The 115,343-nt window shown below is 69.3% G+C and carries 72 protein-coding genes (2 of these 72 only partly in view); 31 read left to right on the top strand and 41 right to left on the bottom strand.

Annotation, left to right across the window (positions count from 1 at the left end; genetic code table 11):
• The 6 genes from ACL03I_RS05890 to ACL03I_RS05915 form a co-directional block, all read right to left on the bottom strand.
• Positions 1 to 1,199, bottom strand: the 5' portion of a protein-coding gene (locus ACL03I_RS05890; RefSeq protein WP_412805296.1) for an acetoacetate--CoA ligase. It extends 751 nt beyond the left edge of the window; only the first 1,199 of its 1,950 coding nucleotides appear in the window; it begins with the start codon at positions 1,197 to 1,199; its stop codon lies beyond the left edge, outside the window.
• Between the two features lie 31 nt (positions 1,200 to 1,230).
• Entirely contained in the window at positions 1,231 to 2,043 is an 813-nt protein-coding gene (locus ACL03I_RS05895; RefSeq protein ID WP_412805297.1) for an HpcH/HpaI aldolase/citrate lyase family protein, read from the bottom strand.
• Between the two features lie 199 nt (positions 2,044 to 2,242).
• The gene (locus ACL03I_RS05900) at positions 2,243 to 2,728 is read right to left on the bottom strand and encodes a MaoC family dehydratase (RefSeq protein WP_355074813.1); all 486 of its coding nucleotides are present in this window, start codon (positions 2,726 to 2,728) and stop codon (positions 2,243 to 2,245) included.
• A complete protein-coding gene (locus ACL03I_RS05905) occupies positions 2,725 to 3,885 on the bottom strand; it encodes an acyl-CoA dehydrogenase family protein (RefSeq protein WP_355074811.1) in 1,161 nt (386 codons plus the stop codon). The genes ACL03I_RS05900 and ACL03I_RS05905 overlap by 4 nt, the downstream gene beginning before the upstream one ends.
• On the bottom strand, positions 3,882 to 5,930 hold the full coding sequence (locus tag ACL03I_RS05910; protein WP_412805298.1) for an acetyl/propionyl/methylcrotonyl-CoA carboxylase subunit alpha: 2,049 nt from the start codon (positions 5,928 to 5,930) through the stop codon (positions 3,882 to 3,884). Before ACL03I_RS05910 ends, ACL03I_RS05905 begins: the two co-directional genes overlap by 4 nt.
• A gap of 5 nt (positions 5,931 to 5,935) precedes the next feature.
• On the bottom strand, positions 5,936 to 7,534 hold the full coding sequence (locus ACL03I_RS05915; RefSeq protein WP_412805299.1) for a carboxyl transferase domain-containing protein: 1,599 nt from the start codon (positions 7,532 to 7,534) through the stop codon (positions 5,936 to 5,938).
• 153 nt (positions 7,535 to 7,687) lie between these two features.
• On the opposite strand from ACL03I_RS05915, the gene ACL03I_RS05920 reads away from it, so the two are divergent.
• Entirely contained in the window at positions 7,688 to 8,221 is a 534-nt protein-coding gene (locus tag ACL03I_RS05920; protein ID WP_355075038.1) for an SACE_7040 family transcriptional regulator, read from the top strand.
• An 8-nt stretch (positions 8,222 to 8,229) separates the two neighbouring features.
• Here ACL03I_RS05920 and ACL03I_RS05925 read toward each other — a convergent pair whose 3' ends face one another.
• Positions 8,230 to 8,976, bottom strand: a complete 747-nt coding sequence (locus tag ACL03I_RS05925) for a 3-hydroxybutyrate dehydrogenase (RefSeq protein ID WP_355074805.1) — start codon at positions 8,974 to 8,976, stop codon at positions 8,230 to 8,232.
• Positions 8,973 to 10,349, bottom strand: a complete 1,377-nt coding sequence (locus ACL03I_RS05930; protein WP_412805300.1) for an MFS transporter — start codon at positions 10,347 to 10,349, stop codon at positions 8,973 to 8,975. The genes ACL03I_RS05925 and ACL03I_RS05930 overlap by 4 nt, the downstream gene beginning before the upstream one ends.
• Before the next feature lie 141 nt (positions 10,350 to 10,490).
• Here ACL03I_RS05930 and ACL03I_RS05935 point away from each other — a divergent pair, with 141 nt between their 5' ends.
• From ACL03I_RS05935 to ACL03I_RS05955, 5 genes are all read left to right on the top strand, one after another.
• A complete protein-coding gene (locus ACL03I_RS05935; RefSeq protein WP_364424902.1) occupies positions 10,491 to 11,408 on the top strand; it encodes a LysR family transcriptional regulator in 918 nt (305 codons plus the stop codon).
• 499 nt (positions 11,409 to 11,907) lie between these two features.
• A complete protein-coding gene (locus ACL03I_RS05940) occupies positions 11,908 to 13,128 on the top strand; it encodes an ATP-grasp domain-containing protein (protein WP_412805301.1) in 1,221 nt (406 codons plus the stop codon).
• 18 nt (positions 13,129 to 13,146) lie between these two features.
• On the top strand, positions 13,147 to 14,379 hold the full coding sequence (locus ACL03I_RS05945; RefSeq protein ID WP_412805302.1) for an MFS transporter: 1,233 nt from the start codon (positions 13,147 to 13,149) through the stop codon (positions 14,377 to 14,379).
• 40 nt (positions 14,380 to 14,419) lie between these two features.
• Positions 14,420 to 15,394, top strand: coding sequence for an L-histidine N(alpha)-methyltransferase (gene egtD, locus ACL03I_RS05950; RefSeq protein WP_412805370.1), 975 nt, complete (start codon positions 14,420 to 14,422; stop codon positions 15,392 to 15,394).
• Positions 15,391 to 17,031, top strand: a complete 1,641-nt coding sequence (locus tag ACL03I_RS05955) for an MFS transporter (RefSeq protein WP_412805303.1) — start codon at positions 15,391 to 15,393, stop codon at positions 17,029 to 17,031. Before egtD ends, ACL03I_RS05955 begins: the two co-directional genes overlap by 4 nt.
• An 88-nt stretch (positions 17,032 to 17,119) precedes the next feature.
• Here the strand turns inward: ACL03I_RS05955 and ACL03I_RS05960 are convergent, their stop codons facing one another.
• Entirely contained in the window at positions 17,120 to 18,520 is a 1,401-nt protein-coding gene (locus ACL03I_RS05960; protein WP_379250613.1) for an aminotransferase-like domain-containing protein, read from the bottom strand.
• A 72-nt stretch (positions 18,521 to 18,592) separates the two neighbouring features.
• Here ACL03I_RS05960 and ACL03I_RS05965 point away from each other — a divergent pair, with 72 nt between their 5' ends.
• Positions 18,593 to 18,913, top strand: a complete 321-nt coding sequence (locus tag ACL03I_RS05965) for a cupin domain-containing protein (protein WP_355074789.1) — start codon at positions 18,593 to 18,595, stop codon at positions 18,911 to 18,913.
• Positions 18,914 to 19,297: 384 nt separating this feature from the next.
• Here ACL03I_RS05965 and ACL03I_RS05970 read toward each other — a convergent pair whose 3' ends face one another.
• Together ACL03I_RS05970 and ACL03I_RS05975 are read right to left on the bottom strand one after the other, a co-directional pair.
• Entirely contained in the window at positions 19,298 to 19,957 is a 660-nt protein-coding gene (locus ACL03I_RS05970) for a QsdR family transcriptional regulator (RefSeq protein ID WP_355074787.1), read from the bottom strand.
• Between the two features lie 260 nt (positions 19,958 to 20,217).
• Positions 20,218 to 21,534 (bottom strand): helix-turn-helix domain-containing protein, encoded by a 1,317-nt coding sequence (locus ACL03I_RS05975; protein ID WP_412805304.1) that lies wholly within the window; start codon positions 21,532 to 21,534, stop codon positions 20,218 to 20,220.
• A gap of 260 nt (positions 21,535 to 21,794) precedes the next feature.
• Between ACL03I_RS05975 and ACL03I_RS05980 the strand changes: the two genes are divergently transcribed.
• From ACL03I_RS05980 to ACL03I_RS05990, 3 genes are all read left to right on the top strand, one after another.
• Positions 21,795 to 22,187 (top strand): hypothetical protein, encoded by a 393-nt coding sequence (locus ACL03I_RS05980; RefSeq protein ID WP_412805305.1) that lies wholly within the window; start codon positions 21,795 to 21,797, stop codon positions 22,185 to 22,187.
• Between the two features lie 164 nt (positions 22,188 to 22,351).
• Positions 22,352 to 22,714, top strand: coding sequence for a hypothetical protein (locus ACL03I_RS05985; RefSeq protein ID WP_412805306.1), 363 nt, complete (start codon positions 22,352 to 22,354; stop codon positions 22,712 to 22,714).
• 41 nt (positions 22,715 to 22,755) lie between these two features.
• Positions 22,756 to 23,694, top strand: a complete 939-nt coding sequence (locus ACL03I_RS05990) for a protein kinase family protein (RefSeq protein ID WP_412805307.1) — start codon at positions 22,756 to 22,758, stop codon at positions 23,692 to 23,694.
• A gap of 9 nt (positions 23,695 to 23,703) precedes the next feature.
• Here ACL03I_RS05990 and ACL03I_RS05995 read toward each other — a convergent pair whose 3' ends face one another.
• Positions 23,704 to 24,180, bottom strand: a complete 477-nt coding sequence (locus ACL03I_RS05995; protein WP_412805308.1) for a hypothetical protein — start codon at positions 24,178 to 24,180, stop codon at positions 23,704 to 23,706.
• 196 nt (positions 24,181 to 24,376) lie between these two features.
• Here ACL03I_RS05995 and ACL03I_RS06000 point away from each other — a divergent pair, with 196 nt between their 5' ends.
• The gene (locus ACL03I_RS06000) at positions 24,377 to 25,282 is read left to right on the top strand and encodes an ADP-ribosylglycohydrolase family protein (RefSeq protein ID WP_412805309.1); all 906 of its coding nucleotides are present in this window, start codon (positions 24,377 to 24,379) and stop codon (positions 25,280 to 25,282) included.
• A 510-nt stretch (positions 25,283 to 25,792) separates the two neighbouring features.
• On the opposite strand, the gene ACL03I_RS06005 is transcribed toward ACL03I_RS06000, so the two are convergent.
• The 3 genes from ACL03I_RS06005 to ACL03I_RS06015 all read right to left on the bottom strand — a co-directional run bounded on the left by ACL03I_RS06005 (position 25,793) and on the right by ACL03I_RS06015 (position 28,405).
• Complete coding sequence (locus ACL03I_RS06005; RefSeq protein WP_412805310.1) at positions 25,793 to 26,314, bottom strand: hypothetical protein; 522 nt, start codon at positions 26,312 to 26,314, stop codon at positions 25,793 to 25,795.
• A gap of 203 nt (positions 26,315 to 26,517) precedes the next feature.
• Complete coding sequence (locus ACL03I_RS06010) at positions 26,518 to 27,261, bottom strand: ABC transporter ATP-binding protein (RefSeq protein ID WP_412805311.1); 744 nt, start codon at positions 27,259 to 27,261, stop codon at positions 26,518 to 26,520.
• A gap of 97 nt (positions 27,262 to 27,358) precedes the next feature.
• Positions 27,359 to 28,405, bottom strand: a complete 1,047-nt coding sequence (locus tag ACL03I_RS06015; protein WP_412805312.1) for an ABC transporter permease — start codon at positions 28,403 to 28,405, stop codon at positions 27,359 to 27,361.
• Between the two features lie 130 nt (positions 28,406 to 28,535).
• Here ACL03I_RS06015 and ACL03I_RS06020 point away from each other — a divergent pair, with 130 nt between their 5' ends.
• From ACL03I_RS06020 to ACL03I_RS06055, 8 genes are all read left to right on the top strand, one after another.
• The gene (locus ACL03I_RS06020; protein WP_412805313.1) at positions 28,536 to 29,912 is read left to right on the top strand and encodes a histidine kinase; all 1,377 of its coding nucleotides are present in this window, start codon (positions 28,536 to 28,538) and stop codon (positions 29,910 to 29,912) included.
• On the top strand, positions 29,909 to 30,526 hold the full coding sequence (locus tag ACL03I_RS06025; RefSeq protein WP_355074768.1) for a response regulator transcription factor: 618 nt from the start codon (positions 29,909 to 29,911) through the stop codon (positions 30,524 to 30,526). The genes ACL03I_RS06020 and ACL03I_RS06025 overlap by 4 nt, the downstream gene beginning before the upstream one ends.
• Positions 30,527 to 30,625: 99 nt before the next feature.
• Positions 30,626 to 30,967, top strand: a complete 342-nt coding sequence (locus ACL03I_RS06030) for a zinc ribbon domain-containing protein (protein ID WP_412805314.1) — start codon at positions 30,626 to 30,628, stop codon at positions 30,965 to 30,967.
• 175 nt (positions 30,968 to 31,142) lie between these two features.
• On the top strand, positions 31,143 to 31,568 hold the full coding sequence (locus tag ACL03I_RS06035; protein ID WP_355074764.1) for a PPOX class F420-dependent oxidoreductase: 426 nt from the start codon (positions 31,143 to 31,145) through the stop codon (positions 31,566 to 31,568).
• Between the two features lie 24 nt (positions 31,569 to 31,592).
• Complete coding sequence (cobM, locus tag ACL03I_RS06040; protein WP_412805315.1) at positions 31,593 to 32,342, top strand: precorrin-4 C(11)-methyltransferase; 750 nt, start codon at positions 31,593 to 31,595, stop codon at positions 32,340 to 32,342.
• 409 nt (positions 32,343 to 32,751) lie between these two features.
• Positions 32,752 to 76,584, top strand: a complete 43,833-nt coding sequence (locus ACL03I_RS06045) for a non-ribosomal peptide synthase/polyketide synthase (protein WP_412805316.1) — start codon at positions 32,752 to 32,754, stop codon at positions 76,582 to 76,584.
• Positions 76,585 to 76,742: 158 nt separating this feature from the next.
• Positions 76,743 to 77,318: a Uma2 family endonuclease gene (locus ACL03I_RS06050; protein WP_412805317.1), complete on the top strand. Its 576-nt coding sequence runs from the start codon at positions 76,743 to 76,745 to the stop codon at positions 77,316 to 77,318.
• Between the two features lie 608 nt (positions 77,319 to 77,926).
• Entirely contained in the window at positions 77,927 to 79,519 is a 1,593-nt protein-coding gene (locus ACL03I_RS06055) for an MFS transporter (protein ID WP_364428615.1), read from the top strand.
• A gap of 74 nt (positions 79,520 to 79,593) precedes the next feature.
• Here ACL03I_RS06055 and ACL03I_RS06060 read toward each other — a convergent pair whose 3' ends face one another.
• Complete coding sequence (locus tag ACL03I_RS06060) at positions 79,594 to 80,043, bottom strand: DUF1772 domain-containing protein (protein ID WP_355074755.1); 450 nt, start codon at positions 80,041 to 80,043, stop codon at positions 79,594 to 79,596.
• Between the two features lie 20 nt (positions 80,044 to 80,063).
• On the bottom strand, positions 80,064 to 80,621 hold the full coding sequence (locus tag ACL03I_RS06065; protein WP_412805318.1) for a peroxiredoxin-like family protein: 558 nt from the start codon (positions 80,619 to 80,621) through the stop codon (positions 80,064 to 80,066).
• 72 nt (positions 80,622 to 80,693) lie between these two features.
• On the opposite strand from ACL03I_RS06065, the gene ACL03I_RS06070 reads away from it, so the two are divergent.
• The gene (locus ACL03I_RS06070; RefSeq protein ID WP_355074752.1) at positions 80,694 to 81,305 is read left to right on the top strand and encodes a TetR/AcrR family transcriptional regulator C-terminal domain-containing protein; all 612 of its coding nucleotides are present in this window, start codon (positions 80,694 to 80,696) and stop codon (positions 81,303 to 81,305) included.
• A gap of 1 nt (position 81,306) precedes the next feature.
• On the opposite strand, the gene ACL03I_RS06075 is transcribed toward ACL03I_RS06070, so the two are convergent.
• On the bottom strand, positions 81,307 to 82,515 hold the full coding sequence (locus ACL03I_RS06075) for a GDSL-type esterase/lipase family protein (protein WP_412805319.1): 1,209 nt from the start codon (positions 82,513 to 82,515) through the stop codon (positions 81,307 to 81,309).
• A gap of 37 nt (positions 82,516 to 82,552) precedes the next feature.
• Between ACL03I_RS06075 and ACL03I_RS06080 the strand changes: the two genes are divergently transcribed.
• Positions 82,553 to 83,026 carry a MarR family winged helix-turn-helix transcriptional regulator gene (locus ACL03I_RS06080; protein ID WP_355074748.1) on the top strand — a complete coding sequence of 158 codons (474 nt, stop codon included), beginning with the start codon at positions 82,553 to 82,555 and terminating at the stop codon, positions 83,024 to 83,026.
• A gap of 116 nt (positions 83,027 to 83,142) precedes the next feature.
• On the opposite strand, the gene ACL03I_RS06085 is transcribed toward ACL03I_RS06080, so the two are convergent.
• The 3 genes from ACL03I_RS06085 to ACL03I_RS06095 all read right to left on the bottom strand — a co-directional run bounded on the left by ACL03I_RS06085 (position 83,143) and on the right by ACL03I_RS06095 (position 85,426).
• Complete coding sequence (locus ACL03I_RS06085; RefSeq protein WP_412805320.1) at positions 83,143 to 83,571, bottom strand: TetR/AcrR family transcriptional regulator C-terminal domain-containing protein; 429 nt, start codon at positions 83,569 to 83,571, stop codon at positions 83,143 to 83,145.
• Entirely contained in the window at positions 83,568 to 84,344 is a 777-nt protein-coding gene (locus tag ACL03I_RS06090) for an SDR family oxidoreductase (protein WP_412805321.1), read from the bottom strand. Before ACL03I_RS06090 ends, ACL03I_RS06085 begins: the two co-directional genes overlap by 4 nt.
• Before the next feature lie 131 nt (positions 84,345 to 84,475).
• On the bottom strand, positions 84,476 to 85,426 hold the full coding sequence (locus ACL03I_RS06095) for a helix-turn-helix transcriptional regulator (RefSeq protein WP_412805322.1): 951 nt from the start codon (positions 85,424 to 85,426) through the stop codon (positions 84,476 to 84,478).
• Between the two features lie 62 nt (positions 85,427 to 85,488).
• Between ACL03I_RS06095 and ACL03I_RS06100 the strand changes: the two genes are divergently transcribed.
• Entirely contained in the window at positions 85,489 to 86,640 is a 1,152-nt protein-coding gene (locus tag ACL03I_RS06100; RefSeq protein ID WP_412805323.1) for an epoxide hydrolase family protein, read from the top strand.
• A gap of 237 nt (positions 86,641 to 86,877) precedes the next feature.
• Here ACL03I_RS06100 and ACL03I_RS06105 read toward each other — a convergent pair whose 3' ends face one another.
• The 4 genes from ACL03I_RS06105 to ACL03I_RS06120 form a co-directional block, all read right to left on the bottom strand.
• Positions 86,878 to 88,932 (bottom strand): 5-oxoprolinase/urea amidolyase family protein, encoded by a 2,055-nt coding sequence (locus ACL03I_RS06105; RefSeq protein WP_412805324.1) that lies wholly within the window; start codon positions 88,930 to 88,932, stop codon positions 86,878 to 86,880.
• Positions 88,929 to 89,543: an urea amidolyase associated protein UAAP2 gene (locus ACL03I_RS06110; protein WP_412805325.1), complete on the bottom strand. Its 615-nt coding sequence runs from the start codon at positions 89,541 to 89,543 to the stop codon at positions 88,929 to 88,931. Before ACL03I_RS06110 ends, ACL03I_RS06105 begins: the two co-directional genes overlap by 4 nt.
• Positions 89,540 to 90,292, bottom strand: a complete 753-nt coding sequence (locus ACL03I_RS06115) for a DUF1989 domain-containing protein (RefSeq protein ID WP_412805326.1) — start codon at positions 90,290 to 90,292, stop codon at positions 89,540 to 89,542. Before ACL03I_RS06115 ends, ACL03I_RS06110 begins: the two co-directional genes overlap by 4 nt.
• A gap of 73 nt (positions 90,293 to 90,365) precedes the next feature.
• Positions 90,366 to 91,901 (bottom strand): amino acid permease, encoded by a 1,536-nt coding sequence (locus tag ACL03I_RS06120; protein WP_412805327.1) that lies wholly within the window; start codon positions 91,899 to 91,901, stop codon positions 90,366 to 90,368.
• 220 nt (positions 91,902 to 92,121) lie between these two features.
• On the opposite strand from ACL03I_RS06120, the gene ACL03I_RS06125 reads away from it, so the two are divergent.
• The gene (locus ACL03I_RS06125) at positions 92,122 to 92,796 is read left to right on the top strand and encodes a TetR/AcrR family transcriptional regulator (RefSeq protein ID WP_412805328.1); all 675 of its coding nucleotides are present in this window, start codon (positions 92,122 to 92,124) and stop codon (positions 92,794 to 92,796) included.
• A 10-nt stretch (positions 92,797 to 92,806) separates the two neighbouring features.
• Here ACL03I_RS06125 and ACL03I_RS06130 read toward each other — a convergent pair whose 3' ends face one another.
• Together ACL03I_RS06130 and ACL03I_RS06135 are read right to left on the bottom strand one after the other, a co-directional pair.
• Positions 92,807 to 93,871: a hypothetical protein gene (locus ACL03I_RS06130; RefSeq protein WP_412805329.1), complete on the bottom strand. Its 1,065-nt coding sequence runs from the start codon at positions 93,869 to 93,871 to the stop codon at positions 92,807 to 92,809.
• A 48-nt stretch (positions 93,872 to 93,919) separates the two neighbouring features.
• Positions 93,920 to 94,498: a hypothetical protein gene (locus ACL03I_RS06135; RefSeq protein ID WP_412805330.1), complete on the bottom strand. Its 579-nt coding sequence runs from the start codon at positions 94,496 to 94,498 to the stop codon at positions 93,920 to 93,922.
• 1,018 nt (positions 94,499 to 95,516) lie between these two features.
• On the opposite strand from ACL03I_RS06135, the gene ACL03I_RS06140 reads away from it, so the two are divergent.
• Both ACL03I_RS06140 and ACL03I_RS06145 read left to right on the top strand, forming a co-directional pair.
• Positions 95,517 to 96,425 carry a helix-turn-helix domain-containing protein gene (locus tag ACL03I_RS06140; protein ID WP_412805331.1) on the top strand — a complete coding sequence of 303 codons (909 nt, stop codon included), beginning with the start codon at positions 95,517 to 95,519 and terminating at the stop codon, positions 96,423 to 96,425.
• Positions 96,415 to 96,630 carry a DUF397 domain-containing protein gene (locus ACL03I_RS06145; RefSeq protein ID WP_412805332.1) on the top strand — a complete coding sequence of 72 codons (216 nt, stop codon included), beginning with the start codon at positions 96,415 to 96,417 and terminating at the stop codon, positions 96,628 to 96,630. The genes ACL03I_RS06140 and ACL03I_RS06145 overlap by 11 nt, the downstream gene beginning before the upstream one ends.
• A gap of 253 nt (positions 96,631 to 96,883) precedes the next feature.
• Here the strand turns inward: ACL03I_RS06145 and ACL03I_RS06150 are convergent, their stop codons facing one another.
• From ACL03I_RS06150 to ACL03I_RS06175, 6 genes are all read right to left on the bottom strand, one after another.
• Positions 96,884 to 97,414, bottom strand: a complete 531-nt coding sequence (locus ACL03I_RS06150) for a hypothetical protein (protein ID WP_412805333.1) — start codon at positions 97,412 to 97,414, stop codon at positions 96,884 to 96,886.
• An 89-nt stretch (positions 97,415 to 97,503) separates the two neighbouring features.
• Complete coding sequence (locus ACL03I_RS06155) at positions 97,504 to 98,304, bottom strand: family 1 encapsulin nanocompartment shell protein (protein ID WP_397278592.1); 801 nt, start codon at positions 98,302 to 98,304, stop codon at positions 97,504 to 97,506.
• Positions 98,301 to 99,359, bottom strand: a complete 1,059-nt coding sequence (locus ACL03I_RS06160) for a Dyp-type peroxidase (protein ID WP_412805334.1) — start codon at positions 99,357 to 99,359, stop codon at positions 98,301 to 98,303. Before ACL03I_RS06160 ends, ACL03I_RS06155 begins: the two co-directional genes overlap by 4 nt.
• 57 nt (positions 99,360 to 99,416) lie before the next feature.
• Positions 99,417 to 99,743 carry a cupin domain-containing protein gene (locus tag ACL03I_RS06165; RefSeq protein WP_355074712.1) on the bottom strand — a complete coding sequence of 109 codons (327 nt, stop codon included), beginning with the start codon at positions 99,741 to 99,743 and terminating at the stop codon, positions 99,417 to 99,419.
• A gap of 185 nt (positions 99,744 to 99,928) precedes the next feature.
• On the bottom strand, positions 99,929 to 100,429 hold the full coding sequence (locus ACL03I_RS06170; RefSeq protein ID WP_355074710.1) for a dihydrofolate reductase: 501 nt from the start codon (positions 100,427 to 100,429) through the stop codon (positions 99,929 to 99,931).
• The gene (locus tag ACL03I_RS06175) at positions 100,426 to 101,253 is read right to left on the bottom strand and encodes a thymidylate synthase (protein ID WP_355074709.1); all 828 of its coding nucleotides are present in this window, start codon (positions 101,251 to 101,253) and stop codon (positions 100,426 to 100,428) included. The genes ACL03I_RS06170 and ACL03I_RS06175 overlap by 4 nt, the downstream gene beginning before the upstream one ends.
• Positions 101,254 to 101,361: 108 nt before the next feature.
• Here ACL03I_RS06175 and cobF point away from each other — a divergent pair, with 108 nt between their 5' ends.
• Both cobF and ACL03I_RS06185 read left to right on the top strand, forming a co-directional pair.
• Complete coding sequence (gene cobF, locus ACL03I_RS06180; RefSeq protein ID WP_412805335.1) at positions 101,362 to 102,105, top strand: precorrin-6A synthase (deacetylating); 744 nt, start codon at positions 101,362 to 101,364, stop codon at positions 102,103 to 102,105.
• 60 nt (positions 102,106 to 102,165) lie between these two features.
• A complete protein-coding gene (locus ACL03I_RS06185; protein WP_412805336.1) occupies positions 102,166 to 103,035 on the top strand; it encodes an Fpg/Nei family DNA glycosylase in 870 nt (289 codons plus the stop codon).
• Between the two features lie 9 nt (positions 103,036 to 103,044).
• Here ACL03I_RS06185 and ACL03I_RS06190 read toward each other — a convergent pair whose 3' ends face one another.
• The 4 genes from ACL03I_RS06190 to pdxR form a co-directional block, all read right to left on the bottom strand.
• Positions 103,045 to 104,553 carry a carboxylesterase/lipase family protein gene (locus ACL03I_RS06190; protein WP_412805337.1) on the bottom strand — a complete coding sequence of 503 codons (1,509 nt, stop codon included), beginning with the start codon at positions 104,551 to 104,553 and terminating at the stop codon, positions 103,045 to 103,047.
• Positions 104,554 to 104,566: 13 nt separating this feature from the next.
• Entirely contained in the window at positions 104,567 to 106,003 is a 1,437-nt protein-coding gene (locus ACL03I_RS06195) for a dihydrolipoyl dehydrogenase family protein (RefSeq protein WP_412805338.1), read from the bottom strand.
• A gap of 9 nt (positions 106,004 to 106,012) precedes the next feature.
• On the bottom strand, positions 106,013 to 106,258 hold the full coding sequence (locus ACL03I_RS06200; protein ID WP_355074698.1) for a DUF2630 family protein: 246 nt from the start codon (positions 106,256 to 106,258) through the stop codon (positions 106,013 to 106,015).
• 84 nt (positions 106,259 to 106,342) lie between these two features.
• Positions 106,343 to 107,713 carry a MocR-like pyridoxine biosynthesis transcription factor PdxR gene (gene pdxR, locus ACL03I_RS06205; protein WP_412805339.1) on the bottom strand — a complete coding sequence of 457 codons (1,371 nt, stop codon included), beginning with the start codon at positions 107,711 to 107,713 and terminating at the stop codon, positions 106,343 to 106,345.
• Between the two features lie 80 nt (positions 107,714 to 107,793).
• On the opposite strand from pdxR, the gene ACL03I_RS06210 reads away from it, so the two are divergent.
• The gene (locus ACL03I_RS06210) at positions 107,794 to 108,474 is read left to right on the top strand and encodes a pyridoxamine 5'-phosphate oxidase family protein (RefSeq protein WP_412805340.1); all 681 of its coding nucleotides are present in this window, start codon (positions 107,794 to 107,796) and stop codon (positions 108,472 to 108,474) included.
• A 92-nt stretch (positions 108,475 to 108,566) separates the two neighbouring features.
• On the opposite strand, the gene ACL03I_RS06215 is transcribed toward ACL03I_RS06210, so the two are convergent.
• The gene (locus tag ACL03I_RS06215) at positions 108,567 to 109,283 is read right to left on the bottom strand and encodes a DUF4386 family protein (protein ID WP_412805341.1); all 717 of its coding nucleotides are present in this window, start codon (positions 109,281 to 109,283) and stop codon (positions 108,567 to 108,569) included.
• A 58-nt stretch (positions 109,284 to 109,341) separates the two neighbouring features.
• Here ACL03I_RS06215 and ACL03I_RS06220 point away from each other — a divergent pair, with 58 nt between their 5' ends.
• Positions 109,342 to 110,061 carry a TetR/AcrR family transcriptional regulator gene (locus ACL03I_RS06220; RefSeq protein WP_412805342.1) on the top strand — a complete coding sequence of 240 codons (720 nt, stop codon included), beginning with the start codon at positions 109,342 to 109,344 and terminating at the stop codon, positions 110,059 to 110,061.
• Here ACL03I_RS06220 and ACL03I_RS06225 read toward each other — a convergent pair.
• From ACL03I_RS06225 to ACL03I_RS06235, 3 genes are all read right to left on the bottom strand, one after another.
• The gene (locus ACL03I_RS06225; RefSeq protein WP_356963807.1) at positions 110,037 to 110,804 is read right to left on the bottom strand and encodes an MspA family porin; all 768 of its coding nucleotides are present in this window, start codon (positions 110,802 to 110,804) and stop codon (positions 110,037 to 110,039) included. The genes ACL03I_RS06220 and ACL03I_RS06225 overlap by 25 nt on opposite strands.
• 375 nt (positions 110,805 to 111,179) lie before the next feature.
• Positions 111,180 to 112,421 (bottom strand): hypothetical protein, encoded by a 1,242-nt coding sequence (locus ACL03I_RS06230; RefSeq protein ID WP_412805343.1) that lies wholly within the window; start codon positions 112,419 to 112,421, stop codon positions 111,180 to 111,182.
• A 5-nt stretch (positions 112,422 to 112,426) separates the two neighbouring features.
• The gene (locus tag ACL03I_RS06235; RefSeq protein ID WP_379250708.1) at positions 112,427 to 113,188 is read right to left on the bottom strand and encodes a crotonase/enoyl-CoA hydratase family protein; all 762 of its coding nucleotides are present in this window, start codon (positions 113,186 to 113,188) and stop codon (positions 112,427 to 112,429) included.
• A 65-nt stretch (positions 113,189 to 113,253) separates the two neighbouring features.
• Here ACL03I_RS06235 and ACL03I_RS06240 point away from each other — a divergent pair, with 65 nt between their 5' ends.
• Complete coding sequence (locus ACL03I_RS06240; RefSeq protein ID WP_356963809.1) at positions 113,254 to 113,904, top strand: TetR/AcrR family transcriptional regulator; 651 nt, start codon at positions 113,254 to 113,256, stop codon at positions 113,902 to 113,904.
• Positions 113,891 to 115,343, top strand: partial view of an acyl-CoA dehydrogenase family protein gene (locus ACL03I_RS06245; protein WP_364428727.1) — the 5' portion only. Its footprint extends 167 nt past the window's final position; 1,453 of the gene's 1,620 nt are visible here — the first part of the coding sequence; the start codon lies at positions 113,891 to 113,893; the stop codon falls past the right edge of the window. Before ACL03I_RS06240 ends, ACL03I_RS06245 begins: the two co-directional genes overlap by 14 nt.

The following is a 115,343-nucleotide window of genomic DNA, read 5'->3' on the forward strand; positions in this document are numbered from 1 at the left end:
TTCTCGCCCAGCCACAGCGCCGAGGAGGTGGGCAGCGAGGAGCCGGTGATGCCGACGGTGCGCAGGGCCGACAGGTCGTGCTCGGTGCGCGGCACCGAGCCAGCTTTGATGCAGGCCAGCACATAGCCGGGGCTGGCGCCGAGCACGGTGGCGCCGACCTCGGCGGCGATCCGCCACAGCGCGTCGGGGGTCGGCGCGGTAGGGCTGCCGTCGTAGGTGACGATGGTCGCCCCGGCCAGCAGGCCCGCGATCTGGAAGTTCCACATCATCCAGCTCGGGCTGGTGTACCAGAAGAAGGTGTCCTCGGGTCCGATGTCGGATTGCAGGGCAACGGCTTTGAGGTGTTCGAGCAGCACGCCGCCGTGGCCGTGCACGATGCCCTTGGGCAGGCCGGTGGTGCCGGAGGAGAACACGATCCACAGCGGATGGTCGAAATCCACCGACTCCGTGGTGATCACCGGAGGCAGCCCGTCGGTGGTGGTCACCGCCTCGTCCCACGAGGTCGCGTCCGGCACGTCCAGCCCGAGCCGGGAGACCGCGATCGTGCCCTTCAGCGAGTCCAGGCCGGCACGCAACGCGGCGATGTCGTCGCGCTTGTCGTGCGCCTTGCCGCCGAAGCGGTAGCCGTCGGCGGTGACCAGGACGGTCGGCTCCAGTTGCCCGAGACGGTCCAGCGCGGCTTTCGGCGAGTAGTCCTGTCCGCAGGCGCTCCAGATCGCGCCGATGCTCGCGGTGGCCAGGAACGCGATCACCGCTTCCGGGATGTTCGGCAGATACCCGGCCACCCGGTCGCCGGGCCGCACACCCAGCGACCGCAGCGTCTGTGCGAAAGCGGCGGTGTGGTCGATCAGTTCGGCCCAGGACACCTCGCGGATCGGAGCGTCCTCACTGACCGCCTTGATCGCGGGCCGGTCGGTGCGCAGCTGCCGGATCACCTGGTCCACATAGTTCAACCGGGTGCCGGGGAACCACTGCGCGCCCGGCATCTCCGCGCTCGCCAACACTTCGCCCGCGATGTCACCGAGTTCGAAGTAGTCCCACAGCGCGTGCCAGAACCCGGCGAGATCGTCGACCGACCACTGCCACAGCGCGTGATAGTCGGTCGCGTGCACACCGGTGCGTTCCGCGACGAATCGGGCGAAGTCGGTGATCCTCGCCTCGGCGATGTCTTCTTCGGTCGGCACCCATTGTGGTTGCATCGCGGTCCTCTCGACTGGGGAAACTCTGCGTTCAGGCGCGGTCGGCGCGCCGCACGATCTGCTCGGCGTGCCGGAACACGGGGCCATCGACCATCCTGCCCTCGAAGGCGAAGACGCCGCGGTGGTTCGGCGCTTCCGCCAGCACTCGGCGGGCCCAGGTGAGCTCTGCTTCCGAGGGCGCATAGGCGGCGCGCAGCACCGGCACCTGGCTCGGGTGGATCGCCACCTTGGCGTCGAAACCCACCGAGACCGCGTCCTCGGTCTCGGCCCGCAGCCCGTCCAGATCGCCAATGTCCAGGTACACCGAGTCGAGCGCGAACTTGCCGTACGCCTTGGCGGCCAGCAGCGCGGTGGAGCGGACGTGGCGGGCCACGTCGCGATAGCCGCCGCCGGCATGCCTGCTCGCCGTGCCGCCGAGCCCGGCGACCAGATCCTCCGCCCCCCACATGACGCCGATCGCGTTGCGCGCCGTCATCGCCGCGCCGACGGTGAGCGCGCCGAGCGGCGACTCGATCAGCGCGATCACCGCGTAGTCCGCCAGCGCGGTGACCTGTTCGGCGGACTCGCATTTCGGCAGCATGAGCCTGCGGTAGGCGGTGTCGGCGAGCGCCGCCAGATCGAGCGCGTGGTCCTCGGTACCCGCCGCGTTGACGCGCACCACCGTGGTCGCCGGATCGAGCGGTGTATCCAGCAGCGCCTTGCGCGCCGCCGCTTTGTCGTGCGCGGCGACGCCGTCCTCGAGGTCGAGAATCACGACGTCGGCCGCAGCCGCCGCCTTCGCGAAGCGCTCGGGACGATCGGCCGGGCAGAACAACCAGGCCGGACCTGCCATCTGCCAATTCATGCGGCATCGCCTCCGGCATGAGCGCGACCCTGCCGACTCCGGGCCGAACCGCTCATGCTGTGTCGGTTGTGGATACCCACGGAGCCCGGTGTAGTGCCGCTGTGCTGCCTCAGGGCCGGGCCGCTCATGCTGGGTCGGTTGTGGGCATCCGCATCGCTGTTCGTGGTGACCTTGGGTTGTCTCACCCGGACCGGACGCCTCATGCCACGCCCTCCGGAGCCTTGCGCACCAGCGTCTTGCGCACCGCCGTGGCCACGACCTCGCCGTGCTGATTGCGCGCCGTGTGCGCGAAGGTAACGATGCCCTCGCCGGGACGGCTCTTCGATTCGCGCTTGTCGGTGACCACGGTTTCGGCGTACATGGTGTCGCCGTGGAACAGCGGCTTGGGGAAAGCGACCTCCGAGAAGCCGAGATTGGCCACGATGGTGCCCTGGGTCAGCTGCGCCACCGACAGTCCGATCAACGTGGACAGGGTGAACATCGAGTTCACCAACCGCTGATTGAACGGAGGCAATCGATCGCTGAACGCCGCGTCCAGGTGCAGCGCCTGGGTGTTCATGGTGAGCGTGGTGAACAGGACGTTGTCCGCCTCGGTGATGGTGCGGCCGGGGCGGTGCTCGTAGACCACCTCGGTGTCGAACTCCTCGAACCACAGGCCGCGCTGCACGACCGTCCGCCGGGTCACAGGCCCAGCTCCCGTCCGATCAGCATCAGCTGCACCTCCGTCGTCCCCTCGCCGATTTCCAGGATCTTGCTGTCGCGATAGTGCCGGGCGACGGCGTACTCGTTCATGAAGCCGTAGCCGCCGAAGATCTGCGTCGCGTCGCGAGCGTTGTCCATGGCGGCCTCGCTGGCCACCAGCTTGGCGATGGACGCCTGCTTCTTGAACGGCTTGCCTGCCAGCATCAGCGCCGCCGCGTCGTAGTAGGCCGTGCGCGCGGCGTGCGCCCGCGTCTCCATCCTGGCGATCTTGAACGCGATGGCCTGATTGCGCCCGATCGCCTGGCCGAACGCCTCGCGCTCCTTGGCGTAGCGCACGCTCTCGTCCACACAGCCCTGCGCGGCGCCGACCGCGAGCGCGGCGATGGCGATGCGGCCCTCGTCGAGGATGCGCAGGAAGTTCGCGTAACCGCGCCCGCGCTCGCCGAGCAGATTCTCCTCGGGGACGCGGACGTCGGTGAAGCTGAGCGGATGGGTGTCGGAGGCGTTCCAGCCGACCTTGTTGTACGCGGGCTCGGCGACGAAACCGGGCGTGTCGGTCGGCACCAGGATCGTCGAGATCTCCTTCTTGCCGCCGGTGTTCCCGGTCACCGCGGTCACCGTGACGAGCTTGGTGATGTCGGTGCCGGAATTGGTGATGAACTGCTTGCTGCCGTTGATGATCCATTCGCCGCCGTCGATGACCGCGGTGGTCCTGGTGCCGCCCGCGTCGCTGCCCGCGCCCGGTTCGGTGAGCCCGAACGCGGCGAGGTTGCGGCCGCTGGTCAGCCGCGGCAGCCATTCCTGCTTCTGCTTGTCGTTGCCGAAGCGGTAGATCGGCATCGCGCCGAGCGAGACGCCCGCCTCCAGCGTGATCGCCACGCTCTGGTCGACCTTGCCCAGTTCCTCGAGCGCCAGGCACAGCGCGAAGTAGTCGCCGCCCATGCCGCCGTACTCCTCCGGGAACGGCAGGCCGAACAGGCCCATCTCGGCCATCCCCGCGACCACTTCGTACGGGAAGGTGTGGTTCGCGTCGTGCTCGGCCGCCACCGGAGCGACCACCGACCGCGCGAAGTCGCGCACGGTCAGCGCGAGATCGCGGTACTCCTCCGGCAGCGTGCCGGTGGACAGGAAGTCGGTCATGCGGGGATTCCTTCTCGTTCGGTGGGATTCGTTGCGGCCTGCGCGACGACGCGCGCCAGCACTTGGTCCAGGCGCACCTGCGCGCCGGGTTCGACCAGTAGTTCGACGGTTCCGGCGACCGGCGCGGTGAGCGAGTGCTCCATCTTCATCGCCTCCACGATGACCACCGGATCGCCCGCCGCGACGGCGGCGCCGGAGGCGACCGGCACCGCGATCACCGAGCCGGGCATGGGGGAGCGGATCTCGGCGTCGCCCACGTGCTCGTCGCCGCCGCGCACGTTGACCTCGGCCACTTCGCGCAGCACCGCGATGCCGGACGGTCCGGCCACCCACAACAAGCCGTCCTGCTCGGCGACCCGGTAGGTGCGGCGCAGGCCGTCCAGGGTGAGGGCGAGTTCGCCCGCGCATCGATCGCCGGAGGCGGTGAATACCGCCGTCAGTGCGCGGCTTTCGCCCTCGTCGACCCGCACCGTGCCGTCGTCCGGCGTGCCGGACAGGTAGACGTGCTCGACCCGCTCGCCGCCCGCGAGCCGGATCGGCGTCGGCGCGTCGGCCCCGATCCGCCAGCCGGAGGGCACCTCCCAGGGGTCGCGCGGCGCGGCGGGCCAGCGGCGCACCCAGTGCCAGGCCGCCGCGGCGACGAACTCGTCGTCGCCCACGGCGGCGGGCCGGAAGTCGGCGACCCGCCGGTCCAGCAGGGCGGTGTCCAGCCGTCCTTCGGCCACGTCCGGGTCGGCGAGCAGGAAGCGCAGGAATTCGATATTGCTGGTCACGCCGAGCAGCACGGTGTCGGCCAGCGCCCGATCCAGTTTCGCGAGCGCGGCGGCGCGATCACCGGCGTGCGCGATGACCTTCGACAGCATCGGGTCGTAATCGCTGCCGACGCGCGTGCCGATCCGCAGGCCCGAGTCGACCCGGACGCCGGGGCCTTCCGGCTCGTCGAGGTCGAGCACCGTGCCGCCGGTGGGCAGGAACCCGCGCCCCGGATCCTCGGCGTACACCCTGGCCTCGATCGCGTGCCCGACCATCCGGATGTCGTCCTGCGCCACCGCAAGCTTCTGCCCGGCCGCCACCCGGACCTGGCATTCCACCAAGTCGACGCCGGTGACCAGCTCGGTGACCGGATGCTCTACCTGCAGGCGGGTGTTCATCTCCATGAAGAAGAACTCGTCCGGCTGGTCGGCGGAGACGATGAACTCCACGGTGCCCGCGCCCACGTAGTCCACGCTGCGCGCGGTGTTGCAGGCCGCCGCGCCGATCCTGGCCCTGGTGGCCGCGTCCAGCAGCGGCGAGGGAGCCTCCTCGATCACCTTCTGGTGGCGGCGCTGCAAGCTGCATTCGCGCTCGCCCAGATGCAGCACGTTGCCGAACTGGTCGGCGAGAATTTGCACCTCGATGTGCCGCGGCCGGGTGACGAACCGTTCCAGGAACAGCGTGTCGTCGCCGAACGCGGCGGCGGCCTCGCGCCGGGCGCTGCGCAGCGCCTCCGGCAGGCGGGCCGGACCGTCCACCCGGCGCATGCCCTTGCCTCCACCGCCCGCGGACGGCTTGACCAGCACCGGATAGCCGACTTCGGCGGCCGCGGCGATCAGCTCGTCATCGGTCAGGCCCGGGGTGGCGATGCCGGGCACCACGGGGACGCCGAACGCGGCCACGGTGTTCTTCGCGGTGATCTTGTCGCCCATCACCTCGATGGCGCGGGCCGGCGGTCCGAGGAAGACGATGTCCGCCTCCGCCAGCGCGGCGGCGAAAGCGGCGTTCTCCGAGAGGAACCCGTAGCCGGGGTGGACCGCTTGCGCGCCGGTGCGCACGGCGGCGGCCACCACCCGGTCGATGGCGAGGTAGCTCTCCCGGGCGGGGGCCGGGCCGAGACGCACCGCAGTGTCGGCTTCGTGGACGTGGCGGGCGTCGGCGTCGGCGTCGCTGTAGACGGCCACCGAGCGAATCCCCAAGGCGCGCAAAGTGCGGATCACCCGCACCGCGATCTCGCCGCGGTTGGCGACCAGCACGGTGTCGAACCCGACGGGAACGGATCTGTTCAGCATCGTCATCACATCCGGAAAACGCCGTAGGAGACGGGTTCGAGCGGGGCCTGCGCGCACACCGACAGCGCCAGCCCGAGCACGGTTCTGGTGTCGGCGGGATCGATCACGCCGTCGTCCCACAACCTGGCCGTCGAGTAATAGGGGTTGCCCTGGCTCTCGTACTGGTCCCGGATCGGGGCCTTGAACGCCTCCTCGTCCGCGGCCGACCAGGGCTGCCCGCTGCTGTCGAGCTGGTCGCCGCGCACCGTCGCCAGCACCGACGCCGCCTGCTCGCCACCCATCACCGAGATCCGGGCGTTCGGCCACATCCACAGGAACCGCGGCGAATACGCGCGCCCGCACATCGAGTAGTTGCCCGCGCCGTAGGAGCCGCCGATGACGACGGTGAGCTTCGGCACGCGGGCGCAGGCCACCGCGGTGACCATCTTCGCGCCGTGCTTGGCGATGCCGCCCGCCTCGTAGTCGCGGCCGACCATGAAGCCGGTGATGTTCTGCAGGAACAGCAGCGGGATACTGCGCTTGTCGCACAGCTCGATGAAATGCGCGCCCTTCATGGCAGATTCGCTGAACAGCACGCCGTTGTTGGCGACGATGCCCACCGGATGTCCGTGGATGTGTGCGAACCCGGTGACCAAGGTCTTGCCGTATTCGGCCTTGAACTCGTGGAACCCGCTCTCGCCCTCGACGGTCCCGTCGACCAGGCGATGGATCACCTCGCGCACGTCGTAGGGAGTGCGCAGGTCGGTCGGCACCACGTCGTAGAGCTCGGATTTCGGCGCGGCGGGCGCGATGACGGGCCGCACCTCCCACGGGACCGGCGTGCGCGGGCCGAGCGTGGCCACGATGCGGCGCACGATGCGCAGCGCGTCCTGATCGTCCTCGGCCAGGTGGTCGGTGACGCCGGAGGTGCGCGAGTGCAGCTCGCCGCCGCCGAGTTCCTCGGCCGTGACCACCTCACCGGTCGCGGCCTTCACCAGCGGCGGGCCGCCGAGGAAGATTGTGCCCTGGTTGCGCACGATCACGGCCTCGTCGCTCATCGCGGGCACGTAGGCGCCGCCCGCGGTGCAGGAGCCGAGCACCGCGGCGATCTGCGGAATCCCTTTGGCGCTCATGGTCGCCTGGTTGTAGAAGATGCGCCCGAAGTGCTCCCGGTCGGGGAACACCTCGTCCTGGTGCGGCAGGTACGCGCCACCGGAGTCGACCAGGTAGACGCACGGCAGCTGGTTCTGCAACGCGATCTCCTGCGCGCGCAGATGCTTCTTCACCGTCATGGGGTAGTAGGTGCCGCCCTTGACCGTCGCGTCGTTGGCCACGATCACGCATTCCCGGCCGGACACCCGGCCGATCCCGGTGATGATCCCGGCGCCGGGGGAGTCGTCGCCGTACATTCCGGTCGCGGCCAGCGGGGACAGCTCGAGGAATGGGCTCCCCGGGTCCAGCAGCTGGTCCACGCGCTGCCTGGGCAGCAGTTTGCCCCGCGCGACGTGGCGATCGCGTGCCTTCTGGGGCCCGCCCAGCGCCGCGGCGGCCAGCCGGGCGCGCAGATCGTCGACCAACGCCGCGTGCGCGGCGCGGTTCCCGACGACCTCTTCGATAACGGTCATCACGTAATCCTGTCGTCCAGTTAGTCGACGATAACTGAAATTCAGGTTAGTCTTGATTAACCGAGTTGTCCAGATCGGCCGAAAGGACCGCGTGTGACCAGTGCCGAATCCGTCGCGCCGACGCGTCGTGAGCAATTGAAGGCGCAACGCAGGATGCAACTGCTGGAAGCGGGAGCGCGGTTGATCGCCGATCGCGGCTTCCTCGGCATGCGCCTGGACGACCTGGGCGCCGCCGTCGGCATCAGCGGCCCCGCGGTCTACCGGCACTTCCCGAACAAGGAAGCGCTGCTGATCGAGTTGCTGGTCGGGGTGAGTCAGCGCCTGCTCGACGGCGGCAAGAAGGTGGTCGCGGGCACGAACTCCCCTGAGGAGGCACTCGCCGGGCTGGTCGATCACCATCTGGACTTCGCGCTCGGCGAGCCGGAGCTCATTCGCATCCAGGACCGCGACCTGGACAACGTGCCCGCTGCGGCCCGCCGCGAGATCCGCCGCACCCAGCGCCAGTACGTGGAGATCTGGGTGAGCGTGTTGCGCGAGCTGCATCCCGAACTACCCGAGGAGGCGGCGCGGGTGCAGGCCCACGCCGCCTTCGGCCTGATCAACTCCACCCCGCACAGCGCGAGCGAGGCGACCGCGGCACGCGCCCGGCCGGTGCTGCGCGGAATGGCGCTGACCGCGCTCGGGTGAGCGCGCCCTCATCGCGCGCTCCACCCGCCATCCATCGTGTAGGCCGCGCCGGTGACCATGCCCGCCTCCGGCGACACCAGCCAGGCCACCAGCGACGCGACCTCCTCCGGCTCGACGAGCCGTTTGATCGCGCTCTCGGTGAGCAGGATCTTCTCCACCACCTCCTGCTCGGGCACGCCGTGCGCCTTGGCCTGATCCGCGATCTGCTTGTCCACCAGCGGCGTCCGCACATAGCCGGGGTTCACGCAATTGCTGGTGACGCCGTGCGGGCCGCCCTCCAGCGCGGTGACCTTGGACAGCCCCTCCAGGCCGTGCTTGGCCGTCACGTACGCGACCTTGTATTCGGAGGCGCGCAGGCCGTGGACCGAGGAGATGTTGACGATCCGTCCCCAGCCCTGCCGGTACATGTGCGGCAGCGCCGCGCGCACCAGCAGGAACGGGGCCTCGACCATCAACGTGAGCAGGTCGCGGAAGCGCTGCGGCGCGAAGTCCCGGATCGGGCTGACGTGCTGCACCCCGGCGTTGTTGATCAGGATGTCGACGTCGAGTTCCAGCTCCTCCAGCGCCGCGACGTCGAGCAGGTCCACCGCCCACGACTTGCCGCCCAGCTCCCTGGCCACGGTCTTCGCGCCGACGTCGTCGACGTCGGCCACCGTGACCGTGGCCCCCCGCGCCGCGAGCGCGCGGGCGCACGCAGCGCCGATGCCGCTCGCGCCGCCGGTGACCAGGGCGCTGCGCCCCGCCAGATCGCTCATCGCACGGTCACTTCGGTGCGCGCGCCGAGGGTCTCGGCGTCGGCGTGATCGATGCTCTCCAAGGTCAGTCCCTTCGTCTCTCGTGCGACGAGCACGGCGATCGCGCTCACCGCCGCCGCGCCCGCCAGGTACCAGGCGATCGGCACCGCGGAGTGGTAGGTGTTCAGCAGCCGGACGGCGATGATCGGCGCCAGCGAACCGGCCACGATCGAGGTCACCTGGTAGCCGAGGGACACACCGGAATAGCGCATCCGGGTGGGGAACATCTCGGCCATGATCGCGGGCTGCCCGGCGTACATGAAGGCGTGGAAGATCAAGCCGATGACGATGGCGGACATGATGACCACGTTGTGGCCGCTGTCCATCATCGGGAAGGCGAAGAAGCCCCAGGTGCCCGCGGTGAGCGCGCCGATCAGGTAGACCGGCCGCCTGCCGATGCGGTCGGACAGGTTGCCCACCATCGGGATCGCCACGAAGTGCACCGCGTGCGCGGCCAGCAGCCACCACAGGATCACTTGGGTGTCGGCGTGCACCTGCGTCTTCAGATAGGTGATGGTGAACGTGACCACCAGGTAGTACATGACGTTCTCGCCGAAACGCAGCCCCATCGCGGTGAACACGCCGCGCGGGTAGCGGCGCAGCACCTCCACCACGCTCAGCGAGGTCGCCTTGATCTGCTCGGCTTCCCGCTGCGCCGCGACGAAGATGGGCGCGTCGGTGATCTTGGTGCGGATGTAGTAGCCGATCAGCACCACGACCGCCGACAGCCAGAACGCGACCCGCCAGCCCCAGCCGAGGAACGCCTCGTCCGACAGCGTGGAGGTGAGCACCAGCAGCACCACCGTCGCCAGCAGGTTGCCCGCGGGTACGCCTGCCTGTGGCCAGCTCGCCCAGAATCCGCGGCTGCGGCTCGGGCTGTGCTCGGCGACCAGCAGCACCGCGCCGCCCCACTCTCCGCCGACCGCGAAGCCCTGGATGAAGCGCAGGGCCACCAGCAGCGCGGGCGCCCAGTAGCCGATCTGCCCGAAGGTCGGCAGGCAGCCCATCAGGAACGTCGCGCTGCCCACCAGCACCAGGCTGAACTGCAGCAGCTTCTTGCGGCCGTACTTGTCGCCGAAGTGCCCGAACACCACGCCGCCCAGTGGCCGCGCCGCGAAACCGACCGCGTAGGTGATGAACGCGGCGAGGATGGCGTCCAGGTCGCTGGTGCCCTTGGCGAAGAACACCTTGCTGAACACCAGCGTGGCGGCGGTGCCGTACAGGAAGAACTCGTACCACTCCACCACCGTGCCCGCCATCGACGCGGCCACCACGCGGCGCAGGCCGCTGGTCGTGCCGCCCGAATCCGCCGCTACGGCGTTGTGCTCCCTCATCGCACTTCTCCTTCGTGCCCGGGGCCACACTTCGTTCCCGATGTGACGGCCCCCACAATGCTTTGGCTGCACCGAGTATTGGTGCAGAGGAATTACGCCGCAATGACCATTTGTGCAGTGCGTCTCTGCAAAGATGCAGATATGCGCCCGGCCACTCCTGGTCGTCCCAGCGCGGACGACCTCCTCGTCCTCCTGGCCGTCGGGCGCTCCGGCCGATTCGTGACGGCGGCCGACGAACTCGGCATCAACCACACCACCATCTCCCGGCGCATCGCCGCGCTGGAGCACACCCTCGGCGGCCGGGTGCTCACCCGGGTGACCGGTGGCTGGGAGCTGACCGATCTCGGCAGGGAAGCCCTGGCCGCGGCCGAGGCGGTGGAGTCGGCGGTGAAGTCGCTGGCCGCGGACGCCGACGGCAACCGGGTGCTGGAGGGGGTGGTCCGGCTCTCGGCGACCGACGGCTTCAGCGCTTACATCGCCGCGCCCGCGGCGGCGGAGGTGCAGCGGCGGCACCCCAAGATCTCGGTGGAAATCGTGGCGATCACCCGGCGCGCCTCGCAACAGCGTTCGGGGCTGGATCTCGAGATCGTGGTGGGCGAGCCGCAAGTGCACCGCGCCACCGCCACGCATCTGGCCGACTACTGTCTCGGCCTCTACGGTTCCCGCGAATACCTGTACGAGAACGGCGCACCCGCGACGATCGACGACCTGTCCCGGTATCCGCTGGTCTACTTCATCGACTCCATGCTGCAAGTCGACGATCTCGACTTGGCTTCCAGCTTCGTACCCGCGATGCGCGAATCGGTCACGTCCACCAATGTTTTCGTGCACGTCGAGGCCACGCGCGCCTCCGCGGGCCTTGGCCTGCTGCCGTGCTTCATGGCCGATCGCCACGCGGACCTCGTTCGCGTGCTGGCCGATTCGGTGACCGTCACCCTCGGCTACTGGCTCGTCGCGCGCACCGAAACCCTTCGCCGCCCGGAAGTGGCCGCCGTCGTCGCCGCGATCCGCGCCGTGGTCGCCGATCAGCGCGACATCCTCCTCGGTCGTCGGCACTGACGGTCGACTCCGGCCCCGGGGGGCGATGCGACTCGTCTTCGTCTCCTGGCGGCATCCTCGGCCTCACTCCTGCCCGTGCGGCTTCGGTGGCTCAGCGGGGCGAGGTGTCCGGCCTGGCGGCGCTGTGATCCAAATTACTGGTTTCCGACCATCTGGACAGCGCACAGCTATCTCAAAGAAAACTCACAGCAATCGCTGAACAGATGTTTTCCAGCTGTCGCCGCCAGCGACGCCGGTGAGGTGAACAGGCCAGCGTACAACGTGGTCAGATATGCGGGCATTTCTCATTTCGGGGAAGAATTGCCAGTGTTGGGAAGGTGCATACTCAGCAGTATGAGGCATAGATCACGCGCTACGTGAACGCACAATCATTCTCCTGACCAGATGTTTCTCCGCCGCGCTGCCGGGCGTTGGCGGAGTCGTAACTCTGTCTTCGTCTCCGGCGCCTTATTTGAGTTCAGTGAGCCGACTTCAAACGGAGGAATCTGTGCTACCACACGTGACCGTGATCCACCGCGTACGTGGTGTCGATGTTCCGTATACCGAGCGTATCGATCACGTTCGCAATCTTGTCACCTATGTTTGCGCGAGCGGCTTGCCCGACGGCATACCCGAGCAGGCGGCGGCGGTCACGGTTCTCGACGGCGCGACTTCGGTGCACGGTGCCGTGCGCGATCTCGCGGCACGGTTCGGCACGCCGGAACGCATTGTCGCACTGCACGAGTTCGACCTACTCCCGGCGGCGGAACTGCGCGCGGAATTCGGCATCCCCGGTGACCGGGCGGAATACGTCACCCGGTTCCGCGACAAGCTGACGATGGCCCAGGCGGTCGCCGCGCGGAACGTCTCCGTTCCCGCATTCCGCGCCGCACCCGACCTGTCCTCGGTCGCCGAATTCGCCGCGGAGTCCGGTTTCCCGATCATCGTCAAGCCCAGATTCGGCGCCGGCAGCCGCGATGTGGTCAAGCTGAATTCGGAAGCGGATCTCGCCGCATTGCCGGACCTCGCGTCCGAACCATTTCTGGTCCAAGAATTCTGCCCGGACGAAGTCGGCGCCATCGACGGCGTGTGGACGGGTTCCCAACTCGGGCCGTGGCGCGCTTCGAAATATCTCGGAACATGCCTCGATTTCGCCAACGACGCGGAAAGCCTGGGCTATATCGAGGTCGACGATCCCGCATTGACCGGTACATTGACCGAGTTCGCCGAATCGGTTCTTTTCGCACTCAGCCCTGGTGTCCCGACCGTATTCCATCTCGAATTCTTCGTCGGCGGCGACGGCGATTCTCCCCGCGTCCAGTTTCTGGAGGTCGCGGCGCGCGCGTGCGGCGGGCAAACCACCCACATGTGGCGCGAGGTGCACCGGTACGACCTGCTCGGCGCGGCGGTCGACATCCAGCTCGGCCGGACGCCCGCCACGGCGCCGCTCACCGACGGCGAGGTGGTCGCCGAACTGCTCATCCACCCGCCGGTGACGCCGCCGTGCCGGGTGGTGGACGTGCACTGGGCGGTCCCGGAGGCCTACGCCCCGTACCACTGCTCGATTCCGCAGGTGGGGTCGGTGATCACCGAAACGTTCGGCTATGCCGATATCGGTGCGGCATTCCGCATCCGCGGAAAGTCGACCGCGGAAGTACTGGAATCGGTGCGGCGCACCGTGGCCGGGTTCCGAATGATGTGCACGGCGCTCGATTCACCTGTCGCGGCGGCGGTCGCCTGATCTGCTCGGACTTCTCTCGTGTCTCGGCTCTCCGTAGCTCTGCCGCTGCCGGGTCCGCAGCGCATGCTGACCCTGATCACCGCGGCGTCCGCTGTCTCCAGCGGAATCTATTTGTCCACCGTGGTCCTGTATTTCACCAGGATCGTGCGCATTTCGCCGATACGCGTCGGTGTGGGGCTCAGCATCGCCGGCGCCGCCTGCGTTGTCGGCGGAGTACTCGTCGGCAAACTCTCGGATCGGCATGATCCGCTGCTGGTATTGCGTCGCAGTCTGATCGTCGCCGCTCTCGCCACGCTCGGATTTCTCGCGGTCGACGGATTCGCGATGTATTTGCTCGTCGTTCCCGCGGCGGCCGCGGGGCAGGCCTGCGTGCAATTGCTGACCACGGCGATCATCACCAAGATCGGCACCGACCGGGCCAACGAGTTCCGGGCGTACACGCGGTCGGTGCTCAACGTCGGCATCGCCGTCGGCATCGGGATGTCCGCGCTGGCGGTGCAATTCGACTCCGCCCTGCTCTATCGCGCGGCGATCGTCGTCGGAGCGATATTTCTCGCCCTGGCGGCGCTGCTGGTCGGCCGACTGCCCGCGCTGCGACCCGTCGATGCCGAGTCGCCCGGCGGCCGCAGCCGGTGGGCGGCATTACGCGACCGGCCGTATCTGGCATTGACGGCGCTCGACGGTGTGCTGTCGCTGCAATACCGCGTCCAGTCGGTCGCCATTCCCTTGTGGATCATCGGCGCGACCACGGCGCCGCGCTGGTCGATCGCCACGCTCGACATGCTCAACATCGCCATCGTCGTGTTGTTCCAGGTCCGCGCCAGCAGGCGCGTCCTCGACGTCCCAGCGGCGGGCGCGGCGCTGCGGCGCTGCGGCTGGGCGTTCCTGATCGCCTGCGTCCTGTTCGCGTCCGCGCGCGGCCACGGGGGATGGATCGCGGTGCTCATCCTGGTTGCGGGCGGCGCGATCCTGAGCGTGGGAGAGCTGTGGCAGACGGCGGGCGGCTTCGAAGCGTCGAACCTGCTCGCCCCGCCGCAGGAAATCGGCGCGTACCTGGGTGTTTTCAGCATCGGCTTACGAATGGCCGACACCGTCGGCCCGGCGCTGCTCGCTTGGTTGTGCGTCGATGTCGGCGTCGTCGGCTGGTACATCACGGGATTCGTCCTGCTGGCCGCCGGGCTGCTGTCCCCCCTCGTCGTCGCTTGGGCCGAATCGACCCGCGACAGGTACGCGCTCGCTCCGGCGTCGTGAAGCCGGACGCGAAACCCCGGTACTGGCATTGGAAGGAACCATCCCGATGGAAGCGACGATCGACATCCGGATCACCGAGGCGGATCTGGCCGAAGCACTGCGCACGGATGTCATGACCGGACTGTCCGGACCGCGGAAATGGCTGCCGCCCAAGTGGTTCTACGACGCCCGTGGCAGCAAGCTGTTCGAGGCGATCACCGACCTGCCCGAGTACTATCCGACCCGCACCGAGCGCGCGCTGCTGCACGCTTGCGCTCAGGAGATCGCGGTCGGGGCCTCCGACGCGACGGAGCTGATCGAACTCGGTTCGGGATCCTCTGAGAAGACCGGTCTGCTGCTGCGTTCGTTCAGTGCACACGGCTCGTTGCGCTCGTATGTGCCCTTGGACGTCTCCGAGTCCGCTCTGCGGGACGCGGTCGGGTGGATCAACGCGGAGTTCCCCCGGATCGAGGTCCACGGCCTGGTCAGTGATTTCACCAACGGGCTCGACTGGCTGCCACGCCGTGGGCGGAGAATCGTCGCGCTGCTCGGCGGCACGCTGGGCAACCTCGTCCCGGCGGAGCGAGCCGAGTTCTTCGGGCGCCTGCACAACGTGCTCGAGCCGGGGGAACAGTTGCTGCTGGGCGTGGGCCTGGTGACCGATCCGGCCGTCATGGTGCCCGCCTACGACGACGCCGCGGGCGTGACCGCCGAGTTCAACCGGAACATCCTGCACGTGCTGAACAACCGGCTCGGCGCGAACTTCGAACCCTCGCGGTTCGCGCACGTCGCCGTGTGGGATCCCGGCAACCGGTGGATCGAGATGCGGTTGGAGGCCACCGCCGACATGACGGTCACCGTCGCGGACCTGGATCTGATGCTCGAGTTCGCCGCCGGTGAGCAGATGCGCACCGAGATCTCGGCGAAGTTCCGGCTGGCGGACTTCCACGCCGAGCTGGCCGCTGCCGGGCTCCCGGCGCAGCGATCCTGGACCGATCCCGCCGAGCGCTTCGCCGTGGTGCTCGCGGGCAGATGAGCGACGTCATCACGGCGGGCGGGGCGACGTTCGCCGAACGTCCCCGGCTGCGGTCCGGCACGGGCCGGTGGATCATGGCCGCCGCCGTGCTCGGCTCGGCGCTGGTCTCCCTCGACACCACCGTGGTCAATCTCGTCGTGCCGCGGATCGGGGCGGACCTCGACGCCGACATGGTGGATCTCCAATGGGTGGTGAGCGGCTACACCCTCGCCTTGGCGTCGCTGATCCTGGTGGGCGGGGCGTTGGGTGACAGGTACGGCCGTCGCGCGGTATTCGTCTGGGGCAGTGTGGTCTTCGCGCTGTCCTCGGCGTGGTGCGGAGTCGCGCCGGACGTCGCGACGCTGGTGGCGGCGCGGGTGGTGCAGGGGGTCGCGGGTGCGCTGATCACGCCCGGCAGTCTCGCGCTGATCGCGGCGTCGCTGGATCCGCGTGATCAAGGCGCGGCGATCGGCATGTGGTCCGGTCTCGGGGGCGTGGCGGGTGCGGTGGGGCCGATCGTCGGCGGCTGGCTGGTGGAACTGGCCGGATGGCGCTCGGTGTTCCTGATCAATGTCCCGTTGGCCGTGGCCGTGGCCGTCGTGTCGATGCGTCGCGTCCCGGAGTCCCGAGATCCGTACGCGCCGCCACGGCCGGATCTGCTCGGTACGGCGGTGATTGTCACCGGCCTGGTGGTGCTGACCTACGGCTTCATCGCGGGGAAGGTGGGGATCCAGGCCGTTGGTGCGGTGTTGGTGGCCGTCTTCGTGATCGTGCAGACCCGCGTTCGCAACCCGCTGGTGCCGCCCGCGCTGTTCCGATCGCGGCAATTCACCGCGGTCAATCTGGTGACGTTGCCGGTGTACGCCGCTCTGGGATGTGTGCTGTTCCTGCTGCTGCTCCAGTTGCAGATCGTCGCCGGGTATTCGCCTCTCGTCGCCGGAACCGCGATGATCCCGATCACCGCGATCATGCTGCTGTCGTCGGGCTGGATCGGGCGGTGGACGCAGCGGCACGGCGCGCGCCTGCCGATGACCATCGGGCTCCTGTTGTCCGCCGCCGGATCGATGTCGCTGGCCGGGATCGGCGCGGACGGTTCGTATGCCACCGCGGTGCTGCCCGGCGTCCTCCTGCTCGGCGCGGGCATGGCGATGTTCGTGGCTCCGTTGACCGAATCCGTGTTCGCGTCGGTGCCGACCGAGGAGGCGGGCATCGCCTCCGGGGTCAACAACGCGATCGCCCGCATCGCCCAGTTACTCGCCATCGCCGCGATCCCCGGCCTGGTCGGCATCTCCCGTACGCCGCTCACCGACGGCGTCGCGTTCGGCGCGGGCTACCGCGCGGCCATGTGGATCTGCTCGGCCCTGTTCGCCTCGGGCGCCACACTCGCCGCGACCCTCATGCCTCGACCGGCAAGGGCCACGGTGGCCGCCCCACCTGCGGCGCGATGGCCGAGCGACATGCTTCCCTTTTCGGCGGACGCGGTGGACATCGGCGAGTCGCGGACGACCCCGTCGCGAGGTCGTCGGCTGGGCCGCGGCCGGGGTCCGCGTCGGCAACCGGGCGGCGGCCCGTCGGGCCACGACGTTCGCCGCCCGCGACCTACCCACTCGACCGCGCGGCCGGAAAACCGCTCCGGTCGACGTATGCGGAACGAGTGAGTGCGGGTCGGCCGCTTACGCCGTGCGTGCGGGTCGGCACGCGTTCGCGCCACTCGGACGGTGCAGCGCGGCCGGAACGGAAGTCCGTTCAAATAGCAAGCGGGGGTGACACCGCGACGGGCTGGTCAGGTGGTTCGTAGGTCCGCCATGCCTCGGCCAATCGGCGTGCGGCTTCGCGCAGGTCGTGGGGTTCGGCGACGAAACTGATCCGTATGCGGTCGATGCTGCCGCCGGAGGCATCCAGCCCGGCGCCGGGCAAGATCGCGACCCCGTGTCGCAGTGCGCGCTGAGCGAAGGAGGCGCCATCCCCATGGGGCAGTCGGATCCACAGCGTCTGGCCACCGGACACCGTGGGGATGTCCCATTTCGGTAGCCGCGCGGCCAGTTCGGCCACCAGCAGGTCGTGACCTTCTCTGCGCTGCTGCGAGATTCGTTCCCGCAATCGGTCGAGATCGCGGAGCAGCCAGGTGGCGGCCAACTGTGCTGGGATGTTGCCGCCGAGATCGTGCACCGCGCGCAGCCGAGACAACCGGGCGATCACCGGGACCGGTGCCCGCACCCAACCGACACGCAACCCGCCCCAGACGACCTTGCTGAGCGAACCGATGGATATCACCGATTCGTCATAGTGGGCCAACGGCGGTGGTGGCGGATCGGTGCCAGGGAATCCGAGATCGGCCAGCACCTCGTCATCGACCAAAGGCACCGCGGCCCTTCTCGCCGACTCGACCAGGGCCCGCCGTCCCGGCGCGGGAAGCACCGTCCCTGTGGGGTTGTGGCATGTCGCAACGACATACGCGAGCGCCGCCGAGGTTACCGTGCCCAAGCCGACCGGGCCTGTCCGCAGTACCGTCGCGGCCTCGCGAAACGCCTCGAGCGCGCCCGGGTACGTCGGCGCCTCGACCAGGACGTGGTCACCGGGCCGGAGCAGCGCGCGGGCGAGTAGCGACAGCGCGTGTTGTCCGCCGCCGGTGACGAGAATCTGCTCCGGATCGGTCGGCACGCCACGCGCTCGATATCGGTCGGCAATCGCCCTGCGCAACAGCGGATGTCCGGTTGGGTGGTAACCGATGTCGCCCTCGACCGCGGCGAGCTCGGGCGCGATGTGCCGATATGCCTGGGCCAACTCGGGCGGCGGTTTCCCCGGAGCGGCACAAGCGAGCGCGATGACATCGGCGCTCGGCTCGAGCAGTTGCAAAAAGGCCGGGGAATGGGTGGTCTCGCGAGCCGGGACCGTCTCGGGTCCCGCGACCCGGGTGCCACTGCCCTGGCGGCGCACCACGCGACCATCCGCGCCGAGCAGATCGTATGCCGCTACCACCGTACTGCGCCCGACCGCGAGAGCCTTCGCCAGTTTGCGCTCGGGCGGCAGCCGCATACCCGACCGCAGCTCACCGTCATCGATCAACGCCCGCAGTCGCCGCGCCAGCAGGACATAGAGCGGACCTCGGTCGGTCGACCAGCGACCGAGCCGATCAGCAAGTTCCATTGGCTCCATATGCAAACCAATTTTGCCTGATTGGCTCTAGGGTCTCGACCTCGCCACGGCGACGATGAACCCATGAGCAAGATCTCCATTACCGATGTCGTCGACGACCTGAGCGGTCCTTGGCAGCCGCGCGACCTGGCCACCGCCAACGACGCCGTGGTGCGCATCGCTCGCCTGCACGGCGCATTCCCCTGGCATCACCACGACGAAGACGAGCTGTTCCTCTGCTGGAACGGCACCTTCCGCATCGAAATGCAGGACCATGCGGCGGTAACACTTGGTCCCGGCGAGATCTTCGTGGTTCCTCGCGGAGTCGAACACCGACCGGTGGCCGAGGAACCAGCTCACGCGATCATGATCGAACGGCCGGAAACCAAGCAATACGGCAATTAGCCGAGGACGCGCGCGACAGCGGTAGAAGCTGCGACGCGCTGAGTGAACTGTCAGTGCGGCTCCCTATGCCGCGGCAGCCTGGTCAGCTCCTCGTGGTACCGGGGCGGCGTAGTAGGCGCGACAGGAATGAGTCAGGGAAGTAGCCACAGTCGTTCACAAGGCAGCCGATCATATTCAATGCTTTGATCGCCGACTTCGAATGCCGATACTTCCGGACAGTGACTCTCGGGCCACTTTCGCAACAGGTTTCGGACTGCTGTTCGACAAGCTACGTAGTCGAATACGCCGGCAGGTCCGGTAAACCTGATGTGGACGTCGGGTTCGCGGGGAAGCGGGGATTCCGCTGAAGAGGTGTACACCTGTCGTCACGCAGCTTCCGGTGGCCTACTCCGCATCCGGACCGCTGGTCTTCTCGCAGGGTAGGAGTGCGTTGACAACCCTGGCGGAACGATCATGGTCGGGCTGCTGGCCGGTGATGAGCCCGAGGTAGGTATAGGACTCCATGACGCGGACCAGTACGTACGGCAGATCTTCGGAAGGAATCGACGACTGCAGGCGACCGGCGGCGGTCTCCTCGCGGACGATCTCGGCGATCAGCTCGATCAGTCGAGCCTCGAAACCGGACGCTTTGGTTGTCAGCAGGCGCAGGGCCAGTTCGCCCTCGCGGTCGATGAAGCGCTGCATGCCCGGATTCGTGTTGACGGCGCGCATGGCCTCGTTCATGACGGCTGCGGCGGGGGACTGACCGGGCGCGGCGGGAGGTCCGGAGTGGCAGTGGGTCTTCCGCGAGCGGGTGAGGGTCGGTTCGATCAGTGACCAGAGGATCTCGGTGAGCAATTGGTCGCGGGAGCCGACCCAGCGATACAGGGTGGCGCGGTCAACGGCGAGCTCCTTGGCCAGCGCTTGCATGTCCACACGGTCGCCGGCGAGGAAGGTTTTGCGGGCTTCGCGGAAGGCGTCGAGAGCGGTCGGACGCGACGTCGCGGTGCCGTCGAGATGGCGCCGCAACGGTGTGTCGGCGGAGCGGGGGTCCTGCCTTGGCATCCTGCGCACCTCCCTGCGGTTGTCTCGGAATGCATGCCGACTGGCACAGTATGCTACATTTCGGAGAAACATTGCAAGAAAGCTACGGATTATTATTCTGGTGCAACACTGAACTATCCGCCACTTCGGCCTCCTGACCCGAACCCGGTGTCATGAGCCGTCTTTGAGCACAATCGTGCAGGTTTGAAGGGACAACCGCCGATCTGACGCATTTGGTCTCGGCGGCTGCGCTGCGCAGTTACATGTCTTGTCGAGCCAGGTCACGCCGTTCGGGCGAGTGTGTCGAAGCGGTGGCGGAGGTGTTCGGCGTCCTCGCCGTGGGTGTGGGTGGCGGCGGCGCGGACGGGGCGTAGTTCGGCCAGGAGGCGTGGGGAGTTGACGGGGCCTTCGAGGAGGGTGAGGGCGGTGTGTGCTTCGGTGATGGCGGAGGTGGTGTCGCCGAGGCCCGCGAGGGCTGCGGCGTAGTAGGCGCGGTACGAGGCTTCGTCGCGGGGGAAACAGCTCTCATGGCCGACGCTCTCGCGGTACAGCTGCACCGCCCGGCTGTGGTGTCCGAGCATGCCGAGTCCTCGCGCCTCGTGGGCGCGCAGTTCGGCCTCGGTGACGTGCTCCAGCCATGCCGGGTCGTCCGGGCTGTCGAGCCCGCGATCGGCTTCGCGCCAGACTCGCGCCATCGCGCGGCTGAACTCCTGCTCGTCGCCGACGGCCGCGTAGGCCGTTGCCTCCTCGGCGGCCTTCAGTGCGTTCATACGAGCCGACGGTATGCCCCTGACGAGTTCTGTCGAACGTCGTGCGAGGCGCACGGGCTCGGCGAAGGAAGCGGGCGAGGACGCGGTGAGATTCGCGAGATCGCCGAGGGCGGCGGCCAATAAGGCATTGTCACCGCACTGTTCGGCGAGTAAGACCGATTCCGTGAGGTGCCGCCGGGCCGTGCCGGGGCGATTACTGTCGCGAGCCAACCATGCAACGGTATTCGACAGCCATCCCGTCGCACTGACCAATTCGGCACCTATGCGGTCGCCGTAGGACCTCGAGTCCAGTAGCCGCCGTACGGAGGCGTATTGCCCTGCTGCGTAGTGGAATATCGCGCCGCCACCGCGATGATGGTCGTGCTCCCAGAGTCGTTCGGTGAGTATGCGGATATACGTGATATGCCCGGTGCCGACCCGAATCGGTTCCGCGTTCCTGCTCGGCGGTATGGAGACACCCGCCACCGCCGTCATTGTCGCTGCCAGGCCGAATTGTCTGCGGTCCACGTCATCGACTCCTTCGCAGGCCCCGTTGTCGATGGTCCCCGTATCGGGGGTAGCGAGCAAGAGGGGCAGCAACGCGGTGCGCGGAACGCCCAGCGCGTCGGCGGCGCGGACCAGTTCGCGAATGTCGAAGATGGTTCCTACTTCTCCGCGCTCGACTCGTCCAGCGTGGGTGCGGTCCCAGTGCAGCAGCGCTCCGAAATTGGCTTGGGATAGCCCCATTTCTTTGCGGACGAGGGCGAGGGCTCGACCTGGTTGTCCCTCGGCGAGCAACTTGCGGAAGCGCGGCGACTTCCATATGCCGTCGATCTCGTTGTCCGACACTTTCGTCCCCCTGACCCGAAATCCGATGTTATGAGCGGACTTTAAGCACGATCGCGCAGGTGGGGAGCGACAACCGCAGATATCGCGCACCTGGTCTCGTGCGCTTGACAGCGTGGCTATCCGCCTCCTGTTCCTCGAGGCTCAGGATGCGCGCGCCGTCGGGGTGATGCCGTGCGGGGCACGGCACTCCGGACGCGGTGAGCCGCGAGCGGTGGCGAAAGCCCCCGGCGGCGGGCGCTCCCATCGAACGAGAGGTGATCATGAAGCCGAAAGTGGTCGGGTACCTGCGCCGCGACATCTCCGGCCAGCGCACGCGCAGGCACGAAATGGAAATCCGGGCGCTGGCGAAGGCGTCGGGCTTCGACCTGGCACGAACGCTGGTCGCGGGCCCGACCGCACCCGCTTCGCTCGCTGCGCTGCTCACCGTGGTCGGCCGCGTCGGTGCGTTCGCGATGATCACTCCCGCGCTCGACCATGTGGAATTCCGTGCGGACGAGATCATGGCGGTGTGCGCGCTGATCACTCTCGAATCGCGGCACGCCCCGCCGCGTGGTTTCGCTCGGCGTCCGCCCTCCGCACCACACCGTGGCTTCCCGGGCCGCGCGCAGTCGATCGAAAGCACTTCCGCTCTCGCTTCGTCGCGCGGTCGCTGATACCCGAATCTCACGGCCCGCGCGGGCGCGAGCCCTCGCCGCGAGAAACAGACCGTTCGGTAGTAGGTTGCCCTTCATGAGACGTCGGCATCCGGCCGGAGCTTTGCTCCGGCTGGCTGCCGGGCCGCTGCCGGGCGGTTCGTGGCAGGTGAAGGTGAGGGTTCATGGCCGAGTGCACGCCGACTCTGGTCGCGATCTATGACGTCGGTTATTCGCCGGAACGCCGAGTAGCCGAATTCAGGTTGGTTCCTGGCGGTGGCGTGACGCTCACGGTGACCGATCGTGACGGATGCCCGATCGCCGAAAGGTGGTACGAGCGCGGTGTCAAGGCTTTCGACCCGCCCGGGCGAATAACGCCGGACGAAGGTCCGTCCTTCCTGCGTGCGCTGCTCGACGCGCCGGAGATGAGCTATTACCGCGTCGTCGATGAAACCCCGGTCGAGCCGAAGCGGCCCTGCGTCCACACGCCTTGGTCCGCGCTGCTCGCGCCGGGTTCGGATGGCGCGGCCCCGCCGCCCTCTCGGTGAGAGACGCTGTCACCCCTCTACTTCGCAACATCACCCGGCGCTTGACCAGAACTCTCGATCTGGGCACCCAGAGCGCGGCAGGCACCTACCGGCGCACCAGCCGCACGCTGGACCTCGGCGCTCGCGAGTTCCGGGACGTCGACGAGCGGTCCTCGCACCTGGTGGAAGAGGCGCGCACCCAGGTACAGCCGCATCCGGCACAGGTGGCTCGACAGCGAACGTGGGACTACCAGCCGAGCGCGACCGAATCGGCGATGAGCGCGCGTCGGCTGACCACCGACGTCGGGTTCGACGGTGACATGCGGGACAAAGCGCTGAGAAGCTCCACGACAGTGCAGAAGATGCTTTCCGACGACGGTGAACTCAACGTCTACAAACCGATCCACGGTGAGCAATACGACGCGGGATTGCCCTTCGTGCACGCTCCCGGCGCGCTGACGAGCCGGGAGATCGCGGCATATCGCGTCGATGAACTACTGGGCTTCGGTCGGGTGCCTCCGACGGCTCGGACGGACGGTGTGATCGGACCCGACGGCAGAGCGTCCGGCCCCGGCATGATCCAGCAGTTCGTCAAGTCCGAGCCTGCCAAGCCGGTGGGCGAATATCCGAAAGCGCAGCAACAGCAGGTCGCGGTGCTCGACTACATCATCGGCGCCATGGACCGGCATCCCGGCAACTACCGCACCGTGGAACGTAACGGGCAGCTGGAAGTGGTCGCTATCGACCACGGTCGATCGTTTCCCCTGTCGACCCGACCGCTGGAGATCAATATCGATTCCGATTTCGTCATGGCGCAGAAGGGTGAGCGCCTCGAAGGGGATGTGCTCCGCGCGGTCCAAGGCGTGGATATGGACCGATTTCGAGCGGCGCTCGGAGACGCCGGTCTGCACGAGAATGCCGTCAACGGTGCGGTGACCCGGCTGGAGAAAATACGCGAGCTCGGCATGATCCCGGCCGACGCCAGGGTCTTGCCACCCTGATCCGCTGGATCATACGGCCTGCGGGTGCGGGCGCCGTTCGATCGTGTTCCGCGCCCGTGCCCACACTTCCTCCGCTTCGAATTCCGCGGCCTGCCAGGAGTCGGTGGCCAGACCGACTCGGCCGCGCCACTTCCGCATGATGTCGGCGTGCACCGGCCAGCGCACGAACCGCCGCATGTCCTGCTCGGTTTCCCACACCGAGATCGAGCCGCCGCGCGACTCCGACGGCCGGGCCCACAACCACAGGCCGACCGCGCCGTGCATCACCGGCCAGTTCCGGCCCAGTCGCATTCCCGTCTTGTAGATCGCCTGGACGTCCTCTTCGGAGGCGGCCAGAAAGTCGGTCACGCTGACGAACACCGGGCCCCGGCTGTCGTGCAGCGGCCCGGCCTGCCAGGGCATCAGCACGGTTCCGTCGGAAAACGGCTGTTCATCCGTGCCGCTGTGCCGGTCGCCGGAACGGTTCTCGCCAGAGTTAGTAAGCATGAGTAGATGATATGCACACGCTTATTGAATTGCCAACCCTTACCTCCTGGTCTTCGCGGCCGGCGGTAATCGAACCCGCACCGTCCCGCGCCTACCACCGGCAGTGCTCCGGTTTGTCTATCGATCGACTGGATCCGAGTGGTCGCACAGCGGGCGTCTTGCTGTAGTCGGTCAGAGTCGGCACTATTGCTTCCGTATGCCCCTGACTCCTGATATCGCCCTCGACAGCCTCGACGGTCTATCCGTTGGCGACGCATTGGGCGCCCAGTTCTTCGTGCCCGACCGCTCCCTATCCGACCTTCTCGCCGGGCGCCCGCCGACGGCCCCGTGGCAATGGACCGACGACACCGAGATGGCCTGCTCGGTCTATTCGGAAATCCGCAACCGCAGCTACATAGACCGCGATGCGCTCGCGGCCGTATTCGCCGACCGCTGCGAGCCCTATCGCGGCTACGGTGGCGGCACAGTCGTCGTGCTGCACCAGATACGTGACGGACGCCCCTGGGCCGAGGCCGCAGGCTCATCGTTCGACGGTCGTGGTTCGTGGGGAAACGGAGCCGCGATGCGGGTCGCCCCACTTGGGGCGTACTTCGCCGGGAACCCGGACCGGGCCGCAGCGCAGGCCGCGTTGTCCGCCGAAGTCACCCATCGGCATCCCGAAGCGATCATCGGCGCCATGGCGATCGCCGTCGCGGCGAGCCATGCCGCGGCCACTCGCGAAACTGGCTGTACACCAATGGAGTTGCTATCCGCCGTCGAGCCATACCTGGTCGACGGACTGACCGCGACAGGTGTCCGCCGAGCTCGAAAACTATTGGGCAAGACGGTAGCCGAAGCGGCCTACGAACTCGGCAACGGCGCCCAGGTCAGCGCTCAGGACACGGTGCCGTTCACCTTGTGGGCGGCAGCAACCTATCTCGCCGACTATCCGGCCGCCATCACCGCATGCGTCGAAGCGGGTGGAGATGTGGACACCACAGCAGCGATCGTCGGTGGCATCGTGGCGGCCCATACGGGAACAGGGAATCGAGATCACGTCCGCGGAATACCACAGCAGTGGCTGCTCGCGCGTGAGCCTCTTCCTTCGTGGGCGACAATGTAGCCCGGTCAGCGGGCTGAGCACTAATGTCATTCGCCCGCAGGTGCACGCCGCTTGTCCTCGGTCAGCTCAGCCAGTATCCCGAGTCCGCAGCTGCCCTCAGCGCGCCGATATCTACCGGCAAGGCGAGGCGTAGGTCGTAGGTGGGCCATGTCAGCGTCAGCTTGTCATCCCATCGTTCTCGTGGCCACCAGTATTCGAGAGTCCACACGTACTCCCATGGCTCGCTGGTTTGCGGCTCGCCACCTCGCGTTGGAAGTCGACCGGAACTGAGCTGAATCTCACCGTGACCTGACTCGACCGAGATGAACTCGCGCTCATGCCCTTTCGTAGGCTGGATCGTGGCGAACAGGGACTTGGAGTCCTGATACTCAGGCCTTTCGCCGTCAGGCGCTAGGCGTATACGCAAGAGACAGCCGACGGGATAAACCTCGGCTGGCCATAGCGCCCAAGAGACCCTTGCAGTTCGGCCTGCCGTCAGCCGGCCCACCAGTACCGGAATCGCCGTGTTCGTCATCGCGGGTAGCTTACAATAAAAGGATTGGCCGAATTGTCCTGAACTCCATGTGAAGTCAAGAACTTGACGTGCACGCCCACGCTCACCTGCTCGCCCGTGGTGTAGGGATATATGACAGTTTTCGAGGCCCTGCTACCGCCGAAGGACGATGTCGTCGACTTGGAGTTCAATCCGACTGGAGTCAGCGTGACCTCCATTCCTGTGGCCCCCTGCGTATTGACGAGGTCATACGTCAGGGCGATGCGCCCTTGGTCGAACGGTCGCAGCGTGATGTTGACCGAGCCTGCCGGCCCCTGCTGGTAGTACTCCGGAGCGGCCGATGCGGCCGGAGCAACAAAAAGTGATCCCAGCATTGCGAGACCTGTTGCTATGGCGAGAAAGAATATCCGAACATGTCTTGGGCTGGAAGCCCCGCCTACAGCGGGCCTCGATATGGCCGCCTCGCTTACCGCCTGAGACGCCGGTCGGTGAAAACCCGCCTCGCGCAACGCCGCCGAACCTTGAACAGTGAACATCATGACGACCCTCCGTCAGCATGATGGGGATCGTTGACCGCACCGTCTCGGCTCCCCCACAAACTTGGTTGTACGGGTTTAGACGCCGACCATCGCGTATTGGTTCCATCGAATGTTCGATGAATATTTCTGTGTCTCTTGGGTGGGTGCGCCGAGAGACCGCTGGGTTCTGTTGTCGGCACCGGGGTGGTCCGTCGGTTGGCGACCTACGGGGTCACTAGGGCGGCGGCTGGAACGGTTTCCGGAGTGAGGCGTCCGTCGACCATCTGGTAGACGGCGTTCATGCGGTGCAGGTGGGTGCGGTCGTGGGTGACCAGGAGGGTGGCGGCCTCGTGTTCGTGGGCGACGGACAGGATCAGGTCGATCACCGCGGCGCCGCGTTCGGTGTCCAGTGCGCTGGTGGGTTCGTCGATCACCAGGAGGGACGGTGCGTTCATCAGGGCGCGGGCGATGTTCACTCGTTGCCGTTGACCGCCGGACAGTTGCGCGGGGCGCTTGTCTCGCTGGTCGGCGAGCCCGACCGAGTCCAGTAGTGCCAGTGCGCGTTCGCGGGTCGTGCAGCGGTGTCGGCGTGACGTGATGATCCGCTGCCCGAGATGCGCCATCGCCTCGAGTTGCTCGACGGCGGTGAGTGCCGGGATCAGGTTCGGTTGTTGGAAGACGATGCCGATCGACGAGCGACGCAGTGCGGCGGCTTCGCGACGGGTCACGTCAGCGAGATCGATTGTGTCCCGGGGTGTTACGAGACGGACGCGCCCGGATTCCGGGCGGATCAGAGTGGCTGTCACGGCCAGCAGGCTGGACTTGCCGGAGCCGGACGGGCCGGTGATGGCGGCGATCTCGCCGCCGCAGACCCGCAGGTTCACTCGGTCCAAGGCGGTGAGCCGGCCGGTGCCGTCGGGGTAGGTGAGCGTCACGTCCGCGAGGGTGAGCGTGGTGGTGGGTGTCATCGGAACTCCGTGCTGAGGGCGGTCGGGCGGTTCGGGTGCGCTGATGAGGCGATCCGGGTGCGGCGGTTGGCGATCGTGCCGTGCGCAGGCCTGCGGTTCAGCGGCCCGCGCCGAGCGCGGTGAGCGGGTCGGCGGTGAACAGGAAGCGCAGGGCGAACGCCGCGCCGAGCAAGCCGAGCAGGATCAGCGCGAGCGAGGGAAGCAGCGTGGTGGCCGGGCTCAGCACGAACGGCACCGCATCGCCGAGCAAAGCCGCCGCGGCGACGGTGATCCCGAGGCCGGTCGCGATACCGGCCGTGAGCACGGTGGCGGCTTGGACGAGTGCGTCGCGGACGAGCGACCCCGAAGTCGCCCCCAGCGCTTTCAGTGTGGCGATGTCGGGCATCCGCTGAATCGTCCACACGGTGAAGAACGCGCCGATCACCAGCGCGGAGATGGCGAACAGCAGGGCGGTCATCAGGGTGAGCGAGCCGTTTTCGGCCTGGTAGGAGCCGATCGCCGAGCGCGCTCCCGACAAGTCGGTGGTCCGGGTGTGCGCGGTGGCGTTCACCGCTTCCGGATCGGTCGCCCCCGAGACCGCGAGCACGGTGGCCGCGCCGGAACGAGGGTTGAGCGCCTGCCAGTCGGCGAGCGTCATCCAGACCACGGGCGTATGGCTGTACCAGTCGTCGCCACGCACGGCGGACACGACGAACGCGCGGCCGCCGATCACCACGGAACCGCCGGGCGCGGCACCGAGATCGGCGGCCGCGCCGGTACTGAGCAGCACCGTGCCCGCATCGGTCGCCGGGCGGTTGCCGAATGCCGTGTCCGTGCCGAACAGGGCGACCTGCGCGGGGGCGGAGCCGTCACTGTTCGCTTTGCCGCGGGCGATGCCCACCGGTGTCACGCCGCGGGCGGCGGCGCGCCAAGTCGCGATCTGTTCTCCGGTCAGCATGGACCCGTCGAACGAGGGAGCGCCGCCGGTGTCGGCGAAGACGACGGTATCGCCGGGCAACGACTCGACGGCCGAGACGTTCTGGTGCGCGAGCCCGGCCGTGAGCCCGCTGAGGAAGCTCACCAGCACCGCCACCAGCGTGACGACGAGTGTGATCAGTGCGAACCGGCCGCGGGCGGCGCGGAGGTCTCGGAGTGCGACGAACATGTCTCCACCCTCGCGCCGCGCCGGGCCGTTTCCATCGCGCCGGGGGAGGAAGCGCGGATGAGCGAAAGTCGGCGGCGGTTTTCCGCCTTTCGATGGATGCCCCGGCGATAGCCGTACATAAGCTGACACCGTGCACTCGTCCCCGTTGACCCCGGTTTTCACCACGTTGCGGCTCGGCCTGCACGTGCTGATGACCGGTTTGGCGGTAGTGGTCGCCGTGCGCGCGGCGCTGCCCGGCGCGGCACATCCGGCCGCGACCGTCGGTCTCGCCGCGGCCTTCCTCGTGACCTATTTCGCGGGTGCGGGGTTCGCGGGGAAACGGCGCGCGATTCCGGTGTGGCTCGGTGCGCTGACGGCCCTGTGGCTCGGGCTGGCCGTACTCGCGCCGGACGCGGGTTATCTCGCGTTCGGCCTGTTCTTCCTGTACCTGCACCTGCTGCCGCGCCCATGGAATCTCTGCGCCGTGGCCGCCGCGACCGCCGTGGCGGTAGTCGGCTTCGGCCTGCATCGGGGCTGGTCGGTGGCCGGTGTGGTCGGCCCGGTCATCGGAGCCGCCGTCGCGGTCGGGATCGGGCTCGGTTATCAGGCGTTGTTCCGCGAGGCCGCGGAACGACAGCGACTGATCGACGAATTGCTCAGCACGAGAGCGATACTGGCCGAACGGGAACGCACGGCGGGCAAGCTCGCCGAGCGGGAGCGGCTGGCCGCCGAGATCCACGACACGGTCGCGCAGGGGCTGAGTTCCATTCAACTGCTGCTGCACGCGGCCGAGCGGGAAGCGCCGGATCACCCCGCGCTGCAACGGATCCGGCTGGCCAGGGAGGCGGCCGCGGAAAACCTCGCCGAGACAAGGCGACTCATCGCCGAACTGGCTCCCGCCGCGCTGGAGGGACAGTCACTGGCCGAGGCGCTGGAGCGGATCACTCAGCGCGCCGCCGCGCCCGGGTTGAATACCAGGTTCGTTGTGGAGGGTCCGCCGGAGCGACTGCCCATGCCGATCGAGGCCGCGCTGGTCCGGATCGCGCAAGGCGCGGTCTCGAACGTGATCCGGCACGCCGGTGCGGGCCGGATGCGCGTGACGCTCACGTATGCGGACGACGCGATTCATCTCGACGTGGTCGACGACGGTGTCGGCATCGCTCCCGAAGTACTCGAGCGCAGCCCGTCGGGATCGTTCGGGCTGGCCGCCATGCGATCGCGGGTACACGAGCAGGGCGGAGTCATGGCGGTCGAGTCCGAGCCGGGGCACACGGCAGTCACCGTGTCCTTTCCGCTCGACACTGTCTCGGGTTGCGCCGAACTCGAAGCGGGCGAACATGGCGCGGTGCCGCTCGCCATGGCACATCGGCCGCGCACGGAACCGGCCCGGACGGAATCAACTGCCTCGAACCCGGTCGGGCCGGTGTCCGGCAGTCAAGGCGGGCCCGAGACCGGTCCGCCCGGCCAGGGCGGAACGGACACCCGAGGCGCGGACTCGCGCGACCTCGGCGCGGAGGGTTCCGAGTGATCCGCCTGCTGCTCGCCGATGACCACGCGATCGTCCGCGCCGGATTGCGCGCGCTGCTGGACGTCGCCGACGACATCACCGTCGTCGGCGAGGCGGCCACCGCGGAGGCCGCCGTCGCGTTCTGCGCGACCACGCCGGTCGACCTCGTGCTGATGGACCTGAGTTTCGGGTCCGGCCGGTCGGGAGTCGAGGCGACCGCGCGGCTGCGTGAGTTGCCGAGCCCGCCGAACGTTCTCGTGGTCACCAACTACGACACCGACGCCGACATCCTCGGCGCGGTCGAGGCCGGCGCGTGCGGCTACATCCTCAAGGACACACCGCCCGGCGAATTGCTCTCCGCGGTGCGGTCGGCCGCGGCGGGCGACAGCGTGCTCTCGCCCGCGGTCGCGTCCAAGTTGATGACCAGGGTGCGCCGCGCCGACACCACGCTGAGCAGGCGCGAGATCGAGGTATTGCGGCTGGTGTCCGACGGTCGGTCCAACCGCGAGATCGCCAAACAGTTGTTCCTCAGCGAGACCACCGTCAAGTCCCACTTGGTGCATATCTACGGAAAACTCGGCGTGCGCTCGCGTACCTCCGCGGTGGCGCGGGCCCGCGAGCGCGGAATGCTGTGACGCGGACGCGCGCAGGAACGGCCGTTCTTCACCGGAGCCGAAGCTCCGCCGATCGACTACTGTGACCGACATCGGATTTTCTATTTTCGGGGGTTTCACATGCTGATCTGGGGCTGGCAGAAGCGTATCCACACGCTCGCCATGATCACCTTGATCTGCGGCCGCTGCGGCAATCCCGCCGCGCACGCGCTGCGCAAGCTCGTCACGAAGTTCACGCTCTTCTTCATTCCGCTCTTCCCGCTCAGCACCAAGCATCACCTGGAGTGCACGTGGTGCGGCGCATCGTCACCGGTCGCCGGACCGCAGGTGCCCGACCTCCTCGCCCGCGCGAACGCCGAGAGCATGGGCCCCGCCCAGTACCAGCAGCCCGCCGCGGGCGGCCCCAACGCCCAGTGGCCCCAGCAGTCCGCTCCCCACCCCAACCCCAACTGGCAGCGCTGACGAAAGTCCACCGGAGACAGCCAGTGGGTCGGCAGTCCGGCACGGTGCGCGCTGATCGCCTTCCACCGCGGTCGATACCGACGCAACGAGTGAATCGCGCGACCGAACTCAGCCGAACGGAGCCGATCGAACCAACCGAGCCGAGCTGTCGGGAGTCACCACCTAGGGTGAGCGGATGGCCTCTCTTTCCGATCCCGAAGTGCGCGAGTTTCTGACCCATGGCACCCGCACCGGCAAGGTGGCGTTCGTGACGGCTGACGGCAGGCCGATGGTGACGCCGGTGTGGTTCATCGTCGACGGCGACGAACTGGTGTTCAACACCGGCAAGTCCACCGCGAAGGGCAAGGCGTTCGCCCGGGACGGCCGCGTCTCGGTGTGCGTCGACCTGGAGGAACCGCCCTACGCGTCGGTCCAGTTGCGGGGCACGGTGACGCTCTCGGAAGACCCGGACGAACTGCTGCGCACCGCCACCGAGATCGGCGGCCGTTACATGGGCGCCGACCGTGCCGAGGAATTCGGCAAGCGCAACGGCGTCCCCGGCGAACTCGTCGTCCGCCTTCGCCCCGAGAAGGTGATCGCCCACTTCGACGCCACCGCCTGAGCGGGGGTCAATACACTCGCGCGCATGACCGTGCACTTCATCGGGGCCGGGCCGGGCGCGGCCGATTTGTTGACGGTGCGCGCGGTCGAGTTGCTCCGCGCGTCGCCGGTGTGCCTGTACGCGGGGACCTATCTGGATCCCGGCGTGCTGGCGTACTGCGCGCCCGACGCCGAGCTGGTCGATACCCAGCGCTTGGACCTCGACCAGATCACCGAGCGTCTGGTGCGCGCGGACCGGGCCGGACAGGACGTGGCCCGCCTGTGCTCGGGCGACCCGTCGCTGTATTCGGCGCTGACCGAGCAGACCCGCAGGTTGGACGCGCACGGGGTGCCGTGGGATGTCACACCGGGCGTGCCCGCCTATGCCGCCGCGGCGGCGGTGCTCGGTGCGGAGTTGACCGTGCCGGAGCTGGTCCAGTCGGTCGTGCTGACCCGGGCGCAGGCCCGCTCCACCGCGATGCCCGAGTCCGAAGCGCTGGCGAATTTCGCCGCCACCGGCGCGACCCTCGCGCTGCACCTGGCCGTCACTCGCACCCGCGCGACGGCCGCCGAACTGGCCGCCGAGTACGGCCCGCACTGCCCGGTCGCTGTCGTCTACCGCGCCAGCCAGCCCGAGCAATTGATCCTGCGTGGGACCCTGGCCGACATCGCCGACCAGGTCGAGGCCGCCGGACTGCGGCAGGCCGCGGTGATCCTGGTTGGCCGCGCGCTCACGCCGGCGGTGTCGTGCGCGGAATCCCACCTCTATGACCCGGCGCGGGTGCGCGGGTCGTGACGGCGGGTGCCATAGGCGGCCGCCTCCCGCGGCGCGAAAGCGCCGGTTTGGGGCGGGGGTGACGCATGTGAGAACCGCAACATCCCCCTGGCAAACCTCTTACGACCTACCTACCTGCGTTGATGTGCAGTGGCTATGACGATTGGTTGGTCGGCTGCCGGGGGCGACGGTAGATTGATCCGGTGATTCGCAAAGAAGGTCCCGGCGGAGCCGGTCGGTGGGTGCTGGGCACGGGCGAGCCCATGTAACGAGCCCGGCCGGTTGGACAGATAGTTCAATTGAACATTTTTGCCTGATTTGATGTGAGAACTGAACCTGGAGACGCAGGCGCCACGCTCGGATAGGTGGAGCGCCCTCTCCGGGTGTGGTCGGGGAGCGCTTGCGTGGTGTTCCGGAAGCGAGGTTACGGTTGGACCGGCTGGATTTCGGCGGAAACGGCGAAACTGGTGGCGAACGGGCACACGCTGCGTCTGGGGTAGCACCCGAGGTGTCGGGTGCGTTCCCGTTGTCTCCCGCTCAGCTGGGCATCTGGTACGCGCAGCACGTCGACCCGCAGGTGCCGGTCACGATCGCGCAGTACGTCGACCTGCACGGTGAGCTGGATGTCGATGTGCTCGAGCGGGCCAGCATCGACGCGTCGCACGAGTTGGGTTCCGGGTTCCTGCGGATCGTCGAGCGCGATGGCGAGCCGCTGCAGTTCGTCGACCATTCGATCGCCGATTACGACAAGGTCGTGTACGTCGATCTGCGCGGCGAGGCCGATCCGGCGGCCGCCGCGATGGCGTGGATGCGCGCGGAGTACAGCCGTCCGTTCGACCTGCTGAACGATCGGTTGATCAAGGTCGCGGCGCTGCAGCTGGCCGACGATCATTGGTACTGGTATTCCCGCTCGCATCACGTCGCGCTCGATGGCTTCGGCGCGATGACCTATGTGAATCGCATCGCTGAGCTCTACACCGCCTATGTCGACGGGGTCGAACCGGCTGTTTCCAAGGCAACCGACCTGCACACGCTGTATGAGCAGGAGATCGCCTATCGGGAGAGTTCCCGCTTCGCCTCCGACAAGGAGTATTGGGCGCAGCGGGTGGCGGGGCTGGAGGAAGGCACCAGCCTGACCGGCCGTTCCGCGCCGCCCGCCGCGATCAACGGCATCGCCAGCGCCGCGCTGTCGGACGAGCAGAACACCCTGCTGGACGCGGCGGTCGCGCGGCACGATTCCTCGCCCGCCGGTCTGTTGCTGGCCGGTTTCGCCGCGTATCTGGCGCAGTGGAACGGCGTCGAGGACGTCATTCTCAGCCTGCCGGTGACCGCGCGCACTACCGCGGCGATGCGCCGCTCGGGCGGCGTGTCGTCGAACATCGTGCCGCTGCGGCTGCACGTGGGCCACGACACGACGGTGTCGGGGCTGCTCAAGCAGGTGGCGGTCGAGGTGTCCGGCGCGTTGCGGCACCAGCGGTACCGGCACGAGGACATCCGCCGCGACGCGGCCGGTGACGGTGTGGTGACCACGGAGTTCTTCGGGCCGTGGGTCAACATCATGCTGTTCGGTGACGAGATCGCGCTCGGCCCGATGGTCGGGCAGCTCAGCGTGCTGTCGACCGGCAGCATCGAGGATCTCGGCGTCAACTTCTACCAGTCGGTCGCGGGCACGCGATCGCACATCGACTTCGAGACCAACCCCAACCTCTACACCGAGGACGAGGCGCGCCGCCACCACGGCCGGTTCCTGGAGTTCTTCGATCGCTTCCTCGCCGCCGAGGCGGACGCCGGCGTGTGGGGGCTTCCGGTCGCCACCGCCGAGGAGCGTGAGCGGACGCTGCTGGAGTGGAACGACTCCGAGCAGGACGTCCCGGAGACCACGCTCGCGGCGCTGCTGGACGCGCAGATGTCGCGGACCCCGGACAACATCGCCCTCGACTTCGAGGGCGCTACCTTGACCTACGCGGAGTTCGACGCGCGGGTCAACCGGCTGGCTCGTTTCCTGATCGCCGACGGCGTGGGCCCGGAGTCGCTGGTCGCGCTGGGCATGCGCCGCTCGCTGGAGCTGGTGATCGGCATGCACGCGGTGCTGAAGGCCGGTGGCGCGTACGTGCCGATCGATCCGGATCATCCGGCCGAGCGCACCGCCTACATCCTCGACAGCGCCGCGCCGGTGTGCGTGCTGACGCACTCGGCCGACGAGCTGGAGCTGCCGCAGGCGGTGCGGCGGGTGGAGATCGACACCCTGGATACCTCGGCGTACTCCGCCGACCCGGTGACCGACGCCGACCGCCTGGCCCCGCTGCGTCCGGACAACACCGCCTACGTCATCTACACCTCGGGTTCGACCGGCCGCCCCAAGGGCGTCGCGGTCACCCACCACGCGATCGTCAATCAGCAGCTGTGGATGCTCGACGAGTACCGGCTGACCGCGCAAGACGTGTACCTGCAGAAGACGGCGACCACGTTCGACGTGTCGCTGTGGGGTTACTTCCTGCCGCTGATGGTGGGCGCGAAGCTGGTCATCGCGTCGCCGGACGGGCACCGCGACCCGCTGTACGTGGCGGAGATGATCGCCCGGCACGGGGTCACCGTGACCGACTTCGTCCCGTCCATGCTGACAGTCTTCGTCGCGCACGCTACGCAGGCCCAATGCGCGACGCTGCGGGCGGTTTTCGTGATCGGCGAGGCGTTGCCGCCGGAGACCGCGGCCGGCTTCCGCGCCATCACCGACGCGGGGCTGCACAACCTGTACGGCCCGACCGAGGCCGCGGTCTCGGTGACCTACTGGGAGGCGACGGCCGCCGACACGGTGACCGTGCCGATCGGTATCCCGGAGTGGAACGTCCAGGTCTACGTGCTGGATTCGCGGTTGCGCCCGGCCGCGATCGGCGCGCCCGGTGAGCTGTACCTGGGCGGGCGTCAGCTCGCCCGCGGCTACCGCGGCCGTCCCGACTTGACCTCGGATCGCTTCGTCGCGAACCCGCTGTCGAGCACGGGCGAGCGGATGTACCGCACCGGCGACCTGGTGCGCTGGAACGAAGCGGGCACGCTGGAATACATCGGCCGCACCGACTTCCAGGTGAAGTTCCGCGGCCAGCGCATCGAGCTGGGGGAGATCGAGACCGATCTGCTCGCCCACCCCGCGGTCAGCCAGGCCGTCGTGCTGGTGGTGGACACCGCGACCGGTCAGCAGCTGGTGGCCTACGTCGTGCCCGCTCCCGGTCACAGCGTGGAACCGGTGGAGCTGACCAGGTTCGCCGCCGAGCAGCTGCCCAGCTACATGGTGCCCGCGTCGATCATGGTGCTGGACGCCTTCCCGCTCAACACCAGCGGCAAGCTGGACCGCAAGGCGCTGCCGGAGCCGGTGTTCAGCGCCGACGCCGGCGACTTCCGCGCGCCGCGCACCCAGGCCGAGCAGATCGTGGCGGGCATCTTCGCCGACGTGCTCAGCCAGGACCGCGTCGGCATCGACGACAACTTCTTCGACCTGGGCGGCAACTCGCTGGTCGCCACCCAGGTGGTGGCGCGCATCGGCGCCGCGTTCGGCACCCAGATCGGGGTGCGCGCGCTGTTCGAGACCCCGACCGTCGCCGGTATCGCCGCGCGCGCGGAAAACGCCGTGCCCGTGGGCGAATCGCGTCCGCCGCTGGTGGCCCAGCAGCTGCCGGAGCGGGTGCCGCTGTCGCTGGCACAGCAGCGTATGTGGTTCATCAACCAGTTCGACCCGACCGTGCCGACCTATAACCTGCCGTTCGTGGTGCGGTTGCGCGGCCAGGTGGACCTGGAAGCGTTGCAGTCGGCGCTGCTGGACGTGGTCGAGCGGCAGCAGTCGCTGCGCACGATCTTCCCCGAGTCCGGCGACGGCGGCTACCAGCAGGTGCTCCCGGTCGACCAGGTCGATCTCGGCATCGAGGTGCAGCCGATCGACGAGGCCGAACTGCACGGCGCGCTGGCCGAATTCGCCGCGCGCGGCTTCGACGTCTCGACCGAGCTGCCGATCCGGGTGCGGGTCTTCGCGGTCACCGGCGGGCGTGGCAACGGCGCGGCGGACTACGCGCTGGCGTTCGTCGTGCACCACATCGCGGCCGACGGCTTCTCCTTCGGCCCGCTGGCGCGCGACGTGGCCGCCGCCTACCTGTCCCGCAGCGCGGGCGAGGCGCCGAGCTGGGCGCCGCTGCCGGTGCAGTACCAGGACTTCAGCGTGTGGCAGCGGGAGCTGCTCGGCGCGGAATCCGATCCCGCGTCCATGGCGGCGCGCGAGATCGCCTATTGGCGCAGGGCATTGGCGGGCCTGCCGGATCAGCTCGACCTGCCCGCGGACCGCCCGCGCCCGCCGGTGCAGAGCTTCCACGGCAGCCGGGTGAGTTTCGACATCGACGCCGAGTTGCACCGGCGGCTGGTCGCGCTGGCCCGCGCGCAGGGCGTCAGCCTCTTCATGGTCATGCACGCCTCGCTGGCCGTGCTGCTGGCCCGGTTGTCCGGCACCAGCGACATCGCGATCGGCACCCCGGTGGCCGGGCGCGGCGAGCAAGCGCTCGACGACCTGATCGGCATGTTCGTCAACACCCTCGTGCTGCGTTCGGAAGTGGACGGCAGCGAGTCGTTCGCCGAATTCCTCGGCCGCACCAGGGAAACCGATCTCGCCGCGTTCGCGTTCGCGGACGTGCCGTTCGAGCGGCTGGTCGAGGTGCTCAACCCGACCCGCTCGCAGGCGCGGCACCCGCTGTTCCAGGTGATGCTGTCGTTCCAGGAGATGTCGCACGCGACCCTGGAACTGCCCGGGCTCTCGGTCACCGCCGACGAGCTCGAGGTCGACATCGCCAAGTTCGACCTGCAATGGACGGTCACCGAGGAACGCGGCGCGAACGGTGAGCCCGCAGGCATGGGCGCGGTCATCTCCTTCGCCACCGACCTGTTCGACGCGCCCACCGTCGCCGAGTTCGGCCGCCGCTACCTGCGCGTGCTGGAAGCCGCCGTCGCCGCGCCGGGAACCACGGTGCGCGACATCGAGATCCTCGACGAGGCCGAGCGCGCCCGGGTGCTGACCGAGTGGAACCACACCGGGCACGACGTCCCCGCCGCCACCGTGCTCGAGCTGTTCGAAGAGCAGGTGCGGGGCAGGCCGGACGACCCGGCCGTCCTGTTCGACGGCGGCACGCGCGGCGCGGAGGAGTTCGGCGCGCCGATCGAGCTGACCTACGCCGAGTTCGCCGCGCGGGTGAACCGCTTGGCGCGCAAGCTGATCGACGCGGGCGTCGGCCCGGAGACGTTGGTCGCGGTCGGCATCCGCCGCTCGGTGGACATGCTGGTGGCGATCTACGCCACGCTGACCGCCGGTGGCGGCTACGTGCCGATCGACCCCGACCACCCGGCCGAGCGCACCGAATACGTACTCGACAGCTCGTCTCCGGTGTGCGTGCTCACCACCACCGGCGACAACGTCACCGCCGCCGACATCCCGGTGCTGACGCTGGACACCCTGGACCTGAGCGGATTCGGCGACGAGCCCGTCACCGACGCCGAGCGCCGCGCCCCGCTGCGCGCCGCGAACACCGCATACGTGCTCTACACCTCCGGCTCCACCGGCCGCCCCAAGGGCGTCGCGGTCAGCCACGCGTCGGTGGTCAACCAGATCGCCTGGATCACCGCCGAATACCGGATCGGCCCGGCCGACGTGATCCTGCAGAAGACGCCGGTCACCTTCGACGTGTCGGTGTGGGAGCTGTTCGGCACGCTGGCCGTCGGCGCCCGCATGCTGATCGCCGCGCCGGACGGCCACCGCGATCCGATCTACTTGTCGGAGATCATCGGACGGCACCGGGTCACCATGACCTCGTTCGTGCCGTCCATGCTGTCGGTGTTCGCCGGGTCCGCCGACACCGCCGAATGCGCCTCGCTGCGCGCGGTTCTGGTCGCCGGTGAGGCGCTGCCGCCCGCGACCGTCACCGCGTTCCGGCAGTTCTCCACCGCCGCGGTGCACAACCTGTACGGCCCGACCGAGTTCACCGTGCACGCCACCGCCTGGCAGCTCAACGAGGTCGCGCCCACGTCGGTGCCGATCGGCCGCCCGGTGTGGAACGCGCAGAGCTACGTGCTGGACGAGGGCCTCGCCCCGGTTCCGGTCGGCGTGCCCGGCGAGCTGTACCTGGGCGGCGTGCAGACCGCCCGCGGCTACCACGGCCGTCCCGACCTGTCCGCCGAGCGCTTCGTCGCCGACCCGTTCGGCCCGCCCGGCTCCCGCCTGTACCGCACCGGCGACCTGGTGCGCTGGGTGCGTCCGCGCGATCCGGAGGTGGGCAGCGCGGGCGTACTGGAGTACATCGGCCGCACCGACTTCCAGGTGAAGTTCCGCGGTCAGCGCATCGAGCTCGGCGAGATCGAGACCGCCCTGCTCGACCATCCGGCCGTCACCCAGGCCGTGGTGCTGGTCATGGACACCGTCGCGGGCGACCAGCTGGTCGCCTACGTGGTCACCGGCGGCGGTCCCGTCGACCTGGACAGCATCAAGAACGCGCTGCACCGCACGCTGCCCGCGTACATGGTGCCCTCGGCGATCGTGGTGCTCGAGGCGTTCCCGCTGAACGCCTCCGGCAAGCTGGACCGCAAGGCGCTGCCCGCGCCGGTGTTCGAGGTGCGCGAATTCCGCGCCCCGACCACGCCGATCGAGGAGATCGTCGCGCAGATCTTCGGTGAGGTACTCGGTATCTCCCGCGTCGGCGTGGACGACGACTTCTTCGAGCTGGGCGGCAACTCGCTGATCGCCACCCAGGTGGCCTCCCGCCTCGGCATCGCGCTGGACACCAGGGTGCCGGTGCGCATGCTGTTCGAGGCGTCCACGGTCGCGGCGCTGGCCGCGCGGGTGGAGTCGCACGCCGGGGACGGCGCGCGCAAGGCGCTGGTGGCCCGGCACCGTCCGGAGCAGGTGCCGTTGTCGCTGGCGCAGCAGCGCATGTGGTTCCTCAACCGTTTCGACACCTCCTCGGCGGTCAACAACATCCCGGTCGCGATCCGGTTGTCCGGCGATCTGGACATCGCCGCGTTGCAGGTCGCGGTCATCGACGTGATCGATCGGCACGAGTCGCTGCGGACGGTGTTCCCAGAGACCAAAACCGGCCCCGTGCAGGTGGTGCTGGACGCGGCGCAGATCGTGCCGGACCTGACCCCGGTGCGGGTGACCGAGCACAACCTGATCGATCACCTGGTCGAGCTGGCGTCGATGGCGTTCGACGTGACCAGCGAAGTGCCGCTGCACGCCCGGCTGTTCGAGATCAGCGAGACCGAGTACGTGCTGGGCATGGTGGTGCACCACATCTCGGCCGACGGCTGGTCGATGGGCCCGCTGGCCCGTGACGTGATGGTGGCCTACGCCGCCCGCACGTCGTGGGAGGCGCCCGCGTGGTCGGCGCTGCCGGTGCAGTACGCCGACTACGCGCTGTGGCAGCGCGAGGTGCTCGGCTCCGAGGACGACCCGAGTTCGCTGATCGCCAACCAGATCCGGTACTGGACGCGCGAACTGGCCGATCTGCCCGACGAATTGACGCTGCCGTCGGACCGGCCGCGCCCGGCCGTCGCCTCCTACCGCGGCGGCACCTATCCGTTCGTGATCTCCGGCGAGACCCAGCGCGCCCTGATCGAGCTGGGCCGCAGGCACAACGCGTCGCTGTTCATGGTGCTGCACAGCGCGCTGGCGGTCCTGCTCGCCCGCGCCAGCGGCACCAGCGACATCGCCATCGGCACCCCGGTCGCCGGTCGCGGTGAAGCCGCGCTGGACGACCTGATCGGCATGTTCGTCAACACCCTGGTGCTGCGCACCGAGGTGGACGGCGCGATGAGCTTCGCCGACCTGCTCGCCCGCTCCCGCGAGACCGACCTGCACGCCTTCGCGCACGCGGACGTACCGTTCGAGCGCCTGGTCGAGGTGCTCAACCCGGCGCGTTCGCAGGCGCGGCATCCGCTGTTCCAGGTGATGCTGACCTTCCAGAACACCCGGCAGGCCAGCTTGGAACTGCCCGGTCTCTCGGTCAACGGCATCGACTACGACGCCCGGCTGGCCAAGTTCGACCTGCAGCTGACCCTGTCGGAGACGCAGGACGACCACGGCGATTCGGCGGGCATGTCGGCCGAATTCTCCTACGCCCTGGATCTTTTCGACGAGCCGACGGTCGCGGCGTTCGCCCGGCGCCTGGACCGCATCCTCGCGGCCGTGACCGCCGACCCGGACGTCCCGATCGGCGACATCGACCTGCTCGCGTCCGAGGAACGCGCCAGGGTGCTGATCGATTGGAACGACACCGGACATCCGGTGGACCAGGTCGCGACGCTGGTCTCGCTGTTCGACGCGCAGGCGGCGGCGACGCCGGACGCGATCGCGCTGGACTTCGAAGGCGAGCGGCTGACCTACCGCCAGTTCCAGGAGCGGGCCAACCGCATCGCCCGCCAGCTCATCGGCGCGGGCGTGGGCCCGGAATCGCTGGTGGCGCTGGCGCTGCGGCGTTCCACCGAACTGGTCGTCGCGATGTACGCGGTGGTGCAGACCGGCGCGGCTTACGTGCCGCTGGACCCGGATCAGCCCGCCGACCGGATCAACTACATCATCGAGACCGCCCGCCCGCGGATGATCCTGTACCGCTCGGCGGACGGATTCGGCCTGGACCCGCAGCCCGCGGTGACCGCGCTGTCGGTGGAAGGCATCGAGGGCGTGCCCGGTTTCGCCGAGACCAGCGGCGCGCCGATCACGGATGCCGAGCGCACGCGCCCGCTGCGGCCGGAGAACACCGCGTACGTCATCTTCACGTCCGGTTCGACCGGACGCCCGAAGGGTGTTGCGGTCAGCCACGAAGCGATCGTGAACCGGTTGCTGTGGATGCAGCACGAGTACCCGATCGGTCGCGATGACGCGGTGTTGCAGAAGACGCCCGCCACGTTCGACGTGTCGGTGTGGGAGTTCTTCTGGCCGTTGCAGACCGGGGCCAGGCTGGTCGTGGCGCGCCCGGAGGGGCACCGCGACCCGGTGTACCTGTCCCAGATCATCGCCGAGAAGCAGATCACCACGGCGCATTTCGTGCCGTCGATGCTCTCGGTCTTCGTCTCCACGCTCGGCAACGAGAACGGCGACGGACTGCCCGCGCCGCGGCTGCGGCAGGTCTTCGCCTCCGGTGAGGCGCTGCCCGCGCAGACGGCGCAGCGTCTGCGCGAGCTGACCGGCGCGCGGCTGCACAACTTGTACGGCCCGACCGAGGCCGCCGTCGACGTGACCTACCACGAGGCGACCGAGGCCGATACGGTGTCGGTGCCGATCGGACGCCCGGTGTGGAACACCCGCGTCTTCGTGCTGGACAGCCGCCTGCACCCGGTCGCGCCGGGTGTCGCGGGTGAGCTGTATCTCGCGGGCGATCAGCTGGCGCTCGGCTACCTGGGCCGCTCGGACCTGACCGCCGACCGGTTCGTGGCCAACCCGTACGGCGCGCCGGGGGAGCGGATGTACCGCACCGGTGACTTGGTGGCCTGGACGCCGGACGGCGAACTGGATTACCTGGGCCGCACCGACTTCCAGGTGAAGCTGCGCGGTCTGCGTATCGAGCTGGGCGAGATCGAGGCCGCGCTGCTGGCGCAGCCGGGTATCGCGCAATCGGTGGTCGTGCTGCGCTCCGACGCGCACGCGGGCGATCAGCTGGTGGGCTACCTGGTCTGCGAACCGTATGTGGCTGTGGACATCGACGAGGTGAAGTCCGCGCTGGCCGCGGCGCTGCCGGGCTACATGGTCCCGGCCGCGCTGGTCGTGCTGGACGCCTTCCCGGTGAACGCCTCCGGCAAGCTGGACCGCAGGGCGCTGCCCGCTCCGGTGTTCGAGGCCAGGGTGTTCCGCGCGCCCTCGACTCCGATCGAGGAGATCGTCGCGGAGATCTTCGCCGACCTGCTCGGCGTGCCGCGCGTCGGCGTGGACGACGACTTCTTCGAGCTCGGCGGCAACTCGCTGGTCGCCACCCAGGTGACCGCCCGCGTCAGCGCCGCGCTGAACACCGAGGTCGGCGTGCGCGTGCTGTTCGAGGCCCCGACCGTGGGCGCGCTCGCCGCGCGGATCGAGTCGCACGCGGGAAGCGGTGCGCGCCAGGCGCTCACGGCACAGGTGCGTCCCGAGCACCCGCCGCTGTCGCTGGCGCAGCAGCGCATGTGGTTCCTCAACCGCTTCGACATCGGGAGCGCAGCGACCACATCAGGCGCGGCCTCCGCCACCTACAACATCCCGGCCGCGGTGCGGCTGGAAGGCGCGCTGGATCTGGACGCGCTGCGCGGCGCGGTCGCCGACGTGGTCGGACGGCACGAATCGCTGCGCACCATCTACCCGTCTCGCGACGGCGTGGCCTACCAGCGGGTGTTGAACGCCACCAGGGCGATTCCCGAGCTGGACGTGGTCGAGGTGGCCGAGGGGCAATTGCTCGGCGTCCTCTACGAGTTCGTCGAGCGCGGCTTCGACGTGACCACCCAGCCGCCGGTGCGCCTGCGCGCCTACCGGCTCGCCCCGGACGACTACGTGCTGGTCGTGGTGGTGCACCACATCGCCGCGGATGGCTTCTCCATGCGTCCGCTGGTGCGCGACCTGATGACCGCTTACGTGGCGCGGACCTCGGCGGCTGAGCCGGGCTGGCCGCCGCTGGCGGTGCAGTACGTGGACTTCGCGCTGTGGCAGCGCGACACGCTCGGCTCCGAGGACGACCCGACCTCGCTGATCTCCGAGCAGCTCGACTACTGGCGCGAGACGCTGGCCGGGCTGCCCGATGAACTGCGCCTGGCCGGTCGTCCGCGGCCCGCGGTCGCCTCCTACGGCGCGGGCACCTATCGGTTCCGGGTGCCGGGCGAGCTGATCGAAGACCTGAACCGGGTCGCGCAGACGCACGGCAGCACGCTGTTCATGGTGGTGCACGGCGCCTTCGCCGCGCTGCTGGCGCGGTTGAGCGGCTCCGAGGACATCGCCATCGGCATCCCGGTCGCCGGTCGTGGCGAGCAGGCGCTCGACGATCTGGTCGGCATGTTCGTCAACACCTTGGTGTTGCGCGCCGAGGTGGACACCGCCGAGCCGTTCGCCGATCTGCTCGCCCGGGTCCGCGAACGCGACCTGCAGGCGTTCGCGCACGCGGACGTGCCGTTCGAGCGGCTGGTCGAGGTGCTCAACCCGGCGCGTTCGCAGGCGCGGCATCCGCTGTTCCAGGTGATGCTGTCGTTCCAGAACCTCGGCCGCACCGCGCTGGAACTGCCCGGTCTCACCGTCTCCGAGCTGGGCATCGACCAGCCGACGGCGAAGTTCGACCTGCAGCTCACACTCAGCGAGGTCCCCGGGGCCGAGACGGCGATGGACGCCGAACTCGTCTATGCCACCGACCTGTTCGACGGCGTTTTCGCCGGGACGTTCGCCGAGCGGTTCGTGCGCGTGCTGCACGGCATCGCCGCCGATCCGTCGGTCACCGTCGGCGACATCGACCTGCTCGACGACGCCGAGCGGGCCTTGGTGATCGAGCGCTGGAACGCCACCGAATTCCCGGTCGACGCCGCGCTCACCTCGCCGGTCGGCGACGCCGCCGCGACCCTGGTCTCGCTGTTCGAGGCGCAGGTCGCGCGCACTCCGGACAGTCCCGCGGTGACGTTCGAGGGGACGAGTCTGTCCTACGCCGAGTTCGCCCGCCGGGTGCACCAACTGGCGCGCTGGCTCAAGGTCAACGGCGTCGGCCCGGAATCGTATGTGGCACTGGGCATGCGCCGCTCGATCGACCTGGTGGTCGGCATGTACGCGGTGAACGCCGCGGGCGGCGCGTACGTGCCGCTGGATCCGGACCATCCGGCCGAGCGCATCGACTACATCCTGGAGACCGCGCGCCCGGTGTGCGTGCTGACCTCCGGTTCGGACCTGGAGACCACGGTTTCCCGGCAGGTACGCATCGATCAGCTCGACCTGTCGGAGTTCTCCGACGGGCCGCTGACCGACGCCGACCGGCACAAGCCGCTGCGTCCGGCCAACACCGCGTACGTGATCTTCACGTCCGGTTCGACCGGCCGCCCGAAGGGTGTGGCGGTCTCGCACGCCGCGATCGTCAACCGTCTGGTGTGGATGCACGCCGAATACGGCTTGGCGGCCTACGACGTGGTGTTGCAGAAGACGCCCGCGACGTTCGACGTGTCGGTGTGGGAGTTCTTCTGGCCGTTGCAGGTCGGCGCGCGCCTGGTGGTGGCGAAGCCGGACGGTCATCGCGATCCCGCGTACCTGGCGCGGCTGATCGTCGACGAGCAGGTCACCACGGTGCACTTCGTGCCGTCGATGCTGTCGGTGTTCGTCGCCGAGGAGCGCGCGGCCGAATGCACGAGCCTGCGCAACGTTTTCGCGTCCGGTGAGGCGCTGCCCGCGGTGACCGCGCAGAAGTTGCGCGAGCTGACCGGCGCGCGGCTGCACAACCTGTACGGCCCGACCGAGGCCGCGGTCGACGTCACCTTCCACGAGGTGACCGAGGCCGACACGGTGTCGGTGCCGATCGGCGCTCCGGTGTTCAACACGCAGGTGTACGTGCTGGATTCGCGGCTGCGGCCGGTTCCGGTCGGCGTGCCCGGCGAGCTGTACCTCGCGGGCGCGCAGCTGGCGCACGGCTATGTGGGCCGCCCCGATCTGACCACCGAGCGCTTCGTGGCCAACCCGTTCGGCACTGCCGAGCGGATGTACCGCACCGGCGACCTGGTGGCCTGGACCGACAAGGGCGAGCTGGAGTATTTGGGCCGCACCGACTTCCAGGTGAAGGTGCGCGGTCTGCGCATCGAGCTGGGCGAGATCGAGTCGGCGCTGACGGCGCTGGAGTCGGTGGCGCAGGCGGTGGTCGTGGTGCGCACCGACGAGCGGACCGGTGACCAGCTGGTCGCGTACCTGGTGACGGACCCGGACCGGGTGGTGGACGTCGAGTCGGTCAAGGCCGAACTCGGCGCGCGGCTGCCGGGGTACATGGTGCCCGCGGCCTATGTGGTGCTGGACGAGTTCCCGCTCAACGCCTCCGGCAAGCTCGATCGCAGGGCGCTGCCGGAGCCGGTGTTCGAGGCCAAGGTGTTCCGTGCGCCCGCCACGCCGGTGCAGGAGATCGTGGCCGCGACCTTCGCCGAGGTGCTCGGCGTGGAGCGGGTCGGCCTGGACGACGACTTCTTCGAGCTGGGCGGTAACTCGCTGGTCGCCACGCAGGTGGCGGCGCGGCTGGGTGAGGCGCTGACTACGCAGGTGCCGGTGCGCACGCTGTTCGAGGCGTCGACCGTGGTCGCACTGGCCGCGAAGGTGGAATCGGCCGCGGGCGAGGGCGGCCGGACGCCGCTGGTGGCGCGGGAGCGTCCCGAGCTGGTGCCGCTGTCGTTGGCTCAGCAGCGGATGTGGTTCCTCAACCGGTTCGACAACCGCACCGCGGTGAACAACATTCCGGTGGCGCTGCGGCTGAGCGGTGCGCTGGACGTCGACGCGCTGGGTGCGGCGATCGGCGACGTGCTCGCGCGCCACGAGGCGCTGCGCACGATCTACCCCGAGGTGGAGGGCACCGGTTACCAGCGCGTGCTGCCGGTCGCCGAGGTCGCCTTCGAACTGGTCGCCGAGCCCGTCGCCGCGGACGCGCTGCCCGCGCGGATCGTGGAGCTGGCGAGCGTCGGCTTCGACGTGACCGCCGAGATCCCGTTCCGGGCGAGCCTGTTGTCGCTGTCGGCGACTGAGCACGTCGCGGTGCTGGTGCTGCATCACATCAGCGCGGACGGTTTCTCGCTGCGGCCGTTGCTGCGCGATGTCGTGCTCGCCTACACCGAGCGCGCTCGCGGCGAGGTGCCGTCCTGGGCTCCGCTCGAGGTGCAGTACGCCGACTACGCGCTGTGGCAGCGCGAGGTGCTCGGCGCCGAGGACGACGCCGACTCCGTCGCGGCCAGGCAGGTCGCCTACTGGACCGAGCAGTTGCGTGACCTGCCCGACCAGATCGAGCTGCCCGCCGACCGGCCCCGGCCGGAGATCGCCTCCAATGCCGGTGGCACGCACAACTTCTCGGTCGACGCGCAGGTGCACGAGGCGCTGGCCGAGCTGGCGCGCGCCCGCGGCGTGACGCTGTTCATGGTGGTGCACGCCGCGCTGGCGGTGTGGGCGGGCCGGTTGTCGGGCAGCACCGACGTCGCGATCGGCACGCCGATCGCGGGCCGCGGTGAACGCGCGCTCGACGACGTGGTCGGCATGTTCGTCAACACGCTCGTGCTGCGCAGCCAGGTCGAGCCGGGCGCAGGCTTCGACGAGCTGCTCGAGCAGGTGCGCCGCACCGACCTGGCCGCCTTCGCCAACGCCGACGTGCCGTTCGAGCGGCTGGTGGACGTGCTCAGCCCGGCGCGCTCGCAGGCGCACCACCCGCTGTTCCAGGTCGCGCTGACCTTCGAGGCGGCCTCGGCGGCCGCTCTCGGTGCGGTCGCGCTGCCCGGCGGCGTCGAGGTCGCCGCGGTCGAGTTCGATCCGGGCACCGCGAAATTCGACGTGCAGCTCACCGTGGGCGAGGCCGCCGACGGCGGGTTGACGCTGTCGTGGAACTACGCCACCGAGCTGTTCGATCCCGAGACCGTGGCCGCGTTCGCGGATCGTTTCGTGCGCATCCTGCGCGGGGTCGCCGAGGATCCTCGGGCGGCGATCGGCGATATCGATCTGCTCGGCGAGGGCGAGCGGCTGGACGTCTCGCAGCGCTGGGTGTCGTCGGGTTCCGAAAGCGTCGCAGGGCTTTTCGCCGATCCGAACATCACCCTGGTGGGGCTGTTCGACGCGGCTGTGGCCGCGCATCCGCATCGCGTCGCGGCCCGCTTCGGCGTGGAGACGCTGACCTACGCCGAGCTGGACCGGCGCGCGAATGTGCTGGCGCGCAGGCTGATCAGCGACGGCGCGGGGCCGGAGACGCTGGTCGCGGTGATCCTGCCGCGGTCGCTGGATTTGGTGGTGGCGCTGCTGGCGGTGGTGAAGACCGGCGCGGGTTACGTGCCGGTGGACCCGACCTACCCGGCCGAGCGCATCGCCTACGTGCTCGCCGACTCCCGGCCGACCAGCGTGGTGCTCGACTCCACGGTGCAGGTCGAGGTGCCCGCCGGGCTGCCGTCGGTCGTGCTCGACGGATTCGCGGTGGAGACCGGCAACGTCGAGGACGCCGACGACGCCCCGATCACCAACGCCGACCGCAACTCCGCGCTCACGCCGGACAACGTCGCGTACGTGATCTACACCTCCGGCTCGACCGGCCGCCCGAAGGGCGTCGCGGTCGCGCACCGCAACGTGGTGCGGCTGTTCGCGAACACCGACCGCGACTTCGGTTTCGGACCCGACGACGTGTGGACGCTGTTCCACAGCTACGCCTTCGACTTCTCGGTGTGGGAGCTGTGGGGTCCGCTGCTGTTCGGCGGCACCCTCGTGGTGGTCGACTACTACACCTCGCGCTCGCCGGAGCAGTTCCTGGAACTGCTGCGCGCCGAGCGGGTCACGGTGCTCAACCAGACCCCGTCGGCGTTCTACCAGCTGGCCGAGGCCGACCGGAACGCCGCGCCCGACGCCGCCGCTCTGGCGCTGCGGTATGTGGTGTTCGGCGGTGAGGCGCTGGAGCTGCGCAGGCTGTCGGATTGGGTGGCGCGCCACGGCGACGGCACCGGCGCGACGGCTGGCACCGCGCCGCTGCTGGTCAACATGTACGGCATCACCGAGACCACGGTGCACGTGTCCTATCGCGCGCTGGACGCAGCGACCATCGCCGCCGCCTCCGGCAGCGTGGTCGGCCGCGCCATCGCCGGTCTGCGGGTGTACGTCCTCGACAGCAGGCTGCGCCCGGTGCCGGTCGGCGTCGCGGGCGAGATGTACGTGGCGGGCCCGCAATTGGCGCGCGGCTACCTCGGACGCCCGGATCTGTCGGCGACCCGCTTCGTCGCCGACCCGATGGGCGGCACGCCGGGTGGGCGGCTGTATCGCTCCGGCGACCTCGCCCGCTGGAACCGCTTCGGTGAACTCGAGTACCTGGGCCGCGCCGACGACCAGGTGAAGGTGCGCGGCTTCCGCATCGAACTCGGCGAGATCGAGTCCGCGATCCTCGCCCAGCCGGGCATCGCCCAAGCCGCGGTCATCGTGCGTGAGGACCAGCCCGGCGATCAGCGGATCGTCGCCTACGTGGTGTCCGAGCCGGATGCCGAGCCCGTGCTGGACGCGGTGCGCGACGGCGCGGCCGCGCAACTGCCCGCCTACATGGTGCCCTCGGCCGTGGTGCGGCTGGAATGGATCCCGCTGACCGTCAACGGGAAGCTGGACCGTCGCGCGCTGCCCGCCCCGACGGCGACCTCGCGCGCGTTCCGCGCGCCGGTCACGCCGGTGCAGGAGACCGTGGCGGCGGTGTTCGCCGACGTGCTCGGCCTGGAGCGGGTCGGCGTGGACGACGACTTCTTCGACCTCGGCGGCAACTCGCTGATCGCGACCAGGGTGGTCGCCCGCATCGGCGCGGCGCTGGGGACGACGGTCGCGGTGCGCACCCTGTTCGAGGCCTCGACGGTGGAAGCGCTCGCCGCTCGGGTGGAATCGCACGCCGACGGCGCGGCCCGCGCCCGGCTCGTCGCCCGCGAGCGCGCGGCGGGCGAACTGGTGCCGCTGTCGTTCGCGCAGCAGCGCATGTGGTTCCTGAACAAGTACGACACCTCCTCGGCGGCCTACAACCTGCCGATCGCCATCAGGCTCACCGGCGCGCTGGACGTCGAAGCGCTGCGGCTGGCGGTGGCCGATGTGGTGCGCAGGCACGAATCGCTGCGCACCCGTTACCCCGAGCACGGCGGCACCCCGGTCCAGGTGATCGTGCCCGCCGAGGACATCGCCCTGGATCTGCGTCCCGTGGCGGTGGACCCGGCGCGGTTGATCGAGACGGTGACCGAGTTCGTCACCACCGGATTCGACGTGGCCGAACAGGTTCCGCTGCGCACCCGGCTGTACGCGGCCGGGCCGGACGAGCATGTGCTCGTCGTGGTGGTGCACCACATCGCGGCCGACGGTTTCTCGATGGGACCGTTGACCCGCGACGTGATGGCCGCCTACACCGCGCGCAGCACCGGCAGCGCCCCCGGCTGGGCGCCGCTGGCGGTGCAGTACGCCGACTTCGCGGTGTGGCAGCGCGAGATCCTCGGGTCCGAGGACGATTCCGACTCCCTGCTGGCGAAGCAGGTCGCCTACTGGCGGCACGCGCTCGACGACATCCCCGACGAACTGGCCCTGCCCACCGACCGCCCGCGTCCGGCCGTCGCCTCGCACCGCGGCGCGACGTTGCACCGCGAGCTGTCCGGTGAACTGGTCGCCGCGCTCGAGGAGATCGCGCGGCAACGCGGCGCGTCGCTGTTCATGGTGATGCACGGCGCGCTGGCGGTGCTGCTGGCGCGGCTGTCGGGCAGCGACGACGTCGCGGTCGGCACCCCGGTCGCGGGCCGCGGCGAGGCCGCGCTCGACGACCTGGTCGGCATGTTCGTCAACACGCTGGTGTTGCGCACGGGAATCGAGCCGGGCGAGTCGTTCGCCGACCTGCTCGGCCGGGTGCGCCGCACCGACCTGGACGCCTACGGCAACGCCGACGTGCCGTTCGAGCGGCTGGTGGAACTGCTCGCGCCGGAGCGCTCGCAGGCCCGCAACCCGCTGTTCCAGGTGATGCTGGCGTTCCAGAACTTGGAGCGCACCACCCTGGAACTGCCGGGGCTTTCGGTGTCGGCGCTGGACCTGGAAGAGAACGTCGCGCGCTTCGACCTGCAGTTCACCCTCGCCGAGCGCGGCGAAACCGGTTCCGGCGCCATGGCTTTGGCGCTCACCTACGCCACCGAGCTGTTCGACGAGTCGACCGCCGCGGCCATCGTGGATCGCTGGGAGCGTGTGCTCGCCGCGGTGGCGGCCGATCCGTCGGTCGCCGTCGGCGCGATCGACGTGCTCGACGCCGCCGAGCGCGCCGACCTGGTCGCGCGCACCGGCGCGCCCGCCACGCCCGCGCGGACGCTGCCGGACCTGATCGCCGAGGCCGCCGCCATCGATCCCGAGGCGCCCGCCGTGGTGTTCCAGGGGAGAAGTGTGTCCTATGGCGAGCTGGACGCGCGGTCCAACCGCTTGGCCCGCTTGCTGATCGAGCGCGGTATCGGCACCGAGGATCTGGTGGCGGTCGCCGTGCCGCGCTCGGACGAGTCGTACTTCGCCGAGTGGGCGGTGTCGAAGTCCGGTGCCGCGTTCGTGCCGATCGACCCGGCCTATCCGGCCGACCGCATCGCGCACATGGTCACCGACTCCGGTTCCCCGATCGGCCTGACCGTGGCCTCGGTGCGCGCCGAACTGCCGGAATCGGTCGAGTGGCTGGTGCTCGACGAGCTGGATCTCGACGGGTTCGACAGCGCCCCGGTGACCGACGCCGATCGGGTGCGCCCGGTGCGGCCGGAGCACCCCGCCTACGTCATCTACACCTCCGGTTCCACCGGCGTACCCAAGGGCGTCGTGGTCACCCACGCCGGTCTGGCGAACTTCCGCGACGAGCAGAACGCCCGCTACGACGTCGACTCCGACACGCGCGCACTGCATTTCGCCTCGCCCAGCTTCGACGCCTCGATCCTGGAGTTCCTGCTCGCGATCGGCCGCGGCGGCGCCCTGGTGGTCTGCCCGCCCGGCGTGTACGGCGGCGAGGAACTGTCCGAGCTGATCCGCGCCGAGCGGGTCACGCACGCCTTCATCACCCCGTCGGTGCTCGCGTCGCTGGATTCGGCCGCGCTGGCAGGCATGCGGGTGATCGTGGCGGGCGGCGAGGCCGTGCCGGCCGATCTGGTCACCAAGTGGGGTGGCGCGCCGGACGGTTCGGGCCGCCGCTTCCACAACGGTTACGGCCCGACCGAGACCACGATCATGACCAACATCAGCGACGCGCTCGCGCCCGGCGACCGGGTCACCATCGGTGGCCCGACCCGCGGCATGCAGTCGCTGATCCTGGACGCCCAGCTCAGGCCCGTTCCGGTGGGTGTCGCGGGTGAGCTGTATCTGTCGGGCGTCCAGCTGGCGCGTGGCTACCACGCCCGCCCCGGCCTGTCCGCGGAACGGTTCGTCGCCAACCCGTACGTGCCCGGCGCGCGGATGTACCGCACCGGCGACGTGGTGCGCTGGACCCGGGTCGGGCACTCCGCAGGCTCCGCGCCCGCTGGAGGAGTCGAATCCCTAGTTGTCGAATACGTAGGCCGCTCCGACTTCCAGGTGAAGGTGCGCGGTTTCCGCATCGAACTCGGCGAGATCGACGCCGCGCTCGCCTCGCACGAGACCGTCGACTTCGCCGTCACCGTGGGCCACAAGAGCGCCGCGGGCGCCGTGTCGCTGGTGTCGTACGTCGTTGCCGCGCAAGGTCATTCGATCGACGTCGCGGCGCTGACCGCGCACGTCGAGGAGCGCCTGCCCGCCTACATGGTGCCCTCGTCGATCATGGTGATCGACCATGTGCCGCTCACCCCGGTGGGCAAGCTGGACCGTAAGGCGCTGCCGGAGCCCGTGTTCGCGACCGAGGTCGTGTTCCGTGCGGCGCGCACGCCGGTCGAGCAGACCATCGCGGAAGTGTTCGCCGAGGTGCTCGGCGTGGAGCGGGTCGGCGTGGACGACTCCTTCTTCGCGCTCGGCGGCGACAGCATCGTCTCCATCCAGTTGGTGTCGCGGGCCAAGGCGCGCGGCGTGGTGTTCACGCCGCGGCACGTGTTCGAGCAGCGCACGGTGGCGGGTCTGGCGTCGGTCGCGGAGACCACCGAGGCGGCCGAGGCGTCGGCGACGACGCTGGCCGAGCCGCCCGGCGGCGGCATCGGCGCTATGCCGTTGACGCCGGTGGTGCGGTTCATGGCCGAGCGGCGCGGCTCGTTCGGCCGGTTCAATCAGACGCTGGCGCTGGAACTGCCGATCGGCATCGACCGGGCGGGCATCGCCGCGACGGTCGGCGCGGTCATCGATCGCCACGACATGCTGCGCGCGAGCCTGCGCCGCGACGGCGACGACTGGGTGGTCGAGACCGCCGCGCCGGGCACGGTCGCGGTGGACGCGCTGATCGATCGCACCGAGTTCGACGCGAACGTCACCGACGCCGACCTGGTCGAGATCGCCTCGGCCGCACTGGACGAGTCGCTGGACCGGCTCGATCCGGCCGCGGGCGTGGTCATCCGGTTCGTCTGGCTCGAGCCGGATTCCGCCGAGCGCGCCGGACGCCTGATCGTCGTCGCCCACCACTTGGTGGTGGACGGCGTCTCCTGGCGCATCCTGGTGCCCGACTTCGTCGCCGCGTGGGGGCAGCGCACCGCCGGGCAGACGCCCGAGTTGGTCGCCCCGGCCACGTCGATGCGGGCGTGGGCGCACGCGCTGGAGCGCGAAGCGGTCAGCCCGGAGCGGGTGGCCGAACTGGACTACTGGCGTTCGGTGGTCGGTACGGCCGATCCGCTGCTGACCGAGCGTGCGATGGATCCGGCTCTCGACACCTCGGGCGTCATCGAGAAGCATCAGGTCGAGGTGTCCGCCGAGGTCACCAAGGCCCTGCTCACCACGGTTCCGGCGCTGTTCCACGGCGGTGTGAACGACGGCCTGCTGACCGCGCTGGCGCTGGCCACCGCCAAGTGGCGGGCGCGGCGGGTGGCCGCTCGCGGCGAGGATTCGCTGCTGATCCGCTTGGAGGGTCACGGCCGCGAGGAAGACGTGGTGCCGGGTGCGGATCTGTCGCGCACCGTCGGCTGGTTCACCGCGATCTACCCGGTCGCCTTCGACCTGTCCGGCATCGACGTCGATGCCGCGTTCACCGGCGGTCCCGCGCTGGGCGCGGCCGTGAAGGCGGTCAAGGAGCAGTTGCTGTCGGTGCCCGACAAGGGCATCGGCTACGGCCTGCTGCGGTACCTGAACACCGAGACCGCGGCCGAGTTGCCGCGTGAGCTGCCCGGCCAGGTGAGTTTCAACTACCTCGGCCGCGTCTCCGAGGGTGACGTGCCGGAGTCGCTGCGCGGCTTCGGCTGGATCCCCGCGCCGGAACTCGGCGCGCTGGGCGGGGCCTACGACGCGGACATGCCCGCGATGGCGCCGCTGGACGTGAACGCGATCGTGGTCGGCGACAAGCTGACCGCCAACATCGGCTACCCGTCGACCCTGCTGTCGGCCGCCGAGGTGCGCGAGTTCGGCGAATTGTGGACCGCGGCGCTGGAAGCTGTCGCGGGGCACGCCAATTCGGCGGGCGCGGGCGGGCATACACCGTCGGACTTCGCGCTGGTGCGCAGCACGCAACGCGATATCGACGTCTGGGAGCGGCGCTTCCCGGCGCTGGCCGACGTGTGGCCGCTGTCGGCGTTGCAGGCCGGTCTGTTGTTCCACGCCCGCCTCGCGGCGACCTCGGTGGACGTGTACACCGCCCAGGCGGTGCTGACGCTCACCGGCCGGGTGGACGCCGCCCGGTTGCGCTCGGCCGCACAGGCTCTGGTGGACCGCTACGAGAACCTGCGCACGGCGTTCGTCAGCGACCACGACGGCAACCCGGTGCAGATCGTGCTGGACAGCGTCCGGGTGGCGTGGGCCGAGCACGACCGGATCGAATCCGGTGCGGCCGACGACCTGATCGAGGCCGATCGCATGAGCCGGTTCGACCTGGCCGCGCCGCCGCTGATCCGCTTCACGCTGATCCAGGTCGCGGCCGACCGCTGGCAGTTCGTGGTGTCCAACCACCACATCCTGCTCGACGGCTGGTCCATGCCGCTGCTCATGCGGGATCTGCTGGTGCTCTACGCCGCGCACGCGGACGTCTCCGCGCTGCCCGCGGTGCGGTCCTACCGGCACTTCCTGGACTGGACCCGGCAGCAGGATCAGGCGGCGTCGCTGGCCGCGTGGGCGCACGCGCTGCGCGGCGTCGGCGAGCCGACCCTGCTGGCGCGGCCGGACGCCGGTCGCGAGATCACCTCGCTGTCCGGCGAGTACTTCTTCGACCTGGACGAGGCGACCACCGCGCGGCTGACCGCGCTGGCCGGCTCGCTGGGCGTCACCCCGAACACCGTGCTGCAGACGGCGTGGGGCATCCTCGTCGGCCGCATGACCAGCCGCGACGACGTGCTGTTCGGCACCACCGTCTCCGGTCGTCCCGCGCAGCTGTCCGGCGTGGAGGCGATGGTCGGCTTGTTCATCAACACCGTGCCGGTGCGGGTGCGTTTCGATCCGTCGGAGTCCGTGCGCGACCTGCTGGTCCGCACTCAGGGCGAGCAGGCCGACCTGCTCGACCACCACTACGTTGGCCTGGCCGACATCCAGGCCGTCGCGGGCGTCGGCGGGCTGTTCGACACCCTGGTGGTGTTCGAGTCCTACCCGGTCGACGCCGCGGGCTTGCAAGCGCAGGCGGCGAACATCGACGGCATGGCCGTGGTCGGCCTGGACGCGGCCGACGCCACGCACTACCCGCTGACCCTGATCGCGCAGCTGGATTCGCGGCTGCGGGTGCGCGCGGGCTACCTGCGCGACCTGTTCGACGAGCAGACGGTGCGCCGCATCGCCGACCGCTTGGTCCGGGTGCTCACCGCGATCACCGCCGAACCCGATGCGGTGGTCGGCGACATCGAGTTGCTGGATGCCGCCGAGCGCGAGCTCGTGGTGTCCGGGTGGAACGACACCGCGCATCCGGTGGACACCGGCGCGACGTTGGTGTCGATGTTCTACGACCAGGTCGAACGCACTCCGGACGCGACGGCGGTCACGTTCGAGGGGACAAGTCTGTCCTACGCCGAGTTCTCTTGGCGGGTGAACCAGCTGGCGCGCTGGCTGATCGCGCGCGGTGTGGACGCGGAATCGTTTGTGGCGCTGGGTATGCGGCGCTCGATCGATTTGGTGGTCGGCATGTACGCCGTCGCCGTGGCCGGTGGTTCGTATGTTCCGCTGGACCCGGATCACCCGGCCGAGCGCACGGAATACATCCTCGGCACGGCCGACCCGGTGTGTGTGCTGACCTCCGGTAGCGATCTGGACATCGACACCGCGCAGGTGCGCATCGATCTGCTCGATCTGAAGGGTCTGTCCGAGGCCCCGGTCACCGACGCGGATCGTCGTGCGCCGCTGCTTCCGTCGAACACCGCGTATGTGATCTTCACGTCGGGTTCGACGGGTCGTCCGAAGGGTGTGGCGGTTTCGCATGCCGCGATCGTCAACCGCCTGGTGTGGATGCAGACGGCCTACCAGTTGACCGGCGCTGATGTGGTGTTGCAGAAGACTCCTGCGACCTTCGATGTGTCGGTGTGGGAGTTCTTCTGGCCGTTGCAGATCGGTGCCCGCCTGGTCGTGGCGAAGCCGGACGGTCATCGCGACCCGGCCTACCTCGCCGAGATCATCAGCGCCGAGAAGGTGACCGTCACCCACTTCGTGCCCTCGATGCTCGCGGTATTCGTCGCCGATGCCGCCGCCGCGCAGTGCGATTCGCTGCGACTGGTGTTCGCCTCGGGTGAGGCGTTGCCGCCCAAGCCCGCGCACCGGTTGCGCGAGCTGACCGGCGCCGCGCTGCACAACCTCTACGGCCCGACCGAAGCGGCGGTCGACGTCACCTTCCACGAGGTCGTCGACGCCGACACCGAGACGGTGCCGATCGGTGCTCCGGTGTTCAACACGCAGGTGTTCGTGCTGGACGCGCGCTTGCGTCCGGTCCCCGTTGGTGTCGCGGGTGAGCTGTACCTCGCGGGTGTTCAGCTGGCGCGGGGTTACGTCGCGCGCCCGGATCTGACGAGTGACCGGTTCGTCGCCAACCCGTACGGGGAGCCCGGCGCGCGGATGTACCGCACCGGCGACCTGGTGGCGTGGACCGAACACGGCGAGCTGGAGTACCTGGGCCGCACCGACTTCCAGGTGAAACTGCGTGGTCTGCGTATCGAACTCGGGGAGATCGAGCAGGCGCTGACCGGCCTGCAGGAAATCGCGCAAGCCGTCGTCGTGGTGCGCTCCGACGCGCACGCGGGCGATCAGCTCGTCGCGTACGTCATCCCCGCGCCGGACGCCGCGCTGGACACCGACCTGGTGCGCGAGGACCTCGGTCGGCAGCTGCCCGCGTACATGGTGCCGTCGATCGTGATGGCGCTGGAGGAGTTCCCGCTCAACGCTTCGGGCAAGCTGGACCGCAAGGCGCTGCCCGCGCCGGTGTTCGAGGCCGCGGTGTTCCGCGCGCCGACCACGCCGGTCGAGGAGATCGTCGCCGCCACCTTCGCCGACGTGCTCGGCCTCGAGCGGGTGGGTCTGGATGACGACTTCTTCGCCCTCGGCGGCAACTCGCTGTCGGCCACCCAGGTCGCCGCCCGGCTGTCGGCGGCGCTGGACACCGACCTCGGCGTGCGTGAGCTGTTCGAGGCCTCCACCGTGGTCGCTTTGGCGGCGCGCGCGGAGACCAAGGCGGGTGTGGGCGGTCGTGCGCCGCTGGCGCCGCAGCAGCGGCCGGAGCTGGTGCCGCTGTCGCTGGCCCAGCAGCGCATGTGGTTCCTCAACCGCTTCGATCCCGACTCGGCGGTGGACAACATCCCGGCCGCGGTGCGGCTGTCGGGCCTGCTGGACCGGCAGGCGTTGCAGATCGCCGTCGCCGACGTGCTGGCCCGCCACGAGTCGCTGCGCACCTTCTACCCCGAGGTGGACGGCGCGGCGCGGCAGCAGATCGTGGCCACGGCCAAGGTCATCCCGGACCTGACGCCGGTCGACGTCACCGAAGCCGAACTGCCCGAGCGGCTTTCGCGGCTGATCGGCACGGCCTTCGACGTCACCGCCGAGGTGCCCTTCCGCGCCAGGCTGTTCGAGATCAGTCCCACCGAGCACGTGCTCGCCCTGGTGGTGCACCACATCTCGGCCGACGGTTTCTCCATGGGCCCGCTGACCCGCGACGTGATGACCGCCTACGGCGCCCGCGTCGACGGCGGCGAGCCCGCCTGGCGTCCGCTGGAGGTCCAGTACGCCGACTTCGCGCTGTGGCAGCGTCAGGTGCTCGGCGCCGAGGACGATCCGGCTTCGGTGATCGCCGAGCAGATCTCGTTCTGGTCGGACTCGCTGCGCGGGCTGCCCGAGCAGCTGGATCTGCCGTCGGATCGGCCGCGTCCCGCGGTCGCCTCCGGTCGCGGCGCCACGCACGTCTTCGAGATCGACGCGCAGACCCACGCTCAGCTGACCGAGCTGGCCCGCACCAGGGGCGCGACGCTGTTCATGGTCGCGCACACCGCGCTGGCCGTGCTGCTGTCGCGGCTGTCCGGCGAGGACGACATCGCGATCGGCACTCCGGTCGCCGGACGTGGCGAGCGCGCGCTCGATGACCTGATCGGCATGTTCGTCAACACTCTCGTGTTGCGGACCCCGGTCCAGTCCGGTGCGACGTTCACCGAGTTGCTGCGTGCGGTGCGCGCCACCGACATCGCCGCGTTCGGGCACGCGGACCTGCCGTTCGAGCGGCTGGTGGAGATCCTGAACCCGGCGCGCTCGCAGGCGCGGCACCCGTTGTTCCAGGTGATGCTGTCGTTCCAGAACACCGGCCAGAACAGCCTGGAGCTGCCCGGTCTGACGGTGAGCGGTGTCGAATTGCCGATCGACGTCGCCAAGTTCGACCTGCAACTGGTGCTGTCCGAACGCGACGCCGAGAATTCCGCGGGCGCGAACCCCGCGGGCATCGCGGCCGAGCTGATCTACGCCACCGACCTGTTCGACCCGGCCACCATGGCCGAGTTCGGGCGGCGCTTCGGCCGGTTGCTGAAGGCCGTCGCCGCCGAGCCGGACCGCCCCATCGGCGATCTCACACTGCTGGACGAGCCGGAGACCGAACAGGCGCTGCGCGGCTGGAACGACACCGCCCGCGACCTCGGCCCGGCGAGCACGCTGGTCGAGGAGTTCGCCGCGCAGGCCGCGGCGACGCCGGACGCGGTCGCGGTGATCGATCCGGCCACCGGGACGCAGCTCACCTACGCCGAATTCGCCGCGCGCGTGCGGCGATTGGCGCGTCGACTCATCGAAGCCGGTGTGGGTCCTGAGACGCTGGTCGCCCTGGGCCTGCGCCGCTCGGTGGACCTGGTCGTGGCCGCTTACGCGGTGCAGGCGGCGGGTGGCGGCTACGTGCCGCTGGATCTCGACCAGCCCGCCGACCGCGTGCACTACGTGCTCGACTCGGCCGACCCGGTCTGCGTGCTGACCACCGCGCGCGACGCGTTCGACGGCGCGGGCCGCGCGACGCTGCGCATCGACGAGCTGGAGTTGTCCGGTTACGCGGACGACCCGGTCACCGACGCCGAGCGCATCGCGCCGCTGCGCCCGCAGCACCCGGCGTACGTGATCTTCACCTCCGGCTCCACCGGCCGCCCCAAGGGCGTCGCCGTGCCGCACGCCGCGGTCGTCAACCAGATCCGCTGGATCACCGGCGAATACGGCATCGACGCCGACGACGTGGTGCTGTTCAAGACCCCCGCCACCTTCGACGTGTCGGTGTGGGAGCTGTTCGGCCCGCTGAGCACCGGCGGCCGGATCGTGGTGGCGAGCCCGGACGGGCACCGCGACCCGCAGTACCTGGCCGAGGTGATCGCGGCCGAGCGGGTCACGATGACCTCGTTCGTGCCGTCGATGCTGAGCGTCTTCGCGGCCTGGATCGACCCGGCCGACGCCGACGCGCTCGCCTCGCTGCGCACGCTGTTCGTCGCCGGTGAGGCGTTCACAGCCGACGCGGTGGTGGCGATCCGCCGCGTGAGCGACGCCGCGCTGTACAACCTGTACGGACCTACCGAGTTCACCGTGCACGCCACGCACGCACCTGTAGCCGAGCAGGTGGACGGGGCGGTGCCGATCGGCCTGCCGGTGTGGAACGCGCAGGCGTACGTGCTGGATTCGCGTCTGCACCCGGTGCCTTCGAACGTCGCGGGTGAGCTGTACCTCGCGGGCGATCAGTTGGCGCGCGGCTACTTCGGTCGCACGGACCTGACCGCCGATCGCTTCGTGGCCAACCCGTACGGCGCGCCCGGCGCTCGGATGTACCGCACCGGCGACTTGGTGCGCCGGGACGACACCGGCGCCATCGAGTACCTGGGCCGCACCGACTTCCAGGTGAAACTGCGTGGTCTGCGCATCGAGCTCGGCGAGATCGAGACCGCGTTGACGGCGCACGAATCGGTCGCGCAGTCGGTCGCGCTGGTGCGTTCGGACGCGCGCACCGGCGACCAGCTGGTGGGTTATGTGGTGCCGGCGAACGGCGCGACGGTGGACGTCGAGGCGTTGCGCGCGCATCTGTCCGCGCAGCTGCCGTCCTACATGGTGCCCGCCGCGATCGTGGTGCTCGACGCCATGCCGTTGAACCCGAACGGCAAGCTGGATCGCCGCGCGCTGCCCGAGCCGGTCTTCGAGGCGCGGGAGTTCCGCGCGCCGTCCACGCCGGTGGAGGAGATCGTCGCCGATGTCTTCGCCGAGGTGCTCGGCTTGGCACAGGCGGAACGCGCGGTCGGCTTGGACGACGACTTCTTCGACCTGGGCGGCAACTCGCTGATCGCCACCCAGGTGGTGGCCCGACTCGGCGCCGCGCTGGACACCAGGATCCCGGTCCGCACGCTGTTCGAGGCGCCGACCGTGGCGGCGTTGGCCGTGCGGGTGGAGGCGCACCAGGGCACCGGCCGCCGCCGGGAACTCGCCGCGGGCCCGCGCCCGTCGAAGATCCCGCTGTCGCTGGCCCAGCAGCGCATGTGGTTCCTGAACCGGTTCGACAACCAGACCGCGGTGAACAACATCCCGCTCGCGGTCCGGCTCACCGGAACTCTGGACACCGAGGCGCTGCGCCAGGCCGTGGCCGACGTGGTCGACCGGCACGAGGTGTTGCGCACCGTCTACCCGGAGACCGCCGACGGCCAGGGCGTGCAGGTCGTGCTGCCCGTCGGGCACAGCGCGGTCGATCTCACCCCGATCGAGGTGTCCGAGGCCGAGATCTCCGAGCGGATCAGCGAACTGGTGCTGACCGGCTTCGACGTCACCGCCGAGGTGCCGGTGCGCGCCGCGCTGTTCCGCATCGCGGGCTCGATGGACGGCTCGCAGCCCGACACCCACGTGCTGGTGTTCGTGGTGCACCACATCTCCGGCGACGGCTGGTCGGTGCGCCCGCTGGCACGCGACGTGATGGTGGCCTACTCGGCGCGTTCGCGCGGCGAGGCGCCCGCGTGGGCGCCGCTGCCGGTGCAGTACGCCGATTACGCGCTGTGGCAGCGCGAGACGCTGGGCTCCGAGGGCGATCCAGCCTCGCTGATCGCCCAGCAGGTCGCGTTCTGGTCCGACTCCCTGGCCGGGCTGCCGGATCAGCTGGATCTGCCGTCGGACCGGTCGCGTCCGGCGGTGGCGTCCAACCGCGGCGGCGTGTACGAGTTCGCGCTCGACGCGCAGCTGCTGCGCGAGCTGAACGCGCTGGCCCGCGCGAACGGCGCCAGCCTGTTCATGGTGGTGCACGCGGCGTTCGCCGCCTTGCTGGCCCGGTTGTCCGGCAGCGACGACATCGCCATCGGCACCGCGGTCGCGGGCCGTGGTGAGGCGGTGCTCGACGACGCCATCGGCATGTTCGTCAACACGCTGGTGCTGCGCAGCGCGGTCGATCCCGCGATCGCGTTCACCGAATTGCTTGCGCGCACAAAGGACACCGACCTCGCGGCGTTCGCGCACGCGGACCTGCCGTTCGAGCGGCTGGTGGAGATCCTGAACCCGGCGCGTTCGCAGGCGCGGCATCCGCTGTTCCAGGTGATGCTGTCGTTCCAGAACACCGGTGAGGCCACCTTCGAGCTGCCCGGCCTGGAAGTGGCCGGGGTGCCGCTGGACGTGGTGACCGCCAAGTTCGACCTGCACCTCAACCTCGCCGACCGGTTCGACGCCTCGGGCTCGGCCGACGGCATGACCGCCGAATTCGCCTACGCCACCGACATGTTCGACTCCGACACCATCGCGGGCGTCGCGTCGCGGCTGGTGCGGATGCTGACGGCGATAGCCGCCGATCCGTCCGTGGCCGTCGGCGATGTCGAGTTGCTCGACAGCGTCGAGCACACCGAGGTGCTCGAGCGGTGGAACGACACCGCGCACCCGGTCGACCCGGACGCCACCCTGGTGTCGATGTTCGCCGCGCAGCTGGCGCGGACCCCGGACGCGACCGCCGTGACGTTCGAGGGGACGAGTCTGGCCCACCCGTCGCCCGACCACCACCCCTCATCGAGTCACTACGTGACGCTGACGTATGCCGAGTTCGCCGCAAGGGTGAACCGCCTGGCCCGGCACCTCATCTCGCTGGGCGTCGGCCCGGACTCGATGGTCGCGCTGGGCATGCGCCGCTCGATCGACCTGGTGGTCGGCATGTACGCGGTGAGCGTCGCCGGTGGCGCGTACGTGCCGCTGGATCCGGACCATCCGGCCGACCGCACCCGCTACGTGCTCGACACCGCGCAGCCGGTGTGCGTGCTCACCACTTCGCGCGACGAGTTCGACGCCGGCGCTACCCCGGCGATCGAGATCGATGTTGTCTCGCTGGCCGGGTACTCCGACGAGCCGGTCACCGATGCGGATCGCCGTGCGCCGCTGCGCCCGTCGAACACCGCGTACGTGATCTTCACCTCCGGTTCGACCGGCCGCCCGAAGGGTGTGGCGGTCTCGCACGCGGCGATCGTCAACCGTCTGGTGTGGATGCAGGACGAGTACGGCCTCGACGACACCGACGTGGTGTTGCAGAAGACCCCGGCCACGTTCGACGTGTCGGTGTGGGAGTTCTTCTGGCCGTTGCAGGTCGGCGCGCGCTTGGTCGTCGCGAAGCCCGACGGCCACCGCGACCCGGCCTACCTCGTGCAGGTCATCACCGGCGAGCAGGTCACCACGGCGCACTTCGTGCCGTCGATGCTGTCGGTGTTCGTGGCCGAGGAACGCGCCGACGAATGCACCAGTCTGCGCAACGTCTTCGCCTCCGGTGAGGCGCTGCCCGCCGCCACCGCGCAGCGGATGCAGGAACTCACCGGCGCGCTGCTGCACAACCTGTACGGCCCGACGGAGGCCGCGGTCGACGTCACCTATCACGAGGTGACCGAGGCCGACACGGTGTCGGTGCCGATCGGCGCTCCCGTGTTCAACACCCAGGTGTACGTGCTGGATTCGCGCCTGCACCCGGTGCCGGTGGGTGTCGCGGGTGAGCTGTATCTCGCGGGCGTGCAATTGGCCCGCGGCTACGTCGCGCGTCCCGATCTGACCGCTGACCGGTTCGTGGCCAACCCGTACGGCGCGCCGGGCGAGCGGATGTACCGCACCGGCGACCTCGTCTCCTGGACCGACAAGGGCGAACTGGAGTACCTGGGCCGCACCGACTTCCAGGTGAAGCTGCGCGGTCTGCGCATCGAGCTGGGCGAGATCGAGTCGGCGCTCACCGCGCTGGACTCGATCGCCCAGGCCGTGGTCGTGGTGCGCTCGGACGAGCGGCTCGGCGACCAGTTGGTGGCGTACGTCATCGCGACCGCGGGCCGCTCGGTGGACATCGAGGGCGTGCGTTCCGAGCTCGGCGGCGAGCTGCCCGCCTACATGGTGCCGTCGGCGTTCGTCGTGCTGGAGGCGTTCCCGCTGAACGCCTCCGGCAAGCTGGACCGTAAGGCGCTGCCCGCGCCGGTGTTCGAGGCCAAGGTGTTCCGCGCGCCGTCCACCCCGATCGAGGAGATCGTGGCGGGCACCTTCGGTGACGTGCTCGGTGTCGCGCGGGTCGGCCTGGACGACGACTTCTTCGAACTCGGCGGCAACTCGCTGCTGGCCACCCAGGTGACCGCGCGGCTGGGCGCCGCGCTGGACACCAGGCTCGCGGTGCGCGACCTGTTCGAGGCCTCCACCGTGGTGGCGTTGGCCGCCAGGGTGGAGCGCAACGCCGGGTCCGGCCGGAACCGGCCACGCCTGGAGGCGGGGGAGCGCCCGGCGCGCATCCCGCTCTCGCCCGCGCAGCAGCGGTACTGGTTCCTCAACCAGTTCGACACGGCCACTTCGGCGGTGGACAACATCCCGCTGGCCGTCCGCTTGTCGGGCACGCTGGAGGTGGCCGCCCTGGAGCAGGCCATCGGCGACGTGTTCGCCCGCCATGAGGTGCTGCGCACCACCTACCCGCGCTCGGCGGAGGGCCCGCACCAGGTGATCCGCCCGGCCGACCGGTCCGCTGCGGCGCTCACCCCGATCGACGTGGCCGAGGACGACCTGCTCGGCGCCGTCATCGGGTTCGCGCTGACCACCTTCGACGTCACCGTGGAGGTGCCGTTGGCGGTGGCGCTGTTCCGCATCGCGGACAACGACCATGTGCTGGCGTTCACCGTCCATCACGTCGCGGCCGACGGCTCCTCGATGGGCCCGCTGGCGCGTGACGTGATGGCCGCCTACGTGGCCCGGGTCCAGGGCGAGGCGCCGCAGTGGCAGCCGCTGCCGGTGCAGTACGCCGACTACGCGCTGTGGCAGCGCGCGGTGCTCGGATCCGAGGACGATCCGGAATCGCTGGCCGCGCAGCAGGTGGCGTACTGGCGCCAGGCGCTGGCCGACCTGCCCGATCAGCTGGAACTGCCCGCCGACCGGCCGCGCCCGCCCGCGCAGTCGTTCCAGGGCAAGGCGATCCGCTTCGAGATCGACCCGCAGCGGCACGCCCGCCTGCACGAACTGGCGCGCGCGCACAACGCGTCGCTGTTCATGGTGGTGCACGCGGCGCTGGCGGTGCTGCTGTCGCGGTTGTCGGGCACCGACGACATCGCGGTCGGCACCCCGATCGCCGGTCGCGGCGAACGCGAACTCGACGACCTGATCGGCATGTTCGTCAACACCCTGGTGTTCCGCACCCGGGTGGCGTCCGGCGAGCGCTTCGCCGACCTGCTCGGCGACGTCAAGGAACGCGACCTGGAGGCGTTCGCCAACGCCGACGTGCCGTTCGAGCGCCTGGTCGAGGTGCTCAACCCGGTGCGCTCGACCGCGCGCAACCCGCTGTTCCAGGTGGGCCTGTCGTTCCAGAACCTGGCCGAGACCACCTTCGAGCTGCCCGGCCTGACGGTGAGCGCGGTCAACTTCGACTCGCAGCTGGCCAAGACCGACCTGCACGTCACGCTGTACGACCGGTACGCAGACGACGGCACGCCCGCCGAGATCATCACCGAATTCGGTTACGCCACCGACCTGTTCGACGAGGACACGGTGCAGGGCTTCGCCGACCGGTTCCTGCGGGTGCTCGACGCGGTGGCGGCCGACGCCACGGTGCGGGTGGGCGAGATCGACCTGCTCGCGGCCGAGGAGAGCGAGCGCATCCTCACCGCGTGGAACGCCACCGAGCACGAGGTCGACACGACCGCGACGCTGGTGTCCTTGCTGGATGACACGGTGGCCGCGACCCCGGCGGCCGTGGCGCTGGTCGCCGACGAGCCGACCGGCCGTCGCGAGCTGACCTACGCCGGGCTGGACGCGCGGGTCAACCGACTGGCCCGGTACCTGATCGGCCGCGGCGTCGGCCCGGAGGACCGGGTCGCGCTGGCGATCCGCCGCAGCAGCGACCTCGTGATCGCCATGTACGCGGTCGCGAAGGCCGGTGCGGCGTACGTGCCGATCGATCCGGACCAGCCCGCCGAGCGGACCGACTACATCCTGGGCACCGCCGCGCCGGTGTGCGTGCTGACCACCGGCCGCGACGGGTTCCACACCGCGGCGGCCGATGTCGTGCAGATCGACGGACTCGACCTCGCCGAGTACCCGACGGCTCCGGTGACCGCGGCCGAGCGCACGGGTGAGCTGACCCCGGCGAACACCGCGTACGTGATCTTCACGTCCGGTTCCACCGGTCAGCCGAAGGGCGTCGCGGTCCCGCACGCGGCGATCGCCAACCAGTTGCAGTGGGAGACATCTGTCTTCGAGCTGGGCGCGGACGACGCGGTGCTGCTGAAGACGGCGGCGACGTTCGACCTCTCGGTGTGGGAGTTCTGGTCGGCCGCGGTTTCCGGCGGCCGCCTGGTGATCTCGTCCGCCGACGGGCATCGCGACCCGGCGTACCTGAACGAGCTGATGCGCGCCACCGGCGTCACCACGCTGCACGTGGTGCCGTCCATGCTGGACGCGCTGCTCACCGAATCCGGTGGCCGCCTGTCGGACTCGCTGCGGCGGGTGCTGGCCATCGGTGAGGCGCTGCCCGCCGCGACCGCCCAGCGGTTGCGCCGCAACAACGCCGCCGAACTGCACAACCTCTACGGTCCGACCGAGGCGGCGGTGTCGATCACAAGCCACCTGGTCACCGATGCCGACGAGGCGTCGGTGTCGATCGGCGCGCCGGAGTGGAACAGCCGGGTCTACGTGCTGGACTCGCGACTGCGGCCGGTGCCGGTCGGCGTCTCCGGTGAGCTCTACCTGGCCGGTGCGCAGTTGGCGCGCGGGTACTTCGGTCGTGCGGACCTGACCGCGGACCGGTTCGTCGCCGACCCGTTCGGCGCGGCGGGCGACCGGATGTACCGCACCGGCGACCTGGTGGCCTGGAGCGCCACCGGCGAGCTGGACTACCGCGGCCGCACCGACTTCCAGGTGAAGATCCGCGGCTTCCGCATCGAGCTCGGCGAGATCGAGGCCGCGTTGCTGCGGCAGGACGCGGTGAGCGCCGCGGCCGTCGTCGCGCACACCGATCCGAGCATCGGCGATCGGCTGGTCGCCTACGTGGTGACCCGCACGGGCGCGCTGGACAAGAGGGCTCTGCAGTCCGCGCTGTCGGCCGAGCTGCCGTCGTACATGGTGCCGTCGATGCTGATCGGGCTGGAGGCGTTGCCGCTCAACGCCAACGGCAAGCTGGACCGCAAGGCGCTGCCGGAGCCCACCTTCGAGAAGGCGGTGTTCCGCGCGCCGGTCACGCCGATCGAGCAGATCGTGGCGAACACCTTCGCCGAGGTGCTGCGGCTGTCCGATCGCGAAGGCGGCGAAGCCAAGCGCCTCGGCCTGGACGACGACTTCTTCGCCTGGGGCGGTAACTCGCTGCTGGCCACGCAGGTCGCCGCCCGCCTGGGTGAGGCGCTCAACACGCGGGTGCCGGTGCGTCTGCTGTTCGAGGCGTCCACCGTCGCCGCGCTGGCGGTGCGGGTGGAGCAGCACGCCGACATGGGTGGCCGCCGTGCTCTGACGGCGGGCCCGCGGCCGGAGCACATCCCGCTGTCCCTGGCGCAGCAGCGCATGTGGTTCCTCAACCGGTTCGACACCCAGTCGGCGGCCTACAACGTGCCGATCGCGGTGCGGTTGTCCGGCGCGTTGGACGTGGCCGCGCTGCGTGCCGCGATCGCGGACCTGGTGAGCCGCCACGAGATCCTGCGGACGGTCTACCCGCAGACCGAGGCAGGCCCGGTGCAGGTCATCCTGCCGCCCGCCCAAGCCGTGCCGCGGTTGGAGGTGCGGGTGGTCGCGCCGTCGCAGATCGAGTCCGCCGTGGTGGCGCTGACCTCGACGATCTTCGATGTCACGACCGAGGTGCCGGTGAAGGTCGCGCTGTTCCAGATCGCCGGGGAGGGCGCGCAGACTCCGGCGGACGGGTCGGTGGACTACGTGCTGGCCATGGTCGTGCACCACATCTCCGGTGACGGCTCCTCGGTCGGCCCGCTGACCAGGGACCTGATGATCGCCTACGCCGCGCGGTCGGCGGGCGAGGCGCCGAACTGGGCGCCGCTTCAGGTCCAGTACGCGGACTACAGCATCTGGCAGCGCGAACTGCTCGGCGACGAGGCGGATTCGGAATCGCTGGCCGCCAAGCAGGTCGCCTACTGGCGCCAGGCGCTGGCCGAGCTGCCCGATCAGCTGGACCTGCCCTCGGACCGGCCGCGCCCCGCGGTGCAGTCCTTCGCGGGCGGCAAGGTCGAGCTGCGGGTGGACGCGCAAACCCATCAGGCGCTGATCGAGCTGGCGCGTGCGGAGGGCGCGACGCTGTTCATGGTCGTGCACACCGCGCTGGCGGTGCTGCTGGCCCGGTTGTCGGGCACCGACGACATCGCGATCGGCACGCCGATGGCGGGCCGTGGCGAAGCCGTTCTGGACGATCTGATCGGCATGTTCGTCAACACCCTGGTGTTCCGCACCCGGGTCGAGGCGGGCGAGGCGTTCACCGATCTGCTGGCCCGCCAGCGCGAGACCGACATCCAGGCGTTCGCCAACGCCGACGTGCCGTTCGAGCGCCTGGTGGAGGTGCTCAACCCGGTGCGTTCGACCGCGCGGCACCCGCTGTTCCAGGTGGGTCTGTCGTTCCAGAACCTGGCGCAGTCCGCGCTGGAGTTGCCCGGCCTGAGCGTGTCCGGCCTGGACATCGACACCGAGCTGTCCCAGTTCGACCTGCACTTGATCGCGACCGACCGCTACGACGACGCCGGCGCGCCCGAGGGCATCACCGGCTTCTTCACCTACGCGACCGACATGTTCGACCGCGCGACGGTGCAGGGCTTCGTGGACCGGTTCGCGCGCCTGCTCGGCGAGATCATCGCCGCGCCGCGCACCCCGGTCGGCGACCTCGAACTGCTCGACGCCGCCGAACGGACCCAGCTGCTGAGCGCGCGCAACGCGACCGACCAGCCGGTGGACACCTCCGCCACGCTGGTGTCGCTGCTGGACGCCACGGTGGCGGCCGGGCCGAAGGAAGTCGCGCTCGTCACCGAGGACGGCGAGTCGATCACCTATGGCGCACTCGATGTTCGGGTGAATCGTCTTGCGCGGCATCTGATTTCGTTGGGTGTCGGTCCGGAGTCGCGAGTGGCGCTGGCGTTGCGTCGGTCGGTCGATCTGATCGTGGCGATGTATGCGGTGGCGAAGTCCGGTGGCGCGTATGTGCCGGTGGATCCGGATCAGGCTGCCGAGCGCACGAGCTACATCCTCGAGACGGCGGCACCGGTGTGTGTGTTGAGCAACGCCGAGGCGGAGTTCAGTACCGATGTCGCGCCGGTGGTGCGGATCGATGAGCTCGACTTGTCGGGTGTGGATGCCACGCCGGTCACGGATGCGGATCGGGTCGCACCCCTGCGTCCGGAGAACACGGCGTATGTGATCTTCACGTCGGGTTCGACGGGTCGCCCGAAGGGTGTCGCGGTTCCGCACGGCGCTATCGCGAACCAGTTGCAGTGGAAGAACGTCGAATTCGGCTTGGACGCTGCGGATGCGATTCTGCTGAAGACGGCCGCGACGTTCGACTTGTCGGTGTGGGAGTTCTGGTCTGCCGCTGTCTGCGGTGGTCGCCTGGTGATCGCCTCGCCGGACGGTCACCGAGACCCGGCGTACCTCAACGAGTTGATGGCTCGCGAGTGGGTCACCACGCTGCATGTGGTGCCGTCGATGCTGGACGCGTTGTTGACCGCCGGTATGCCGAACTCGCTGTGGCGGGTGCTGGCCATCGGTGAAGCGCTGCCGGGTTCGGTCGCGCAGCGGTTCCTGCGGGAACACCCGCGCACGGAACTGTTCAACCTCTACGGTCCGACCGAGGCGGCGGTGTCCATCACCAGCCACCGGGTCACTCTCGCCGACGAGACCTCCGTGTCGATCGGTGCGCCGGAATGGAACAGCCGGGTCTACGTCCTCGACTCCCGGCTGCGGCCGGTGCCCGACGGCGTCTCCGGCGAGCTGTACCTCGCCGGTGCGCAGTTGGCGCGTGGTTACTTCGGTCGTGCGGATCTGACCGCGGATCGGTTCGTGGCGAACCCGTTCGAGCCGGGCGCGCGGATGTATCGCACCGGTGATTTGGTTGCGTGGACGAGCACCGGCGAACTGGAATATCGGGGTCGTACGGATTTCCAGGTGAAGATCCGTGGTTTCCGTATCGAGCTGGGTGAGATCGAAGCCGCGTTGCTCGCGCTGCCGGAGATCGCGCAGACGGCGGTGATCGCGAAGTCGGATCCGAAGACGGGTGACCGTTTGGTGGCCTACCTGGTGGCTGCCGAGGCCGGTGTCGATGTGGCGCGGGTGAAGTCCGAGCTCACTGCTGGGTTGCCGTCGTACATGGTGCCGTCGGCGTTCGTGGTGTTGGATTCGTTGCCGTTGAACGTCAACGGCAAGCTCGACCGCAAGGCGCTGCCGGAACCCGAGTTCGAGATTCAAGCCTTCCGAGCGCCGTCGACTCCGATCGAGGAGATCGTGGCGTCGGTGTTCGCCGAGGTGCTGGGTGTCGAGCGTGTCGGCGCGGATGACGACTTCTTCGCGCTCGGTGGTAATTCGCTGTTGGCGACGCAGGTCGCGGCGCGGATCGGCGCGGCACTGGATGCCCGTGTCCCGGTGCGTGTGTTGTTCGAAGCCTCCACCGTGGCCGGATTGGCCGCGAAGGTCGAGCAGCACGCGGGGGCCGGTGGCCGCCGCGAGCTGGTGGCCGGTCCGCGTCCGGAGCACATCCCGTTGTCGCTGGCGCAGCAGCGCATGTGGTTCCTCAACCAGTTCGACACCGCCTCGGCGGTGAACAACATCCCGGTGGCCGTGCGGCTCACCGGCGAGCTGGATGTCGAAGCGCTGCAAGCGGCGGTCGGGGACGTCATCGCCAGGCACGAGACCCTGCGCACCGTCTACCCCGAACAGGACGGCGCGGCGCACCAGGTCATCGTGCCCGTCGAGCGGGCACTGCCGGACCTGCGGCCGGAAGCGGTCGCGCCCGAGGACATCCGGCACCGGATCATCGAGGTGATCTCCGCCGGGTTCGACGTGACCACCGAGGTTCCGTTGCGGGCCAAGCTGTTCCGCGTCACGGATGCGAGCGGCGGGGCGGGAGCCGGCACAGCGTACGTGCTCGTGTTCGTCGCGCATCACATCAGCGCCGACGGCTGGTCGATGGGCCCGCTGACCCGCGACGTGATGCTGGCCTACGCGGCCCGTTCGGCCGGTGTGGAGCCGGGTTGGGCGCCGCTGCCGGTGCAGTACGCCGATTTCAGCCTCTGGCAGCGTGACGTGCTCGGCTCCGAGGACGACCCGCAGAGCCTGATCTCCCAGCAGGCCGAATACTGGCGTGCCGCGCTGGCCGGGCTGCCCGACGAGTTGAACCTGCCCGCCGACCGGCCGCGTCCGACGACGCAGTCGTTCGCCGGTGGGCGAGTGGTGTTCCCGATCTCCGGCGAGCTGCACGGCAGGCTCACCGAGATCGCCAGGCAGCAGAACGCGACGCTGTTCATGGTGGTGCACGCCGCGCTGGCGCTGTTCCTGGCGCGTATGTCCGGCACCGACGACATCGCCGTCGGCACGCCCATCGCGGGCCGCGGCGAGGCCGAACTCGACGACGTGATCGGCATGTTCGTCAATACCCTGGTGCTGCGTTCGCACGTGGACGGCGACCTCACCTTCGACCAGTTCCTGGCCCGCACCAAGGACGCCGATCTGCAGGCGTTCGCGCACGCGGACCTGCCGTTCGAGCGGCTGGTGGAACTGCTCAACCCGGAGCGCTCCACCGCGCGGCACCCGCTGTTCCAGGTGGCGCTGTCGTTCGAGAACTTGCCCGAGAGCAGCTTCGAGTTGCCCGGACTGCACGTGGGCGCGGTCGATTTCGACGTCGACACCGCCAAGTTCGACCTGTCGCTGACCATCCGCGAGGCAGGGGAGAACCCCGACGACGCGGGCATGTACGCGGAGTTCTCCTTCGCGCGCGACCTGTTCGACGACGAGACGGTGCGGGTGTTCGCCGAGCGGTTCACCAGGCTGCTCACCGCGATCGCCACCGACCGGGAAACCCCGATCGGCGACCTGCCGCTGCTGGACGTGGCCGAGTACCACCTGCTCACGCACGTGGCGGGCGAGGACGTCATGGCCACCGGCCTGCTGCCGGACCTGCTGCAGCACGGCGCGCGGCTGGACCCGGACCAGATCGCGGTGCGCTACCAGGGCCGCTCGATCACCTACCGCGAACTGGACGAGTACTCCTCGCGCCTGGCGCGGGTGCTCATCGCGCGCGGTGTGGGACCGGAGCGCATCGTGGCGCTGTCGTTCCCGCGCTCCTACGAGATGGTCGCGGCGTTCTGGGCGGTGGCGAAGGCGGGCGGCGCGCACGTGCCGGTCGACCCGACCTACCCCGAAGATCGCATGCGGCACATGGTCAACGACTCCGGCGCGGTCATCGGCATCACCGCGAGCGAGTACGTCGACCGGCTGCCGCGCGACGTGGAGTGGCTGCGGATCGACGACCCGGCGCTGGGCGAGCTGATCGAGAGCCAGTCCGCCGAGCAGGTGACCGACACCGATCGGAACGCCGTGCTGGCGATGCGTCATCCGGCGTACGTCATCTACACCTCCGGCTCGACCGGTATGCCCAAGGGCGTCACCGTGACCCATGCGGGCATGGGCGGCCTGGTCGGCGTCGCGGCGGATCTCTACCAGCTGGAATCGCATCATCGGTTCCTGCACATCTGCTCGCCGAGCTTCGACCCGTCGGTGCTGGAGTGGCTGTGCGCCGCCTACACCGGCGCGACGCTGGTGGTCGTGCCATCGACCATCATCGGCGGCCCGGACCTGGCGGAGCTGCTGCGCACCGAGCGGGTGAGCCACACGATCATCACCCCCGCGGTGCTGGGCACAGTCGATCCGGAAGGCATGGAGGCGCTCGAGGTGGCCTCCGTCGGCGGTGACGTCACCACGCCGGAGCTGCTGGCCAAGTGGTGGCCGGGCCGCAAGTACTTCAACGCCTACGGCCCGACCGAGACGACGATCATCTCGTCCTACGCCCAGCTCACCCCGGGCAGGCACATCACCATCGGCCGTCCGGTGCGCGGCATGTCCGCGCTGGTGCTGGACAACCGCCTCAACCCGGTGCCGCCGGGCGTCGCGGGCGAGCTGTACCTGGCCGGTGGCGCGCTGGCGCGCGGCTACCACAACCGCCCCGACCTCACCGCGGAACGGTTCGTCGCCAACCCGTGGAGCGACGAGGGCGCGCGCATGTACCGCACCGGTGACGTGGTCCGCTGGTTCGCCGAACCCGGCGAGCGGGCCGGCAACGCCGCGCTGGCGTCGGTGCCGTGGCACCTCGATTACGTGGGCCGCTCGGACTTCCAGGTGAAGATCCGCGGCTTCCGCATCGAACTGGGCGAGATCGACACCGTGCTGGCGAGCCACGAAGACGTCGAGTACGCGATCACCATCGGCCGCAAGACCGAGGCGGGCGCGACGATCCTGGTGTCCTACGTGCTGGCCGCGCCGGGCCGGGAGATCGATACGGCGAGGCTGACCGAGTACGCCTCGCGCACGCTGCCGCCGCATATGGTGCCGACGGCGATCGTGGTGATCGACGAGATCCCGCTGACCCCGGTCGGCAAGCTGGATCGCAAGGCGCTGCCCGAGCCCGAGCTGGCGCCGCGCGAGTTCCGCGCGCCTGCCAGCGAGGTCGAGGCCGTCATCGCCGAGGTGTTCGCCGAGGTGCTCGGCGTCGACCAGATCGGTTTGGACGACTCGTTCTTCGCGCTCGGCGGCGACTCCATCCTGTCGATCCAGCTGGTCTCGCGGGCCAAGGCGCGTGGCGTGCTGTTCACTCCGCGTGACGTGTTCGAGCGGCGCAGCGTGGCCTCGCTGGCCGAGATCGCCGCGCTGGGCGCGGGCACGGAGCAGGTGCGGCTGGAGGAACTGCCCGGCGGCGGTGTCGGCGAGATCCCGCTGACCCCGATCATGCGGCAGATCCTCGCGAGCGGCTCCTCGTATCAGCGGTTCTCGCAGACCATGGCGCTGCGGCTGCCCGAAGGCATCGACCGGGAGACACTGGTCGCCACCATCGCCGCGGTCTTCGACCACCACGACGTGCTGCGGTCGCGGCTGCGCCGCACGGGCGGGGACTGGACGTTCGAGGCCCTGCCGCACGGCGCGGTGGACGTCGACGCGCTGGTGCGCCGCGTGGACCTGGCCGCCGACGCCGACGAGGCGGAGCTGGCGCGCGTGGCCACCGAAGCGCTCGACGGTGCGTTGGGCAGGTTGGATCCGGCCGAGGCCGCCATGGTGCAGTTCGTCTGGTTCGCCTTCTCGGCGGGAGCGACGGGCCCGGAGGAGGCAGCGCGCGTAACCACGGAGGGACCCGCGGACGCCGCGATCGGGCACCGCGAGCGGCGGGACGTGCTGTTGATCGTCGCGCACCACTTCGTGGTCGACGGCGTGTCCTGGCGCATCCTGATCCCGGATCTGGCGGTGGCCTGGTCGCAGCTGGTCGCCGGTCAGCCGGTGGCGCTGCCTGCCAACGGCACCTCCATGCGGCGCTGGGCGCACAGCCTGGTCCAGGCGGCGAGCGCGCCGGATAGGGTCGCGGAACTGCCGTTCTGGCAGCAGGTTTCGGCCACACCGGATCCGTTGCTCGGCGAGCGTGCGTTCGATCCGGCGGTGGACACGTTCGCCACCGTCGAGCGGGTCGAGGTCACCGTGCCCGCCGAGGTCACCGACGCGGTGCTCACCGCGATCCCGGGCCTGTACCGGGGCGGTGTGAACGACGGTCTGCTCTCGGCGCTGGCCATGACGATCGCCCGTTGGCGCGGCCACGGTTCGGACGCGGCGCTGGTGAAGCTGGAAGGCCACGGTCGTGAAGAGGACGTCGTGCCGGGCGCGGATCTGTCGCGCACGGTCGGCTGGTTCACTTCGGCCTACCCCGTCCGGCTGGACCTGGCCGGGGCGGATCTCACCGACGCGTTCGCCGGTGGCGCCGCGCTCGGCGAGATCGTGAAGTCGATCAAGGAGCAGCTGCTCGCGGTGCCCGACAAGGGCCTCGGCTACGGCCTGCTGCGGCAGCTGAATCCGGAGACCGCGCCCACCCTGGGTTCGTCCGGGCAGATCAGCTTCAACTACCTGGGCCGGATGTCGGCCGGGGAGATCCCCGAGCAGCTCGCCGAGATCGGCTGGGTGCCGGTGGCCGACCTGGGTCAGCTGGATGTCGACATGGACCTCGACATGCCCGCCAACGCGACGATCGACATCAACGCCATCGTCACCGACTCCGACGAGGGGCCGCGCCTGGGCGCGTCGTTCGCCTTCCCGACCGGTCTGCTGAGCAGGGAGCGGGTCCAGGAGTTCGCCGACCTGTGGGTCGAGGCGCTCACCGCGCTGGCCACCCACGCGCGGCGGCCGGACGCGGGCGGCTTCACGCCGTCGGACATGCCGCTGGTGCGGGTGCGGCAGCCCGACCTCGAGCAGTGGGAGCGCAGCTACCCGGCGCTGGCCGAGGTGTGGCCGCTGTCGCCGCTGCAGTCGGGTCTGCTGTTCCACGCGATGATGACCCAGTCCACCGTGGACGTCTACACCATGCAGGCCGTGGTGGACCTGGGCGGCACGCTGGACGTGGCGCGGCTGCGTGCGGCGGCTCAGGGCATCGTCGACCGGTACCCGAACCTGCGCACCGCGTTCGTCACCGACGCCGACGGCCAGGCCGTGCAGGTGGTGTTGGATCGGGTCGAGGCGCCGTGGCGCGAGGTGGATCTCACCGGGCTGCCCGCCGACGAGCGGACCGCGGAACTGCGCAGGCAGGTCGCGGCCGATCAGGCGACGCACTTCGACATGGCCACGCCGCCGCTGATGCGGTTCACGCTGTTCCGCAGCGACGCCGCGCAATGGCACCTGGCCATCACCACCCACCACATCCTGCTGGACGGTTGGTCGATGCCGCTGCTCATGCGGGATCTGCTGGTGCTGTACGCGGTGCGCGGCGACCAGACCGCCTTGCCGCGGGTGGCCTCCTACCGCAACTTCCTCGGCTGGCTGGCCGGGCGCGACCGGGACGCCTCGCTGCGCGCTTGGGCGACGGCGCTGGAAGGGGTCAACGAACCCACCCAGCTCGCGCCGCAGCCGCGCGGCGCCGAGAACTACGAGATCGGCAAGGTCGTCACCGAACTCGACGCCGACCGCACCCGCCGGATCACAAAGCACGCCGCCGAACTCGGCGTCACGGTGAACACGCTGGTGCAGGCCGCGTGGGGCATCCTGCTCGGACGCCTGACCGGCCGCGGCGACGTGGTGTTCGGCGCGACGGTGTCCGGCCGTCCGGCCGAGCTGCCCGGTGTCGAGTCGATGGTGGGTCTGTTCATCAACACGCTGCCGGTGCGGCTGCGCATCGATGACCGCCAGAGCATCGGCGAGCTGCTCGGGCGCTTGCAGGGCGACCAGGCGGGTCTGCTCGAGCACCACTATGTGGGGCTTACCGACATCCAGCGGGTGGCGGGCACCGGAGCACTGTTCGACACGCTGCTGGTGTTCGAGTCGTATCCGATGGACAAGGAAGCGATCTCGGCCGCCAGCTCGATCGACGGCATGTCGGTGACCGGTGTCGGCGTCAACGACGCCACGCACTACCCGATGACCCTGCTGGTGATGTCGGAGGCCACGATCGAGCTGACCCTGAAGTACCTGGGCAGCCGGTTCACCGCCGAAGAAGTCGAGACCCTCGCCGAACGGCTGGTGCGGGTGCTCGACGCGCTGCTGGGCGATCCGGACGCGCTGGTCGGAGACATCGACATCCTCGACGAGGGCGAACGGGCCCGGCTGCTGGTCGAATCCGGTGTCACGGCCGCGGCTTCCACGCCGGAGCCGGTGGGCCGGGTCGGCGCTCGCACGGTGTCCAAGGTGCTCGCCGAGGTCGTCGAAGAGGACCCGGACGCGCCCGCGCTGCTGGCAGGCGAGGACGAGGTCGCCTTCCACACGCTGGATCGGCGTTCCTCGCAGCTGGCCCGGGTGCTCATCGACCGCGGCGCCGGACCCGGCGACGTGGTCGCGGTGACGCTGCCGCGTTCGGTGGACGCGGTGGTCGCGGCCTGGGCGGTGCAGAAGGCCGGTGCGGCATGCCTGTTCGCGGGCGATCTCACCGCCGATGAACTGACCGCTGCGGGCGCCGGGTTCGGCATCGGCTCGGAGTCGATGGCCGACAGCGACCTTCGCTGGCTGGCACTCGACGACGCCCAGGTGCGCGACGACATCGCCGCGGCGGCCGCGCATCCGGTGTCCTACGCCGACCGGGTCCGCCCGCTCGGCGAGGAACACCCGGCGTTCGTCGTCACCACGGCGAACGGAGTCGTCGCGATCACCCAGTCCGAGGCACTGGACGAGGCCGAACGCGTGCGTGATGAGCACGAGATCGACTACGAGTCGACCACGTACACCACCGCGCTCTCCGGCCGCCCCGCCGTCCTGGAGTTCCTGGTCTCCGCCACCGCCGGAGCCCTGTCCGTGCTCCCGACCGGCGACCTCGCGACCGACCTCACCGAGGGCGAGGTCACCCACTGGTTCGCCTCGCCGGGTGAATCGACCGACGCGGCGGGCGAGGAGATCACGATCGTGATCGCGGAATAGGAGAACGACGGAACTTGCTGGTGTAGGGCACGGTCGACCTGTGCCCTACACCAGTGGCGCCGCTCCGCTCGATCGACTCGAATCAATTCGGTCCACGCGATTACACTCGAGTCGATCGGCGGCGATCGTCATCGTCCTACGAGGTTGGAGGTGGTTTCATGGCGATGCCAGTTCCTCATGGCGACGGCTGGACGGCTGCCGACCTCGATCACATGCCCGAAGACGGATTGCGTTACGAGGTGTTGAATGGTCAGCTCGTCGTGAATGCCGCACCCAAGCCGCGCCATCAGTTGCTGATCAGGTGGCTGGGACGTGCCCTCGACGCGGTGTTGCCTCCTGGCCGCTTGGTGCTCGAAGGCGTCGGCGTGCTGATCGGCGACGACGAGCCGATTCCCGATCTCGTGGTGGTGGCCGACTCGATCGATGTCGACGCAAGAGGGGTTCCTGCTCACCAGGTGGAACTGGTGGTAGAAGTGGTGTCCAAATCCACTACGATGCAGGACCGCATGGTCAAACCCGTGGTCTATGCCGAAGCCGGCATCACCAACTACTGGCGTTTCGAGCCCAACACCTTCAAGGGCCAATTACCGGGCGAGTCGCTTCCCGTTCTGTTCGCACACGAACTCGGTGCCGACGGTACCTACCAGCTGACCCACCGGGTGTCCGCCGGCGACACCGTCACCTTGCGCAGCCCCTTCGAATTCACGATCGACCCCGCCACCCTCCTGCCCTGACCTCGCCGTAGCGGAAGTCTTCCGCCGTGGTGATGGTTCCTCTCGCCGCCGGAGGTGATCGTCAGCCGAGTCCGTGGTCCGGTTCGGTTCGAACTGCAATGATCTCGCTATGAGCGCTCCCGACGAGCAACAGGTACTCCGTGTCACGGCCGAGCAGTTCGCCGAAGGGGTGACTGCCGGGCTCGGTGACATCGAGATCGTCGACGGGCGCGTAGTGCGACTGATGGCACAGAGCCCCGTGCACAGCCGTGTGGTCCGGCGGCTGGCCCGATTGGTCCGGCCGCCGCTACCTGGCCCACACAGTCCACCGACGCGTACTGCTGCTGGACGACCCGGTCGAGGCAACTATTCCCTTCGACGTACTGGAACAGCCCTAGCCCGCAACAGCCGCGAGTGGCACATGGCTGCGGCAAAGCGCGAGAGACCTCTCCACCATGTGCCACTCGTCGCTGCGCGAGATTGTTTGTCTTGATACGTCATTTACGGGGGTTGTGGGCGTAGATAGTGTCGGTGGCGCGGCTTCGGTCGCGCGTTTCCCGTCCTTTCGGTCCGTAATGGACTCGCCCGCACGCGATTCGCGGACGGTGCGCGAACTTCATAAGGAAGACATGTCCACGATCGCAACCTCGTCCGGCAGCAAGCCGGACGACTCTTCCGCAAGTCCGCTACGCGCCGGGCTGGTGCTGGTCATGGTCAGCGGGGCCATCTTCATGATGATGCTCGACCTGACCGTGGTCTCCGCCGCGCTCGCCGATATCCGCGCCGACTTCGACACGTCCATCGACGGACTGCAGTGGGTCATCGACGCTTACGCCATCCCGATGGCGGGGTTGCTGCTGACCTTCGCCACGCTCGGCGACCGGTTCGGCCGGAAGCGCCTTTTCATCGCGGGCATGGTGGTGTTCACCGCGTCATCGCTGGCATTGGCGCTGGCCGGCAGCATCTTGCAGTTGAACGTCCTGCGCGCGGTCCAGAGCGTCGGCTCGGCGATGATCTTCGCGACGGCGTTGCCTCTGCTCGCGGTGGCCTACCCCGACGCGGGCAAGCGCGCGAAGGCCATCGGCGTCTACGGCGCCGTCATGGCGAGCGCGACCGTCGCGGGTCCGGTACTCGGCGGCGCGCTGGTCACCCAGTTCGGCTGGCGGTCGATCTTCATCATCAACGTCCCGATCGGCATCTTCATCGGGGTGCTCGCCGTGCTGCGGATGCCGGAGTCGGCGCGCATGGAAGGGCGCAAGGCCGACTGGCCGGGTTCGCTGATGCTCACCGGTGGCCTGGTGACGGGTGTGTTCGCGCTGACCCGCGGCAACTCGCTCGGCTGGACCTCGGCCACGGTGCTCGGGCTCGCCGCCGCCGCCACGGTGCTCCTGGCCGGGTTCGCGGCATGGCAGTTCAAGGCCGAGCACCCCCTGCTCGACGTGTCCATGATTCGCAAGCGCGGATTCACCGGCACGGCCGTCGTCTCGATCGGACACATGGCGACGCTGATGGCCGCGAGCAACTACCTGGCGGTGTTCCTGATCAACACACTCGGGTACACGCCGTTGCAGATGGGCCTGCGCTTGCTGCCCGTGAGCGTGGCCGCGCTGATCAGCGCGCCGCTGGCGATGGTCTTCGCTAAGCGGGTCCCGTTCGCGGTCTCGCTGCCGGTCACGATGGGCATGGTCGCGTTGGGCACATGGCTGATGGGCGACTTCGGTTCCGACGACTCTTGGACGCATTTCCTGCCCGGAATGGTGATCGGCGGCCTCGGGCTCGGCGCGATCACGGCCGTCAACCAGGCGGCCTCACTCACCTTCGCCTCCGACGAGAACGCGGGCATGGCCAGCGCGACGTTCGGCACCCTTCGGCAGGTCGGCCTCGCGGTGGGCGTGGCCGGGCTCGGCGCCATGTTCAATCACTCCGCGCGCGGTTCCGCTGCCGACGGGCTCGACGCGCTGCCCGGAGCCGTCCCGCCGGTGTTGCGTGAGCAGTTCCTGGAAGCGGCGGGCTCCGGCGCCGGCCGCTCGGTGGCCGACGAGCTGCCCACGCGGTTCCAGCCGATCGCGTCGGACCTGTCGCACATCGCGGCCTCCGCGTCGATCGATGGACTCAACTCCATGATCGCCCTGGCCGCGGTGATCGGATGCGTCGCGGTACTCACCTCCATGCTCGCTTTCGGCGTGAACCACCTGCGCAGCAGACGCACCCGTTCGGACTAGCCGGAAACACCACCGCGAGTGGCACATGGTGCGGCGAATCGCGAGAAGACCTCGCCACCATGTGCCACTCGTGGTCATGATTTCGCGGGGAGGAGAGTCGTAGAGGCGATGAGGAGGAAGGCCAGGACGGCGCAGGCGGTGCGGGCGACGTGGAAGGTTTCCCAGCGGGTGAGGATTTCGGCGTAGTCGGCGGGTGGGCCGCTGATCGCCCATATCTTGATCTTCTGGTTGATCGGGACGTTGCCCAGGCGGGTGATCACGAACGCGGCGACGGCGAGCAGACTCGCGCTCCCGGCGAGCAGGCGTGACCGCCCGGTGGAGCGGGCGGTCAGCACCAATGCGCTCAGAATGGTCAGACCCATCAGTGTTTGCATGACCACGCCGTTCACGCTCATCAGCGCGGTGTGGAAGGTGAAGCGCACATCCAAAGGGACTCTGCGGAACGCGTAGAGGACATTCACCGCGCCGTAACCGAACGCTCCGGCGAGCAGCCCGGCGGGAACCAGCGCGAACACACGTGCCACCAGGGGACTTTCGACAATTCTCATGCGCGCCGCTCCGCTGGGACGAGCGCGAGGAGTTCGTCGACCGACCACTGGTCGTAGACGTGCGCGCCGTGCTTCGCGGCGAGCACCCGTCCGTTGGGTGCGATCAGGAAATCGGCGGGCAGTCCGAGACTGCCGCCCTCGGGCTTGCCGGGTGGGGCGGACTGCCTTCGGCGCAAGGTCGCGTAAGCGTCGTGGGCGACACCGCGCAGGATGGCGGGCCAGCCGCGCGGGTCGAGCAGCGCGCGAGGCGAGGTCTCGACGCCGAATTCGCGGTAGAGCTTCCGGTCCGGATCGGCGATGACGTCCAGCGGCAGTTCCGCGGTGTACTTGCGCAATTCCGCCGCGCTGGAATGGAAGACGATCACTTCCCGGACGCCTGCGGCGGCGATCTCCGCGTGGCGCGCGACGATCGAACGCAGGTGCAGGTTGCACACCGGGCATCCGGCGAAGCGCCGGAATTGCAGGTGGATCAGGCGATCCGGGTCCGGCACCAAGACCTGCGCACCGGAGACGGTGACCAGCTTTCGGTCCGGGGCAGCGGTCGGCAGCGACATCAGGGGCTCCTCTCGTAGGTGTACTTTGTACGCCTACGACAAGTATGCGCGTAGCTTGTACGCTGTCAATCCGTGCCCCGCCCCCGCTCGCTGACCACCGCCGATCTCGCCACGGCGGCCCTCGCCGTGCTCGACCGCGAGGGTTCGTCGGCGCTGACCATGCGTGCGGTGGCCAAGGAACTGGGCATGGCCACCATGGCCCTGTACCGCTACGTGCGCGACCGCGACGAACTAGAGGTGCTGGTGGCCGACCAGGTCTTCGCCGCGATCGACACGTCGCTCCCTGCCGGAACCGACTGGCGGGAGCGCGTGACGATACTGCTCGAGAACATCCGTGACGGGTTCTCGGCCCATCCGGCCGCCGTGCCGATCGTGCTGCGGCGCAGGCAGTCGGCGGTCGAGTCGTTGCGCGTGATGGAGACACTGCTCGCCGTGCTCACCGAGGGTGGGTTCACCGGGCGCGCCCGCGTCATCGCCCAGCGCACCCTGATCGCCTTCCTGATCGGCTACCTCCAGAACAAGCACTATGCGCCGCTGCGGGGGCACGGGACGATCGTGCTGGCCGAACTGCCCCCGGAGAAATACCCGCACCTGGCGCAGACCGCGGGCCAGGCCAAGGGCATGTCGGCCGACGACGAATTCCGCGGTGGCATCGAGATCGTGCTGCGTGGTCTCGAGCCGTGACCTAGCCGAAAAGAACTGTGACGTCGACACTTTCCGCCATGGCGCGAGCGCCGGCGTCATTGAGGTGCATGCCGTCGCCGCTGTCGAATTCGGGCCGGATGAAGTCGGGCCGCTCCGGGTCCTCGACCGCTCGCGCCACATCGAACACCGAATCGAAAACATCGGTGCCGCGCAGCCATTCGTTCATGCGCCGACGGATCGGCAATGTCTCGACGACCGTCGGGCCCTCGTAGACGCAGCCTCCGTACGGCCCGATGGTCGCGGCGTGGATCGTGAGCCCCGCCGCGTGCGCGCGCCGCGCGAGCGTGGTGAAGCCCGTGATCAGTTCCTCGGCGGTCGCGGGCGGCTGCCCCGCCATCCCGCCCAGGATGAGGTCGTTGATGCCGAAGTTGATCAGCACGCTCGTCACGCCCGGCACGGCAAGCACGTCGCGGTCGAAACGAGCCAGGCCCGGCTCGCCGATTTCGTCGGTGAGCAGCCGATTTCCCGAGATGCCCTGGTTGACCACCCAGCCCCGCTCCAGTCGCGCGTTGAGGAAGTCCACCGACCTGCGGTTGGCGCCGATCGTGGTGCCGAAGCCTTCGAACCACGAATCGCCGAACGCGACGGCCACCGGCGTCGCCACGGGCGCGAGAACGTCGACACCGGCGACGAAGAACCGCGCGGGCACCTCGTCGACGGTGGTGAGCGCGGCTTCGTCGGCGACATTTCCGTCCGCTATGTAAGCGATTTCGCCGGGCAGGTGGGAGAAGGTGGCCAGCCCGGTCGGGCCGGGCAGATAGAGACTCAATGCCAGATCCGCGCCCGCTGAGACGGCCAGATCGACGGGGTCGCTGAGCACTTCGCCGCCTACCGGGACGACCACCTGTTCGGCGCCGTCGAACCGCAACGCGGCATCGGTCTCGGCGACGATCTCGCTGCCGGTCTTGCACAGGGCGACCCGGGCGGCGCCGATCGCCAGCGGTGTTTTCCCATAGCGATTGGTCAGCCCGACCCGCACCCGCGCGCCGCCGCCCGCGAGATGCAGCACTTGGCGGACGGTCTGGTCGGTGAACGCGCGCGACTCCGCGAGCTTGATCTGTTCGTCCGGGCGGATCACCGCGGAGCGGAATCCGGCGATCCAGGCGGTCGGCGACATGGGAACCTCCACTAGTTGACGCGAGGAATATTGCGTATGCATATTTCTACAACGACCTATTCCTCGTGTCAACTATCCGCGCGGGGAAACATTCCGGTAGGTTGCCCGTATGGACGTGACGGAGTTGTTCGACGACCCGCGCCTGACCACGATGGGCCTGCTGTTCGAGGCCTACGGCGGTGTGGTCGCCAAGCTGGAGCAGGTCTGGAATGCGCACGGTCTGTCCGGACTGGATCTGAACGCCCTGATGCGGCTGAGCCGTTCGCCGGGGCGGCGGCTGCGGATGACGGAGCTCGCCGTGCAGACCGCGCTGTCCACCAGCGGCGTCACCCGGCTCGTCGATCGGCTGGCGCGCGCCGGGCTGGTGGAACGCGAGCTGGACCCGGGGGATCGGCGCAGCGCGTACGCGGTGCTCACCGAGGCGGGCGCGGCGCGGCTCGCGCAGGTGCTGCCGGACTATCTCGCCGCCGTCGACCGCTGGTTCGTCGGTTTGCTGACCCCCGAACAGCTCGCGGCGTTGTCCGAGGCGTTGCGGATCGTGCGGGACACCGCGAACCCGGAGGCCACGTTCCGCATGGACTGAGCGTCAGGCGCTCGCGGCGAGCAACCGTTCCAGGCCGTCCAGGATCAAGTCGAGGCCGAAATCGAAATCGGCGATGCCCGAATGCTTCCCGTCGATCACCAACTGAGCGAGTGCGTTCATGTGCGGATACTCCTCGGCTGGGATGCGCGGCAGGAACTGTTGTGCCGCAGCGACGTATGCGGCCGGTTCCGTGGAAAATTCAACTCCTGCAATGTGAAACCGTAGCGGTGGCCGTCCAGCGCGTTCCAGGCGCGATCGGCTTGCGGCAGGGAGAAACCCGCCGCGCGCAGGCAGCCCACGGTGGCGTCGATGTAGCGCAGCATCGCGGGGCCGACGTTGAGCCGGGTGCCGATCAGACCGGTGGCCCACGGATGGCGCAACAAGACTTCGTGGGCGGACGCCGACCGGGCACGCAGCGCGGCCTTCCAATCGCCGCCTATGGCCGTAGCGCCATCTCGGCCACCACCAGATCGGCGATGCCCGGCGGTGGCCGAGGCCTGGTCGCCACCGACACCCGAGCCGGGTCGGCAGCCGTGACGGGTCATCCGGCCAGGACCGCGCCCCGGTGTTCCGCGAGGTAATCCGCCCAGGTCAGCTCGCCGACGTCGGCGCCGTCGGTCACCAGATTTCCGCCCGCGCGATAGACCCGGCCCGCCTTGCCCGGCACCCGGACGGTCAGCAACGCCCGCCGCTTGCCCAGCAGCGCCAAGTAGTCGCGGATCAGCTCGCGCATGCCGATCACCTCGGGCCCGACCAGATCCGGGACCCGTCCGGCGGGCGCGCCGAGCGTCAGCTCCGCCAGCCGGGCCGCCACCTCGCGCACGTGCACCGGCTGGAGGCGCACCCCACCGAGCACCGGGAGCACCGGCGATTTCAGCATCGTGTCCACCAGCTTCGGCACGAAATCATGGAATTGCGCGGCACGCAGTGTGGTCCACGGGATACCCGACTCCGCGATGGCCTGCTCGGCGGCGAACTTCGCGCGGAAGTACGTCATCGGGAGCAGTTCGGCGGCGGTGACCGAGATGTAGACGATGTGCCCTACGCCCGCGGCGGTGGCGGCCCGCAACAGATTCGCGGTGGCCACGTCGTCGCCCTTCGCGTCGCCCGCCAGATGCAAGATGGTGCCGACACCCGCCACCGCGGCATCTATGCCGGTGCCGCGCAGCAGGTCTCCCGCGACGAACTCGACTCCGCCGTCCGACGGACGTTCGGTGCGGCTCAACACGCGCACGTCGGCCCCGGTCGCGCGCAGCAGCGGGAGCACTTCGCGGCCGAGGGTGCCCGTGCCACCGGTGACCAGGATCTTCGCGGTCATGACTGTCTCCGATCTCGTCGGTGCCGATGGGACGTTCCCATCGCTTCACCGAGACGACGACGTGCGGGCGCGGACTGTGACACCTGTGCCGGGCACCACTCCTGACCGCGATAGTGACCGTCTGAGCCGGGTCAGTCGGCCGCCGCGCCGAGGCGCGCGGCGAGTTCGCGTAAGTGCGTGACGAGTTCCGGCGGTTCGTGCACCCGGAAGGGAAAGCCGAAGCCGGCGACGTAGATCGCCAATTCGTCCAGCGAATCGGAACCCGTTCGCAGCACACAATTTTCCGCGTCCACCGCCTCGATCACGCCGACGGTCGGGGCGATCCGCTCGGCGGCCACTTCGGCGGCGACGCGCAGGGTGATGCGGGCCGCGTAGCGGTACGGCGCGGTCGACACGCCGCGGGAGAGATACCCGGGCAGGTCCGCGTCGGGCGCTTCGCGCGGGGCGAAGCGGGGACCGGTGGGGATGCGCGGCCGCAGGCGGTCGACGCGGTAGGTGCGCCAGTCCGCGCGGTCGACGTCCCAGCCGATCAGGTACCACCGCCTGCCCGTGTGGGCGAGGCGATGCGGTTCGGTGACGCGCAGCGAGGTGGCGCCGTCGTGGGCGCGATAGTCGAAGCGCAGGCGGTGGTGGTCGCGGATGGCCACCGCGACAGCGGTCAGCACGTCCGGGTCGACGGTCGGGCCGCCCGCGGGCACTGCGACGGTGGCCTCATGGAGCATGCCGACACGATGGCGCAGCCGTGCGGGCAGCACCTGCTCGAGCTTGGCCAGCGCGCGTAGCGAACTGTCCTCGATGCCCGCGATGGTGCCGCCCGCCGCGGTGCGCAGGCCGAGTGCCACCGCCACCGCCTCGTCATCGTCCAGGAGCAGTGGCGGCAGCTTCGCTCCCGCGCCGAGCCGGTAACCCGCCACGCCCGGTGTCGCGTCCACCGGGTAGCCCAGCGCGCGCAGCTTGTCGATGTCCCGGCGGACGGTGCGCACGTCGACACCGAGTCGTTCAGCGAGTGCGGCGCCGGTCCAATCGCGCGGGGTCTGCAACAGCGACAGCAGACGAAGCAGGCGCGCCGAGGTTTCCAACATGGGAAAAGTCTGCCCGAAAGCTAGGGCGGAAGCTGTCCTAGGCAGGCCATACCGTCGATGACATGACCGACGAAATCACTCCGTTCCGCATCGAAATCCCGCAGCGGCAACTCGACGACCTGCGTACCCGTCTGGACGCGACCCGCTGGCCTGCCCCCCTGCCCGGGGACGACTGGGACACCGGTGTGCCGACCGCGTGGCTGCGCGAGCTGGTCGACCACTGGCGTACCGGATACGACTGGCGCGCGGCCGAAGCGCAACTCAACTCCTATCCGCAGTACACGACGGAGATCGACGGGCAGACCATCCACTTCCTGCACGTGCGCTCGCCCGAGTCCGGCGCGCTGCCGCTGCTGCTGACCCACGGATGGCCCGGCTCGGTGGCCGAATTCCTCGACGTCATCGGGCCTTTGAGCGATCCGAGGTCGCACGGCGGCGACCCGGCCGACGCGTTCCACCTCGTCATCCCGTCGCTGCCGGGATTCGGGTTCTCCGGCCCGGTCGCCGAGACGGGCTGGAGCATCACGCGGATCGCCGCGGCGTGGGCCGAGCTCATGCGCAGGCTGGGGTATGAGCGATACGGCGTGCAAGGCGGCGACATAGGAGCGGCGGTGAGCCCGGAGGTGGGCCGAACGGTGCCCGATCGGGTCGTTGGCGTGCACGTCAACGGCGCGCCGGGTCTTCCGCCGCTGCCGCGCGCGGAGGCGGAGCTGGCGAGCCTGACCGAACTGGAGCGCGATCGCGTCCGGCGGATGCAGGCGTTCATGCGGGAGGAGTACGGCTACGTCGCCATCCAGTCCACCCGCCCGCAGGCCTTGGCCTACGGACTGACCGATTCTCCGGTGGGGCAACTGGCCTGGATCATCGACAAGTTCCGGGAGTGGACCCATCCACGGGCCGTCGAGCCGGACAAGATCCTCGACCGGGATCGGCTGCTGACCAACGTGATGATCTACTGGCTCACCGGCACCGCGGGCTCCTCGGCCCATGTCGGCTACGCCCAGGACGCCCCGTGGGGCGAGCCGAAGCGCAACTCCGGCGTGCCGACGGCCGTGCTGGTCTTCGCCCACGACGTCGGCATTCGTCGCTACGCCGAGGAAGCCAACACCATCACGCGCTGGAACGACGTCGATCGCGGCGGCCACTTCGCCGCCATGGAGGAACCCGCGCTGCTCACCGCCGACATCCGCGAGTTCTTCCGCGACCTGCGCTGACGAGTCAACCGGTGAGCTCCTGCGCAGAAATCACACGCAGTTCGTAACCTGCGCTCATAACTCAATCGGTGAGCTCCTGCGCAGATAGCACCCATAGTTCGCGACCCCTGCGCTCATAACTCAACCCGTGAGCTCCTGCGCAGATAGCACACATAGTTCGCGACCCCTGCGCCATAACTCAACCCGTGAGCTCCTGCGCAGATAGCACACATAGTTCGCGACCCCTGCGCTCATAACTCAACCCGTGAGCTCACCAGCCGAGCGCCAGGAATTGCGTTCCGCGGTGAACGCTTCCGCCTGCTTCGCGCGGAAAGCGTCGATGGATCGGGCGTTCTCGGCGAGGAACGCCCGATACTCCGCCAGGCGGAATTCGCCGTCCTCGGCTCGCACCCGCACGTCGCCCGCGGCGAAGTCGGCGCGCAGGTCGAGCAGTTCCTCCGCTTCGACGGGATACCAGCGGATCCGATCGAAATACCGCAGTAGCCAGGGTGTTTCGACCCCCGATGCGGCCCGGTCGGCGCCGGGAGGAACCGGGCCCGCACCGGCTCGGTGATTCCACACCTGCGTGGTGCGTCCGACGAACTGATATCCGCCCGGCCCTTCCATGCCGTAGATGCACAGATAGGCGCCGCCGATGCCGACCGCGTTCTCCGGCGTCCAGGTGCGGGCGGGGTTGTACTTGGTGGTGACCAACCGGTGCCGGGGATCGGTGGGTGTGGCGACCGGCGCGCCGAGGTAGACGTCGCCGAGGCCGAGAACCAGGTACTCGGCTCCGAACACGGTGTCGTAGACGTCCGCGACGGAAGCCAAGCCGTTCATGCGGCGGATGAACTCGATGTTCCACGGGCACCACGGCGCATCGGCGCGCACACCGTGCATGTAGCGGGTGATCGCCTCGCGCGTGGACGGATCGTCCCAGGACAGCGGCAGATGAACGACCCGGCTGGGCACCACCAGCTGAGCGGAGGCGGGCAACTGCGCCTCCGTCTCGGCGAGCAGGTCGAGCAGCGCGGTCACGGACAGCACGTGCGGGTCGACCCGGATCTGCAACGAACGGATGCCGGGGGTCAGCTCGGTCACGCCGCGCACTCCGGCGGCGAGCAGGTGCTGGTGCAGCGCGTGCACGCGGGCGCGCAGGCCCAGATCCAAGGTCATGGCGCCGTATTCGACGAGTACGCCGTCGTCGCCCGCGCGACGGTAGGTCACCGCGGTCTCGTCGTCGGCTTCGCAACGGCGCAACACGCCGTCGTCGCCGTCGCCGCCCGACGAGAGCACCGTCGGCCACCCGGCCCGGCGCGCGAGCCCGAGCTCCCGGATCGAGGCCGCTCGGTCACCGCGGACCGGCACGAATCGCACGCGGTCGCCCGGCGAGAGCTGCCCGAGCTTCCAGCGGTCGGCCGCCACGACGGTGACCGGGCAGACGAAACCGCCGAGGCTGGGTCCGTCCGGACCGAGCAGAATGGGCGTGTCACCGGTGAAGTCCAGCGCGCCGACGGAATACGGGGTGTCGTGGATATTGGACGGGTGTAGTCCCGCCTCGCCGCCGTCGGTGCGGGCCCATTCCGGTTTCGGCCCGATCAACCGGACGCCGGTGCGGTCGGAGTTGAAGTGCACCTCGTAGTCGGTGCCGACGACGGTCTCGAAGTCGGCGCGGGTGAAGAACTCGGGCGCACCGTGCGGGCCCTCGGTGACGGCGAGTTCCCAGCGCCGGGCCAGCACGGGTTGCTCGTCCATCGGCACGGCCGCCGTGACGCGGCCGTGGTGGGTGCCGAGCGCGAGCGACTCTCCGGCGCGCAACGCGGCGCCGGTGCCGCCGCCGAAGCGGCCGAGCGTGAAGGTGGCTGCGCTGCCGAGGTATTCGGGCACGTCGATACCGCCGGCGATCAGCACGTAACAGCGCATCCCCGGTCCGCGCACCGCGCCCACGTCCAGCACACCGCCCGCGGGCACCCGCACCGTCCGCCACTGCGGCGCGGCGACGCCGTCCACGGTCACCTCCGCCGGAGCGCCGGTGACGCAGACCCAGCCCGGTGCGGTGAACCGCAGCGCGGGGCCGCCGAGGGTGCATTCCAGTCCGGCGGCGCCCTCGGCATTGCCGAGCGCGCGATTACCCAGACGGAAGGACAGATCGTCCATCGGCCCCGACGGCGGGACGCCGATGTGCCAATACCCGACCCGGCCCGGCCAGTCCTGCACGGTGGTGAGCATGCCGGGGCGAACGACCTCGATCCGGCCGGGTCGCGCGGACTCGTCCTGCGCGACCCGGGCCACCGGTAGCTCGGCGACGGTCATCGCGACACCACCATGCGCACCGGGGTCGGGTCGAAGCCGTTGCAGGGGTTGTTGATCTGCGGGCAGTTCGACACCAGCACCAGCGTGTCGATCTCGGCGCGCAACGTGACCCGTTTGCCCGGCGCGGACAATCCGTCCACGATGCCCAGCGTGCCGTCCGCCTCGACCGGAACGTTCATGAACCAGTTGATATTCGACACCAGGTCGCGTTTGCCCAGGCCCCAGCGCAAGGCCTCGGTGAGGAAGTTCTCCACGCAGGCGTGCTGGTGGCGGGTGTGGTGGCCGTAGCGCAGAGTGTTGGATTCCTGCGAGCACGCGCCCGCGATGGTGTCGTGGTTGCCGACCTCGTCGGCTACCACCGTCATCAGTGCCGTGCCCGTGTCGGTGCGCAGCACGCTGCCGGTGGTGAGGAAGATGTTGCGCTGGGCGGTGATCGTGGCCTGCGCGCTGTAGCGTTCGGAGTGATCGGCCGCCGAGTACAGCAGGCAGTCCACCGCCTGGTTGCCGTGCAGATCGATGATCTCCAGGTCTTCGCCCGCCCGGACCACCGCCGACCAGGGCGAGCGGGCGGGGACGGTCTCGTCGAGCACGATGGTGCGTGCCGTGGTCATGCGGTTGCCTCCAAGGTCAGCGCGGCGGTCCAGGCTTGTTCGGTGTTCTCCAGTGCCCGTCGGTATTCGGGGTCCTCGTTGCCGGGTGCGGCGAGGTCTTCCGGTGCGGCCCACGCGACGAGGTCGAGGTCGGTCGCGGGCCGGTCGTCCAGCGGGTGTGCGGAATTGGCGACCAGCACGGTGACCGGCAGGTGCACGAGCAGATCGACGGAGGAGCCGGGGGCGGCGCTGCCGGTCGAGACCAGCGCGCCGTCCTGCCGCACGCGCACGCCACGGAAGAACGAGACCGTCGGGCCGATGTCGCGGGGCTCGAGGCCGTGTTTCGCGCCCGCGAGGCGCAGCGAGTGCCGGGCCTGGTCGGTGGGTCCGCAGAGCGTGTCGTGGTGGCCGGAGGTGTCGGCGAGTACGGTCGCCAGCACACGGCCCTGGTCCGACAGCAGCGGGTGACCGCCGCCCAGGTACGCCTGCCACGGCACCTTGACCGTGTCGGCGACGTTCAGGCGCTCCCACGGCGCTTCGGCGCGCACCAGCAGCAGGTGCGCGCAGGCCGCGCCGTGCGGGTCGGACAGGCGGACACGGGTGCCGCGTCCGAGCGCGATGTTCGCGTAACCGCCCGCCGGAATCCGCTGGGCGAAGGTGATCTTCGAGGCGGAAATGTCGGCGGGGAGCGCGGGATTCGCGATCGTCGCCGCCGCGGCCTGCGCCCGTGCGTGCGCTCGCGCGCCGGAGGTGTCCGCAGTGCTTGTCACGATGATTCCTTTCGGATACCGAATGTGGGGGAATGCGGCGGTGCCTGGCAGCGCGCCGCCGCATCGAAGGCGCTCAGGCCGGTTGCGGTGCGGGCTCACCCGCGGTGACGCCGCGCGACCAGCCGACCACGAAGCGGTGCACCACGACGCCGACGGCGAGCACCAGCAGCACGAAAAGCGGTGCGGCCCAGAGCATCCACCAGCCGCCGCCAGCCGGGGCGTATACCTCCGCCCGTGGCCAGGCCAGGTTCACCACCATCGCGATGCCCCAGACCACGGCGAGCGCGTTGACCGGAATGCCGAACCGGCCCAGGCCGAACAGCCGCGCGTCGGTGCCCGCGTCCGGCAGGCCGGTGAACCGGCGGATCAACAGCGGCACCGTCACCAGCAGGTAGGCCAGGTACAGCGTGACGATGCAGACGCTGGCCAGCGTCGCGAAGATCGCGGCGTTGCCGAGATTCAGCACCAGCAGGCCGATGCCGAGCGCGCCGATCACGATCGCGGGCAGCACCGGCGTGCCGTAACGCGGGTGCACCGCGGCGAGCCTGCGGGCGAACGGCAGCTTCCCGTCCCGCGCCATGGAGAACATCAGCCGCGAGCCCGCGGTCTGGATAGCCAAGGTGCACACGGTGATCGCGACCGCCACGCACCCCAGCAGCACCTTGCCCGCCGGGCTGTCCAGCTTCGCGGTGAGCACGTAGGCCAGGCCGTCGGAGGCCAGCGCGCCGTCGGACAGGCTCGGCGCGGCCATCAGCGCGCCAAGCAGCATCAGCCCGCCGCCCAGCGCCGAGACCGACAGCGCGGTGAGAATGGTGCGCGGCGCGACCCGGCGGGGGTTCTTGGTCTCCTCGGAAAGCTCACCCGCGGAGTCGAATCCGACCATGACGTAAGCCGCCATCAATCCCGACACCAGGAACGCGGCCCAGTAGGGACCCGGCGCGGCTTGGTCGGTCTCCAGTACCACGCCGGGCCCGCGCTCGGTGTGGGTGAAGAACAGCGCGATGATCGCCAGCACGCCGACGATCTCGACTGTGACGCCGATCGAGTTGATCCGCGCCATCAGGTCGATGCCGATCACGTTGATCAGCGTGGTGACCACCAGCAGGATGCTGCCCAGCAGCACGGCGTTGGTCGCGCCGGACGGCGAGGTGAGCGCGGTGTCGGTGCCGACGAGCTGGAATCCGGTCCAGATCGATGGCAGCACCACCTGCAGGGCGATCGCCGCCGCGGCGGCGGTGACGATCTGCGCGATGATCATCATCCAGCCCGCGAACCAGCCGACGAGTTCGCCGCCGAGTCGCCGGGACCACTGGTAGATGCAGCCCGAGATCGGGTAGCGCGCGGCCAGTTCGGCGAAGTTGAGCGCGACGAGGAACTGTCCGGCGAACACGATCGGCCAGGTCCAGAAGAAGGCGGCTCCGCCGAACGAATAGCCGAAGCCGAAGAACTGGAAGATCGTGGTCAGGATGGAGACGAACGAGAAGCCTGCCGCGAAGGAGGCGTAGCGGCCGAGCTTGCGGTGCAGCACGGGCTGATAGCCGAACCTGGCGAGGTCGGCGCTGTCGCCGGTCAGGTCGGGTGGCGGGGTCTGGGCGAGCGTGGTGGCCATGGGCGGTCCTTCGGCGTGCGGCCAATAACTATCAGACGACAGTTTTGCCGCCGCGATCGCGCTTTCGGTGACCTGCGTGTATCGCTTTCGAGACCTTCGGTAACTTCTGTGTTGCGGGGATTTCTATCAAATGACAGAAAACGCACCGCCCGCCGTCGGCGAGCTGTGCGCACGACCACCGCGGCGGAGCTTCCCCGCGCCGACCTGCCAGAATGAACCCGTGGCAAACCTCGGGCCCGGACGGCCGCGTCTCGAACAGCGACGCAGGCGCGGATCGACGCCGCGCGCCGAGATCCTCGACGCCGCAGGCGAACTGTTCACCGCCAACGGGTACGCCAACACCTCCACCCGTGCTATCGCCGACGCCGTCGGCATCCGGCAGGCCTCGCTCTACCACCACTTCGCCGCCAAGGACGACATCCTCGACGCGCTGCTCGCCGAAACCGTCGCCGCCCCGATCGAACTGGCCGAGCGCCTGCGCGCGGCGTCCGAACCAGTGCCGGTCCGGTTGTACGCGCTGGCACTGTTCGACGTGCGGCAACTATGTGCGTCCCGCTGGAATCTCGGTGCGCTGTACCTGCTCCCGGAACTGCGCACCGAGCGCTTCGCCGCCTTCCGCCTGCGCCGCGACGAATTGCGCGGACATTACGAGACTTTGGCCGCGCAGGTGCTGGCCGAGGTCGGCGCGGTGAGCGTGCCGGGTACGCAGTTGCTGCCGTTCCGGTTGGTGGAGACGGTGATCAGCATTCGCTCCGACGAAGGAGCCGCGCCCAGGTACGCCGAGCGCACGATCCCCGGGGCGGTACTGCGCACTCTCGGCTGGCCCGGAGATCTCGACCCGATCCGGGCCGAGGCGATCGTGCTGCTGGACCACCTGGCGATGCCCAACCCATGACACGGTACGGCTACCGATTGCGCTCGATCCCCCGGCTCCGATCCTGGCTGTGCAAATAGCCCCGCACGACCGACGGAGCATGACCCGGCGACTCCCGCACCGCCGCCGACGGCGGTTCCGCTTGACCGAGCCCCAGAATCTTCACCACCTCCGGTGGTATTCCGCGCGCTTGCAGCCGCGCCAGATGTTCCGCGCGTTCCTTCTCCGCTGCCGCGCGTTCCTTCTCGGCCGTCGCACGTTGCTTGTCGGCTGCCGCACGTGCCTCGGCCGCCTCCCGGGCCGCCCGTTCTCCGGTGTCGGCGGTTGGTCGTTCCCGGTACTGCTCGGGTGCCGGGAATTCCCGCGCGACCCGCTCGGCTGCCGCACGTGCAACCCGTGCACTCTCGGTTTCCGGCGCTTGGGGTGCTTGCCTGGCTCGTTCGGCTTGCTCCTGGACCTGTCTGGCGTGTTCGGCTCGCCGCGGGGCTTCCGCCCGGCCACGCTCGGCGGCCTTGCGGAACTGCTGCACCTTCCGAAATCCCTCGGCTCGCTCTCGCGCCCGAATGATTTCACGTATCTTCGGTAGCCGTTGGCGGGCGCGGTTGGCACGGTTCAGCTCGTATCTTGTCTTCAATTCGAGCTGGCGAGCGTCCTTTTCGCGGCCCAACCCCTTGGCGAATGCCGCACGGGCCTGTTCCCGCGTCAACTCTTGGTGAATCACCCTGTTGCCGAATTCCTGCTTCAGCGCGATCAGCGACTTCTCGTATTTCGGCGACATCTGCTCACCCGCGACGGTCCGAATCAGGAGCGATTCGATCTCGCGTTTCGCGAGTAGCTCGCGATCCTTTTGCAGCTCCCGGAGGTCGTTTTTGCTACCGGTCCGACCCGATTTGTCTTCGATGGCGTGAACCCGGCCTTGCTCGTCGGCCTTGGCTTTGTCGTAATGTCGTGGACCCAGCGATGTGGTGTACCGGTCCGGTTGCTGCACATAACCGTTTTGACGGTCATGGAAGAGGTGCTCCAGGCCGTTCTCGAAAATCCGCCCGCGAGCCGGGTTATCGAAATGTTCTCGGATCCTGTCGTACTCATCAGGCATGACAGCACCCCCCCGAATTCTTGAATTAGTCAGATAAGAGGTTTACGGCTACCTGTCGTTACGTGACGACGAGTATTCTTCGGCGAATTCGCGCAGCATCTCCGCTATACCGGAGAACATTCCTTCATCCGCCGGGTCGTAGTCCTCGATCATGAGTTTCATCAATCCGTATGCGGTGTCACCGTCGGTGTCGAACCCGTATTCGAGCAGTGGATTGATGTGGTCGTAGAATGAATTTTCGCGCCCGAACCACTTATAAGACTCCCAGTGTGCGCCTGCGAACCTGATGAAAAGTTCGCCCAGGAAACATATGAAGGCGTCAGCCATGTCAGCGTTCTCGGGGGCCATCGCGGTAGCCAAGTCCGGGAAGAGCTCGGCAACGATCGAATCGAGCCGCTCAACCTCCGCTGAGTCTTCCGGCCACGGCTCCGAAGGAATCTCGCGTATGCCCGCATAGTCCATGAACTTCTGGACCTGCGCCGCGCGGCGGTCCGGGTCGACCCATTTACCCCATTCGGTCTGCTCGACGGGTACGCCGAGATCCATGGTCAACTGCTCGTCATTCCCCACGCCCAGCTCCTTCTCGTCATGGCCCGAACAGGTCAGTGTCGCGCGTACACCGGTCACGGGACAAGAACCTCATCGCTCCAAGTACAACTTCTCGTTCGGTAACCTAGGCCAGCCCTCGGCACTATCAGGGAGTATGTGCGCCGCGTCGACGTAGTGGCGTTTCCGGTGGTCTTCGATGAACGTCAACGCGGCAGTAAGGCAGGCCGTGAAGTCGAGCCGGACGCCGTGCAGGAACACGGACAGATGCACATCAGGATCGTTCCGCAGCGGAGAAGTCATCGCGTCTCGCTTCCGGTCATCGCCTACCCGGACCGACACACGCCCGAATGGACTCGACCACAACCATTCCGGACGGACGGTACCTGTCCCGGGGTGTCTCTATCCAATGCCTGACAGCGCCGGACTCAGCTGTGGGTGACGGCAGTGCCACAGTGCCGCCCTCCCGGACAATCGACACGTCGAGCCGGAACATCTCCGCGAAAAGCTTGGTGTCGTCTGGAAAATCGGGCCGCACAATGTAGGTCCACCTGTTCGAGCGAGGATGCGCCACAATCGGCCCCATGGCATCCCGGCGGCGCTGCATGACTTGCCTGACGGCTCGCCCTAACGGAGCGGGCATGGTCAACGCTCCAACGTACGACGCGCGCATGATGATGCGCCCCAGCTCGGGTGGGTCGATTACAGCGGGCAAATCACACATGCGCCGGTAAAAGTGGCAGCGAGACCGGGGTGTGTCCCCGAAAGGTATGGTTTCCATCCGTTTCAGATCTTTTGGACAGGCTGGGCGGTGTGGATCTGCTCGGATTGCCACTCATGTAGGGCGCTCAGAAACCGCTCGAGAACATCGGCAGGGACATCGGCCAACGGCGTGGCAGGCCGCGAGAGGAAGGGGTTTCGATGTGGGAGCGCATTATTCGCCATGCGAACAGGATGTTGTGAAGGGTCGACGTTCGGTACGCGACTTGTTCGGTTCGCGAAACCCGCGCGAAAGCGCACCAAGTCTTCCGCTGATCGAGTTACCCTCCTTCCGTTGCGAAATGAAGCTGCATCGCAGAGCGGAAGGGGGTCGCAAGGGGTGAACGAAGAAGACGACGGGCCGGAGGACGCCGAAACCAGTTTGCCGCGTAGACAGTTGGGTCGTTTGCTTCGAGAGGCGCGGACGGCGGCGGGTCTGAGCCTGGAAGTGGCAGCGCGGACACTCGGCTGGGGTAACGCAACCATCAGCAGACTGGAGAACGGCCGCAACAAGAAGGTCAGGGCGACGGACCTCGACGCTCTGGGTGCGCTGTACGGGGTCGACGAGGAAGACCTTGTGGAGTGGAAGGAACTCGCGGGACAAGCCCCGGTCCGCTCCTGGCTGCGAACGTACAGTGACGTACTGGAGCCGAAGTTCAACACTTACGTCGTGCTGGAGTCTGCCGCAAGTGAACTGGCCATATTTCAGCCGCTCATCATCCCCGGACTACTCCAGACTCGCGCCTACGCTGAGGCCATGAACCGCGCCAGGCAGCCTCGAGTTTCGGAGGCGGACTTGGAACGGTTGGCAGCAGTTCGGGCTCGGCGTCAGCATCTACTCACTCGGCCACGGAACCCGTGCAGACTCACAGCCGTAATACACGAGAACGCCCTGCGGACGGTCGTCGGCAACCGGCAGGTGATGGCTGATCAGTGCCGACACGCGGCGGACATGAGCACGCTCGACAACATCGAGGTCCGCATACTCAGGCAAGAAGTTGGCTTGCCAACTGGCAGGCTCGTCACCCCCTTCATTGTGATGACCTTTCCGAAGGACTCACAGGGCAAACCAGTTGAACCGTCTGTCATCTACGCGGAGAGCTACACGGGGGATGCGTATCTCGAGAAGCGTGAGGATGTCCAGCGCTGTAGGCACACGTTCCTTACGCTGGCCGAAGCGACTATGGATGCCCGCTCGAGCCGCACCCTGTTGAGAGAGATAGCAAGGAGTTACGACAGTGAACGTTGAACTCGACCTAGCGGGAGCGAAGTGGTTCAAGTCACGCCACAGTTCGGGGGGCAGCGGCGAATGTGTCGAGGTCGCACACCTCAGCGGAGGCATGGTTGGCGTTCGTGACTCCAAAAATCCGACCGGCCCGGCGCTGATCTTCACCCCAGCAGAGTGGGACGCGTTCACCGCCGGGGTTGTCGATGGCGAGTTCCAGCGCCCATAGACGAAACGAAAAGCCCGCCTTTTGCTGCGACGCAGCCCGGCGAATGGCGAACTGCGGAACTAATGCGACTCGGTGAATCCCGGTCCAATCGATGGCCCGGCGAACCGGCAGGGCTCAGCCGGTCCCTGCGCTCCGGGTGCGGGGACGGCTGAGCTAGCGTCGATGAAGCCGGTAGGGAACGAATTCCACCTGGGCGGTGGGGCGTGGAACGAGGCGGAGCGCCGGAATCTCGGATATCGACAGGCCGCCAACCTCAGTGCGTCGGCGGCCCGATCTGCCAATGCTCCTGCAACGCCCCCGCGATCTGCGGCAACACGGTCACCGGAATCCGCTTGCGCCGCAGTATCGCCCGTATCTCCGTGACCTGGTCGCGCTTGCGCAGGTCGTACGCTCCCGCGACCGGGCGGACCACCGGGGGAATGGACAACAGCACCAGTTCGCCGTGGGGTTCGTCGCCGCCGATGAGGTCCAGCGCCAGCGACCATCGGGCGCGCTCGTCCAGGGTGAAGCGCCCGGCCACCACGCGGTCCCACGAGATGCGGGAGATCGTCCACGGCTTGCGCCGGTAGATGGCGTGATCGGTGAGCACGACGGCGTCCCGGGTGAACAGGGCGACCAGCACCGCGATACCGACGACGGCTCCGGCCAGCAGGCCGGTGAACACCCGGTTCACCCCGAACGCGGCGACGAACGAACCGCAGATCGTGACGGTGGCAAGGATGCCGAGCACGCTGTAGAACACGGCGCGCTGCGTCGGAACGACACCCGCCCGCACCGTTGTCATCTCACCTACCTGTTCATGGCGCATATCCGGCCACCGTACCGTCTCGCGCTCCGGCCGCGCACCTGGCCGTTCCCAGATGTGACCGGCGCTCAGAGGGTCAGCGGGACCGCGGCCTCGGCCGTGTACACCAGGAACGTCAGGCTCTGCTGGAAGTACAGCTGCACCGACGTGCTGTCGTGCGTCAGGTAGCCGATGGACAGGTCCTGGCCGATGCGCAGATCGAAGTCGCCGCCGCGCGTGGTGAGCACGATCGCGCCGTCGATGGCGGGCGCCCAGATGATCTCCCCTTCCGGGATGAGGCGCTCGATATGCGTGCGGATCATGTGGCCGTGGTCGGAGGTCTCGCTGACCGCGGTGTACAGATCGGCGCTGAGCAGCACCGAGTACGGTCCGTCGACACCGGCAAGCCGCAGCGCGGTCAACGCCTGCGCGATCGACTCGGGGACCAGACGGGTGTCGCTGGGCAGCGTGATCGGATCGTTGGACGAGCTGGCGCGGATGCCGGTGATGTGCGCGGCCGTATAGCCCTCGAAGATCGCCCGGTCCTCGGCGAACGCCATCTTCTTCGCGGCGTCCTTCACCGGGTCCAGGTCGGCGTCCTGCGCGCCGCGCTCCACGTTGTCGAGTTCCTCGCGGGAGAGCGTGAACGGCACCCGCAGTTCGACCAGCGGCGCGACCACCCGCTGACGGGCGAACACCCCGGCGTCCGGCGAATCGATCGCCGTGGTGTGCCCGGTGCCCACCGCCGAGTAGTCGACGCCGTGCGGGCCGGACAGGTCGACGACGCGCCGGCCCGCGATGTGCCGCTTGAACGTGCGCGTCGCCTCCTCCTCGATGGCCGCCCACGCCTCGGAGGTGATCGGCGCTAGTTCGCGATGGAGGTTGTTCATGACCGGATGCTCCTTTTCAACGAGCCGATACCGAGGGCGCCGTCGCCCGCGGGCGCGGCGATGCCGAGCGGATCTGCGGGACCAGCGCCGTCGGTGTCCACGGACACCGCGGATTCCGCCGCCTCCCACGGCGCAGGCGGCAGATCGTCGAGGAAATCGACGGTGGGTGCGAAGAACGAGGTGCCGGTGTGGGCGACGGAGAAATCCAGGATGCGGTCGTAAGCGGCCTCGTCGGTGCCGAGGAACATCCGGGTGAGCATGCGTTCGGTGACGCTCGGCGTGGCCGCGTAGGCGATGTAGTAGGTGCCGAACACGCCCTCGCGCACGCTGCCGAAGGGCATGTTGCCGCGCAGGATCTGGCGTTCGGTGCCGTCCGGATCGATCAGCGTGTTGACCTCGACGTGCGAGTCGGCCGGCTTGATCTCGTCGGGGAGTTCGAAGTCGTCCAGTTTGGTGCGGCCGATGACGCGCTCTTGCTCTTCCACCGACAGCGCGCGCCAGTCCGCCAGCGGGTGCGTGTACTTCTGCACGATCACGTAGCTGCCGCCGGTGAAGTCCGGGTCCTCCTCGCCCACCAGCGCCGCCGCGTAGGCCGCGCGACCCTCCGGATTCTCCGTGCCGTCCACGAAACCGAGCAGATCGCGCTGCTCGAAGTAACGGAAGCCGACCGTCTCGTCCACGATCGTTCCCGCACCGGCCAGCCGATCGCCGATCGCCATGGCCAGCTCGAAACAGGCGTCCTGCACCTCGGACTTGATGTGGAACAGCAGGTCGCCCGGCGTCGCGGGCGCGGTGTGGCGTGCGCCGACGTAACCGGGGAACGGATGCAGCTCAGCCGGTTTCGGGCCGGCGAACAGGCGGTCCCATGCGTCGGAGCCGATCGAGGTGACGCAGGTCAGGTTCGCGCCCGGCAGGCGGAAGCCCACCGAGCGGCGCAGGCCGGTGATGTCGGCGAGCAGGTCGCGGACCGTCGCTTCGCCACCCTCGTCGATCGTGGCGACCAAGAAGATCGCGGACGGTGTGAGCGGTTCGAGGATCGGCTGCGGCTCACCCATGATCGACACCCTAATGCCCGACCGGTCCGGCCGGGCTACGGACCCGCATCGTGGTGGCTACATCGCCACCGTCAGCAGGAACGCGACGTCGTCGATCGCCTTGACGCTGTGGCGCGCCTTGGGTATCACGATCAGGTCGCCCTCGGAGCCTTTCCATTCGTTGGCGCCGCTGAGCAGCACCAGGGTGCCGCTGAGCACCTGCAACGTGGCTTCGCCGGTGTTGTCGTGTTCGGCCAGGCTGTGCCCGGCCGTCAGGCCGACCACCGTTTGCCGCAGCGTATGCGTGTGGCCGCCATAGATTGTCTGTGAACTGCGCCCGCTCGTGGCGAGGGCGGCCAGCTTCAGTTGCTGGCGCGCTACCGCAGTCAGCGATTTCTTTTCCATGGACCGCCTTTCGCAGAGCACCACAGCCGGTGCCGGGCTGGTGGCAACGGCTCGAGGCGGGCGACCGGACGCGGGTCCGGCCGCCCGCATATCGAGGAGTATGCCCGAGTCCGTCGCGGCGCGGGCCGGGTTCGACCGTCCCCGCCCGTGGGGGCGGCGTTCGCGGAGCCTCTTGGCGTGGCGCGCTAGGCGGGCCGCCGGGTGTAGTGCCGGATGCGGTAGCGCAGGCCGGTGGCCGAGGTGCGCCACGGCTCCGGGTCGTCGGGCCGCCACTGCGGTCCGATCGACGGCGCGAAGGCGTCGCCCTCGACCGCGGTATCGATCTCGGTGACGCGCAGGTCGGTCGCGAACTCGAGTGCGGCGCGGTAGATCTCGCCGCCACCGGCCACCCAGACCGCGTCCGGGGCGCACTTGGCCAGCGCCTCCGGCACCGATGACGCCCGCTCGGCGCCTTCGGCCGACCAGTCCGGCTGTCTGGTCACCACGATATTGCGCCGCCCGGCCAGCGGCCGGAACCGCGGCGGCAGCGAATCCCAGGTCCGTCGGCCCATCACCACGGGATGTCCCCAGGTGACGTCCTTGAAGTGCGCCATGTCCTCCGGCAGCCGCCAGGGGATGGTGTTGCCGGACCCGATCACCCCGTCCAGGGTCTGCGCCCAGATCAGCCCGACCGTCCGCTCGCTCACACCGCCACCGGGGCCTTGATGGCCGGATGGTGCCGGTAGTCGATCACCTCGACGTCCTCGTAGCGGTAGTCGAACAGCGTCGGCGCGGGATGTAGCCGCAGCGTGGGGAACGGGTAGGGGTCGCGGGCGAGTTGCTCGGCGACCTGGTCCAGATGGTTGTCGTAGATGTGGCAGTCCCCGCCGGTCCAGATGAAGTCACCGGGCGTCAGCTCGGTCTGCTGGGCGACCATGTGGGTGAGCAGGGCGTAGCTGGCGATGTTGAACGGCACGCCGAGGAACAGGTCGGCGCTGCGCTGGTAGAGCTGGCAGGACAGCTTCCCGTCGGCCACGTGGAACTGGAAGAACGCGTGGCAGGGCGCCAGCGCCATCTTGTCCAGGTCGGCGACGTTCCACGCCGAGACGATGATGCGCCGGGAGTCGGGGTTGGTGCGCAGCGTGTGCAGCACCTGGGAGATCTGGTCGATGTGCGTTCCGTCCGGCGCGGGCCACGATCGCCATTGCACGCCGTAGACCGGGCCGAGTTCGCCGTGGGCGTCGGCCCATTCGTCCCAGATGGAGACGCCGTGCTCGCGCAGCCAGCCGATGTTGGAGTCGCCGCGCAGGAACCACAGCAACTCGTAGACGATCGACTTGAGGTGGACCTTCTTCGTGGTGATCAGCGGGAAGCCCGCCGCGAGGTCGTAGCGCAACTGGTGGCCGAAGACGCTGCGCGTTCCGGTGCCGGTGCGATCGGCTTTCTTCGTGCCGGACGTCAGCACCAGTCGCAACAGGTCCTCGTACTGGGTGTCGGGAGCCGATGCCGGATCGAGCGCGTCATGAGCCACGTCTGGCAACTCTAGTCTTCGTGCTCGCACACTCGGCGAGCCGATCGGGCGCGTCCCGGGCCACGCCTGACGACGGTGGCCCGCCGCGGCCCTGGCAAGCTCGAGCCCATGCGCAAGCTCTACGTGATCGGCATCGGTGCAGGCGACCCCGACCAGGTCACCGTGCAGGCGGTCAAGGCGATGCGACAGGTCGAGACGTTCTTCGTCATCGGCAAGGGGGAGGCCAAGCGGGAACTGGTCGACGTGCGGACGGCGATCCTGGCCGAACACATGGATCGGCCGTACCGGATCGTGCCGATCGCCGACCCGCCGCGGGACCGCACGCCCACCGACTACGTGGACGTGGTCGACGACTGGCACGATCGCCGCTCGGCACTGCTGGAATCGGCGTTCGCCGCGGCCGACGGCGTCGGCGGCATCCTGGTCTGGGGTGATCCCGCGCTCTACGACAGCACGCTGCGGATGATCGAGCGGGTGCTCGCCCGCGGCGTGGTGCGTTTCGACTACGAGGTGATTCCCGGCATCACCAGCGCGCAGGCCCTGGCCGCCCGGCATCGGATCGTGCTGCACGGCATCGGTGAGCCGGTACGCATCACCACCGGCCGCCGCCTGCGCGACGAGGGACTCGGCGCGGAGAACGCCCTGGTGATGCTGGACGGCGACTGCTCGTTCACCACGATCTCGGCCCCCGACGCGCACATCTGGTGGGGCGCCTACCTCGGCATGCCGGACGAGACGTTGATCGAGGGGCCGCTGTCGGAAGTGGCCGAGGAGATCGTGCGCCGTCGCGCCGAGCTGCGCGACCGGAAGGGCTGGATCATGGACATCTATCTGCTGCGCCGCGGGGAGTGATCCGCCCGCTGCCGTGTGCGAACCGGCAGGTTGTCGGTAGGGCTGGGTAGTCTGAACCCCGTGCCTGAGCTACCGGAAGTGGAGGCGTTGGCTCAGTTCCTCCGGGAGCATGCGGTCGGCGCCGTGGTCGGCCGCGTCGACGTGGCCGCGTTGAGCGCCGTCAAGACGTTCGAGCCCCCGGTTACCGCACTGTCCGGTCGAGACGTCACCGGCGCGGGGCGCTGGGGCAAATTCCTCGGCATGGAATGCGACGGGCTGTGGCTGGTCACGCACCTGTCGCGGGGTGGATGGCTGCGCTGGATCGATGAGCCGAGCCCGACGCCGCCCAAGCCGGGCGGCAAGAGCCCGCTGGCGCTGCGGGTGCACTTCTTCACGCCCGAAGGGGCGACACCCGCGTTCGACCTCACCGAGGCCGGCACGAAGAAGCGGCTCGCGGTGTACGTGGTGGCGGACCCGAAGGCGGTGCCCGGTATCGCGCGCCTGGGCCCCGACGCGCTGGAGGTGACCGAGGCGCAGTTCGCCGAGATCCTGCACGGCACCTCCCAGCGGATCAAGACCGCGCTCGTGGACCAAGCGCTGCTGGCGGGCGTCGGCAACGCCTACTCCGACGAGATCCTGCATACGGCGCGGATCTCGCCGTTCGCGAACACCAAGACCCTCCCGGCGGACAAGGTGGCCGAGCTGTACACCGCCATGCGCACGGTGCTCACCGACGCGGTGCAACGCTCGGTCGGCCAGGACGCCGCCCGCCTCAAAGGCGAGAAGCGCTCCGGTATGCGGGTGCACGCCAGGACCGGGCAACCCTGCCCGGTCTGCGGCGACACGGTCCGCGAGGTCTCCTACGCCGAACGGTCCTTCCAGTACTGCCCCACCTGTCAGACCGGCGGCAAGATCCTCGCGGACCGGCGGATGTCGCGCTTGCTGAAGTAGCGGCCCGGCTCAGGTCAGCGTCGGGACCCGCACGCCCTGCCAGGCGAGTCGTTTCTCCCGGTCCGGGTCGTGTTCCACGCGCGTGGGGTAGTCGATGATCAGGGTGGACCTGCGGGCCTCCGTGTAAGCGGGCCAGGACGGCAGCGGAGTTCCGGTGCGCGCGAAAGCAAGCCAGTTGTCCTGGAACTGCTCGGTGACCGCCCGCAGTCCGCGCCTGCCGCCCGCGGCGGTGAAGGCCCGGCCGATCGGAGTATCCGTCACGCCGAAGACCGGAACGAGATCGGTCGCGTGCGTGGCGCCGATCCCGGCGAGTTGCAGGGCGCGCGGGGCGAAGTCGTAGCGGTAGGCGTAGGTAGGCGCGTGCCTGCTGTGACCTTCCATGACCGTCACCGAAGGACGCCAGAAGGTGTAGTCGCCACCCGCACGCACCGCGGCCTTCGGCTGGGGATATCCGGGATACGCCGCGGCGATCCTGGACTCCGCCTCGGTGGAGTTACCGAGCGCCGAGCGCAGCCGGTCCGGGGTGGTGGGCAGTTCGTCGGCGAACCTGGCGAACAGCGTGCCCTCGTCGCGGTTGGTGCCGATGATCAGCGGCACCCGGTGCGCGGAGCCGTCGGTGATCGCGTCGACCGGGGAAACCGGCAGGAACTCGCCGTCCACCACCGGGCACACCGGAAACGCGCCGGGCTGTTCCCGCACCACCTGGCCGATGGTGCGGTCGACCGCGCGGCGGATGTCGTTGGCGCCTGCCGTGCGCAGGGCGGTGTGCGCGGTGTCCGGCGTGGCGCCCAGCGCGGCGACGCAGCGGCGCGCGAAGCCGCGGGCTTCCTCGGCCGTCACTGCCCAGTCCGCGGGTGGGCTCTGGGAAATGGCCTGATGGAAAAGCCCTTTGGCTTTCGGTGTGGCCAGGAGACCGAGTACGGCGTGCGCCCCGGCCGACTCGCCGAAGATCGTCACGTTGCCCGGATCGCCGCCGAAGGCCGCGATATTGGTGCGCACCCACTCCAACGCGGCGAGCTGGTCACGCAAGCCGAGGTTGGAGTCGAACGGTTCCTGCGCGGTGCCGAATTCGCTGAAGTCGACGTAGCCGAACGCACCCAGCCGGTAGTTCAGCGAGACCACCACCACATCGCCACGCAGCGCCAGTCGCGCACCGGAGTACAGCCCGAGCGCGGAGGTTCCGATGAGATAGCCGCCGCCGTGGATGAACACCAGCACCGGGCGCGGGCTCGCCGCCTGTGTCGCGGGCACGGTGACATTGAGTGTCAACGCGTCCTCGCTGGTCGGCTGATAGGCGCGCGGCCCGATCCGTGCCCCGGAGCGATGCTGCATCGCCGCGGAGGTGAAGTCCGTCGCCGCCCGAACGCCGGACCAGGGTTCGACCGGCTGCGGAGCGCGAAACCGCAGGTCTCCAATGGGAGGAGCCGCGTAGGGAATGGACCGCCAGCGCAGGACGCGGCGGCCCCTGCGACCGCGGACGACTCCGTCGGCGGTCGCGATATCCATTGTTGCCACCATTTTCAAATGGTAGCTACGCGCGCCGCGCCTCCAACAGGCGCAGCCAGAACTCGCTGACCGCCGGGAAAGCTGGCACGGCGTGCCAGAGGGTGGACAGCGGCACCCCGCCGACCACGGCGATCGTCGCCGCGTGCAATTGCTCGCCCACGTCGGGCCCCACGAAGGTGGCGCCGAGCAGCGTGTCGGTGGCGCGGTCGATCACCAGTTTCGCGTGGCCCGCGTAGTCGTCCCGGGACAACGCCGACCCGGCCACGTCGATGTCGAGTTCGACGGTCTCCACCGAGTGCCCCGCGTCCCTGGCCACCGCCTCGGTCAGGCCGACCGCCGCGACCTCCGGCGCGGTGAACACCACTTGCGGCACCTTGCCGTGATCGGAACTCGCCACGAACCGCGGATCCTCCAGCGGCTTGCCCTCGGCCCGCGCGGCGATCACGTCGCCGCACACCCGACCCTGGTACTTGCCCATGTGCGTGAGCGCGGCGCGGTGGTTGAGGTCGCCGACCACATACAGCCACTCGCCCTCGACATCGCGCGCGGTGAGGTGGTCGTCGACCGCGATGTAACCGTCGGACAGCCCGACCGCGTCCAGGCCCAGCCCTTTCGTGGCGGGTGCGCGTCCGGCCGCCACCACGATCTCGTCCACCTCCAGCGCCGACTCGCCTTCGGGACCGCGCAACCGGACCGTGACGGGACCGCCGTGGATCCGGCCTTCACCGGTGTCCTTCGCGACCGGGCGCTCGACGGAGGTGGGCTCGGTGCGGAAACGCACTCGCACGCCCGCGTCGGTCAGCGCCGCCGCCACCCGTTCGCCCGCGAACGGCTCGTTGGCGGCCAGCAGCGCCGAGCCGCGCACCAGCAGGGTGACCTCGGCCCCGAGCGCGGCCAGCCAGGTCGCCGCCTCACTGGCCACCACGCCGCCGCCGACCACGGCGACCCGGCGCGGGACCTCGTGCAGATTGGTGGCGTCGCGGGAGGTCCACGGCAGCGCGGCGCGCAGGCCGGGCACATCGGGCACGTTCGCGGTGGTGCCGGTGGCGAGCACCACGGCATGCCGGGCGCGCAACTGCCGCCCGTCGACCTCGACCGAGCGCGTGCCGGTCAGGCGGCCGGTGCCGCGAACCACGTCGATGTGGTTGCCGCGCGCCCAGTCGACCTGGGCGGAATCGTCATGGTCGTGCACGAAGGCGTCGCGCCGCCGCAGCACCGCCTCGACGTCGAGGCCGGTGGCCGAAACGCCCGGCATCGCCCGCGCGGCCGCCAGGACGTGGCCCGGTCGCAACAGCGCTTTGCTCGGGATGCAGGCCCAATAGGAACATTCGCCGCCGATGAGTTCACGCTCCACGATGGCGGCCGTGCGGTCGCTGCCCGCGACGGCGTAGGCGGCGGCGTTCTCGCCCGCCGGTCCGCCGCCGATCACGATGACGTCGTAGTCGGTCGGTGTGCTCGACATCGCCCGCGCCTACTGCAGGTAGCCCTCGACCTGCGAGACCGTATTGGCTTGGACCGCGTCCGGGGATTGGCCCTGATCGATCCGCGCCCGGCGGTGACGGAGCAGGTCCCAGGCCTGATCCAGCATCACTTCCAGTTCGGCCAGGCGCTGGCGTTCGGTCCTCGGGTCCAATTCGCCGCGAGTCGCCTGCGAGCGCAGCTGGTGCTCCTGGTCGACCAGTTCCTTGATCCGCGCCAAGATGTCCTGTTCGCTCATGGTCCGTCCTTTCCGGCATGTGCGGGGCTCCGCGTGATCACGCTGCGCTGCCGCCTCCGGGCCTGTTCGCTGACCCCGACCATGCTACGGCCGGGCGAGGCACGCGGCGGCCTTCGGGACGGCCGCGGCGAGTTCCGGCCAGGACAGCGCCGTGTAGCCGAGCGCGACGCCGAAGTGGTCCCGGCGCGATCCGAGGTGATGTCTGGCCAACCCGTCCAGCGCGACACCGTGCGCCAGGCCTTCCGCGACCACGCGCAGCTCGTCCTCGGCCGACTCCACCGGCACGACGACGTGCGAACCCGCGTCGTCGCCGAGCACGCCGAGTCCGCGGCGGCGCAGTTCGGTCACCACCAGCGCCCGGCGCGGCGGCAGCATGCGGCGCAGCCTGCGCAGGTGCCTGGCCAGATCACCGTGTGCGGCGAAAGCGGCGAGCACGCGCTGGCCCGCCGTGCTCGGGCCGGTGCCGGTGCGCTCGCGGTGGGCGAGCACCGCCCCGGCTATCTCCGGAGCGGCGAGCAACCAGCCGACACCGAGACTGGGGGACAGGATCTTGCTAGTCGTGCCCAGGTGGACGACGACGTCCGGAGCCATGGTGGCCAGCAGCGGCAGCGGCGCGGTGTCGTAGCGCAATTCGCCGTCGTAGTCGTCCTCGATGACCAAGATCCCGGAGCGGCGCGCATGCTCCACCAGCTCGACCCGTCGCGCGGCGGGCATCCGCGCGCCGAGTGGGAATTGATGCGCCGGAGTGCAGTACACCGCTTTGATCCGGGACGGCAGCGCGTCGACGCGCAGTCCGTGCGCGTCGACGGGAACCGGGACGACCTCGAGACCGGCCGCCGCGAATGCCCCTGCGGCGCGCTGATAGCCGGGATCCTCCATGGCGACGGCATCGCCCGGCCGCAGCAGCGCCACGGCCAATTCGCCTACGGCGGAACTGGTTCCCGCCGTCGCGAGCAGCACGGTGTCGCTGCCCGCGCCGATCCCGCGGTGGCGCAGCAGATGCTCGGTGACCGCCGTGCGGAACTCCGGTTCGCCCGCGCGGTCCTTGCGCACGAGCGGGGAGTGATCCGCCGCGGCGCGCCAGGCGCGGCGCCACGCGGCCGGATCGATGGCGTCGACGCACGGCGCACCGGGGGCTAGGTCGAACAGCTGCGGCGCGGCGTCGGTGTCGTCCACGGGGTCGGTGCGCGCGGGCGCGGCGGCCGGTGCGGTCGTCAGGTAGGTTCCGGAGCCGCGTCTGCCGTCGAGCCAGCCCTCCGCGTGCAATTGGTCGTAGGCGGCGGCGACCACGGTGCGGCTCACGCCGAGCCGCCCGGCCAGCGCGCGAGTGGACGGCAACCGGTCGCCGCCGCGCAGCGGCCCGCTGGTCGCCGCGCGGCGCAGTTGGTCGGCGATCTGCACCGACAGCGGTCGCGCCAGGTCGCGATCGAGGTCGAGGGGAAGGTCGTCCAGCACGGCGCCTCCTCGAAGTGGACTGCTGAGAATCATTTGAATTGGCACTTTGATAATGCCATTAGCGGATCGATGCTGGGTTCGTGACCGAAACAGTCAGCCCACGGGCTCCCCTCTCGCCGACGCCGCGCAGCACGCCGACCCGGCTGACCGACCGTGCCCGCACCGATCGCGCCGACTTGGACGCGGTGCTCGACGCCGGGCTGATCTGCCACTTCGGTGTGCTGCTCGGCGGCACGCCGGTCGTGTTGCCGACCGCCTACGGCCGCGACGGCGACACGCTCTACCTGCACGGCTCCACCGGCGCGGGAAACCTGCGCGCGGCGCTCGCCGCCGACATCTCGGTGGCGGTGACCTTGGTCGACGGCGTGGTCTACGCGCGTTCGGCCATGCACTTCTCGATGAACTACCGCTCCGCGGTCGTGCTCGGCCGGGTGCGGGAGGTGACCGAGCACGACGAACGCCTGCACGGGCTGCGCGTGATCGTCGAGCACGCCGCGCCGGGCGCGTGGTCGCGTGTGCGGCCCCCGAGCAAGAAGGAGCTCGCCGCCACGAAGGTGCTCGCTCTCGACCTCACCGAGGCGTCGGTGAAGGTCCGTGCGGGCGGCCCGAAGGACGACCCGTCGGACATCGACAACGGCGGCGTGTGGGCCGGTGTCCTCCCGCTGCGCCAAATGTGGGGCGCCCCGATCGACTCCACGGACCTGGACTCCGGCGTCCCGGTCCCCGCGGACGTCCTGGAGCGCGCGGCCTCCGTCCGCTGACCACTTGGGGGGGTGTGGACGACGAGCACGAGTCCGGAGGTGGCGGCGAGATCGACCGCTGAGCGTGAACGGCCGCTCGCGTTTCGTGCGCGTCACAGCGGGTGCGGCGCGTCGATCGGCTGCGCGGGCGTGGACTCGTGGCGGGCCGAGGCGGCTGGGCGGCAGGCGAGCAGCGCCGCGAAGGCCAGCAGCCAGATGCTCCACAGCACATAGCCCACGAAGTTGGTCTGCGCCATGAGCGGGATGTCCAGCGGGACGAGTACTCCGCTGAGCACCAGGACGGCGCAGACGTAACCGAGCACGCTCCACGCCGCGGGCATTCTGTGCCGCAACGCGATGGCGACCAGGGCCGTCCACGCGGCGGTGAGGGTGTATCCGGCCGTCTCGCCGAGGCCGGTGCCGAGCACCGCGCCCAGCACCTCGAAAGTGCGCACGGCCGAGGAGCCGGGGCCTTCCTCGGCGGCCCGCGCCGCCAGCGCCGGAACCGCGACGGGCCAGCGCAGCAAGCCGATCGCCTGCACGGCGGCGGCCGCGACGCCCGCCGCGACGGCGGCGCGCATGGCCGGTGCGCGGTCCAGCCTGCCGATCAGCACCGCCAGCGGCGCCAGTGCGGCGGCTGCGACGGCCAGCACGACGAACCAGGCGACGACGGCGGTTTGGTTGTGCCGGAACAGGGCGAGCACTCCGGCCGCGGGTTCGCGTAACACGTGCGGATAGTCGAAGGCCGAGCCGAGTCCGGCGAAGGCGACGTTCAGGGTGATCGGCGCGGCCACCAGCAGGGCGATGGTGGGCCAGGGGCGTGCGGGCATGGCGTCTCAATTCTGACTGTACGGGGTACAGGTAGCTGTACGGGGTACAGTCAACCGCGTGGCAACGGCGAAGTCAACACCAGGAGAACGCAGGACCAGGCCCGAGCGACGGGCGTTCAGCGACACGCAGATCGTCGATGCCGCCATGGAACTCATGGACGAGGGCGGTGTCGCCGCGGTGTCGATCCGATCGGTCGCGACTCGGCTGGGCGTGAATCCGAACGCGGTCTACACCTACGTCGCGAGCCGGGCCGACCTGGAGCGCGCGGTGGTCGAACGGGTGCTCGGAGCGGTGCCGGTCGCCGTGCTCGCCGACCCGGGCGTCGAACCCCGCGCGGCCGTCCTGGAATTCGCGCGTGGACTACGAACCGAGGTGCTGAGACATCCCGCGGTGGCGGGGTTGATGATGAGCGCGCCCATGGACGGCGATGCCGCACGAGACGTCGGGGAGGCGTTGCTGAACTGTCTGGCCAGAACGGGCCTCTCCGAGGAGGACTGCGCCCGCGCGGCCTACGCCGTGATGGTGCAGGTCATCGGGTCGCTCGCCATGGAAGTCGCGGAAACCGACGGAAGACCACCGCTGGCGCCGGAATCCGAGCGGATCGCCGGGCGCGCGGCCACGTTCGACACCGTCGACGGTGATCGTTGGCCGCGCACCCGGTCGAGTGCCGCCGTGCTGGCGCAGTGGATCTCGGATGCGCAGTTCGACTGGGGACTGCGCGCGCTGCTGGACGGATTGGTGCGGCGCGACGGTCAGAACCAGAACGGGGCACCATAGCCGGTCGTTTGCGCGGTTGCCCTTTTCGAATCGGCCCGTACGGTGACAAAAGGCATGGCCGAGGCCGGTGAAAGGCAACCGCTGATATTCAACGGGGTATTGGTGTGCGCGAAAGTGTAAGGGAATTCGGATTCCCCGTCGATTTCCGCCGCGCCGACCACCGCCGCCGTGACCGAACCGGGGGCCAGATTCACCGCGAGTTCGCCGGCGACGCCCGCCTCGACGCCGATGCTGGGCTGGATGGCGACGGCGGCGCCGACGCTGACGCTCGGCGGCGCCATCAATTGCAGGGAGGGCATCATCATGTGCTGATCGGGCATGTTCATCTGCAGGGAGGGTGCCTCGAAGGTGAGGGACCCCTCCAGGCCGAAGGAGGGCGCGATCCCGGCGTTGATACCGACGCTGGGTGAGATACCGATCGAGATGCCGTTGGAGATGTCGACCGCGCAGCCGACCAGATATCCGACGGCGATCTCTCCGCCGCGCAGCGCCGTGGGGCCGTCGAGAGACACCGAGAAGTCTCCGGACACCCGCACCGAGTGCACGAACGGAATTCCCGGCGCGATGTCACCGGCGGCCGCGAAGTTGTTGGCGTTCGCCGACGCGATCAGATGCAGTCCACCGGCGTTGATCTCTCCTGGCGCGGCGCCCGCTGCGGAATCGGAAACAGCGAAAGCGCCGGTAGCGGTCACAACCACCGCGATGATCGCGGCGAGAGTACGCGAATGCCTTCGGTTCATCATGCTCCAGTCGAGTATCGATGGAATCGGAACTTCTTGCGCGAAACGGACTTGCACGGCAAATGGGTCGTCGCGGCCCTCGCTCGGCATACGCCGCAGACTTTATCGGGCAGTACCGCCGACGGCGGTGATCCTGCCGACACGGCGAGTCGGCCGACCCGACCGATCGCGGTCGTCGGCATTCGCGCGATTCGCCGTGACCGGCGAGCGAAACTATCGGATTTCATACCAGGTCGACAAAACTCACCGCTGTTCGCCGAAATTTTGCGCGTGTCGGGTGACCTCGCCGCGCGAAAATCCGTGAGTCGGCTGCGCGCCCGTGGATATGCCCGCCGCTCGGCGGGCGCACCCGTGGCTCGGCGCGTCAGTCCGCGGGATTCACCACGCGGAGGCGTGCAAGCCCGCGGAATTCACCGCGCGCACCGCCAGTTCGCGCAGCACACCGGCGGACTCGATCCGCTCCGGGTCGAGGGAGACCAAGCTCAGCACGTAATCGTCGCCGATACGGCAGAGGTAGCCCGAGAGTCGGGTGCGGGGCAGCCGAGAGCTGGTGAGGCCGGGATGGATGGCGCGAGCGGCGACGCCGGTGCAGCGGTGTGGGCCGAGTTCGAGCAACGAGGCCGGGAGCGTGCCGATATTGGAGCACAGAACGTCCCGTTCGCCCGCACCTTTGGACAGTGCGTAGGCCCAGCGGTCCGGAATCACCTGGAGGAGTTCTTCGGGCATGCCGCCCGGTGCGGACATGCGGTGCTCGTAGGCGGAACGAGCCAGTGCGCGGATCGTCGCCGGGGTGTCGGCGCGGGTGATCGCGATGCGCGTCATGGCGAGGTCGTTGTCGACGCGGGGTTCGTCGCGTGTGTCGACGGGCAGACTGGTCTCGATCGTGTCGCCGGGAAAACCGCTGTCCCGGAGCACGGTCGCGACGAGGTGGATGAACAGGCTGTTGGCCGTGCCGCCGTCGCGCGCGGCCACGCGATCCCACTCCGCAGCCGGGCATTGCAGGATCGCGCTGTGCGTCGCGTTGTCGGCTCTGCGCGTCCGCTCGTCCCGGCTCGGCGCGGCGGGTTGCCGCGGAACTCCGTGCCGTAGCGCCGCCGCGGTACCGCGCAGGACGATCGACCACTGGCGGCGGGCGTCGGCCCAATCCGATTCCCGTGCGGAGAGATCCGCCGGACGTACCCGAGCGCCGCCCAGTGCGTCGTCCACCGCGAGCACCAGCGCGCGCCCGTCGGCCAGCACGTGCGAGCACGTGAGGGAGACGACCGAACCACCGTCATCCAGCGCCGCGGTCGAAAGCCGCCACCCAGGGCCGTATTCCGGATCGAGCCCGGCGCCCTGCGCGTCGGCCCAGCCGAGCAGGTCCGCGACCGGGAGGACGCCCTCGGCGCGGCGTATCGGATACGCCCGGACATTCGGCCGCCAGGCCCGGCGAGCTCCCGGCACGCGCGGGCGAACCACTCTGCGTCCCAACGGGCCCGACCGCAACGCCTCGTGCACCCGCACCAGCAGCGCGGGGTCCACCCGGTCGGCTGTCCGCCACAGCCCCTGCAAGGCGATCGGCGTGCCGAGCCCTCGGTGGCCGCGCAGGAAGATCTCGTCGACGACGCTCAGCCGGCCCATGGGGCTCAGGCGCGAGCGCCGTGCCGGCCCGCGCCGGCCGCGAAGCGCTGCGCGCCGTCCAGCGCGCCGCCGGCCAGCGCCGTCAGCCCGTGGCGGAATTCGTTGCGCAGCGCGGACTCCTCGGTCATCCCCTCCTGCTCCAGCATCGACATCCGGTCCGAGCGCAGGCAGGTCTGTGGCAGCGCGGCCAGTTCGGCGGCAAGCGCCTCCGCCGCGCGGCGGGCTTCACCGGTGGGCACCACGCGATTCACCAGCCCGATTCGCAGCGCCTCCTCGGCGTCGACCGCGCGGCCGGTGAGCACCAGGTCCATGGCGCGGCCCGCGCCGATGATCTGCGGCAGCCGGACGGTGCCGCCGTCGATCAGCGGGACGCCCCAGCGGCGGCAGAAGACGCCGAACGTGCTGTCCTGTTCGGCGACCCGCAGATCGCACCACAACGCGAGCTCGAGCCCGCCCGCCACCGCGTAGCCGGAGACCGCGGCGATCACCGGCTTGGACAGCCGCATCCTGGTCGGTCCCATCGGGCCGTCACCGTCCTCGGCGGCCCGGTTGGAGCGCTCGGTACCGAGTGCCTTCAGGTCGGCTCCCGCGCAGAAGGTGCCGCCGTCGCCCCACAGCACCGCGACCGCCGCATCGGGGTCGGCGTCGAACTCACGGAAGGCGTCGGCCAGCGCCGCGGCGGTCGGCCCGTCCACGGCGTTGCGTGCTTCGGGCCGGTGCAGGATCACGGTCGTCACGGGGCCGTTGCGTTCGATGAGTACCGTCACGCGCTCGACCATACGCCGTAAAAGCACCCTTGTGTGAAGAAATGAATTCGTGCTTCACTTCTTGGGTGGCCTACCGCAGAACTCCCGCTGTGCAGGCCCGCCTGGACGCTCAGGCGGGGCTGATCGTGCAGGCCGCGACGAAGGTGCTTTCGCGCGGCGGCTACGCCGCGCTGTCCATGGCGGCGGTCGCGACCGAGGCGGGCTTGGCCACCGGCACCGTCTACAAGAACTTCGACGGCAAGTCCGCGTTGGTGCGGGCGGTGTTCCGGAAGGTGGTCGCCCGCGAGGTCGCCGCCGTGGCCGCGGCGGGCGCGCTCGGAACGGCCGTCGAGCGGGTCACCGCGGCCGTGGAGACCTTCGCGGGCCGCGCGCTGAAGAACCCGAACCTGGCCTACGTGCTGCTCGCCGAGCCGGTCGACGCGGCCGTGGACAGTGAACGCCTGCACTTCCGGCGGGCGTTCGCCGAGACCTTCGAATCGGCGGTGGCCGAGGGCATCGCGCGGGGCGAGATCCCGCCGCAGGACCCGAGGATCAGCGCGGCCGCGTTGGTCGGCGCGATCGGCGAGGTGCTGGTCGGGCCGCTCGCCGACGCGCCGCACGGCGAATCCGTCGTCCCCGAACTCACCGCTTTCGCGATGCGCGCACTCGGCGTGCGCGACGACCCGGGCGCGGGTGGCGCCCGGCTGGAAACAGGAGTGTCAGATGCAGACGCATGAAGTCTTCAACCAGGTGCCCGACATCGTGCCGTTCGACGTGTCGCGAAATCCGGCGCTGCTCGAGGGCCTGCACCGGGAAGGGGCGGGCTGGGCGGAAGCCGAAGTGCGAGAACTGGGCGCGCTCGCAGGCGGCGCGCAGGCGCAGGAGTGGGGCAGGCTGGCCAACGAATACCCGCCGGTGCTGCGCACGCACGACCGTTACGGGCACCGCATCGACGAGGTCGAGTTCCATCCGCACTGGCACGACCTGATGCGCGTGGCCGTCGAGCACGGCCTGCACGGCGCCCCGTGGCTGGACGACCGGCCGGGCGCGCACGTGGCGCGTGCGGCCAAGTTCTACACCTGGGGCACCGCCGACGCGGGCCACATGTGCCCGATCTCGATGACCTACGCGGTGGTCCCCGCGTTGCGGCACAACCGGGAACTGGCGGCGAAATACGAGCCGCTGCTCGGCTCCCGCGTCTACGAATTCGGGTTGCGTGAGCCGTCCACCAAGGCCGGGCTGATCGCGGGCATGTCGATGACCGAGAAGCAGGGCGGCTCGGACGTGCGCGCCAACACGACCACCGCGACGCCGCAGCCGGACGGCTCCTACCGGATCGTCGGCCACAAGTGGTTCACCTCCGCGCCGATGTCGGACATGTTCCTCACCCTGGCGCAGGCGCCCGGCGGCCTGTCCTGTTTCCTGCTGCCCCGGGTGCTGCCGGACGGCACCCGCAACCCGATCCGCATCCAGCGACTGAAGGACAAGCTGGGCAACAAGTCCAATGCCTCTTCGGAGATCGAGTACGAGAACGCCTCGGGCTGGCTGGTCGGCGCGGAGGGCGCGGGCGTCAAGACCATCATCGAGATGGTGAACATGACCAGGCTGGACTGCGTGATCGGCTCCGCGACCGGTATGCGGGCGGGCGCGGTGTACGCCGTGCACCACGCGCGGCACCGGAAAGTATTCGGCGCCGAGCTGATCGACCAGCCCGCCATGCGCAACGTGCTGGCCGACCTGGTGATCGAGTCCGACGCCGCGACCACCGTCATGATGCGGCTGGCCGGGGCCACCGACCGGGCGGGCGGCGATCCGGCCGAGGCGGCACTGCGGCGCATCGCGCTCGCGGTCACCAAGTACTGGGTGTGCAAGCGGGCGCCCGCGCATGCGGCCGAGGCGCTGGAATGCTTCGGCGGCAACGGATATGCCGAGGAATCCGGTATGCCACGGCTGTACCGGGAGGCGCCGCTGATGTCGATCTGGGAGGGGTCGGGCAATGTCGCCGCGCTGGACGCGCTGCGTGCCATGGGGCGTCAGCCGGAGACGGTCGAGGCGTACTTCAACGAAGTGTCGCTCGCCAAGGGCGAGAATCCGCGCCTGGACGACGCGATCGCCCGGGTCGGCAAGGAGTTGTCGGATCTCAACGACATCGAGTACCGCGCGAGGCGCGTCGTCG

The sequence above is a fragment of the Nocardia sichangensis genome (assembly GCF_047200615.1).
Lineage (GTDB): Bacteria > Actinomycetota > Actinomycetes > Mycobacteriales > Mycobacteriaceae > Nocardia > Nocardia sichangensis.

Coding starts and splice junctions, on each gene's coding strand:
- ACL03I_RS06155 (WP_397278592.1), bottom strand. CDS start 98,304: ATGAACAACCTCCATCGCGAACTAGCGCCGATCACCTCCGAGGCGTGG.
- ACL03I_RS05960 (WP_379250613.1), bottom strand. CDS start 18,520: ATGGAACTTGCTGATCGGCTCGGTCGCTGGTCGACCGACCGAGGTCCG.
- ACL03I_RS06015 (WP_412805312.1), bottom strand. CDS start 28,405: ATGTTCGTCGCACTCCGAGACCTCCGCGCCGCCCGCGGCCGGTTCGCA.
- ACL03I_RS06035 (WP_355074764.1), top strand. CDS start 31,143: ATGGCCTCTCTTTCCGATCCCGAAGTGCGCGAGTTTCTGACCCATGGC.
- ACL03I_RS06215 (WP_412805341.1), bottom strand. CDS start 109,283: ATGCCCGCACGCCCCTGGCCCACCATCGCCCTGCTGGTGGCCGCGCCG.
- ACL03I_RS06230 (WP_412805343.1), bottom strand. CDS start 112,421: ATGGGCCGGCTGAGCGTCGTCGACGAGATCTTCCTGCGCGGCCACCGA.
- ACL03I_RS06005 (WP_412805310.1), bottom strand. CDS start 26,314: ATGATGTTCACTGTTCAAGGTTCGGCGGCGTTGCGCGAGGCGGGTTTT.
- ACL03I_RS06000 (WP_412805309.1), top strand. CDS start 24,377: ATGCCCCTGACTCCTGATATCGCCCTCGACAGCCTCGACGGTCTATCC.
- ACL03I_RS06010 (WP_412805311.1), bottom strand. CDS start 27,261: ATGACACCCACCACCACGCTCACCCTCGCGGACGTGACGCTCACCTAC.
- ACL03I_RS06225 (WP_356963807.1), bottom strand. CDS start 110,804: ATGATGAACCGAAGGCATTCGCGTACTCTCGCCGCGATCATCGCGGTG.
- ACL03I_RS05895 (WP_412805297.1), bottom strand. CDS start 2,043: ATGAATTGGCAGATGGCAGGTCCGGCCTGGTTGTTCTGCCCGGCCGAT.
- ACL03I_RS05985 (WP_412805306.1), top strand. CDS start 22,352: ATGGCCGAGTGCACGCCGACTCTGGTCGCGATCTATGACGTCGGTTAT.
- ACL03I_RS06110 (WP_412805325.1), bottom strand. CDS start 89,543: ATGACCACGGCACGCACCATCGTGCTCGACGAGACCGTCCCCGCCCGC.
- ACL03I_RS06065 (WP_412805318.1), bottom strand. CDS start 80,621: ATGTCGCTGCCGACCGCTGCCCCGGACCGAAAGCTGGTCACCGTCTCC.
- ACL03I_RS06085 (WP_412805320.1), bottom strand. CDS start 83,571: ATGACCCGTCACGGCTGCCGACCCGGCTCGGGTGTCGGTGGCGACCAG.
- ACL03I_RS05935 (WP_364424902.1), top strand. CDS start 10,491: ATGCGCCCGGCCACTCCTGGTCGTCCCAGCGCGGACGACCTCCTCGTC.
- ACL03I_RS06130 (WP_412805329.1), bottom strand. CDS start 93,871: ATGCCTGATGAGTACGACAGGATCCGAGAACATTTCGATAACCCGGCT.
- ACL03I_RS06030 (WP_412805314.1), top strand. CDS start 30,626: ATGCTGATCTGGGGCTGGCAGAAGCGTATCCACACGCTCGCCATGATC.
- cobF (WP_412805335.1), top strand. CDS start 101,362: ATGCGCAAGCTCTACGTGATCGGCATCGGTGCAGGCGACCCCGACCAG.
- ACL03I_RS06190 (WP_412805337.1), bottom strand. CDS start 104,553: ATGGTGGCAACAATGGATATCGCGACCGCCGACGGAGTCGTCCGCGGT.
- ACL03I_RS06195 (WP_412805338.1), bottom strand. CDS start 106,003: ATGTCGAGCACACCGACCGACTACGACGTCATCGTGATCGGCGGCGGA.
- ACL03I_RS05905 (WP_355074811.1), bottom strand. CDS start 3,885: ATGACCGACTTCCTGTCCACCGGCACGCTGCCGGAGGAGTACCGCGAT.
- ACL03I_RS05955 (WP_412805303.1), top strand. CDS start 15,391: ATGAGCGACGTCATCACGGCGGGCGGGGCGACGTTCGCCGAACGTCCC.
- ACL03I_RS06100 (WP_412805323.1), top strand. CDS start 85,489: ATGACCGACGAAATCACTCCGTTCCGCATCGAAATCCCGCAGCGGCAA.
- ACL03I_RS06050 (WP_412805317.1), top strand. CDS start 76,743: ATGGCGATGCCAGTTCCTCATGGCGACGGCTGGACGGCTGCCGACCTC.
- ACL03I_RS06080 (WP_355074748.1), top strand. CDS start 82,553: ATGGACGTGACGGAGTTGTTCGACGACCCGCGCCTGACCACGATGGGC.
- ACL03I_RS06090 (WP_412805321.1), bottom strand. CDS start 84,344: ATGACCGCGAAGATCCTGGTCACCGGTGGCACGGGCACCCTCGGCCGC.
- ACL03I_RS06165 (WP_355074712.1), bottom strand. CDS start 99,743: ATGGAAAAGAAATCGCTGACTGCGGTAGCGCGCCAGCAACTGAAGCTG.
- ACL03I_RS06105 (WP_412805324.1), bottom strand. CDS start 88,932: ATGACCGTCGCCGAGCTACCGGTGGCCCGGGTCGCGCAGGACGAGTCC.
- ACL03I_RS05925 (WP_355074805.1), bottom strand. CDS start 8,976: ATGAGCGATCTGGCGGGGCGCAGCGCCCTGGTCACCGGCGGCGCGAGC.
- ACL03I_RS05995 (WP_412805308.1), bottom strand. CDS start 24,180: ATGCTTACTAACTCTGGCGAGAACCGTTCCGGCGACCGGCACAGCGGC.
- ACL03I_RS06200 (WP_355074698.1), bottom strand. CDS start 106,258: ATGAGCGAACAGGACATCTTGGCGCGGATCAAGGAACTGGTCGACCAG.
- ACL03I_RS05930 (WP_412805300.1), bottom strand. CDS start 10,349: ATGAGGGAGCACAACGCCGTAGCGGCGGATTCGGGCGGCACGACCAGC.
- ACL03I_RS06095 (WP_412805322.1), bottom strand. CDS start 85,426: ATGTTGGAAACCTCGGCGCGCCTGCTTCGTCTGCTGTCGCTGTTGCAG.
- ACL03I_RS05920 (WP_355075038.1), top strand. CDS start 7,688: ATGCAACTGCTGGAAGCGGGAGCGCGGTTGATCGCCGATCGCGGCTTC.
- ACL03I_RS06055 (WP_364428615.1), top strand. CDS start 77,927: ATGTCCACGATCGCAACCTCGTCCGGCAGCAAGCCGGACGACTCTTCC.
- ACL03I_RS06160 (WP_412805334.1), bottom strand. CDS start 99,359: ATGGGTGAGCCGCAGCCGATCCTCGAACCGCTCACACCGTCCGCGATC.
- ACL03I_RS06120 (WP_412805327.1), bottom strand. CDS start 91,901: ATGGCCACCACGCTCGCCCAGACCCCGCCACCCGACCTGACCGGCGAC.
- ACL03I_RS05970 (WP_355074787.1), bottom strand. CDS start 19,957: ATGCCAAGGCAGGACCCCCGCTCCGCCGACACACCGTTGCGGCGCCAT.
- ACL03I_RS05910 (WP_412805298.1), bottom strand. CDS start 5,930: ATGCTGAACAGATCCGTTCCCGTCGGGTTCGACACCGTGCTGGTCGCC.
- cobM (WP_412805315.1), top strand. CDS start 31,593: ATGACCGTGCACTTCATCGGGGCCGGGCCGGGCGCGGCCGATTTGTTG.
- ACL03I_RS06150 (WP_412805333.1), bottom strand. CDS start 97,414: ATGACAACGGTGCGGGCGGGTGTCGTTCCGACGCAGCGCGCCGTGTTC.
- ACL03I_RS05980 (WP_412805305.1), top strand. CDS start 21,795: ATGAAGCCGAAAGTGGTCGGGTACCTGCGCCGCGACATCTCCGGCCAG.
- ACL03I_RS05965 (WP_355074789.1), top strand. CDS start 18,593: ATGAGCAAGATCTCCATTACCGATGTCGTCGACGACCTGAGCGGTCCT.
- ACL03I_RS05915 (WP_412805299.1), bottom strand. CDS start 7,534: ATGACCGTTATCGAAGAGGTCGTCGGGAACCGCGCCGCGCACGCGGCG.